General features: G+C 49.3%; 101 protein-coding genes and 1 tRNA gene (2 of these 102 running past the window's edge). 54 read left to right on the top strand and 48 right to left on the bottom strand.

What is annotated here, in order from left to right:
* Nucleotides 1-234 carry the 5' portion of a flagellar basal body rod protein FlgB gene (gene flgB / locus INP77_RS01365; RefSeq protein WP_194746912.1) on the bottom strand. 189 nt of this gene lie to the left of the window's left edge, so the window shows 234 of its 423 coding nt (coding positions 1-234); it begins with the start codon at nucleotides 232-234; the stop codon falls past the left edge of the window.
* Nucleotides 235-510: 276 nt separating this feature from the next.
* Here flgB and flgA point away from each other — a divergent pair, with 276 nt between their 5' ends.
* The 3 genes from flgA (at nucleotide 511) to INP77_RS01350 (ending at nucleotide 2,248) form a co-directional block, all read left to right on the top strand.
* Nucleotides 511-1,278, top strand: coding sequence for a flagellar basal body P-ring formation chaperone FlgA (flgA, locus tag INP77_RS01360; protein ID WP_194746911.1), 768 nt, complete (start codon nucleotides 511-513; stop codon nucleotides 1,276-1,278).
* 161 nt (nucleotides 1,279-1,439) lie between these two features.
* Nucleotides 1,440-1,760, top strand: a complete 321-nt coding sequence (flgM, locus tag INP77_RS01355; RefSeq protein WP_194746910.1) for a flagellar biosynthesis anti-sigma factor FlgM — start codon at nucleotides 1,440-1,442, stop codon at nucleotides 1,758-1,760.
* 5 nt (nucleotides 1,761-1,765) lie between these two features.
* Nucleotides 1,766-2,248 (top strand): flagella synthesis protein FlgN, encoded by a 483-nt coding sequence (locus tag INP77_RS01350; RefSeq protein WP_194746909.1) that lies wholly within the window; start codon nucleotides 1,766-1,768, stop codon nucleotides 2,246-2,248.
* A 72-nt stretch (nucleotides 2,249-2,320) separates the two neighbouring features.
* Here the strand turns inward: INP77_RS01350 and INP77_RS01345 are convergent, their stop codons facing one another.
* The 17 genes from INP77_RS01345 to INP77_RS01265 all read right to left on the bottom strand — a co-directional run bounded on the left by INP77_RS01345 (nucleotide 2,321) and on the right by INP77_RS01265 (nucleotide 22,156).
* On the bottom strand, nucleotides 2,321-4,228 hold the full coding sequence (locus tag INP77_RS01345; protein ID WP_194746908.1) for an ATP-binding cassette domain-containing protein: 1,908 nt from the start codon (nucleotides 4,226-4,228) through the stop codon (nucleotides 2,321-2,323).
* 1 nt (nucleotide 4,229) lies between these two features.
* Nucleotides 4,230-6,146 (bottom strand): nucleoside-diphosphate sugar epimerase/dehydratase, encoded by a 1,917-nt coding sequence (locus INP77_RS01340; protein WP_194746907.1) that lies wholly within the window; start codon nucleotides 6,144-6,146, stop codon nucleotides 4,230-4,232.
* A 17-nt stretch (nucleotides 6,147-6,163) separates the two neighbouring features.
* The gene (locus tag INP77_RS01335) at nucleotides 6,164-6,739 is read right to left on the bottom strand and encodes a sugar transferase (RefSeq protein ID WP_228518637.1); all 576 of its coding nucleotides are present in this window, start codon (nucleotides 6,737-6,739) and stop codon (nucleotides 6,164-6,166) included.
* Nucleotides 6,729-7,613, bottom strand: coding sequence for an NAD-dependent epimerase/dehydratase family protein (locus INP77_RS01330; protein WP_194746906.1), 885 nt, complete (start codon nucleotides 7,611-7,613; stop codon nucleotides 6,729-6,731). Before INP77_RS01330 ends, INP77_RS01335 begins: the two co-directional genes overlap by 11 nt.
* The gene (locus INP77_RS01325; protein WP_194746905.1) at nucleotides 7,610-8,509 is read right to left on the bottom strand and encodes a glycosyltransferase; all 900 of its coding nucleotides are present in this window, start codon (nucleotides 8,507-8,509) and stop codon (nucleotides 7,610-7,612) included. Before INP77_RS01325 ends, INP77_RS01330 begins: the two co-directional genes overlap by 4 nt.
* On the bottom strand, nucleotides 8,497-9,453 hold the full coding sequence (locus INP77_RS01320; RefSeq protein WP_194746904.1) for a glycosyltransferase family 2 protein: 957 nt from the start codon (nucleotides 9,451-9,453) through the stop codon (nucleotides 8,497-8,499). The genes INP77_RS01325 and INP77_RS01320 overlap by 13 nt, the downstream gene beginning before the upstream one ends.
* The gene (locus INP77_RS01315; RefSeq protein WP_194746903.1) at nucleotides 9,443-11,251 is read right to left on the bottom strand and encodes a glycosyltransferase; all 1,809 of its coding nucleotides are present in this window, start codon (nucleotides 11,249-11,251) and stop codon (nucleotides 9,443-9,445) included. Before INP77_RS01315 ends, INP77_RS01320 begins: the two co-directional genes overlap by 11 nt.
* A 17-nt stretch (nucleotides 11,252-11,268) precedes the next feature.
* Nucleotides 11,269-12,282, bottom strand: coding sequence for a glycosyltransferase family 2 protein (locus tag INP77_RS01310; RefSeq protein WP_194746902.1), 1,014 nt, complete (start codon nucleotides 12,280-12,282; stop codon nucleotides 11,269-11,271).
* A complete protein-coding gene (locus INP77_RS01305; protein ID WP_194746901.1) occupies nucleotides 12,275-13,123 on the bottom strand; it encodes a bifunctional 2-polyprenyl-6-hydroxyphenol methylase/3-demethylubiquinol 3-O-methyltransferase UbiG in 849 nt (282 codons plus the stop codon). The genes INP77_RS01310 and INP77_RS01305 overlap by 8 nt, the downstream gene beginning before the upstream one ends.
* Before the next feature lies 1 nt (nucleotide 13,124).
* Nucleotides 13,125-13,988, bottom strand: a complete 864-nt coding sequence (locus tag INP77_RS01300) for an alpha-1,2-fucosyltransferase (protein WP_194746900.1) — start codon at nucleotides 13,986-13,988, stop codon at nucleotides 13,125-13,127.
* Nucleotides 13,989-13,991: 3 nt separating this feature from the next.
* Nucleotides 13,992-14,699 carry an FkbM family methyltransferase gene (locus INP77_RS01295; protein WP_194746899.1) on the bottom strand — a complete coding sequence of 236 codons (708 nt, stop codon included), beginning with the start codon at nucleotides 14,697-14,699 and terminating at the stop codon, nucleotides 13,992-13,994.
* A 13-nt stretch (nucleotides 14,700-14,712) separates the two neighbouring features.
* A complete protein-coding gene (locus INP77_RS01290; protein WP_194746898.1) occupies nucleotides 14,713-15,984 on the bottom strand; it encodes a polysaccharide ABC transporter ATP-binding protein in 1,272 nt (423 codons plus the stop codon).
* Nucleotide 15,985: 1 nt separating this feature from the next.
* The gene (locus tag INP77_RS01285; RefSeq protein WP_228518636.1) at nucleotides 15,986-16,852 is read right to left on the bottom strand and encodes an ABC transporter permease; all 867 of its coding nucleotides are present in this window, start codon (nucleotides 16,850-16,852) and stop codon (nucleotides 15,986-15,988) included.
* Nucleotides 16,853-16,861: 9 nt separating this feature from the next.
* Nucleotides 16,862-18,034 (bottom strand): DegT/DnrJ/EryC1/StrS aminotransferase family protein, encoded by a 1,173-nt coding sequence (locus INP77_RS01280; RefSeq protein ID WP_194746897.1) that lies wholly within the window; start codon nucleotides 18,032-18,034, stop codon nucleotides 16,862-16,864.
* The gene (locus tag INP77_RS01275) at nucleotides 18,034-18,954 is read right to left on the bottom strand and encodes a GDP-L-fucose synthase (protein WP_194746896.1); all 921 of its coding nucleotides are present in this window, start codon (nucleotides 18,952-18,954) and stop codon (nucleotides 18,034-18,036) included. Before INP77_RS01275 ends, INP77_RS01280 begins: the two co-directional genes overlap by 1 nt.
* A 7-nt stretch (nucleotides 18,955-18,961) precedes the next feature.
* Nucleotides 18,962-20,050, bottom strand: coding sequence for a GDP-mannose 4,6-dehydratase (gmd, locus tag INP77_RS01270; protein ID WP_194746895.1), 1,089 nt, complete (start codon nucleotides 20,048-20,050; stop codon nucleotides 18,962-18,964).
* Nucleotides 20,051-20,128: 78 nt separating this feature from the next.
* Complete coding sequence (locus INP77_RS01265; RefSeq protein WP_194746894.1) at nucleotides 20,129-22,156, bottom strand: UvrD-helicase domain-containing protein; 2,028 nt, start codon at nucleotides 22,154-22,156, stop codon at nucleotides 20,129-20,131.
* A 225-nt stretch (nucleotides 22,157-22,381) separates the two neighbouring features.
* Between INP77_RS01265 and INP77_RS01260 the strand changes: the two genes are divergently transcribed.
* Nucleotides 22,382-23,569 carry a GGDEF domain-containing protein gene (locus INP77_RS01260; protein WP_228518704.1) on the top strand — a complete coding sequence of 396 codons (1,188 nt, stop codon included), beginning with the start codon at nucleotides 22,382-22,384 and terminating at the stop codon, nucleotides 23,567-23,569.
* A 31-nt stretch (nucleotides 23,570-23,600) separates the two neighbouring features.
* On the opposite strand, the gene ylqF is transcribed toward INP77_RS01260, so the two are convergent.
* Both ylqF and INP77_RS01250 read right to left on the bottom strand, forming a co-directional pair.
* On the bottom strand, nucleotides 23,601-24,536 hold the full coding sequence (ylqF, locus tag INP77_RS01255) for a ribosome biogenesis GTPase YlqF (protein ID WP_194746893.1): 936 nt from the start codon (nucleotides 24,534-24,536) through the stop codon (nucleotides 23,601-23,603).
* 162 nt (nucleotides 24,537-24,698) lie between these two features.
* A complete protein-coding gene (locus tag INP77_RS01250; protein ID WP_228518635.1) occupies nucleotides 24,699-25,781 on the bottom strand; it encodes a YdiY family protein in 1,083 nt (360 codons plus the stop codon).
* Nucleotides 25,782-26,057: 276 nt separating this feature from the next.
* Here INP77_RS01250 and INP77_RS01245 point away from each other — a divergent pair, with 276 nt between their 5' ends.
* Nucleotides 26,058-26,888, top strand: a complete 831-nt coding sequence (locus INP77_RS01245; protein WP_194746892.1) for an SAM-dependent methyltransferase — start codon at nucleotides 26,058-26,060, stop codon at nucleotides 26,886-26,888.
* 118 nt (nucleotides 26,889-27,006) lie between these two features.
* On the opposite strand, the gene INP77_RS01240 is transcribed toward INP77_RS01245, so the two are convergent.
* Together INP77_RS01240 and INP77_RS01235 are read right to left on the bottom strand one after the other, a co-directional pair.
* Nucleotides 27,007-27,708, bottom strand: a complete 702-nt coding sequence (locus tag INP77_RS01240; RefSeq protein ID WP_194746891.1) for an OmpW family protein — start codon at nucleotides 27,706-27,708, stop codon at nucleotides 27,007-27,009.
* A gap of 180 nt (nucleotides 27,709-27,888) precedes the next feature.
* The gene (locus INP77_RS01235; RefSeq protein ID WP_194746890.1) at nucleotides 27,889-28,200 is read right to left on the bottom strand and encodes a hypothetical protein; all 312 of its coding nucleotides are present in this window, start codon (nucleotides 28,198-28,200) and stop codon (nucleotides 27,889-27,891) included.
* Nucleotides 28,201-28,442: 242 nt separating this feature from the next.
* Here INP77_RS01235 and INP77_RS01230 point away from each other — a divergent pair, with 242 nt between their 5' ends.
* Nucleotides 28,443-29,498, top strand: coding sequence for a M14 family metallopeptidase (locus tag INP77_RS01230; RefSeq protein ID WP_228518634.1), 1,056 nt, complete (start codon nucleotides 28,443-28,445; stop codon nucleotides 29,496-29,498).
* On the opposite strand, the gene INP77_RS01225 is transcribed toward INP77_RS01230, so the two are convergent.
* The 14 genes from INP77_RS01225 to INP77_RS01160 form a co-directional block, all read right to left on the bottom strand.
* Entirely contained in the window at nucleotides 29,495-30,751 is a 1,257-nt protein-coding gene (locus tag INP77_RS01225; RefSeq protein WP_228518633.1) for a DUF3526 domain-containing protein, read from the bottom strand. The genes INP77_RS01230 and INP77_RS01225 overlap by 4 nt on opposite strands.
* A 35-nt stretch (nucleotides 30,752-30,786) precedes the next feature.
* Nucleotides 30,787-32,193 (bottom strand): DUF3526 domain-containing protein, encoded by a 1,407-nt coding sequence (locus INP77_RS01220; RefSeq protein ID WP_194746888.1) that lies wholly within the window; start codon nucleotides 32,191-32,193, stop codon nucleotides 30,787-30,789.
* Nucleotides 32,190-32,900 (bottom strand): ABC transporter ATP-binding protein, encoded by a 711-nt coding sequence (locus INP77_RS01215; protein ID WP_194746887.1) that lies wholly within the window; start codon nucleotides 32,898-32,900, stop codon nucleotides 32,190-32,192. The genes INP77_RS01220 and INP77_RS01215 overlap by 4 nt, the downstream gene beginning before the upstream one ends.
* Nucleotides 32,897-34,954, bottom strand: a complete 2,058-nt coding sequence (locus INP77_RS01210) for a TonB-dependent receptor (protein ID WP_228518632.1) — start codon at nucleotides 34,952-34,954, stop codon at nucleotides 32,897-32,899. Before INP77_RS01210 ends, INP77_RS01215 begins: the two co-directional genes overlap by 4 nt.
* 320 nt (nucleotides 34,955-35,274) lie before the next feature.
* Entirely contained in the window at nucleotides 35,275-37,389 is a 2,115-nt protein-coding gene (locus INP77_RS01205) for a TonB-dependent receptor (protein WP_194746886.1), read from the bottom strand.
* A 64-nt stretch (nucleotides 37,390-37,453) separates the two neighbouring features.
* Complete coding sequence (locus INP77_RS01200) at nucleotides 37,454-37,798, bottom strand: hypothetical protein (protein ID WP_194746885.1); 345 nt, start codon at nucleotides 37,796-37,798, stop codon at nucleotides 37,454-37,456.
* Nucleotides 37,799-37,899: 101 nt separating this feature from the next.
* Entirely contained in the window at nucleotides 37,900-38,604 is a 705-nt protein-coding gene (locus INP77_RS01195) for a DUF1826 domain-containing protein (protein WP_194746884.1), read from the bottom strand.
* A gap of 1 nt (nucleotide 38,605) precedes the next feature.
* A complete protein-coding gene (gene zigA, locus INP77_RS01190) occupies nucleotides 38,606-39,868 on the bottom strand; it encodes a zinc metallochaperone GTPase ZigA (RefSeq protein WP_194746883.1) in 1,263 nt (420 codons plus the stop codon).
* Nucleotides 39,856-40,836 (bottom strand): GTP-binding protein, encoded by a 981-nt coding sequence (locus INP77_RS01185; protein WP_194746882.1) that lies wholly within the window; start codon nucleotides 40,834-40,836, stop codon nucleotides 39,856-39,858. Before INP77_RS01185 ends, zigA begins: the two co-directional genes overlap by 13 nt.
* Entirely contained in the window at nucleotides 40,833-41,624 is a 792-nt protein-coding gene (locus INP77_RS01180; RefSeq protein ID WP_228518631.1) for a ZIP family metal transporter, read from the bottom strand. The genes INP77_RS01185 and INP77_RS01180 overlap by 4 nt, the downstream gene beginning before the upstream one ends.
* A gap of 319 nt (nucleotides 41,625-41,943) precedes the next feature.
* A complete protein-coding gene (locus tag INP77_RS01175) occupies nucleotides 41,944-43,053 on the bottom strand; it encodes an aminomethyltransferase family protein (RefSeq protein WP_194746881.1) in 1,110 nt (369 codons plus the stop codon).
* Between the two features lie 207 nt (nucleotides 43,054-43,260).
* Complete coding sequence (locus INP77_RS01170) at nucleotides 43,261-44,949, bottom strand: APC family permease (RefSeq protein ID WP_368667901.1); 1,689 nt, start codon at nucleotides 44,947-44,949, stop codon at nucleotides 43,261-43,263.
* A 341-nt stretch (nucleotides 44,950-45,290) separates the two neighbouring features.
* On the bottom strand, nucleotides 45,291-45,929 hold the full coding sequence (gene narL / locus INP77_RS01165; protein WP_049639842.1) for a two-component system response regulator NarL: 639 nt from the start codon (nucleotides 45,927-45,929) through the stop codon (nucleotides 45,291-45,293).
* A gap of 17 nt (nucleotides 45,930-45,946) precedes the next feature.
* Nucleotides 45,947-47,791 carry a histidine kinase gene (locus INP77_RS01160; RefSeq protein ID WP_228518630.1) on the bottom strand — a complete coding sequence of 615 codons (1,845 nt, stop codon included), beginning with the start codon at nucleotides 47,789-47,791 and terminating at the stop codon, nucleotides 45,947-45,949.
* A 41-nt stretch (nucleotides 47,792-47,832) separates the two neighbouring features.
* On the opposite strand from INP77_RS01160, the gene INP77_RS01155 reads away from it, so the two are divergent.
* Nucleotides 47,833-49,212 carry a PAS domain-containing protein gene (locus tag INP77_RS01155; RefSeq protein WP_194746879.1) on the top strand — a complete coding sequence of 460 codons (1,380 nt, stop codon included), beginning with the start codon at nucleotides 47,833-47,835 and terminating at the stop codon, nucleotides 49,210-49,212.
* Between the two features lie 25 nt (nucleotides 49,213-49,237).
* On the opposite strand, the gene INP77_RS01150 is transcribed toward INP77_RS01155, so the two are convergent.
* From INP77_RS01150 to INP77_RS01135, 4 genes are all read right to left on the bottom strand, one after another.
* Nucleotides 49,238-50,275, bottom strand: a complete 1,038-nt coding sequence (locus tag INP77_RS01150) for a DUF3445 domain-containing protein (protein ID WP_194747485.1) — start codon at nucleotides 50,273-50,275, stop codon at nucleotides 49,238-49,240.
* 11 nt (nucleotides 50,276-50,286) lie between these two features.
* Nucleotides 50,287-51,240 (bottom strand): PDR/VanB family oxidoreductase, encoded by a 954-nt coding sequence (locus INP77_RS01145; RefSeq protein ID WP_194746878.1) that lies wholly within the window; start codon nucleotides 51,238-51,240, stop codon nucleotides 50,287-50,289.
* A complete protein-coding gene (locus tag INP77_RS01140; protein WP_194746877.1) occupies nucleotides 51,237-51,842 on the bottom strand; it encodes a dimethylamine monooxygenase subunit DmmA family protein in 606 nt (201 codons plus the stop codon). The genes INP77_RS01145 and INP77_RS01140 overlap by 4 nt, the downstream gene beginning before the upstream one ends.
* Before the next feature lie 93 nt (nucleotides 51,843-51,935).
* Complete coding sequence (locus INP77_RS01135; RefSeq protein ID WP_228518701.1) at nucleotides 51,936-53,402, bottom strand: NAD(P)-binding domain-containing protein; 1,467 nt, start codon at nucleotides 53,400-53,402, stop codon at nucleotides 51,936-51,938.
* A gap of 332 nt (nucleotides 53,403-53,734) precedes the next feature.
* On the opposite strand from INP77_RS01135, the gene INP77_RS01130 reads away from it, so the two are divergent.
* A complete protein-coding gene (locus INP77_RS01130; RefSeq protein WP_194746876.1) occupies nucleotides 53,735-56,059 on the top strand; it encodes a DUF1989 domain-containing protein in 2,325 nt (774 codons plus the stop codon).
* A 179-nt stretch (nucleotides 56,060-56,238) separates the two neighbouring features.
* Here the strand turns inward: INP77_RS01130 and INP77_RS01125 are convergent, their stop codons facing one another.
* The 3 genes from INP77_RS01125 to INP77_RS01115 form a co-directional block, all read right to left on the bottom strand.
* The gene (locus INP77_RS01125; protein ID WP_194746875.1) at nucleotides 56,239-56,655 is read right to left on the bottom strand and encodes a thiol-disulfide oxidoreductase DCC family protein; all 417 of its coding nucleotides are present in this window, start codon (nucleotides 56,653-56,655) and stop codon (nucleotides 56,239-56,241) included.
* Nucleotides 56,656-56,778: 123 nt separating this feature from the next.
* Nucleotides 56,779-57,252 (bottom strand): Fur family transcriptional regulator, encoded by a 474-nt coding sequence (locus INP77_RS01120; RefSeq protein WP_049638697.1) that lies wholly within the window; start codon nucleotides 57,250-57,252, stop codon nucleotides 56,779-56,781.
* Nucleotides 57,253-57,260: 8 nt separating this feature from the next.
* Nucleotides 57,261-58,847 (bottom strand): YdiU family protein, encoded by a 1,587-nt coding sequence (locus INP77_RS01115; RefSeq protein WP_194746874.1) that lies wholly within the window; start codon nucleotides 58,845-58,847, stop codon nucleotides 57,261-57,263.
* 183 nt (nucleotides 58,848-59,030) lie between these two features.
* Here INP77_RS01115 and INP77_RS01110 point away from each other — a divergent pair, with 183 nt between their 5' ends.
* The 9 genes from INP77_RS01110 to INP77_RS01070 all read left to right on the top strand — a co-directional run bounded on the left by INP77_RS01110 (nucleotide 59,031) and on the right by INP77_RS01070 (nucleotide 69,889).
* Nucleotides 59,031-59,528, top strand: coding sequence for an archaeosortase/exosortase family protein (locus INP77_RS01110; RefSeq protein ID WP_194746873.1), 498 nt, complete (start codon nucleotides 59,031-59,033; stop codon nucleotides 59,526-59,528).
* On the top strand, nucleotides 59,513-60,073 hold the full coding sequence (locus INP77_RS01105) for a hypothetical protein (protein ID WP_194746872.1): 561 nt from the start codon (nucleotides 59,513-59,515) through the stop codon (nucleotides 60,071-60,073). The genes INP77_RS01110 and INP77_RS01105 overlap by 16 nt, the downstream gene beginning before the upstream one ends.
* A 139-nt stretch (nucleotides 60,074-60,212) precedes the next feature.
* Entirely contained in the window at nucleotides 60,213-62,336 is a 2,124-nt protein-coding gene (locus INP77_RS01100; RefSeq protein WP_194746871.1) for an IPTL-CTERM sorting domain-containing protein, read from the top strand.
* Nucleotides 62,337-62,429: 93 nt separating this feature from the next.
* On the top strand, nucleotides 62,430-64,331 hold the full coding sequence (locus INP77_RS01095) for a ribonuclease catalytic domain-containing protein (RefSeq protein ID WP_194746870.1): 1,902 nt from the start codon (nucleotides 62,430-62,432) through the stop codon (nucleotides 64,329-64,331).
* Nucleotides 64,324-65,115: a polyamine aminopropyltransferase gene (locus INP77_RS01090; RefSeq protein WP_194746869.1), complete on the top strand. Its 792-nt coding sequence runs from the start codon at nucleotides 64,324-64,326 to the stop codon at nucleotides 65,113-65,115. Before INP77_RS01095 ends, INP77_RS01090 begins: the two co-directional genes overlap by 8 nt.
* Nucleotides 65,108-66,259 (top strand): class I SAM-dependent RNA methyltransferase, encoded by a 1,152-nt coding sequence (locus INP77_RS01085; RefSeq protein WP_368667876.1) that lies wholly within the window; start codon nucleotides 65,108-65,110, stop codon nucleotides 66,257-66,259. The genes INP77_RS01090 and INP77_RS01085 overlap by 8 nt, the downstream gene beginning before the upstream one ends.
* Before the next feature lie 291 nt (nucleotides 66,260-66,550).
* Nucleotides 66,551-68,794 (top strand): bifunctional diguanylate cyclase/phosphodiesterase, encoded by a 2,244-nt coding sequence (locus INP77_RS01080; protein WP_228518629.1) that lies wholly within the window; start codon nucleotides 66,551-66,553, stop codon nucleotides 68,792-68,794.
* Between the two features lie 34 nt (nucleotides 68,795-68,828).
* A complete protein-coding gene (locus tag INP77_RS01075; RefSeq protein ID WP_194746868.1) occupies nucleotides 68,829-69,203 on the top strand; it encodes a nucleotide pyrophosphohydrolase in 375 nt (124 codons plus the stop codon).
* A 191-nt stretch (nucleotides 69,204-69,394) separates the two neighbouring features.
* Nucleotides 69,395-69,889, top strand: coding sequence for an aminoacyl-tRNA deacylase (locus tag INP77_RS01070; protein WP_194746867.1), 495 nt, complete (start codon nucleotides 69,395-69,397; stop codon nucleotides 69,887-69,889).
* A gap of 109 nt (nucleotides 69,890-69,998) precedes the next feature.
* On the opposite strand, the gene INP77_RS01065 is transcribed toward INP77_RS01070, so the two are convergent.
* Entirely contained in the window at nucleotides 69,999-70,442 is a 444-nt protein-coding gene (locus tag INP77_RS01065; RefSeq protein WP_194746866.1) for a hypothetical protein, read from the bottom strand.
* Between INP77_RS01065 and INP77_RS01060 the strand changes: the two genes are divergently transcribed.
* The 10 genes from INP77_RS01060 (at nucleotide 70,441) to INP77_RS01015 (ending at nucleotide 77,426) form a co-directional block, all read left to right on the top strand.
* Nucleotides 70,441-70,644: a hypothetical protein gene (locus INP77_RS01060; RefSeq protein ID WP_194746865.1), complete on the top strand. Its 204-nt coding sequence runs from the start codon at nucleotides 70,441-70,443 to the stop codon at nucleotides 70,642-70,644. The two genes, INP77_RS01065 and INP77_RS01060, sit on opposite strands and share 2 nt — an antisense overlap.
* 9 nt (nucleotides 70,645-70,653) lie before the next feature.
* On the top strand, nucleotides 70,654-71,493 hold the full coding sequence (gene pabC / locus INP77_RS01055) for an aminodeoxychorismate lyase (protein WP_194746864.1): 840 nt from the start codon (nucleotides 70,654-70,656) through the stop codon (nucleotides 71,491-71,493).
* Nucleotides 71,480-72,484, top strand: coding sequence for an endolytic transglycosylase MltG (mltG, locus tag INP77_RS01050; protein WP_194746863.1), 1,005 nt, complete (start codon nucleotides 71,480-71,482; stop codon nucleotides 72,482-72,484). Before pabC ends, mltG begins: the two co-directional genes overlap by 14 nt.
* A 29-nt stretch (nucleotides 72,485-72,513) precedes the next feature.
* Nucleotides 72,514-73,119: a dTMP kinase gene (gene tmk, locus INP77_RS01045; protein ID WP_194746862.1), complete on the top strand. Its 606-nt coding sequence runs from the start codon at nucleotides 72,514-72,516 to the stop codon at nucleotides 73,117-73,119.
* On the top strand, nucleotides 73,113-74,123 hold the full coding sequence (gene holB, locus INP77_RS01040; RefSeq protein WP_228518628.1) for a DNA polymerase III subunit delta': 1,011 nt from the start codon (nucleotides 73,113-73,115) through the stop codon (nucleotides 74,121-74,123). The genes tmk and holB overlap by 7 nt, the downstream gene beginning before the upstream one ends.
* 124 nt (nucleotides 74,124-74,247) lie before the next feature.
* The gene (locus INP77_RS01035) at nucleotides 74,248-74,610 is read left to right on the top strand and encodes a PilZ domain-containing protein (protein ID WP_194746861.1); all 363 of its coding nucleotides are present in this window, start codon (nucleotides 74,248-74,250) and stop codon (nucleotides 74,608-74,610) included.
* A gap of 25 nt (nucleotides 74,611-74,635) precedes the next feature.
* Nucleotides 74,636-75,412: a TatD family hydrolase gene (locus INP77_RS01030; RefSeq protein WP_194746860.1), complete on the top strand. Its 777-nt coding sequence runs from the start codon at nucleotides 74,636-74,638 to the stop codon at nucleotides 75,410-75,412.
* Nucleotides 75,403-76,167 carry an MBL fold metallo-hydrolase gene (locus INP77_RS01025; protein WP_194746859.1) on the top strand — a complete coding sequence of 255 codons (765 nt, stop codon included), beginning with the start codon at nucleotides 75,403-75,405 and terminating at the stop codon, nucleotides 76,165-76,167. The genes INP77_RS01030 and INP77_RS01025 overlap by 10 nt, the downstream gene beginning before the upstream one ends.
* A gap of 137 nt (nucleotides 76,168-76,304) precedes the next feature.
* Entirely contained in the window at nucleotides 76,305-76,673 is a 369-nt protein-coding gene (locus tag INP77_RS01020) for a hypothetical protein (protein WP_194746858.1), read from the top strand.
* Nucleotides 76,674-76,823: 150 nt separating this feature from the next.
* Nucleotides 76,824-77,426, top strand: coding sequence for a hypothetical protein (locus INP77_RS01015; RefSeq protein ID WP_194746857.1), 603 nt, complete (start codon nucleotides 76,824-76,826; stop codon nucleotides 77,424-77,426).
* 140 nt (nucleotides 77,427-77,566) lie between these two features.
* On the opposite strand, the gene INP77_RS01010 is transcribed toward INP77_RS01015, so the two are convergent.
* Nucleotides 77,567-77,651 (bottom strand) — tRNA-Leu (locus tag INP77_RS01010).
* A 35-nt stretch (nucleotides 77,652-77,686) separates the two neighbouring features.
* Here INP77_RS01010 and rnr point away from each other — a divergent pair.
* The 3 genes from rnr (at nucleotide 77,687) to INP77_RS00995 (ending at nucleotide 82,902) form a co-directional block, all read left to right on the top strand.
* Nucleotides 77,687-80,164, top strand: a complete 2,478-nt coding sequence (rnr, locus tag INP77_RS01005) for a ribonuclease R (protein ID WP_194746856.1) — start codon at nucleotides 77,687-77,689, stop codon at nucleotides 80,162-80,164.
* Between the two features lie 188 nt (nucleotides 80,165-80,352).
* On the top strand, nucleotides 80,353-81,105 hold the full coding sequence (gene rlmB / locus INP77_RS01000) for a 23S rRNA (guanosine(2251)-2'-O)-methyltransferase RlmB (protein WP_194746855.1): 753 nt from the start codon (nucleotides 80,353-80,355) through the stop codon (nucleotides 81,103-81,105).
* Between the two features lie 18 nt (nucleotides 81,106-81,123).
* Complete coding sequence (locus INP77_RS00995; protein ID WP_194746854.1) at nucleotides 81,124-82,902, top strand: ABC transporter ATP-binding protein; 1,779 nt, start codon at nucleotides 81,124-81,126, stop codon at nucleotides 82,900-82,902.
* A gap of 47 nt (nucleotides 82,903-82,949) precedes the next feature.
* On the opposite strand, the gene INP77_RS00990 is transcribed toward INP77_RS00995, so the two are convergent.
* Nucleotides 82,950-84,740: an adenylyl cyclase gene (locus INP77_RS00990; RefSeq protein ID WP_368667875.1), complete on the bottom strand. Its 1,791-nt coding sequence runs from the start codon at nucleotides 84,738-84,740 to the stop codon at nucleotides 82,950-82,952.
* 99 nt (nucleotides 84,741-84,839) lie between these two features.
* A complete protein-coding gene (gene mqo / locus INP77_RS00985; RefSeq protein WP_194746853.1) occupies nucleotides 84,840-86,327 on the bottom strand; it encodes a malate dehydrogenase (quinone) in 1,488 nt (495 codons plus the stop codon).
* Between the two features lie 535 nt (nucleotides 86,328-86,862).
* On the opposite strand from mqo, the gene INP77_RS00980 reads away from it, so the two are divergent.
* The 5 genes from INP77_RS00980 (at nucleotide 86,863) to cimA (ending at nucleotide 92,620) form a co-directional block, all read left to right on the top strand.
* On the top strand, nucleotides 86,863-87,354 hold the full coding sequence (locus tag INP77_RS00980; protein ID WP_194746852.1) for a urate hydroxylase PuuD: 492 nt from the start codon (nucleotides 86,863-86,865) through the stop codon (nucleotides 87,352-87,354).
* 62 nt (nucleotides 87,355-87,416) lie between these two features.
* Nucleotides 87,417-88,607: an aspartate aminotransferase family protein gene (locus INP77_RS00975; RefSeq protein ID WP_228518627.1), complete on the top strand. Its 1,191-nt coding sequence runs from the start codon at nucleotides 87,417-87,419 to the stop codon at nucleotides 88,605-88,607.
* Nucleotides 88,608-88,628: 21 nt separating this feature from the next.
* The gene (argF, locus tag INP77_RS00970; RefSeq protein WP_194746851.1) at nucleotides 88,629-89,543 is read left to right on the top strand and encodes an ornithine carbamoyltransferase; all 915 of its coding nucleotides are present in this window, start codon (nucleotides 88,629-88,631) and stop codon (nucleotides 89,541-89,543) included.
* Between the two features lie 267 nt (nucleotides 89,544-89,810).
* Nucleotides 89,811-91,034 carry an argininosuccinate synthase gene (locus tag INP77_RS00965; RefSeq protein WP_194746850.1) on the top strand — a complete coding sequence of 408 codons (1,224 nt, stop codon included), beginning with the start codon at nucleotides 89,811-89,813 and terminating at the stop codon, nucleotides 91,032-91,034.
* A 5-nt stretch (nucleotides 91,035-91,039) separates the two neighbouring features.
* Nucleotides 91,040-92,620 carry a citramalate synthase gene (cimA, locus tag INP77_RS00960; protein ID WP_194746849.1) on the top strand — a complete coding sequence of 527 codons (1,581 nt, stop codon included), beginning with the start codon at nucleotides 91,040-91,042 and terminating at the stop codon, nucleotides 92,618-92,620.
* A gap of 22 nt (nucleotides 92,621-92,642) precedes the next feature.
* Here cimA and INP77_RS00955 read toward each other — a convergent pair whose 3' ends face one another.
* Nucleotides 92,643-93,431 carry a helix-turn-helix transcriptional regulator gene (locus tag INP77_RS00955; protein ID WP_194746848.1) on the bottom strand — a complete coding sequence of 263 codons (789 nt, stop codon included), beginning with the start codon at nucleotides 93,429-93,431 and terminating at the stop codon, nucleotides 92,643-92,645.
* Between the two features lie 150 nt (nucleotides 93,432-93,581).
* On the opposite strand from INP77_RS00955, the gene leuC reads away from it, so the two are divergent.
* The 19 genes from leuC to gyrA form a co-directional block, all read left to right on the top strand.
* On the top strand, nucleotides 93,582-94,988 hold the full coding sequence (gene leuC, locus INP77_RS00950) for a 3-isopropylmalate dehydratase large subunit (RefSeq protein WP_194746847.1): 1,407 nt from the start codon (nucleotides 93,582-93,584) through the stop codon (nucleotides 94,986-94,988).
* A 12-nt stretch (nucleotides 94,989-95,000) separates the two neighbouring features.
* The gene (gene leuD / locus INP77_RS00945; RefSeq protein WP_194746846.1) at nucleotides 95,001-95,639 is read left to right on the top strand and encodes a 3-isopropylmalate dehydratase small subunit; all 639 of its coding nucleotides are present in this window, start codon (nucleotides 95,001-95,003) and stop codon (nucleotides 95,637-95,639) included.
* A 177-nt stretch (nucleotides 95,640-95,816) separates the two neighbouring features.
* Nucleotides 95,817-96,881, top strand: a complete 1,065-nt coding sequence (leuB, locus tag INP77_RS00940; RefSeq protein WP_228518697.1) for a 3-isopropylmalate dehydrogenase — start codon at nucleotides 95,817-95,819, stop codon at nucleotides 96,879-96,881.
* A gap of 107 nt (nucleotides 96,882-96,988) precedes the next feature.
* The gene (locus INP77_RS00935) at nucleotides 96,989-97,300 is read left to right on the top strand and encodes a pyrimidine/purine nucleoside phosphorylase (RefSeq protein ID WP_194746844.1); all 312 of its coding nucleotides are present in this window, start codon (nucleotides 96,989-96,991) and stop codon (nucleotides 97,298-97,300) included.
* A gap of 103 nt (nucleotides 97,301-97,403) precedes the next feature.
* Nucleotides 97,404-97,898 carry a YajQ family cyclic di-GMP-binding protein gene (locus INP77_RS00930; RefSeq protein WP_194746843.1) on the top strand — a complete coding sequence of 165 codons (495 nt, stop codon included), beginning with the start codon at nucleotides 97,404-97,406 and terminating at the stop codon, nucleotides 97,896-97,898.
* Nucleotides 97,899-97,932: 34 nt separating this feature from the next.
* The gene (locus INP77_RS00925) at nucleotides 97,933-98,055 is read left to right on the top strand and encodes an entericidin A/B family lipoprotein (protein ID WP_343223934.1); all 123 of its coding nucleotides are present in this window, start codon (nucleotides 97,933-97,935) and stop codon (nucleotides 98,053-98,055) included.
* Nucleotides 98,056-98,118: 63 nt separating this feature from the next.
* Complete coding sequence (gene asd / locus INP77_RS00920; protein ID WP_194746841.1) at nucleotides 98,119-99,231, top strand: aspartate-semialdehyde dehydrogenase; 1,113 nt, start codon at nucleotides 98,119-98,121, stop codon at nucleotides 99,229-99,231.
* 209 nt (nucleotides 99,232-99,440) lie between these two features.
* Nucleotides 99,441-102,413 (top strand): FimV/HubP family polar landmark protein, encoded by a 2,973-nt coding sequence (locus tag INP77_RS00915; RefSeq protein WP_194746840.1) that lies wholly within the window; start codon nucleotides 99,441-99,443, stop codon nucleotides 102,411-102,413.
* A gap of 78 nt (nucleotides 102,414-102,491) precedes the next feature.
* Nucleotides 102,492-103,280 carry a tRNA pseudouridine(38-40) synthase TruA gene (truA, locus tag INP77_RS00910; protein WP_194746839.1) on the top strand — a complete coding sequence of 263 codons (789 nt, stop codon included), beginning with the start codon at nucleotides 102,492-102,494 and terminating at the stop codon, nucleotides 103,278-103,280.
* Nucleotides 103,281-103,296: 16 nt separating this feature from the next.
* Nucleotides 103,297-103,944 carry a phosphoribosylanthranilate isomerase gene (locus tag INP77_RS00905; RefSeq protein ID WP_194746838.1) on the top strand — a complete coding sequence of 216 codons (648 nt, stop codon included), beginning with the start codon at nucleotides 103,297-103,299 and terminating at the stop codon, nucleotides 103,942-103,944.
* Between the two features lie 22 nt (nucleotides 103,945-103,966).
* Nucleotides 103,967-105,169: a tryptophan synthase subunit beta gene (trpB, locus tag INP77_RS00900; RefSeq protein WP_194746837.1), complete on the top strand. Its 1,203-nt coding sequence runs from the start codon at nucleotides 103,967-103,969 to the stop codon at nucleotides 105,167-105,169.
* Nucleotides 105,170-105,248: 79 nt separating this feature from the next.
* Nucleotides 105,249-106,049, top strand: a complete 801-nt coding sequence (gene trpA, locus INP77_RS00895) for a tryptophan synthase subunit alpha (protein ID WP_194746836.1) — start codon at nucleotides 105,249-105,251, stop codon at nucleotides 106,047-106,049.
* Nucleotides 106,050-106,099: 50 nt separating this feature from the next.
* Nucleotides 106,100-106,966 (top strand): acetyl-CoA carboxylase, carboxyltransferase subunit beta, encoded by an 867-nt coding sequence (gene accD, locus INP77_RS00890; protein ID WP_194746835.1) that lies wholly within the window; start codon nucleotides 106,100-106,102, stop codon nucleotides 106,964-106,966.
* On the top strand, nucleotides 106,966-108,261 hold the full coding sequence (gene folC, locus INP77_RS00885) for a bifunctional tetrahydrofolate synthase/dihydrofolate synthase (protein WP_194746834.1): 1,296 nt from the start codon (nucleotides 106,966-106,968) through the stop codon (nucleotides 108,259-108,261). Before accD ends, folC begins: the two co-directional genes overlap by 1 nt.
* A 47-nt stretch (nucleotides 108,262-108,308) precedes the next feature.
* Nucleotides 108,309-109,100, top strand: a complete 792-nt coding sequence (locus INP77_RS00880) for an SPOR domain-containing protein (RefSeq protein ID WP_194746833.1) — start codon at nucleotides 108,309-108,311, stop codon at nucleotides 109,098-109,100.
* A 6-nt stretch (nucleotides 109,101-109,106) separates the two neighbouring features.
* Nucleotides 109,107-109,625: a CvpA family protein gene (locus INP77_RS00875; RefSeq protein ID WP_194746832.1), complete on the top strand. Its 519-nt coding sequence runs from the start codon at nucleotides 109,107-109,109 to the stop codon at nucleotides 109,623-109,625.
* 33 nt (nucleotides 109,626-109,658) lie between these two features.
* A complete protein-coding gene (gene purF / locus INP77_RS00870) occupies nucleotides 109,659-111,194 on the top strand; it encodes an amidophosphoribosyltransferase (protein ID WP_194746831.1) in 1,536 nt (511 codons plus the stop codon).
* 193 nt (nucleotides 111,195-111,387) lie between these two features.
* Entirely contained in the window at nucleotides 111,388-112,575 is a 1,188-nt protein-coding gene (locus INP77_RS00865; protein ID WP_194746830.1) for an O-succinylhomoserine sulfhydrylase, read from the top strand.
* 210 nt (nucleotides 112,576-112,785) lie between these two features.
* Nucleotides 112,786-115,343: the 5' portion of a DNA gyrase subunit A gene (gene gyrA, locus INP77_RS00860; protein ID WP_194746829.1), read on the top strand. 16 nt of this gene lie beyond the right edge of the window; 2,558 of the gene's 2,574 nt are visible here — the first part of the coding sequence; the start codon lies at nucleotides 112,786-112,788; the stop codon falls past the right edge of the window.

The following is a 115,343-nucleotide window of genomic DNA, read 5'->3' as shown; positions in this document are numbered from 1 at the left end:
CGGCTGACCTTGCATGTGGCCCGAGTCGGTTTTTTGCAAACCACCTGTCGATGTACCCGTGCTACTGGCTGGATGCATGGCGGCCTGCATGGCGGCTTTAAAGTCGATATCGCGTGCCTTGTATTGCGGTGTATCCGCATTCGCGATATTGGATGCCAACAGCTCTTGACGTTCATTGCGTACACGCAATGCCGTCTGATGAAAATTCAGTGCGGCGTCTAATTTGTTGATCATCATTGATTCCTTTCACTTGCCTGAATCTCTGGCTTTAATCTTTGGTTAGCGATTGTTGTAGCCTCGTCGCCAAAACACCTTTATTCAAAAATATCCTAAAGGTTTGCCAGACACGGCCGTTAATCCTGATAACTCGTTACCTCTTATTGCTCGAGTCACTTTTACTAGCTATGCCTAGTGTACGCCGCACGTTTATGAACAATTTCTGAATTAAATGCGGTAAATCCCCTTTATTTGAGCATTTAGCGCCAGCGGTTGTGCGTAGAATGAATGCTCATGAAACCTCGTCTGCTTACAATTTTTTGTGCGATGCTGATTGCCCTGACCGGGTTCTTCAGTCATTTATTGCACGCAGCTGACCGTACGGCGACAACCGCCACGCTGGCCAATCAGCGTGTCGCTGAGCCGGCGGTCGCAGACATGCACAGCCGCGTGTATCAAACCGCTGTGCAATATGTGCAGAGCCAGACGCAAGGTTATCCAGGCAAAGTCAATGTCGACATTCAGCCACTAGACAGCCGTGTTCGTATTGCTGCCTGCGACATGATGGAAGGATTTACCGTACCAGGCTCACGGTTGTGGGGTAAAACACATATAGGTGTACGTTGCCTGCAAGCCGAGACCAAGTTGTGGACGCTGTATGTGCAGGCAGACGTGCAAGTGTGGGCTGAATATGCAGTGACGGCAGTGCCAGTCAGTCAGGGTGCACTACTTAGCCCGAACGATGTGGTGTTGCAATCAGGGGATTTAAGCAAGCTACCGGCTGGCATTATCACGGACTTGTCCATGCTCGAAGGCAAACAAGCCGCCTTGAATATGCCGCTGGGCACGGTGTTGCGCCCAGAGCTGCTCAAGTCCAGACCTGTGATCATGCAGGGTCAGACTGTACAGTTAAATAGCCGTGGCGAAGGATTTGTGGTCAGTGCCGATGGGACTGCACTGCAAACAGCCAATGCAGGGCAGGTGGTGGATGTCAAGGTCAGTAGCGGCCAGGTGATTAAAGGGGTTGCACTGTCGAGTGGAAAAGTCGATGTAAGATATTAGGCAGACTCACCACGACAAACATGAAAAAATACTTCTCGATCAGAATCTTGAGATAAAAACTATATTAACAACTAAAGTTCGCTTAAACTATGCCGATAGAACTGTTAATCAATGAGGGTTTAGTCACCCGACAAACTCAGACATCAAGGCAGAGGGATAGCATGAATATTTCAGATTCGATCAAGAAACTTGGGATTGGTGTAGATAAACCAGTATTAGATAAAGGTACCAGCAGCAAAAGTACCGAAAAAACAAGCACATCGGCAACGCCAGCCAGCAAAGACAATGTGACATTGTCCGCGGCATCGGTGCAGATGCAGTCCATTGAAGCGGGGATCACCTCGTCAGAGGTGTTTGATACGCACAAAGTGGACGAAATTAAAAGTGCTATTGCGCGTGGAGACTTTACTGTCGACACGGGTAAAGTGGCTGACGGCTTATTGCAAACCGTTAAGGACTTGATACATTCGAAAAAAGGATGATGTTTATGACAACTGCAAATCGCAACGCTATCCCTGAGATCAGTTTTGAAGCGGATGCCAATCTGGTTGAAGCGCTCATTGAAGATTTGCAGAATGAACAAAAAGCCTTGGTCAAAGCTGACCTGGACACCATAGAACGGATTATTGATCAGCGTGTAGAGTTACTACAGGCGCTGGGTGAAGCCGCAAAACAGCGTTACGCTGCCTTGTCGGCTGCTGGCTTCGAAGCCAATGAAAAAGGCATGGCTAAATGGCTGGAGTTAGGACATGGCAAAGTGATGGATACTGCATGGATGGAGTTCCAGAAAAAACTGGCGCAGGCAAAAGAGCTTAACCGCATCAACGGCATCCTGATCAACAAGCATTTTCAACGCAACCAGGAAAAGCTGGATGCGATTCAAGGCAAAGCAACCAATGCCACACAGTTCTATGGCAAAAATGGCCAAACTCACGGTGCCCACAGCTCTCGCACCAGTTTTGCGGTATAACTCGCATTAAAATCAAACGATCACAACCGTAAATGGCAATTCATCATTGCCATTATCAAGCTTGAGCGTTGCTTACTGGCTTTCCAGCCATTCCCAACGCTCCAGTTTCTGCAAGATTAACGCTTCAATTTCATCCAGTCTCTCTTGTCGTTGCTTGACCTGCTCAGGCGCTTGCTTGTAAATGTCCCCTTGTGCAAACTGTGCCTGGATATCAGCTTGCTCTTGCTCTAATTGTTCAATTTCTGCAGGCAGCGCTTCAAGCTCACGCTGCTCCTTAAAGCTCAACTTTTTTCGGGTTGAGGTGTTGGATGGGGCGCTCGTGCTGGCGGGGGAAGGGGCTGCAGGCACCGGTTTTTCGACTGGTTTATTTGCAGCTTCGCGCTGCTGGCTAAAGCGCAGCCAGTCATCATAACCACCGCTAAATTCGGTGAGTTTGCCCTGGCCTTCAAAAGCAATGACTTGTGTCACCGTATTTTCCAGGAATGCCCGGTCATGACTCACCAGAAACAGGGTGCCCGCATAATCTTGCAGCAGGTTTTCCAGCAGTTCCAGCGTATCGATATCCAGATCGTTGGTGGGTTCGTCTAGCACCAATACATTGGCCGGACGCGCAAATAATCGGGCTAGTAACAGACGATTGCGTTCACCGCCAGACAGAGATTTGACCGGGGAGCGTGCACGTTGCGGTGCAAACAGAAAATCCTCAAGATAACCAATGACATGGGTGCGTGTTTCACCGATTTGAACATACTCCGATCCCGGACTGATCGTGTCCATCAGCGTTGCTTCCGGGTTGAGCTGTTCGCGCATCTGGTCAAAGTAGGCCACCTGGATATTCGTTCCCAGTTGCACCTTGCCCGCGCTCGGCGCCAACTCGCCCAAGAGCAGCTTAAGCAGGGTAGATTTACCGACTCCGTTCGGGCCTAGCAGTCCGATGCGGTCCCCCCGCATGATGCGGGTACTAAAGCGATTAATCAGCACTTTGTCACCAAACGCCATGCGCACTTCTTGCAGTTCTGCAATCAGCTTGCCTGAGCGCTCGCCCGCATCCAGTTGCAAGTGCACCTGACCTTGACGATCACGGCGTGCAGCGCGGTCAAGCCGCAGTTGTTCCAGTCTTCTGACGCGACCTTCATTGCGCGTGCGCCTGGCTTCAACCCCTTTGCGGATCCAGACTTCTTCCTGCGCTAGAAACTTGTCAAATTTGGCCTGGTGTTGTGCTTCTACGGTCAGCAATTCAGCCTTTTTCAGTTGGTACTGGCTATAGTTGCCTGTAAATTCGGTTAAATGACCGCGGTCAAGTTCGACAATACGGGTAGACAGGCGGTCCAGAAAGCGACGATCATGCGTAATCAGCATCACGCTGCCTTGATAGCCCAAGAGCAGCTCCTCTAGCCAGACGATTGCTTCCAGATCCAGATGGTTCGTCGGTTCATCGAGCAACAAGACATCGGGGGCTTGCACTAATGCCTGTGCCAGGGCCACGCGTTTGCGCCAGCCACCTGACAAGGTGGCAATTGGGGTGTCTGCCTGTAGCCCGAGTTTGGACAACACTGACTCAATGCGGGATTGTAGCGCCCAGCCGTTTTCAGCTTCCAGGCTGTGCTGTAATACTTGCATGCGATCGAGCAAAGCTTCAGTCTCTTGCGCCTGCGACAACTGCAGTGACAGGTCGTGATATTCTTTAAGTTGTGTCACGACATTCCCCAAGCCTTGGGCGACGGCAGTAAACACATCATGTGCTGCATCCAGCTCTGGCTCTTGCGGTACGTAGGCAATCTTGCTGCCAGGGTCGCGCCAATATTCGCCATCATCCAGTTTGATCAGCCCGGCGACCACTTTAAGCATGCTGGATTTACCGGTACCGTTACGGCCAATGATGCCGACACACTCCTTGTTATCCAGCTGAAAGTTGACTTGGTCCAGCAATGGCACATGACCAAAGGCCAGGCTGGCCTGTTTTAGTGTGATTAAAGGCATATCAGTGTATCTGTTGTGAAGGCGAGGGGAGGGTCTCTAAGGGTGCCAGAGCGGCACGTAAAGAGACAGAGGGGGCGGGCCGGGTATCTGGCTGATACTCCTCGACCCAGCGCTGCAAGTCTTGCTTGATTTGAGACTCTGGCAAATGCGGTATGGTCGCCAACCACTCGAGCAACTGCGTCAGCCAAAGGCTATCTGCACTGCGCGCTTGGGCAATCCGTAGTTTTTCATGGCTCGTCGGCAAGGTGTTTTCATCATCTGCCAGCAACTCTTCATAAAGCTTTTCACCCGGACGCAGGCCGGTAAACTCAATGCGTATCTCTTGCTCTTGCAGACCGGATAGTTTAATCATGTCGCGTGCCAGATCAATGATTTTGACCGGTGTGCCCATATCCATTACAAAGACTTCACCGCCGTTGCCCATGGTCGCTGCCTGTAATACCAGTTGCGCGGCTTCCGGGATGGACATAAAGTAACGTGTGATCTCCGGGTGGGTAATCGTGATCGGACCGCCGTGCGCAATTTGCTCGCGAAATTTTGGAATCACGCTGCCACTGCTTCCCAGCACGTTGCCAAAACGCACCGTGATAAAACGGGTGTGATTTTGCTTGTTTTGCAAGCCCTGACAAATGAGTTCGGCCAGACGCTTGCTGGCACCCATGACATTGGTCGGATTCACTGCTTTATCAGTGGAGACCAGCACAAAGGTGGGCACATTAGCTGCCTGGCACGCCGCTGCAATCTGGTAGGTGCCGTAGGCATTGTTCTGCAAGGCCTCTACCACGTTAAAATGCTCCATCATAGGCACATGCTTATAGGCCCCGGCATGTAACACAACCTCCGGCTGATGATTTTGCAAGATGCGTTGCATCCTGGCCTGATTCTTCACATCCGCCACCAGATAGACCAGCTCTGTATTGGTGACGGACTGATTAAATTCTTGCTGCAAGGTATACAACGCATATTCCGAGATATCCAGACAGATTAATTGTGCCGGGTGAAAACTCAGTATTTGTCTGCACAGTTCAGAGCCAATGGAGCCCGCAGCCCCCGAGACCAGCACTACCTTGTTAGCCAACATCGTACTCAAGCCATGGGTATCCAGCTGCACCACATCACGCCCCAGCAAGTCCTCGACATCAATCTTGCGAATTTGCGAGAGACTGACCCGGCCACTGATCAGGTCAGACATGGCTGGCAGGGTCAAAACCTCCATCTCGGGAGATTTTCTGGCGGCTTCCACCGCCAATCTGCGTTTCTGGTGCCGGCTACTTGGCATCGCGATCATGCAATGCCGGCAGCCATAACGTGCGGCAATTGCTGGAATATCTTCCAGACCACCTTCTACCTTGGTGTGCATAATTTCGCGGCCCACCAGCCTGTTCGCTGGATCTATCATGGCCACGACACGCCATTCCGGATTTTTACTGAGCTCTTTAATCAGGTTAAAAGAAGCATCTTCAACCCCGATCACAATCACAGGTTTACCTTGCAGCGCAACCGTATTAAATAAACGCCGCTCTTTCCAGGCACGGTATAAAAAACGGCTCCCGCCCATCGCCAAAATGAGCAACATAGGATTCAGGATCAGCACCGAGCGCGGGATGATGATCGTTGGGTGGACCAGCAGGGCATACGCTGCGCTAAGCAAGGCAGCAAATCCTACTGCGCGCATAATCCGTTTTAAATCGGGCAGACTGGCAAACCGCCAAAGTCCTTTATAAAGGCCAAAGCTATAAAAACAGATCGCATGAATGGCAAAAATCACTGGCAATGTCTGCCAGATATGCTGTACAAAGTTGGGCGGTATCTGGAAGTTAAAGCGTAACAAGAACGCAAATACCCATGCCGCGATCACAACGACCGCATCATGTTTAAAAGCAAGAAAAGACAAAACGCGTGCTGGTAGCCTGAGCATAGAAATCAAATAATCAATCAATGCGTGATGTTATCACGCCGGATGACCTTGATCACTGTCATGCAGATAATCTTAATATCTAACCAGATTGATCGATGCTTTAGATAGTATTCATCCAGAGCCACTTTTTGTGGAATGGGAATTTCGTCCCGTCCATTTACTTGTGCCCAGCCGGTGATGCCTGGTTTCAGAGTATGAACGTTCTTTTCAGTGCGTAATGCGATTAAATCGTCTTGATTGAAAAGTGCAGGACGTGGCCCGACAACAGACATATCCCCTTTCAGCACGCTCCATAATTGCGGTAACTCGTCTAGGCTGGTTTTTCTGATAAAACTTCCTACAGGTGTTAAGAATGCATTGGGATCCGTTTGCTGATTCAGCAAATGGGTGGCAATTTGAGGTGTTCCCACACGCATGGACCGGAATTTTGGCATGCTAAAAAGCTTGTTTTTCTGACCGACTCGCTTGCTCCAGTATAATGCGGGGCCTTTAGAGCTTAGTTTTACTAATAGATAAGTGATTAATAAACATGGACTTAAGCATACTGTTGCGATCAAAGCCAGTAAGATATCTAAAACTCTCTTAATCCACATAATCTGTCACAGTCTGTTTAATGCCATCTTCGAAGTTTAGAACTGGCCTCCAATTAAGAAGTCGTTTCGCTTTGCTTATATCCAGCTGCAAGTTGCTTAACAAACGTTCATTCAGATAATGTTTACCTACAAGATTAAAAAAAATAGATAAAAGTGATGCAGGTATCGGGAGTTGCCATGAGTTTCGTCCTAATGCTGCTCTTATCGTATTGACGAGTTGTTTAGTTGAAATATCTTGATCATCAGAAATTAGAAATGTCTGGTTAGCTGCTGTTGGATGGATGCAGCATAACTCAATAAAATTATTCAAATTATCTAAACTCACAAGACTACGCTTGTTGCGTACAGATCCAAACGGTAACGGAACTGGTTTCTTGCAGAGTTGAATCAATGATTTAAAGTTAGCTTTTACTCCTGGCCCATAAATCAAAGGTGCACGAATAATTACCAACTCTATTTGATGCTCGGTACAAAAATCTTTTAATAATAGCTCAGCTTCTAATTTAGTTTGACCATATGCGTCCAACGGTGCCGGTGCATATGACTCGTCGAATGGTACGTTTGTAACCTCACCATTCACCTTAATAGAACTCAAAAAAATAAAACGCTTTATTCCCGATGATCTAGCTAACTCAGCCACCTTAAGAGTGTAGTTTACATTCACTGCTCTATAAGCCGAATAAACATCCTCTGTAGTTTCATGCATGACGTGTGCACGTCCTGCAAGGTGAATTAGGCAACTGTAATAATCAAAAGGTAACTCTGATGGATTAAAATCACGGCGCAATGCTGTGACATTGTGCTTGCAGTTGATGAGCATTTTGCTCAATGATGCGCCCACAAATCCATTGGCACCCGTAATCAATAAATTCATGATTTTTTGGCTAAAAACAAAGCAAAAAAGGCAAAACCCAGCTGATCACGTAGTCGTCGTCTAAATTGATGGGCAAATATTGCGAGGTAACAACGATCCCAAATGCATAGGTTGGTCATTTTTTTAATAGGTTCCGCTTCCTGATAACCAAGTTCTTTGGCAATTAAGAGGATTTGTTGTAAATACCATCCTTGTTTTAATTTTGATACTCTCGCTATAAATGCTTTCATGCCAGTATTTGCTCCAACTACATTTGTAGCATGTTGACGATATAAAATTGTAGGTGTGGGATCTATATACCATTTATAGTTGTTCGATCTTGCAAATGCATAAATAAACCAGTCATGCAAAGCAACAGTGCTTAGTTCGGTTTGTTTTTTTCTGAGCAATTCTTGAATTGCCAGCGCCAGTTTTTGCGAAATCACAAAGGTACAACCCGGGCCAGCAGATTCAAACATATAGTCATACCGTGTTTGTGATTGCGCTTTATGGATAAGCTGCTTTTTACCATCAGACCAGAATGCAGTCACGTTGCTGGAATATCCATCAATATTTTGACGTTTAATTTTGTCGAGAGCTATTGAGAGTTTTTCTGGTAGCCATATGTCATCTTGGTCAGAAAAGGCGATGTATGAGTACTCTGCGAAAGCAACGTCGCGAATTAGTCTGAAAAAATTCAGAGCAGCATTCCCCTGCCTAGTATGACTTGGTAAGACAGTGACGTTAGAGAATTTGTTAGCGTAGTCATGAATAATTTTTTGAGATAGATCTGAGGATAAGTCATCGGAAATATATAAGTCTAAAATAACATTTTCTTGAGCTAGTATCGATTCTAACTGTTCTTCTAACCAGCTTTCCCCATTAAAAACGGTGAGTAATATTGCTATTTTAGGCATGTGGGATCAAGTTCTGTTTTGGGGATTGCATGGCAAGTGTGTGTATTAATATCCAGTTTGCCTCTGATATTTTTTAAGCCATGCATAATACCCAAAGACATTTTTATAAAACGCTCTTTTCTTAATGGGGCGAAAGTTAAAAAATATGTTGCAAATTGAATAAGTCGCCATATAAAGTGACTTTTCCAGATAAACGACATAGGGTTATCTTTCAACATTAAGATGGTATTACGGAACATATAATAGTCTCTTAGAGGGGAGTGATAAGAGACCTGCCTCCATCCAAAAAACCAAACTTTTTTAACTTCATCGCCAAGTGAGTGTTTCATTTTTGCGTTAGGTATACCAATTGTACGGTAACCTGCATTACGCGCTCTAAAGCACCACTCAGTATCAACGTGATCAATGAAGTAATCACTTTTCATACCGCCACATTTCTTTAATAAATTTAAATTGATAGTTGTGCCTGATGCAATTAGAAAGGCAGTGTCAACTAGTTGCTCTGCTTGATGTGATTTTTCTGGAAACCATCTGTTTGGAAAAAGTTTTTTCTGAATTATGAAGAATGAGCTTATACCTGATCTTGGGTCTTCGTATGATGGACCGGATGCAATAACATTTTCGGTAAGTGCGTTTAGCAATCTTGAAAACATTTCCACGGTTGGGATACTATCTTGATCGAACAGGATTGCTCTAGAAAAGCCGCTTTCAATGGCACAGATTAGGCCTATGTTTTGAGCATATCCAATACCAAGATTTTCTTTGAGACTAATAATTTTTGCAGTGCTAAAAAACTCATTTAATTGAATTTTAGAGATATTATCTGAGCCGTTGTCTACAAATACTATGAGATCGCTGTGCGAGCTTAGTATATCAAATTGCTCCATTAGTAAATCAATATTGGGATTAAATGTTACAACGATGGAACAGAATTTATTTTGCATTATTTTTTCTCAAGAGCTCCTTTGTTTTTTTTGCAAAGGAGTGAGTGATTGAATTGCTTAGAAGGAATAGATAAGTATTGCTCAAGAATTTATCTAATGGCGAGGCCATTTTCAACTCTTTTGACTCGCCAGATACATTCCATGTGGTAATAACTTGAGAGGCATTATTTCTATAGAATAATTCATCTTCATCTAAGTTTTTTCCGTCTAAGTACCAAGGTAAGTGGCGAGCAAACAGCTTTACAGATCGTATTGCCGGACCAAAACAATATGGTGTGTTTGGTCGATATAATGCAAAAGTTGTGTCAATGTCTGCTATGTAGTTTTCATTTATTCTGTTTTTATAAAATTGCTTTTCCCAAGATGTGACAGTTTTCTTCAAATGAAAGTGATCTGGTAAATCGTCTATTTTGAGAGAAAAGCCAGCCTTTTTGAACTTTGGGAGTTTCAATAAAGACTCAAAGAATGTTGCAACATAATCTGACTTAGCTTCAATAGTAGGTATGACATCAGGATCTGTATATACGAACCAATTAGCTTTAATGAAGTCTCTTAATTCCTCAAGTTGCCAGAGAACAGTATGCCCCAGATTTTCATGAAGATTTATGACTTTAAATTCAGATTGAGATAAGAACTCAAGTAGGGGAGGGAATGAGGAGTTGTTATTTAACAGAATTAAATTCTTATAACCATCATTTTCTAATCTAGAAATTAACTGTCTGAGGCATGAAAGTCTGTCCCTAACAATTATTATTATTGGGATATTTTGCTTTAAGCTCTCTTTTTCGTTGGTGGTTAAATCACATGCTGTTTTTTTATAAGTTCTTCTGTGCAGCATATACTTTAGAAATACTAAAGGACATTTAATATAACCATAAATCGATTTTGGCAGTAAGTTATACCTCATTAGAGGATTTGATAATTCAATCTGACCGATACTTTTCCATATTTTAAGAATATGCCTTGCAATTAAAAAGTCATATTGGCTTGAAACTATTGCATTCCCCGTCAATAGATAATGTGCAACACGTTTGTATTCTTCAAGGTTTAAGAAAAATCTAATATCTTTATATGAGGTAAATTGTGTTATTTGATAGTTTGATATTAAGGTAGCCATTGCCTCATGACGTGGAGCTCTTAATGCACTATCTGATTCCTTATATACTCTATAGTTTACAAGCGGTTTTGGTAGATTTTCGCCCTTCAGACCAGCATTAATCGCTCTAGACCATAGTTCATAGTCTTGAGCAGGTAATTCCTGATACGATAAATTGTACTTAATTATCAAATCCCTCCGCATTATTACGGATGGATGTGCGAAAGGAGTACCAACCATCAAATGAAGTTTTATTTCATCATTTGAAAGTGGTTCTCTGTGGATTTTTAAGAAGTTATCGTCTTCATCTATGAGATTTATGTAGCTTCCTGAAATAAATATTTCTAGATGGCTTTCCATAAACTCAACTTGGACTCGAAGTCTTTCTGACAAAGATACGTCGTCTGCATCTTGGCGTACGATATATTTTCCTTTTGATAGACTAATTCCGTAGTTTAAAGCATTCGCTAAGCCAGGAAGATAGGAATTCTTATAGACTTTTACTCTGTTATCTTTTTTAGAAAAATCATGCAGAATTTCTATTGTTTTATCTGTTGAATAATCATCTATTATAATGAATTCAAAGTTAGTGTAGTCTTGATCAATAATGCTTTGTAGGGATTTTCGTAAGTATTTCTCACCATTTTTGACTGATGTGATTACTGATACTAGTGGTAAAGCGGATAGTGTTGGTTGACTCATATACCGACTATTAGTTATTACTGGTTTTTATAATTTTTAGGATTGTAAAGTAAGCGAATTAAAGATAACAAACTATATGCTTGATGAATCAGAAATCTGATAATTTTTATTAAGAACAAAGGACCATTTTGCCACCAATAGACGTAGTATATAAACTTTATAATAGGTTGATTTTTGAACCTTACTAATAGTTGTTCTAAAACATCTATTTGTTGAGAGGTAAAGTAGGGTTCTAAGTGAAGAGCCTTTTTGTTGAAAATTCTATATTTGGCTAGTATGCCAAGTAAATGGTTATTTATACTAGTATTTCCTGAAACCTGATCTTGATTTTTTAAATATAGAGTTGTGTATTCATAGAGTTCCAACTGGCAATTGTTTATACATTCTTCAGTAACTTGGTGTGAAGCATTTGTTGGCGTGGTAATGAATGCTTCTTGAGTGTTTACAATTTTGTTCCCTTGTTGGATTACTCTGATATAAAAGTCGATATCCACTAACCATTTCAGCTTATTGTCATATTCGATATTAATATTTCTTCTGTAAATTGTGGAGCTGGGCGATCCAATTAAATTTCCAAGTATTAATAACTCTGGGTTCGTTTGAATTTGCGCAACTTGTCTCTCTGACGCAGTATGAATCCAACTCTTATTGTTAGTCACATTTTTAACTTTGCTAGCTGAAAACCCAAAATTTGCAGTTGGGTTCTCATCCATTAGGCTAATAAATTTTTCAAGCGATTGTGGGGATGAAAAAGAATCGTCATGATGCATTAGCTTAATAAGATCGCTTGTAGCATGTTGAATTGCAAAGTTCCAATTTTTTGGAGAACCTAAGGGAGAAGAGTTTTTAAAGTATTTTAAACGCCCTCCAAAATCAAATTGTTTTATAAGGTTATAAACTGAATCATCTGGCGAATCATCGGATATAATTAGTTCATAGTCCTTAATGGTTTGTTCTGATATTGAAAGCAGGCATTCTTTCAAATAGGCAACCTGCATATATGCAGGAATGCATATCGATACTTTAGGCATTTTGTATTTTTCTAATAACTTTTAGTGCTAAATTGTATATTTTAACAAAATGAGATTGATAAAAGAAATAATCTCTCATTATTGAGTAAAAAGAGGTGCCAGCATGAATAATGATGTTTTGGGAAAACTTCTCGGGATTTGCTTCTTTGCTTAAAATGTATAAAAATTGATAGGCTCTGGCATCACTCAAGCGAGCTAATTTAAATATGCTAATAAATGAAGCTGATAACTCGGTTCTCTTAAACTCCACTCTGTAAAAACTACGTTCCAATGAAAAAAGGTGCTCTGTTAACAATTCTAATTTTTCAAACATTTTATCTGCAGTATTTCTTGTAAAGAATCTCAGATGAGTTCGTTCCAATAAGCCCGAGTCAGTGTAATTAAAACTGCCATTAAAAAGCGCTAATCGTACGCCGCCAAATGCAACATTAGGGATGGATATAAAAATTTTTGTACTTGAATCAATATATTTCATGAGCTGTTTCAGCATCTCGAGCGGATCAGATATGTGTTCTATAACGTCAGCTAGAATTATGATGTCGTATTTTTTTTCACTAATCTCAGCATAAAATTCTTGAACATATCCACATAGCATTGTTCGATAAAAATTGGCCGCCATGTTTGCCGCATAGCGATTAGGCTCAACACCGTCGATCGATACATTTTTTTTTGACTTTAATATAGCTCGTGCTAATACACCACTACCTGCGCCAATATCTAAAATTTTTTGGCCATCTTTAACGTAATTAACGATATGAAATATTGGATGTGCTTGGTCTTTTAGAATTGCATCAATAACATCATCTGATACATTGTAGTTATTATCGGGTCTAGAAAACATTTCACAACCTTATCCAATTTGAGGGAATAATGTCTTTGGAATTTAATTCAGTGGATTTAAACCAGTTTTTTGGGGCTATTACAATTTTATCAGTATTAGGATTCAGCCAAGCTCCCCACCAGCTGAAAGAACTATTGGCAATAATATGATGCTGACATGCGCTCATAAGTCGTAGATCTTCATAATTTGTTTTGGCTGAGTTATTTCTGACATATGTAACCTCTGCATCTATGATCAAGTTTTTTTCTACCCATGAATGATCATCTGAAAAAACAAAAACATGTAAATCACGTGCATCAAGCTTTCTTTTTAAGAGTTGCAATGCTTCTTGATAATAGCCAAGACTGCAAACACCATGAATAGCATTAGTTTGGCTGTTGTTAACATAATCCCCTCTGCGAATATGCAGAGAAATTGATTTAGACGAGTTAATTTTCTCTAGAGTCTGCAAGTTTTCTAGTGAAGGATGAGTGGTAATTCTGAAGTCGCTTCTAATAATAGATTCGTGTTCTTTAAAATATTGCTCTGACTGCCAATATCCATCTAGATATATATCACCTTTAATGTTGTTGATTAGAGGATTAAATAGCAACCCGTTTTCTTTGAAAACCTTTGTTTTTTTATTACGGTTAAAAAGGTTACAAAATCGCTGGTATGAAGGTTTTTTTTCATTTTTTAATAGTTCAGATGTGGATAAATTTGCTATGGCGTTGAAATGATTTAATCCATAGTCATGTAATACGTAATTCTCAAAGCCTGTTATATCTAGTTTGAGTAAGTCATTCCTTCTTATTGATAATGATCTACCTGCAGCATATTGAAACATCTGATTACCTAAACCGCCAATTACACGAACTGTAATCACAAGTTATTCCTTTAAAGCCCAATTTTCCCAAATAAAGTTATATTGATATGTTGGATAGTGTGTTTTCGAAAGTCTACTTTGTAGGTTCAACATTCTAGATTCTGCTTCCGGGAAGAAATCGTGAAACTGAACTTGAATGTTAGTTATTTTGTGTATTAATCCTGTTTCAATTATATGATTTAGTAAATCATATTCACCGCCCTCTATATTAATTTTCATTAAAGCAATAACTTCTAACTTCTGATCTTTGAACCAGCTTTCAAAGCTTCTTAGTTGTACTTTAGTAGTTTCTTGGTTTAGTCTTATCGATGACGAAGCATCACCATCAACTGAAATATTAATAATGCTATTTGAGCTGCTAAGTCCAAAATTGAGTACATGAATTCTTTTATTTTGAGAAAACCTTTTTGAGATTGCAGCAAAAAAATCAGGCACAGGTTCAAAAATGTATATTTTGCATTGATATTTGGAAAATATATCACTAGCCCATTGACCCTCATATCCCCCAACATCTAGAACCACATCGTTTTCGTTTAGGTCATAATTTAACCTCAAGGACTTGTCGCCATTATCTTTTAACCACGCTTGATGGGGAGTCATTTCATTAGCTGTTGGTTTACCCTCTTTTGAGGAGGATAGACAAATTAACTCGGATAGTTTTAAGATTTTGACTCCAATATAGCCAAGTAGTCTTGCAAGAAAACTTTTCATTTACTTTTTCCAATCACAGTAATTGCCATTTTGGAGTGAGGAAGTGCATTCCTTCAACTCGTGGAAGTCTGCGAAGAGCTTTTGCGCCGCCTTCGTGAACTTCAAATCTCCCACACTCCAAAACATAGTCATATGGTTCTGATGATGCGTTGCCAACCCATAAGCTAATCAAATATTCTCCGGGATAAAATCTTATATCCTCTAACATAACTTCAAATACACACTCGCCTTTCATTGAGTTAGGTATATAGTTAGAGTCTGTAGCTAGCATATTTGCTATTTGATAACCAGATATAGTTGAGAGCTGGACTGCCAAAGTAATATCATTACCTTTTAATTGTTTGTCAAAGTTAACAGCGAATCTTATCAGCAAATTTGAGCCTACATAAATCATGCTATAGTCAGAGTCGTGAGCTAGTATTTGTACCCAGGTGATTTGTGCAATATCTCTTTTACCCTCTCTGTTCTCCCAAGAGTCGAGCATAACTCTTGTCCCTAGCTCTGTTGTGTTGCTTTGGGTCGCGTATTTTTCAAGCACTTCCTGCGTGGGACCATCTGCAATCAATCTACCACTTTCTAGCAGTAAGCTTCTGTTGCAAATTCGAGATATCGCAGCCATATTATGGGAGACGAGCATAACTGCTCGGCCACTATCTCGACCTAATCTTCTTATTTGATCAAAGCATTTTTGTTGAAATTTTTGGTCCCCCACAGCGAGTACTTCATCTAAAATGAGAAGCTCTGGCTCTAAATGTGCGGCTACAGAAAATGCTAATCGCACATACATTCCACTTGAGTAACGCTTTACAGGAGTATCTAGAAAACGTTCAATTTCTGAAAACTCAACAATCTCGTCGAATTTCATTTTAATCTCATTTCGGCCCATTCCTAAAATTGCGCCATTAAGATATATGTTCTCTCTGCCAGTTAGCTCAGGGTGGAAACCTGTTCCAACTTCAAGAAGGCAGCCAAGTTTGCCAACTAGGGTTATTTTTCCGCTTGTTGGTTTCGTGATTCTTGATAAAGTTTTTAAAAGTGTAGATTTTCCAGCACCATTTCTTCCAATTACGCCAATACATTCTCCGGCATTGATAGAAAATGATATATCTTTAAGGGCCCAGAAAACTTCACTAGTACTTGATTTTTGTAGCGGGTTTTTTAACCTAGAATAAAATCGCCCCATTCCGTGAGTTATTTCATCCCTCACGGTTTTGTACCTATCTGATTGATTATGGTTAATTAAATAGCTTTTTGAAATATTTTCAACTTTAATTACTGGCGACATGCTAAATCCTATCTGCAAAGCTATCTTCTGCATTCTTAAAGAAGATTAAGCCATACACAAACATTAAAAGTGTAATAACTATTCCAGTAATAGACATTGATACATTGAAATTGCTTGATTGATTAAATATGCACCATCTAAATCCATCAATAATGCTTGCCATCGGGTTAATATAAAATAACCAAAGCCATTTATCAGGAATAATTTGACTGCTAAATCCCACAGGGGAAATATACATGCCTAATTGCACCATAAAAGGAATTAAATATCTAAAGTCCCTGTAGGTAACATTTAAAGCTGCGGTCCAAATACTTAATCCAATAGTTAGTAATACCAACCAAATGATAAATGCTGGCAGTATTAGAATATGCCAAGTAAACTCAACCTGATACCAAACTAAAAGTACGCAAAATATTATTCCTGTGATAAGTGCATCAACTAGACAGGCGGCGATACTTGAAAGGGGCATTAACAATCTTGGGAAGTAGATTTTTGTAATAATGTTTGCATTTGCAACCAAGCTATTACCTGCTTCGGAAAGAGAACTGGAGAAAAATTGCCAAGGTATCATTCCAGCAAACACAAATAGAAAGTAGGGGGTATTTCCGGATGGCAGTTTTGCAACTTTCCCGAAAATAAAAGCAAAAACCATCACCGTTATTAACGGCCTAAATATGGCCCATGCAACACCAAAAAATGTTTGTTTGTATCTGACTAAGAGATCTCTCCAAGTCAAAAGGAAGAGCAAGTCTTTAAAATTCCACAAATCTCTTAATACATCTTTGGAGGATTTTTCGGAGCTGATAGTTGTTATCGGTTTTGTATTGACTGATTTAGGGGGCAAGTCGAACATTAGTTTAATTTTCATTATCACTATTTAGGAAAGCGTTTCGTATAGCAAGTGGATTTCTTCCAATAGCGAGTAGTGATGATTTCCGATAAATAATCCATTTTTGTCAATATGCTCTGCATTTTTTAAACTGCCTGATACTGTTGAATCAAAATATTTAATTACCTCGTTCTTGGTAAAGTTTCCAGTAACTATTGGCCTACATTCAATTCCAGCATGAACAAGTTTTGAAATTAATTCTTGACGCGTCAATTTGCTTGTGGATTTTATGACTAGACTAAAACCAAACCAACTACTCTCGCCGATTTCTTTCTGAATTAATATGTCGGGATGTTCTGATAGTTTAGATTTGAGTAGTTCAGCATTTTTTCTTCTCTCGCTAATTAGACTGGGTAGTTTTTCCAGCTGCTGTAGGCCTATTGCCCCCGATAGTTCTAAAGGTCTGAGATTGTATCCCGGTAATACAAAGCGGAATGATTCTTCAAAGGGTTCATCACTTTTTTCACCACATACAAGGTTGTTTTTGGGCAAGTTACGTGTCCAGCCATGCGCTCGTAGGGACAGCATGATCTGGTAGAGCTCTTCATCGTTGGTGACGACTAAGCCACCTTCCATGGTGGAGATATGGTGGCTGAAGAAGGTGCTGTAAGTACCCATCAGACCAAAAGTACCTGCCTGCTTGCCTTCAAAGGTCGCTCCCATGGATTCACAATTGTCTTCCAGCAACAGGATGTTTTTATCTTTTGTAATTTGTTGAATGCGCTTAAAATCATTAGGGTTGCCCAAAAGGTTCACTGCCAGAATTGCGCGTGTATTCTCAGTAATCGCCGATTCCAGCTGTTCCAGATCAAAATTTAGTGTACCCAGGTCAATATCGACAAATTTCAGTTTCAGTCCGTATTGGTATAAAGGGTAATACGTGGTGCTCCAAGATACTGCTGGCACGATCACTTCATCACCACGTTTCAACTGGTAAGCTGGGTTCTGGCTATAAAACAATGCGGCAATCATAATAAGATTAGCTGAGGAGCCCGAGTTGACCATAATGGCATATTCGCTGCCTGTGAATGAGGCAAATTGTTCCTCGAATGTTTTGACGTGATTACCCATGGTAAACATCCCAGAATCAATCACGCGGTGCATCGCCGCTATTTCCTTCTCATCCCAGGTGGTGGTGGCGAGAGGGTATTTAAAAGACATTATTGCTGTTCCTTCAGATAAAATTGATAAGTGCTGGCGATGCCTTGCTTGAGTGAGTGTTTGGGTTGCCAGCCCAAGGCCGTTTGCTTGTCCACATTGACCAGTTTCCGCGCCATGCCTACAGGTTTACTTAGGTCATGTACGAAGGTACCTTCAAAACCGATGACCTCGGCAGTTGCTTCATAATATTCATTGATTGTATAGTCATAGCCGAGGCCGACATTCATCACCGCTGGCAATTCAGGAAATCGATCAACGGCAGAGATTATAAAGTTTGCCAAATCGCCAGCATACATAAACTCCCGTCTTGCCTCGCCGTTGCCCCATATCTCAACGGTTTTCTCCCCATGCTGTTTGGCTAGGTGGATTTTATGGATGATAGCTGGGATTAAGTGTGAGTGTTTGGGATCAAACTTATCATACTTCCCATACAAGTTGCAGGGTACTAATGTCTTGTAATTAAAGTCGGGATGCTCCCGCTGAATGTACTCTCCCAAACGCGCCGTGACAATCTTGGCCAATGCGTAACCTTCATTGGTCGCCTCCAGCTCCCCGGTTAAAATCTTCTCTTCCGTTAGTGGTTCCTGATGGTTTCTAGGATACATACAGGAACTTCCCAAATTGAGCACTTGTTTTACACCATTTTCCAGGCAGGCCATTAGTAGGTTTCGGCCCATGTCTAAGTTATTGACTAGAAAGCTAACAGGTTCGCGGATATTTGCCTGTATACCGCCCACCATCCCAGCAGCATGGATGACTAACTCTGGTTTAAATTCGGCAATCATTTGGCGGGTTTGGGCATAATCGAGTAGATTCATTTGCTGGCTAGCTGGTGCCAACCATTCGATTGATGTACCAGCAAAGGCATCAATCAGATTTTTGCCAACTAGTCCACTGCCGCCAGTAAGTAAAATGCGCATGATTTGTTTAATCGAAATAGTTTTGCACCACGTAGCCGTGTTTTTTAACTAACTCATCGCGTTCTGCAGTGCGTAAGTCCTCTCTTACCATTTCTGTGACTAAATCTGCAAACGGAATTTTAGGAGTCCAGCCTAGCTTTTCTCTCGCTTTAGAGGCATCACCCAGGAGGGTTTCAACTTCGGTTGGGCGGAAATAACGTGGATCCACTTGCACTACACATTTGCCTTTCTGATCATATCCTTTTTCGTCTACGCCCTCACCTTGCCAATGGATAGTTATTCCAAGTTCTGCGGCAGCCGCATCGACAAAATCGCGCACACTATATTGCACGCCAGTGGCTATCACAAAGTCTTCGGCTATCTGCTGTTGTAGCATCAGCCATTGCATCTCCACATAATCCTTGGCATGACCCCAGTCGCGTTTGGCATCTAGATTGCCTAGATAGAGACAATCCTGTAAACCAAGTTTGATGCGCGCTAGTGCTCTTGTTATCTTACGCGTGACGAAAGTTTCGCCGCGTATGGGGCTCTCATGATTGAACAGAATGCCATTACAAGCATATATGCCATAGGCCTCACGGTAATTTATAGTAATCCAATAGGCATACAACTTGGCTACGGCGTAGGGGCTGCGTGGATAGAATGGAGTCGTTTCCTTTTGCGGTGTTTCTTGTACCAGTCCATAGAGTTCTGAGGTTGAAGCTTGGTAATATTTAGTTTTCTTCGTCAGACCAAGAATACGGATTGCTTCCAAAATGCGTAAGGCGCCTAAGGCATCAGAGTTAGCTGTGTATTCTGGCTCTTCAAATGAAACGGCGACATGACTCTGAGCTGCTAAATTATAAATCTCATCAGGTTGTACTTTCTGGATGATATGCGTGAGGCTTGAGGAGTCTGTCATGTCCCCGTGATGTAAGTAAAAGGGTTTTCCTTGTGAATGTGTATCATGAAAAAGATGATCTACGCGTGCCGTATTAAACAACGATGATCGTCTTTTAATGCCGTGAACAATGTAACCTTTATTAAGGAGAAGTTCTGCCAGATAGGCGCCATCTTGGCCAGTAACGCCAGTGATTAATGCAACTTTGGGAGACATGTTTAGACGATTCGGTTAAAAAGTGTGTGGATTATATCATGTGTGACAACTTGGAAAGGGTCGAGCACATATCCTACATTAAAGGGGCTTACTCGCCAGCATCGCCTTAATATTTGCCATCTTACTCTTGCCATAATCTTTACTCAGCACCTGATCTGGCCCATTAAACGGGTTGCCAAAGTGTTTAACATCATCTTTAGGCAATTCGCTAATAAAACGGCTAGGCTCGCAGGCTTGCATTTCTCCGGCGCGTTTACGTTTTTTGCACCAGGTGATGTTGAGTGATTTTTGGGCGCGGGTAATGCCTACATACATGAGTCGGCGTTCTTCTTCAATCTGGTCGGCGTCGATGGAGTTGGTGTGAGGCAGGATGCCTTCTTCACAGCCGATCAGAAACACATGGCCGTATTCCAGTCCTTTTGAGGCGTGCAGGGTAGAGAGTTTGACGGCATCTGGTTCGCCATCTTCGCGGCCTTCTAGCATGGTGATGAGCGAAACCAGTTGTGTCAGTTCGATGAGGTTTTTACCGTCCGATTCATGGCCGAACTCGGTCGAGGCTTCGCCTTTTTTGCTGAGCCAGGCGACGAATTCTTGTACATTGCCCCAGCGCGTCTCGGCAGATCTGGCTTCTTCACCGTCGTACAGATAGCTTTCATACTGGATGGCGGTGAGTAAATCGCTGAGCACTTCGTTAGCAGGGTCTTTGACAGCACGGCCTTGCAGTGTTTGGATAAAGCGGCAGAAGGTTAGCAGGTCATCGAGCTGTTTGGCGCCGACCTCATGCTGAAAGCCACCTTCAAAGGCGGCGGCAAACAATGACATCTTGTGTGCGCTGGCGTATTCGCCCAATCGCTCCAGCGTGGTGTTGCCTATGCCTTTTTTCGGCGTGGTGGCGGCACGGATAAAGGCAGGATCATCATCTTCGTTCATGATCAGGCGCAGATAGCTGATGATGTCTTTGATCTCAGCCTTGTCAAAAAATGATTGGCCCCCCGAAATTGTGTAGGGGATTTTGTGGTTACGCAGAAATTGCTCAATAATCCGCGCCTGGTGGTTGCTGCGGTAGAGAATGGCGTAGTCTTTGTAAGTCGTGCGATGCTCGAATTTGTGCGCTTGCAGCTTCATCACCACGGTTTCTGCTTCGTGCTCTTCACTTTGCGTCGCCGTGACGTGGATCAGGTCGCCGGTGCCGAGTTCGCTCCACAGTTTTTTCTCAAACAGTTTGGGGTTGTTGGCAATGACGTGGTTGGCCGCGCGCAAAATCCGCACGGTAGAGCGGTAGTTTTGTTCGAGCTTGATCACCTTGAGTTTGGAAAAGTCTGTGGTCAACTGACGCAAGTTCTCCACGTCGGCACCACGCCAGCCATAAATCGCCTGGTCATCGTCGCCTACGGCGGTGAATTGTGCTCTCAGGCCGGTTAGCTGTTTAATCAGTTTGTACTGGCAAGCATTGGTATCCTGATATTCATCCACGAGCAGGTAGTGCAACTTGCGTTGCCATTTTTCCAGCATTTCACTGTGCTGATCAAACAGCTCCACCGGCACCTTGATCAGGTCATCAAAGTCTACCGCCTGATACGCGCGCAGGGTTTGCTGATAAAGCTGGTACACCCGGGCTGCGGCATGGGTGAGCTCTTCATCGGCTTGTGATTTGGCCTGATCCGGACTGATAAAGTCATTCTTCCAACTGGAGATTTGCCATTGTGTTTTGCGCAACAGTTGCTTGTCGGTGGTGGCTAAAATATCACTGAGGATTTTAAAGCTGTCCGAGGCGTCCAGAATGGAGAATTGCGGTTTATAGCCGAGCAGCGCCGCTTCCTGGCGCAAAATCTGCAAGCCTAGGGAGTGAAAAGTGGTGACGGTAAGTCCCTTGCCACTTTTGCCTTCCAGCAAGGGGGTCACGCGTTCCTGCATCTCACGCGCGGCCTTGTTGGTAAAGGTGATCGCCGCGATTTGATGACCCTGGTAACCCGCCTGGTTGATCAGGTAGGCAATTTTCTGGGTAATGACGCGAGTTTTACCACTGCCAGCGCCTGCCAGTACCAGCAATGGGCCGTCAAGATAGTGAATCGCTTCACGCTGGGGAGGATTTAACAGATGCTGCATGAGCGGATTGATAAAACGTGTTTCAGTACAAAGTGGAGAATAATGGGAAAGCAGACAATTATTAGCCTAGATGGACTATTCAACCCTTTCATTTATATGGGTATAGTCCTGTAACCATAGTATGATGTTTCTTCAGGTTAACTAACTTTGTCCGTCCCTGTGTTTGATCTCAATAGCGCCATTCTATCATCAATTGGACTCACCCTAACGCTGGTTCTGGTCTTGATGATTTCTGGGGCCTATCAGCAGCGCCGCCTGATCATGGGTTGGGTGCGGGGCTTGCTCATTTTTGCCTGTGGACTGGCCGTGTATTTCTTTTCTCAAACTAGCCTCATCATCGGACCACAAAGTATCTATATTGCGGCGGCGGTGACTCTGGTGGCACAAGGCTTGAGTCAGCTCGTTAATGGGATACGTATGTTCAGGGGCTACCGCGTTTACCGCTATTGGACCTTGCTCGTGATTACCACCTTGCTGGCCTGCAATGCCGTGATGTTGAACATGCATATTTCCAATCGCTGGCTGCTACTGAGTAATTTAGCCGTTTTGCTCTGGATATTTGCCTACGGCAGCCGCAGTTTAGTGGGACATGGAAAAGATTTTGTCGCCAATATCTTTTGGCTGTGTTGTAGCCTGTTTGCCATGGTTGGCTTGATCCTGGCCATTGTCGCAGTCAAGGTTGGCCTGGCGGATCAGGCGAGTCTCGATGGTTTTGGCGACTGGAGTATCCATGCTTATCTGGTGTCCTTTTTCATGCTGGTCATCACGGCGGTGGTGAGCTTGCTGTTGTTGGTCATGCATGTCAAGGCTCAAGCCGGTTTGCAGGCGATTGCGACGCTGGATGGCCTGACCGGGGTGCTGAATCGGCGTGGCCTGCAAGAAGCCGCCAGTCGCATGCAGGCGGTTTCGCAACGCATTCAGCTCCCCATGGGCATGCTGATTGTCGACCTGGATTACTTTAAAAAGGTGAATGATGTGTATGGTCACCTGGTGGGCGATGTGGTGCTTAAGTCTTGCGCCGAGACCATACGTGCCGCCTTGCGTGGCGGCGATGTCATCGGGCGCTATGGTGGCGAGGAGTTCTGCATCCTGATGCCCAACACCGGTGAGCAGGAGGCAATGGTGCTGGCAGAGCGCATCCGCCGGATTATTGAGGTGACGCCCGTGAGCATTGCCGGCGTGGAGAGCATGAGTCGTGAGACACAGGCGATTAAATGTACGGTCAGTGTGGGGGCAGTGAGTTCAGAAACCATGGGCTATGTGATTGATGCCTTGTTTGCAGCGGCTGACCAAAATCTCTACCGTGCCAAGCAAAACGGCCGCAACCGTATTGTGAGCAATATAGAGCAGTTGCTTGATAAGTCCCCAGTGAAAGGTAAACCTGCGAAACGGCATGCCAGCGTGATTGCCTAACTTCAGAGCGCTCCTGCCGTTGACGTAGACTTTACGCTTGGTCTGATTCAGAGGCGGGTATTTCTTCCTGAACCGGACTACTTTGTTGCTCAGCCGCTTGTGCCAGCATTTCGGCTCGGCTTTGCGGGGACTCCAAGCTGACGCGGCCAATGGCGCCACTTCGATAGTCTGTGAGCAAGGCCATCGCTGTGCGCTCCATATCCCACTCTCCATCATTGCGTTTGTAGCTTCTGCGTTTGGCAATGGCTTGCAATAAGTCGATGCCATCTATTTCAGCCACATTCACCTTCATCACGTCCAGCTTGTAGCGTGTATTCATGAGCGCTGGATATTGCTTCAACAACACATTGCCCAAAAACTCAGCCACATCCTCATCAATCACTGCATTGCGGCCAATCGCATGGCTGGCGGCTAGCATATACCCATCTGAGGCGTGTTCGATTTTGGGCCACATCATGCCCGGCGTATCCGTGATGTTGAGGCTGTCGCTCAGTTCGAAACGTTGCTGGCTTTTGGTCACGGCCGGTTCATCGCCGACCTTGGCTGCACGCCGGTTGAGCAGGGCATTCATCAAGGTGGATTTGCCGACGTTGGGAATCCCCATGATCATCATGCGCAAGGGTTTCAGCGGCGTGCCGCGATGCGGGGCCAGTTGGCGGCATAGACTTGGGATTTTTTTTGCATCACCGGGCTTTTTGCAGGAGAGGGCAACCGCTTTGGTATTGGGCTGGCTGTTAAAGTAATTCAACCAGGCTTGCGTCACATTCGGATCAGCCAGATCGGCTTTGTTTAGGATTTTGAGGTTAGGGCGCTGGCGGAAATTACGCATTTCCTCAATCATGGGGTTGTGGCTGGCGGCGGGTACGCGGGCGTCCAGTACTTCAATGACGACATCAATGTGTTCCAGTGTCTCTTCTGCTTTTTTGCGGGCAGAAGTCATGTGCCCCGGAAACCATTGTATCGCCATATTTTTGCTCCATGCTTAACTCAAAAAATACGGGTTCAATGTCTTTGCCGTACCCGGTTGTGTGAGGAAGCTCTATGCCGTTATCAGCTGCGCACCTCACCATCAAGCGCGTATTTTAACATTTAAGCGGCCAGCCACTAAATACGATTGTCTTTTTAGCGATTACTTCCAGCTGTAACCCAGCGTAAACAGCGCGCGCGTATCGCCTTTACGCCGTTCATCGACAGGGCGGCTGTCATAGTTATAGTCGACTTGTGTAGAGGCACTCAAGCCGAAAATAAACGGAAAACGCAAGCCGGTAGAGCTGTAAAGCAGGATTTGTGACGGCGAGTTCGGCGTGTAAGTGACTTCATGCCGGTGGAATGCTTGCACAAATGAATCAAACAGGTATTGGTTATAGTTGACCGCCCAACGCAAGGCCGCATGATTCTCGTTACTTTCCTCGTAATAATCCTGGGTGATGTATGACAGACCACCTTCCAGTGAAAGATTGCGTTTTTCGCTTTCAAAAAACTGGTAACCCGTACCCACACTGTAGGTGCTACGCAAGCGAATGTCGCGGAAGCGGTCTTTTTCCTGAATCGTGTTCAAGTAGCCGTACCATTTTTTGGTAAAAAAGTGATCGTACTGACCACGGACTCGCCCATTATTCTGAGTCTGGCGATCTTTATCTGCAGCCCAATAGTAGTAGCCCTGTACGGTATAGCGCGTATCAAAGCCGCGCAAAATCGACTCGCCATTAAACTGCATGTTGCGGTTTTTACTGTTACCGTTGTTAAAAGCACCACCCAGGCTCATATTCCCGGTCCAGACATAGCCTTCGCCAATCAGATCCAGGGTCGGATTGATGTAATGAATTTCGCCGAGTTCAGTATCCACCAGCCGTGTATTCGTTTCCTCATCCAGAATGACCTGACCCTCAGTACTGTGTATCAAACGTCCGGTAACGATACTGCCATCTGATAGCTGCATCAGGATAGACTTTTCCGCATCAATGCTGTGGATGTCATCCCAGTTGATTTTAATCTCGTCTGCATAGCTGGTTTTAAAGGTGAGCTTGTTTGAGATTTTGACGCCTAGCGTCCCGGTGATTTTGTCCCCGTTTTTGAGCCATACCGTATCTGCCTGCGCCAGATGTGTCGTTAGCAGGAGCAGTAAAAAGGCCCATTGCAACCATCGCCACGGTTGTGATGGCGCGGTGTAGGATAGATATCGGCGTGCCTGAAGCATGGATTGTTGCGGCATAGGTACTACTCCCTGATTCGATTGAACAACAGCGCTGCGTGGCAGCGGATTGAACGCAGCGGTTGCGCTGCAAAGGCGGGTGTTTTTTATAAAACTGACCACCCTGTCTCTTACATGATTGCAAAACCAGCCTGAGAGTTCCCGCTAAAATCGGACTCAAAGACTTTAGCAGACGCACTTAGGCACATGCCGTTCATCTCATGCAATTAAACTCACGTGCCGTCAAACAATTGTGCTGTTAAACTGACGTATTAGCATTTTAAAGTAGTCCGCAACATGGTCCAAACATTATTGCCCCCCGAGGTCAGGCCTGGCCAGTCTGTACCTTTATTGCAGGCCTTACATATCCTGACCCGCGACGGTAAGCTCAATCAGGATAGCCGCCGCAAACTTAAGCAGGTCTATCATCTGGTCAATTTTATCGAACCGCTGATGCAGGCGGTGATGGAAAAACAGCCTTCGCCCGTCTTGGTTGATCACGGCGCCGGTAAATCTTACCTGGGCTTTATTTTGTATGACTTGTTGCTGAAACAACATCAGGCAGGCCAAGTGATTGGCATTGAGAGCCGCGGTGAATTGATTGAAAAGTCGCGCCAACTGGCGCAAGCATGCGACTTTAGCCGCATGCAGTTTGAGCATTTGACAGTGGCAGAAGCCATGCAGTCCGCGCAACTGCCAGAACAGGTTGATATTGTGACGGCCTTGCATGCCTGCAACACCGCCACCGATGATGCGATTGCGTTTGGCTTGCAAAAGCAGGCACAGTTTATGGTATTGGTGCCTTGTTGTCAGGCGGAGGTGGCTGAAGCGCTACGGCAACATAAAGCTGAGGCCTTATCAAAAACTTTTTTAAGTGAGTTGTGGCGTCATCCTATCCATACGCGTGAGTTTGGCAGCCAGGTGACCAATGTGCTGCGCTGCCTTGCGCTGGAAGCGCATGGCTATCAGGTGACCGTGACCGAGCTGGTAGGCTGGGAGCATTCTATGAAAAATGAACTGATCATTGCCAAGTATACTGGCCAGCGTAAACGCAGCGCGCGTGAGCGCGGCTTGCAATTGCTGGAGCAGTTACATTTGTCTGGCCTTGCGCCAAGGTTTCACTTTTAGCATTTGTTTTTAGGCTACGCTCAGTCAGGCGCAGATAAAAAAACCTCTGACACTGGGAGAGTATCAGAGGTGAATGGAGCTAATGCTTTGCCCCAGGGAAGAGACGTTATGCGCCTAACTAGAAGCGCTTGCCGAAACCCAGGCTGATCACCCATGGATCGATATCCAGGTCATCAATTTTTGTCCAGGCGTTGCCATTGAGCGGGTTTTGCATTTTTACGGTGGTATTCATCCAGATGTATTTCACATCCGCGTTCAGCAGCCAGCCATCCTTAAGGTTAACATCCAGACCAGCCTGCAAGGCAGGACCAAAGCTGTCACGGTCAATTTTGATTTTTTGACCTGCTAATGGGCCTTGACGCAGGTCGAGGCGGCGGTCCAGCATAAAGGTTGCGTTAATCCCGGCGCCGACATAGGGGTCAAAGGTTTGGTCGGGGTTAAAGTGCCATTGTGCGGTTAAGGTTGGCGGTAAAGCATCAATGCTACCCAGTAATTGATTGGTGACGGTAGTGCCTGAGTCTTTGGTGATGCTGACATCGTGCTTGGAGCCCAGCGCCAGAATCAGTTCTGTCGCAATGTTTTTGGTCCAGTAGTAGCTAATGTCCAGCTCAGGAATAGTATTGCTGTCCGCTTTTAATTCTGCACCGCTAGACATCGCGCCTGCCGCAATATTTTTGTTTACATATTTGCCCAGATCGCTACTTTCGTTCGGGCTGATATTGGTGGCGCGCAGGCGGATAACCCAGTCGCCTTGTTCTGCCTGAACATTGAGGGCTGGCAATAAAGCAGCCAACATTAAACTGATTGCGGTTTTTTTCATTGTGATCACTCCATTAGTGCATTGAACTTGAATGCATTGTAGGTCAGCAAGTCAGGCCGTATATTGATGCAGGTCAACTGGATTGGATTTGCCTAAAACGCCGTGCAAAAAGCAAAGCGCACGCATGGAGTGATAAAAAAACCAGTCCTCAGACTGGTTTTGGGTGGCTGGATTGTTGGATCAGTAGTCGTTGCGTTGTTTCCAGGCTTCATCCAGTGCTTTGGACTTTTGTTCAAAGATGGCTTTTTTGGCATCGAGGTCTTTTTCAATCTGGGCTTTTTCCGCCTGATATTGTTTAAGCGTTTCTTGTGCTTGCGTCAGCACGGCTTGCTGGCGTTGAATTTTTTGCTCGATATCGCTGAGTTTGCTCATGGCGTCGCCTACGGCATCGCGGGCACTGGCGGCTTCAGATTGTTCGACGCTGATATTGCGCGCAAAAACTGGTTCGCTGAAGGTCAAGATCAAAAGAGCGGTGAGGGTCAGTATACGCATGCGGGACTCCATTAAAAAAGCGGTATAACAACAAGCCATGAATTAAAAAGCAGATCATAGGCGTTTAAATCATGTGCATCAATCTTTTAGTAAGGCATGTACGCGATTAGTTTCTTTAGTTCATCCGTTTAGCCATTCGATGGCTCGCTCAATCATCGCCGTTGGCGAGCGCACTGCTGGTTTAACGCTTTACATATACACCTTATTCCGCAACAATGTTGCATATCATTGAGGAGGAAAAAATGCGTTTCTGCTGGCTTTGCATGCTGTTGTTGTCTTGGGGAAGTTTGCATGCAAGGGAGGCCTTTGATTTGGCGGGCAAGCAGATTGCGTCAGGCACGGTCTCTTCGTGGATGATGGCCGTGTCGTCAACGGCAATTCCGGTGACGGTGATTCATGGGCAAACTTCAGGACCGGTATTGACCCTGACAGCAGGTATCCATGGCGATGAATTTCCTTCGATACTGGCCTTGCAGCAGTTGCGCAAGCAGATACAGCCTGAACACTTGAAAGGGACCCTGATTCTGATTCATCTGGCGAATCTTGAAGGTTTTCATGCACGTCGCATTGCACTGAGTCCGGTCGATGAGAAAAACCTGAACCGGGTGTTTCCTGGTAGCGCACAGGGCACACTGACTGAGCAGATCGCCGATTTTTTAACGGCGCAAGTCATCAGCAAAACGGATTACCTGATTGACATCCATTCTGGCAGTGCCAACCAGCATTTATGGCCACATGTGTATTCCCCGGTGTTGCACGTGCCAGCGCTTGATGCCAGAACACAGCATTTTGCTGATCTTTTAGGATTGCCAGATATTGTGCTCTATGACGGCAGGCCCAATGATCCTGATCATTCCATCTCATATCCGAATACGGCACAGACCAGGGGTAAGCCTGCATTGACGCTGGAAGTCGGCCAGTTTGCACAGCGCGATGCCGCTTTTGTGGCCATGATCACACAAGCTTGTGCACAGGCCATGAGTGGCTTGGGCATGATAGATGCGCCTGAAACGATAGATGTCAGCACGCAACACACGACAAAGGTAGCCTCGCCAATTCATTATTACAGCAAAATGGTCGAGGTACGCAGCCAGCAAACCGGCTTGTTTACGGCCAAATCCAGCATAGGCGATTGGGTGACAGCAGGGCAGGTCGTAGGTGAAGTGACGGATTATTTTGGCGAGAAGATTGAAACTTTGCGTGCGCCTGTGAGCGGGCGCATCCTGATTCAAAACGCCACGCCACCGATACGCGCGGGCGAAGTCACATTATCTATCGGTGTGGTGAAGGCCCCTTAGCTGTTGCCATCAGGATGCGCACCTTGCGCGCACGGCTCGTTTGCGTCAAAGACTGGCATGGATTCAATCTCTTTGCGATGTAGTGCCCGCTCCTCAAACAAAAAAGGGTAGATGGCTTCACGCAGGCGGGTGTGAAACTTCTCTATCTGCTGTCTGTGTACTAGCAAATGGCTAATATCGCTGCATGCGACCGCTTCCAGTTGTGTTTGCGCCCAGACCGTGGGTAACCACCGCCCCATCTTTGTTGCGGCATCCGCCCTCATTTGTAAGGTTCGTGTCCGAGCAGCCACTTGTGCTTGCAAGTGGACATCGCCCATATGTTGAAAGGCAAAGTACCACTTCCAGTGAAAGCGGCCTGTGACGGGCGGAGTATCTTTCCATTGCGGATACAAGGCATAGAAGGGTTTCAGCGTATCCTCTTTTGGTAAATCCCAGGCGCCATGTACCAATTGCCGATGCTGCATGGCAAGCTGGCTACCGTCTTGCAAGGGATAACGGGCGTGCAGCCATAGCTGGCAAAGATTCGGTAAGACCACGCATAACATGACCCAAATGCTGCTCAGCAACATGGCATTGAAGTTGGCGTTGAGCGCTCGTTTGCGCAGGCTGACAGCACTACACAATGCAGACCATAAAAACGTATATAAGGCTGTAATTGTCAAAACCTGTAACAGGGGTGACAAAGAAAGCGAGTGCATCCCGGCAAACAGTAATAACGGGAGTACGAAGACAAGCGTGACAAGCACCCAGCGGGATAACACCCGTTTAAACCAGAAATGACCTGGTTCTTTTACCAGGCTTTGCAAAAACAGTAAACGTTGTGCCTGTTGCTCGCTGGCTTTCAGGTCATGCATCAGGGCGATACAGAGCAAGGGCGCAAAAAATACCAGCAAAAAAGCATAGTCAAAGGTACCCAGCATCACATATTCAGGGTGATGCGACTCACCATCATAAAGCTGGCTTTGCAAGCCGAGTAAACGTATCCGTTGCACGTACGGCACCACCAGCCGGTTGCCCAGGGCAATAAAGCTCCATTCGCCAGGGCGGTAATAGACGTTGTGGAACAGGTAATAGCCCACCTCTCCTGCCTCAAGTGCCCCGTCATGACTGTTGTGCTGGATAAAGTCCTGCTTGCGCAGGGTCTCTTCCTGTTGCGCATGCTGGATCTGGGACTGGATATGACGGATATTTTGCCAGCCGTTTAACAAGCTAAAACTAACCAGTACCAGGCTGAGCAAAAGCAATAGGGTCATGCTGCGTTGCTTGAGCAGCAGAGTGAATTCATGTTTCATAGTCGGTGCGAAACCCTAACAAGCAAGGAGCCAGGCAATAACAGCCAGCCAATCAACACCAGAAAGGCAGCTGTCAGACTGGCGTGGCTGACTGCCATCGGTGGCAGATTCACCGGGGGACGGGGCGCGTTCTTCCAAAAGTCGGCAGAAACACGCGTGTTCTTATCGTCATGCTGGTCCACTTTGTAAGTGTGGATCTGGTTCAGATATTGGATTAATTGATACCGCCGGGCTTCCGACTGCCGGATAAACGCCTGGTGGTGCGGCAGGTCATTGCCGCTAGCCGCCATCTGTACATATTGCAGCGCCAATGCCGGTGTCAGCCATAACCAGTGCCGGATACTTTCATTCTGTTTTGCCAGCTGTGCGTCATGCAATGCCTGTTGTTCGCGGTAGACGGCCGTGGTCAGGCGCTCGCCTTCCTGCATCAGCAGGCCATTGTAGTTGACAGGCAGGTATTCAACGCTGCTGACATGATACTGGTCGATAATACTTTGTTTAAATGCGGCAAAATGCGGATCGTCAGGGTTATGGCTGTCGCCTATGCTTTGCAGCTTCCTTTCCGCATGGTATTCAGCCTCTGCGCGAGGCTGTGTTGGATAGGCGATCTGGGCCAGATTTGCCAGCCCGCGCGGGAAAATAATGCAGATACAGACCCAGCACAGCAATAAAGTCAGCAAGGCACTATGCAGTTGCCGGCTGTACCAGGACACGGTGACGACCAAGAGACACCAGCCGGCAATGTAAAGCGCTTGCGCCAGCAACATGAGCGCCAGCCTGGCCAATAACTGATCACTGTGCCAGCTCCATGCCAGCGTCAACAGTGCTTGCAGGCACAAAAGAAGCAGCAGCGGTAAAAACAGTGCCAGCCACTTTCCGGCGGCAATCGCCCAGCCTGGGGTGCCATTGCCGCGCATGAAAGCCAGGATGCCGGTGATTTTATCGGCAGTGACGGTGGCATAGGCAATCATGATCAAAAACAGTGGCATCCACCATTGCACGATCATGGCTGGTGTAATTAATGAAAAGCGGCCCAGCGTAGTGGCTTCAGTCGCCGGGTTGAAGTTGGCGCTGTTCAGGCGATGTGCTTCCAGATACACCAGATGGCCAGACTGGTCGAGAATGCCGGGTTCGATCACACTGAGCGGATGGACCGGCTTGGCGACGAAATCGCCAAAATGCGAGACCCGGTGTGGATGACGGTCGGGTTGCGATTGCCAGTCATGCTGGCTGCGCGCTGTCACCTTAGCTACCGTCTGTGCATGATCTTGCCAGTGGTGATGGGCGGCAAGGGCGGCAATGCCCCATAATGTCACCAGCACTATCATTAACAATGCCGGAACCCGCGCATGCCATAACCTGCGCCATTCATTGCAGGCGATTTTCCAGATCAATGCGCTCATGCCTGCCCCTGATACAGTTTTTTCAGGCTATCCAGTGTCAGTGCTGACTGGTCCAGCATTGCCGGTTGCAACTGCCCATTGGTCAGCATCAGCAAGCGGTCAGAAAAACCAATGGCGGACAACACATCATGCGTGACCACCAGCACGCCCATGCCACTTTCTTTGCATTGCACAATCAGCTGGTTTAAGTCTTCGGTAGCCTGTGGATCCAGCCCTGAATTAGGCTCATCGAGCAACAGCAGTGTGGCCTGTTTGGCAAGTGCAAACGCCAGCATCACCTTTTGCTTCATGCCTTTGGAGTATTCGCTGCAAGGCCGGTGCCAGGCTGTTTCCGGCAAGCCGGCCATGGTCAGGCAGCTGTTAATATCCTTTTCTTCACCTATATCGGCCAGGCTTAAAAAGTAACGGATATTTGCTATCGCAGAGAGATGTCCATACACGGCAGGTTGCTCCGGCACATAGGCAAGGTGCGATAGCGCCCGCTGGCGGTCCTGCGAGATATTAATACCGGCAATCAGGATATTGCCTGTTTGTTCGGCCGTGTCATGTAAGCCTAAAATACTTTTCAGCAGCGTTGATTTACCGGCGCCATTGCTGCCAAGCACAGAGACGACTTCACCTGCCTGTAAGTTGAGCTCAAGCTGATTTAGAATTTTCCGCTTGGAAAACCCCAGGCTTAGCTGTTGAATCGATAGCAATGCAGTCATAAAAAATCCACTGTTGCTGTGAGCATAAAGTTACGGCCAGTACCGGGGGCGAAGTTAAGCTGGTTGGTCGCACCTGTGGATGAAAAGTCATACACATACTCATAGTAGCGATCAAAAATATTATTGGCTAACAAGCTGACGCGTCCCCAGCTGGTTTTATAGTCAATATTGGCATTGGTCAGCGTATAGCCGCCGTATTTTCCGCCCTGATTACTCTCATTGACGTAGTAGTCGCCTTGGCTATCCACGTGAACACGTGCAATCCAGTTTGCATTGGGCGCATATTGCAAGCCCAGCGAGGCGGTGTAAGAGGGGATGCTGCGGACCGAGTTATCCTTGAATTGCGGATGTAATGCATCCGGTTTCACGATAATGGCCTCTACCCGTGACACATTGCCCCAAAAGTGCCATTGCTCGTCTAACGCATAGTCAAAACTGGCATCTATCCCTTGCCTGCGGGTGGTACCGATGAGTTGGTTAATGTTGTCAATATTAATAAATTCGTTTTCAGCTTTTTGTTGCCAATAAGAAAGACGCGTATTCAAATCAGGATGCCACTGGCTCTTGATTCCTAATTCCCAGCCATCGTTGATCGCAACCTTTACGTTGGTCGGGCCATTGGTACTATAAAGATTAAGGTTAACGCCAGTGGGTGTTTGAAAACTGCGCCCGGCATTTACAAATAAAGTTTGCTGCGCATTCAGGTTGGCAAACAAGTTGAATTTGGGTTGTACGATGGTCTGGTTATCCAGCATGCGTGTCCTGAGCGTATTCCCATTAATCACAAACTGGTTTCTAGGGTCGCTGTTCAAATAATCCACCCGATAGGCCAGGTTCCAGCGTAGCCAGTCCAGCGGCGTGTTTTCAAATTTGGCGTAAATGCCTTGTGCGGTGAAGTCGTATTGGGCATTGCGCCGGATAGTGGTCAACCGTTGACGGAATTCATCGACATGCTGGCGTTCAATATCGTAGCCGGTTTCAAAAGCCCAGCTGGGATTGATTTTCCAGTTTAACTTGCTCACAAAGCCAATCGAGGTCTCGTCTTCCAAGCGATGTTCCAGGCCTGGTGATCCAAAAAAACGTACATTGCGTTCACGACCAAAGTTCTGCCAATAAGCTTTCAGGCTTAAATCAAGGTCGTTATTAAAAAAGTAATCGTAATGCAGGCTTAAATGCTTGAATTCTTTTTCACCGCTATCGTTGAGTGCATTGGGAGCCACGCCTCTGCGGTCATCACGCGCTTGTTCTTTAGACATAAAACCCGGTGCTTCAGGCGAATTGTATTTGCCATACTTGGCGCTCAATGCCAGGCTGGACTGCTCGAAATCCAGCTGCCAACGGCCAGATAAGGCAATTTTTTCATTTTCGGTATGGGCGCGGAAGCCATTGCCTTTGCGATAACCAATCGCATAGTTTTGGGTGAAATCGCCTTGTTTTTCACCATAGTAGCCTTGCATTTCGCGGGTTTGAAAGCTGCCATAACCAAATTGCAATTGCTTGCCGACGTCTTTGCGGGTTTCTACCTTGTAGTTGCCTGCGGTGGCAAACAGGCCGGTCGAAGCGTCGCTGGTGCCTTTAAATACCTGGGCACTCTGAATGTTGGTGGGGAACAGGTAATCCAGCTCACTGAGACCTGAGAACAAATTGGACGGAATGCCATCCACCAGCACTTTGGCATTCGGTGTTTCGCCATTGCCACTAAAACCGCGGATAGACACTTCGGTATTGACAATGCCCTGACTAAAGCGAGACAGCACCACGCCTGGTGTTTTGCTAAACAATTCCAGGGTATCGGTGACGTGTTCGTACTCGAGTTCTTGACGCGTAATGACATCTACCGAGCCTGCCAGGCCTTTATCAGTGGCTGAGACTTGCTCTTTTTTGCCAAGCACCACGACGCTATCCAGCTCGACACTGCTGACCGGTGCTTCATTTTTCTTGGCTTTACTGCTTTGTTTGGAGGGGTCCAGTTCTACCGAGTCTTCAGCATAAACCGTTACCGCCGGGAACAGCATGACTGCCAGCAGGCTGGCAATCGTTTTTGGGTACATCATGATTTATCTTCCCTGTAAGTCTGCGTATTCATCAATCTGGTTCAGTGTGTTCTCTTTGTGCCTCATCTCACACGGTGGCTGAGGCAATATGTTTTATTTTTATTGGGCTAAAGCTGTTAAATAAGAATGATTGTAAAGTGATCTATGCGACTTCTCCTTAAAAAAACAATGTCTGGTGTAGAAAAAACACACAGCAGCCTCGTTGTGTGCGCTTGTTGTGATGGACTGTCACTTTTTTGATCCTTCAATCGGGGAATGGACCGCCGATTAACCGATTATCAGAGATCCTTGGTCCATCACATGATTAGCGTTGCAGCAGATTAAAAGTATTTATTCAGACCAATAAACACCCCTCTGCGTGGCCCAAATTGTGGCGCATCAATGCCAATGCCCGAGCCATCCCGTAATTCATACTTTTTATCAAACAGGTTGATGATGGCCAGCCTGGTTTCCAGCTTGCCGAGGGTGCCTGCGTTGATCATGGTGCTGGCCCCCAGGTTAACCTGCGTGTAGGCGGGCATATGTTCGGTATTGGCGAAGCCACGGCGCAGGCCGCTGCCAAAGAACGCATCGGCGCTGAGTTGATAGCCTTGCCATAAATAACCGACGCCGGCGGACGCGGTGTAGCGCTGGTCATGGTCGGTATGCACCCAATGATTGGCGGTATAGTCCAGCTCATCTTGCTCAAAGTTATATTGTGCAGAGACGACTTTCTTTGCCAGGCTCATGGAGCGTGAGAGGTTGGCATAGGCAGAGAAGGCTTCGTCTTTATAACTTGCCGTTAATTCAAAGCCATAAATTCTGCCTTTGTCATAGTTAAAAGGCGTGTAGACCAAAGCTTCACCAAAGCGACCCTCATCAATCAGGTCCTGGACAATTTTGTAGTAGCTGTCGAAGCCCACGGTGAGTTTGGGCGTTAACTGGTGACTGACGCCGACGTCAAAATAATGTGAGCGCTCGGGTTTGACTGCGCCATTGAGGTCACTGGACGCAGCATTGGTGGTATTGTTGAATAACGCCAGTGTTTTAGTGCCCACCAACTCCGTCGGAGGCGGTGTAAAGTATCTTGAGTAGGCCGCATGGAAGGTGGTTTCAGGCGTGGCATTCCATACCAGGCCCAGGCGTGGGCTGAGTTGGCCGCCGCTGACATAGGCATTCATTTTGTCGGCACGCACGCCATAGTTCATCACCAGGCTGTTGTTGATTTTCCATTCGTCCTGCAAGTAAAGCGCCAGCAAGGTGTTACCGTTTTTGTGATTGTTATCAACAATGGTGGCCTGGGTGTTGGTCGTCGAGCCGCCCGAGGTCAGGAACACATTGGCGGTATTGTTACTGGTGATATCTTCGGTGCTGGTAAACATCCCCATGCGGATGGTGTGGCTATCGCCCCAGTGATAGCTGCCATCGGCTTGCAAGCCATTGCTCATGCTGTCTCTAAACACGCGCGAGGCCACGCCATTAAAGGCCAAGCCCCCCGTGATATCCGGCGTATAAGTGGTGCTGGTATAGCGTGTGAACAGTGAAACCTGGTAATCGAAATCAGCGCCAATGGAGCTCTGCACGGCCAGTATGCCGTACTGGTTACGCTCGTTCTGGTGATCTCTCAGGCTGGAGGAGTTATAGTCAGACAAACCCAAGGCCGAGAGATAGTCGCTGTTGGCTGCCTGCGCCGGGTTATTGGGGATTTGAAAATTACCATAGTAGGAGCCCAGCATCGCCACAATTTGCGTTTCCGGATTCAGCAAATACGACATGTAGGCGAAGCCTTTGGTTTGCTGGGTATTATCATGAATCGGGTTGTAGCTATCGGTGGTATTTTCGATGCCGCGATTATTGGAGAGATAAGAACCCGTGACATAGTAACTGAAGTCACCCGTGGAATTGTGCATTTGAATACTGGGGTTGACGGTGTCGCTGGTGCCACCATAAAAGCCAACATTGCCGCCCGGTTTAAAATTTTTCTTGGTCTCAATCTCAATCACCCCGGCCGTTCTGTAGCCATACTGCGCAGGCAAAGCGCCGGTGAGCAGATTGATTTTATCGGCAAAGCGCGTATCCAGAATCTGACCAAAACCATTGATGCCCTCCGGCAGAATGACGCCGTTAATCCGGTATTGGATATTGCCGTGATCGCCACGGATATGCAGTTGTCCATAAGAGTCATTAGCGACGCCAGGGGCGCGTAACAAAATCTGGTTAAAGCTGTTGTTTTCACCGCCTGGAATATTGCTGATATCTTTCTGGTCAAAGCGATATATGCTGCCGCCCGTGGCGGGTGACAGGCTATTACGGATTTTGCTGAACCGTTCTGCAGTCACTTGCACGCTATCGAGCTCGAGTGCGCTTTCATCCACCGGTTCTGCCAGTACTGAGATTGCAGGGTAGCTGGCAAACAGGCCGCCCACCGCTACAGAAATGATGCGTTTGATCTTCATAAAGTTGTCCTCTTGGCCTCACGCTGAGGCCTTTTTCGTCTGGTTGTGTTGGGGTTATCAGGGCTCAAACGAAAAGAGGTGGTGCGCGCGCAGCGTAGCGGCGATAGGACGGTTTGGTATGTAAAACGGTATGGCTGGTTTGGGCTGATGTGACGAGGTCTGGTGCATGTAGCAGTAGCAGACGCCCTGGCAGTAGCGTGTCAGGGAGATTGTCCAGGCACAGGCATTCTTCACACAGATTGTCCTGGCTGGTTTTATCATGCTTGAGGGTGTGATTAATCTCTTCAGACAGGTGAGAGATGGCGTGCGCAATCGCATGCTGCTGCGCAAATACAAAAAACAGCAAGACTGCCAGCAGGGCGCCTAGCAGCCATTGATTGAGTCGGGTCCGTATGTAGTGATTTAGCATGCAGTCTGGCGATTAAAAAACCTGCGATGAGCGCGTCCGCTATCTAGCCATGTTCTGATGACACACTCATGAATCGGGCAAGTTATTTTCATCACAGCGCGTTAATCCCTGATGGCATCCAGCGCGAGTACGACGCGTGTCTGCCCCTCTGGCACCACAGGCGAACGATGAATGGCGCCGCCTACGGTGTTCCCTTGCCACTGACTACCTTTGAGCAATACGATATCAAAGGCGTCTGCCTGTCTGATGCCACGCGCATCGAGTACCACGCCTGCACGCTGTTGGTTGTTGAGTCCAGGCGGGTTTAAGTGACTGCGGTGCTTTAAATAACTGCGGTCGGCAAATGCTTCCTCCAGCCATTCGGTGCCTGGCCCCATGTAGGTACACAGCAGCCGAATTCCGGTATGGTCAACATGAAATTGCGGGCACATGGCTTTTTGCAATACTTCCAGTCGCAGGCCCACGGTCTGGCAATCCAGCAGCTCGGCAAACACCGTCACCAATTGTGCCAGCTCTTGAATAAACGCTTCGCGGCCCGGCTGTGCAGGCAACGGCAAAGCACGCAACTGTGGCGCAAGTGCGGGCTGCAATGAAATCACGTTGCGCAGTCCAGGCGCCAAGCTGCGCGCTGCCAGCTGCAGGTAGTCGCTGATTGCAGTTTGCGCCTCCCGGCGTACGAGACAGACTTGCTGCTCGGGCTCAAAGATCGGCAGCATTTGCAGTGGGTTAAAGGTCAACGGCTCGCTTGCTGGTGTCAGCGCAGGTGCAAGTGAAGCAGTTTGAGGGGAGCTGGCAACCGACAACATGCTAGACACTTTCCAATATCTGCATATCGTCGTTGGTTTCAACGGTTTCTTCTACCGCCCAGTGGGGGAATGGGTCGTCAAACTTGCGCCAGGCCTCCATGCCCAATGCCAGCTCGCTTTCTGTCAGCAGGCAGGCATCAAATTTTGCCGTTAGCGCCGCTTTATCCATCTCCATGCCAATAATGACCAACTCTTGTTGACGATCACCATAAGGCGCTTGCATGCGTGAACGGATATGTTGCAGACTGTCTACATCCTGCGGCCAATACTTGGCCGGCGTTGCCGCCCACCAGATGCCCGCCAGTTCGGTGCGCGTCACCGCACCCGCTTGCGACCACATGGCACAAAACTCGGGACGCGAGGCGATCCAGTAGCGGCCTTTAGAGCGGATCACGCCTGGCCATTCGCTATTGAGCCACTGCCACAAGCGTTGTGGATGAAACGGCGTGCGTGAACGGTAAACAAAGCTTGAGATGCCATATTCCTCGGTTTCTGGCACATGCTCGCCGCGTAGCTCTTGGAGCCAGCCTGGTGCTTCAGCAGCCTGGTCAAAGTCGAACAGGCCAGTATGCATGATGCGGTCTAACGGCACCTTGCCAAAGCTGCTGTGCAGGATGTGTGCACGCGGGTTAAGTGTTTTGAGAATGCCTTCCAGCCGTGCAATTTCCTCCAGCGTCATCAGGTCGGTTTTGTTCAACACCAGCACATCGCAAAACTCAATCTGGTCTACCAGCAGGTCAACCACGGTGCGTTCATCTTCTTCACCCAGCGACTCTCCTCTGTCGGTCAGGCTTTCTTGCGAGCTATAGTCCTTGAGAAAGTTGTAGCCATCCACCACCGTGACCATGGTATCGAGTTGCGCCACGTCCGCTAGAGAAACGCCTTCCTCATCGGCAAAGGTGAAGGTTTCGGCAATTGGCAAGGGCTCCGATATACCGGTGGTTTCAATCAGCAGGTAATCAAAGCGGTTTTCCTTGGCCAGGCGGGTGATCTCCACCAGCAGGTCTTCTCGCAAGGTGCAGCAGATGCAGCCATTGCTCATTTCCACCAGTTTTTCTTCCTGACGTGACAGCTCAGCGCCGCCGTCGCGTACCAGCTGGGCATCGATATTGACTTCAGACATGTCGTTGACGATCACCGCGACACGCTTGCCTTCGCGGTTATTGAGTACATGATTCAACAGCGTGGTTTTACCCGCGCCCAAAAAGCCGGAGAGTACGGTGACAGGGAGTTTTTTGAAGTGAGACGCGCTTAAACCAGACATAAATTGAGTCCTTGCATAAAAAATTCTTGAGGGAGGTCGGTACCGATGAATACCAGCGTAGACACTTTGCGCTCATCAGGCTGCCATTGCGTGGTATGGTCACCACTCATGAGCATGTGTACACCTTGAAAAACAATCCGTTGTGGATCGTTGTAGGCATGCACAATGCCTTTGTAACGCAGTAGCTGCGGGCCGTAATCATGGATGATGGTTTCGAGAAAGATTTCCAGTTTTTGCAGGTCAAATGGCCGCTCGCTGCTAAACACAAACGAGGTGACGTCGTCATCATGCGCATGACTCACATCACGCAAAAAGTCTGGTTCGATTTCCAGGATGGCATCCAGTGAAAAACCATCAATATCCAGAATCTGCCTGAGGTCGGTTTGGCCAAAGTGCACGCTGTGAATGGTGGCCCGGGAGTTGATGTTATGCAGCCTTGCCGAGAGCGCGCTCACTGCTTCTGGCGTGACCAGATCCGTTTTTGACAACAGAATACGGTCAGCAAACCCGACCTGCTCTTGCGCCTCATGGTGCGCATCCAGTTGCTGCATGGCATGCACCGCATCCACCACCGTGATAATCGCATCCAGGTGATAGCTGGCATAGACGTCATCTTCGACAAAAAAAGTTTGTGCGACGGGTGCCGGATCGGCCAGGCCCGTGGTTTCGATCATCACGCGGTCAAAGCTAATTTCCTGCGCTGCACGTTTTTGCGCCAGATCGCCCAGAATACGCACCAGGTCGCCACGCACGGTGCAGCATATGCAACCGTTATTCATTTCTACGATTTGCTCGTCACCCTGAATCAACAGCTCGCCGTCTATGCCGGTCTCGCCAAACTCATTTTCAATCACGGCAATGCGCTGGCTGTGTTGCTCTTGCAGAATGCGGTTAAGCAGGGTGGTTTTACCTGCGCCTAAAAAGCCGGTCAAAATCGTGACGGGTATTCTGGGTGTGGCTTGCGTCATGCGGTTTCCCAAAGTGTAATGATCTGTTGCTGAATAAACGGTGAAATCCAGGCCACGCCGAGACCACAAGCAATCAACAGGCATTGCACCAGTAAATCCTGTGGGCGGTATTGCGTTTGCAGCGTTGGCACTAAGTCTGCCAGGGCGATGTAGATAAAACTGGCGGCGGCCAGTAACAAGGCGTACGGAATCAGCGGGGCAATATGCGTAAAACTCAACCAGCCAACCAAACCACCGACAATCATGGCTGAACCCGAAAGCATATTAAGCAGGAGCGCACGGCGTTTACTCAAGCCAGCATTGATCAACACCATAAAATCTGAAATCTCTTGCGGGATCTCATGCGCGACTATCGCAAATGCCGTCACCCAGCCCAGCTTGATATCAGTTAAAAAACTGGCCGCCAGCAAAATGCCATCGACAAAATTATGGATGCCATCGCCGATTAGAATAATGGCCACTTGGCCGCCGGACTGATGTTCTACCGATTGAGTAGCAACAGGTGCAGCGTCCGCATGATGGAAATGCCGCCATAGAGCCAGCTTCTCCAGAATGAAAAATAACAACATCCCGGCTACCAGCATCCAGCCTGCGTTGGTCAGGTTGATGCCTTGATTTAAGGCTTCCGGTAATAAATCAGTAAAAGCAAACCCGAGCAATACACCCACGGCAAATGCCACCATGCGTCGCGCATGATTGGCGAACAGGGTATTAGATAACCAGCCAGCGATCAGTACCGAAACCACACCACCGGCGGTACAAGCCAGCATTAAACTGGGGAATAACATGCTTGAACTTTAAAATGCAATTTTGTTGCATTTTAAAGGGTGAGGGATTTAATTGCAACAATGTTGCAATTTTGCGTGTAAAAAAAGCAGGCATCCCACTTACAGGCACCTGTTATTTACGTAGAGTGGATTTTTACTAGCTAATCATCATTAGCCGTCACTCCTTGAAATTAGCATGTCATCAATGAGGTAGCGCTAAAAGGGTAGTTATTGCTGTAGAAAGCGTCTCCACCGCACACAGTCATTTACATTCTTGTATTGCAGCATCGTTAGATGCGCATGCAACATCGCCAGCCTGATATCGCACGCGCTATCATCATCAGGCGTGCGTCCGTCGTCTCATAGGATCATAAAAGGGGGTAGGGGCCACATAGGCGGACACTTTTTGATGGCTGCACACCACTTCAACAGCCGTTCCAATCGCTGTGTATTCTGGCTTTAAATGCACCATGGCTAAAGACTGCATTAAATAATTGCTAAAGGAGGCGCTGGTGACGACACCGATCTCTACCCCATCTTTGACTATTTTTGCGCCAGCCTCAACACTCGTGGGTGATTTGCAGATTAAACCGGCTTGTTTTACCCGCTCTCTGCCTTTAGACGCCAATACAGCCGCTTTGCCGATGTAGTCTCCCTTTTTGTCAAGGTCCACCCCCCAGCCCATGTTGATCTCCCATGGTGTGGTATCACCTTCAGGCATTTCGAATGGAAAAAACAAGAGCGCTGCTTCAATGCGCGTCAACTCTAGCGAGTTCCAAGAAGCTGGGATCGCGCCAAAAGGCTTGCCAACCTCTAAAATCTTATCCCATAGCTCAATGGCATCTTGCCCTTTACAATAGACTTCGTATCCACGCTCTCCTGAATAACCACCACGAGCAATGACAACATTTTTACCAAATAGGCTGGTGGGCTTGTGCTGAAAATAATCCAAGCTTGCCAGGTCAAAGTCGATGACATGCGGCGCTAATATCGCTAAGGACTGAGGGCCTTGTAAAGATAAAATATGCGCATCAAGATCGGGCGCGATGGTCACGTCTTTGCCAGCCGCAAGCATTTTTAAGTTTTCCGGTGTTTTGCCTGAGCCGTGGGAGAGCCGAAAGCTGTTTGCACTGTCTCTGATAATCATGATGTCATCACAAATGGCACCGGATTCATCCGTTTCTGCAGCCAGGACACTGTGGCCGGGTTCGAGTTTGGTGATGTCCTTAGCCACCAGCATATCCAGGACCTTTTCTGCATCTGGACCATCCACATTGATGATGTTTAAGCCAGACACGTCGTATAAGCCGGCACGACTCCTCACTGCGACAACTTCATCATGGACATTAGTGTGATAGCTCCAAGGAATAGGCATATTGTTCCATGTGTCGCCATCTAAATTTGACCCTAATTCCCGGTGTCGAATATTGAGTATTGAGTTTCTAGACATGATGACTTTTCTCCCATTAAATTGATGATTCGGAATACTATAAAAATAAAGATTTGTTCAACACTCTCTTTAGGATGTACTACTTAAGAAGTAAAGTTGTCTTCAAGTGACACCTTCAAAAAGTTGAGCTCACCCAGAGCAAGGATTAAAAAAGGGTGAGCAATCAAACTTGCTCACCCTTGGTTAGGCCACGCGTTCCAATTTGAACTAAATGCTATGCAGCCAGAAGACAATCAAGACGCCCACCAGCAACGCTATGTAAGGGAGCACGCCAGCGCGGTTCATGACGGCATCCTTTGCATTGTCTAGTTGCATATCTTCTAGCATGGCTGATGGAAATACACCTTTATCCTGGATGAAGTGTCTGTAAATAAAAACCGGCACAATCAAGGTTGCAAAAAACAGTCCGGCATTGAGGGTGCCTGCCCCCCAGACGTCAGCGCCTAATCCCATCAATCCCAGGTTAACAAAACCGAGCAAGCCGCCTAAAAGCAGTAGGATAGTAGGTGCTTTGTATGGGCGGTCCCAGTTCGGTCTGTCCATGCGGTGTATCCAGCCGGAATTCAGATTGAGGAAATTAAAAATGATGTAACCAACATTGGAGGCAGCCAATACAAACACATAGTCTGACATCAGCAATAACAGCAGGTTGAAACACAAATCTGTCCACATCGCTTTGGTAGGCGCGCCATGCTCATTGACTTGAGACAAGTATTTGGGCAGCCAGCCATCGACAGAGGCTTGATAAAGCGTACGAGAAGAACCGGCCATGGAGGTCATGATCGAGAGCAAAAGAGCCAAAACCAGCATAATTACCAATACTGTCACAATCAGCTTGGAGCCGCCCAACATACTCGACAACACCCCGGCAACGCCCATGCCACTGTAAATGTCTGGTGCCAACATCCCATCGTATACCGCGCCAGTCGTTACGTTACCCGCGGCATCTGTCACCGCTGGCGTCACCAAATGGCCTAAGCCTAAATGCGCCTGAAAAGCGATGGGCACCAGTGTGTACACCGCAATACACAGCAAACCTGAGTAGAAAATGGCCTTAAAAGTATCTGTTTTAGGGTTCTTGAATTCTCGTGTGTAACAGACGGCGGTTTCAAAGGCATACGTTGACCAGGCAGCAATAAACAAGCCCGCCGCCATTAATTTCCAGCCTTCAATATTCCAAATACCATCAATCACATTCCCGGCTGTGTCATAACTTAAAGGCGCCAAGGGAAAGAAATTCGCCATAGGCATGTCGCCGGTGAGGATAGGCACCAAGCCTATCAGCATGAGTGGAATTAAAGCTGTGACCCCCAGGATCATGGTTGCTTTGGCAGAACGTAAAATACCACCGTGCTGTATCGAAAACACTGTGAGTAAAACGGCAGCCCCGAGAATAAACGTTGCGTTAATTCTTAAGCTTAAGCCAGCTTTAATGCTACTCAAATCCATGAGAGTAATTTGCCAGGTGTTGATGGCGGCATCTGGGGAAAATAAGGCACTTAAAATGTAGCCTGCAGCCAATCCAGAACCGATAGCCAATACTGGAGACCATGCGAACCAGTTACACCACACTGAGACTGGCGCGATAAACTTGCTATATCTTACCCATGCAACCGCGCCATATACCGAAGCACCGCCAGACTTATGTGGAAACAAGCCTGCAATTTCTGCATACGTAAATGCTTGAATAAAACCAAATGTGATAGAAATAGCCCATACCAACCAAGCTGGTTTGCCTACCGTTGCCGAAATGGCGCCCATAGAAAACAATACAAGCGCTGGCACGCCACTAGCGACCCAAAATGCACCTTGCCAACCAATCTTTCGATGCAGCGTGTGCTTGCTTTCAGCACCACCTGCGAAGCCGGCTTGAGATATATCAATCGAAGAATTTATACTCACCTTATTTTCCCTTCCCTAAAAGCCTTCTTTTTTTCACCTATCTACTGATTTCAAGAAAGGCTAATAAGAAGATCAACGTTCAATGACAATCAGATATCAACTGCACATGGGATTAAGTCAATACATCCACAATGGAATCTATTTTGATGATTTGCAGCTGTTTACTAAATTCTCACTACGGATTACTCCTTAAGGGGTAGCTGGAGAAGATTTCAAAGGAGCGTTGGAGGGGGGAGGTGTTGATAGGCGCGTATGCGTGACCTTGCGCCTACGCACAATTTGAAAAGGCCTTTTTGCTGAGCGCTAAAAAGGCACGAGGTCTGCGCTAGTACACCTTATTTTTGATTGTGTGCCCAGACTGCGGCTTCTAAGCGGCTGCTTAGTTTAAGTTTGCTCAATAAATGTTTGATATGCACTTTCACGGTGGTGTCGCTAATGCCAAGTTTGCGCGCAATCGTTTTGTTATTGAGTCCGTCACTGAGACATTGCAATATTTCTCTTTCACGCTCAGTGAGCGAAGCCTGCTCATCTTTACGTTGAGGTTTAGGCTCTAAAAGGGCTGTTCTTAGCACTTCAGTGAGTGTGTCTTGAATAATCGTCATGCCATTAGCGACTTTTTTTAAGTTGGCACAGAGGTCTTCCGGCTCCATGTCTTTTAATAAGTAGCCATCAGCACCTGCGCGCAAGGCCTCTAATAAATCGTCTTCAGCATCTGACACCGTCAGCACCACATATTTGGCTGTGAGATCTAACGCTTTAAATTGGCGTAAGGTCTCTATGCCATTCATTCCTTTCATGTTGAGGTCTATCAACACAATGTCTGGTTTAAAGCCAATGGCAGTATCCAAACCCTCTTGCCCTGAGGCGGCTTCACCGATTACTTTGAATGCAGGGTCTGCATCTATGATTTGCCCAACCCCTTTGCGGAAGAGGGCATGATCATCAATCAAGAACACTTTGTATTGGGTCTGCATCATTTTTAAATGTCTTTCTATGATTGAGGCAACTGTGGCGTGAAAATCAAGCGCACTCGCGTGCCCCCTTGTTTGCGTCTGAGAACCGCAACATTTCCCCCCAGGCTTTCTGCCCGCTCTTGCATGATGCTCTGTCCATAATGGCCAGACGCTTCAGTGGCGGTGTAGCCAATACCATCATCATCAATGATGATAATGATGGTTCCACTGCTTTGAAAATTAAGTGAGATTTCCACTCTACTTGCGTTTGCATGGCGCACTACGTTGGAGAGTGCCTCACGCAATACATGTAAAATATGAAACTCTTCATTGACAGTCAAGCGACAGTTTATCAGACGATTATCCAGGGAAATGGATAGGTTGGAGCGCTGGCTAAATTCATCAATGGCAGTCTGAATCGCCGAATTCAATCCCCGCACATCCATATGTACGCGGAAGGTTGCCAATAACTCGCGTAGCTCACGATAAGCCGTATTCAAGCCATCGCGCAATTCGTTGACAATGCCGCGAAATTCATTCGTCTCTAATTGGTTGTTGCTTGCACTTTGCAGCCGCGAAATTTGAATTTTCATGAACGACAATGATTGCGCCAGAGAGTCGTGCAATTCACGGGCAATGGCCGCACGCTCTTCTAACAATGCCAGACGCCGCCCCTCTTGCTCCCGTCCTTGGAAACCCATCACCATAGAAAGTAAATGTGCCGTCAGTTCTATCAATTGCGTTTCTGTTTCATCAAACACATGCTCAAGATCCGCCTCGACCTGTAACACGCCCAATGCCCCAGTGGGGGTGACGAAGCCGACCGCAATGCATTGAAAGCCATTGTCATGTGACGAATTGTCATTGGTACAGAATCTCACCAGATTCGTTGTGGTGAGATCTTCTAAAATGGCGTCACTGAGTTTTTCTGGTTTGTGATTGGAAAATAAAACGCGCTCTGTTGAAATGCCCAAGTCATTTTCGGTAAAAATGAGAGAGACATTCAAAATGTTTAAGGCCTTTTCCAGCGAGAATAAACTTTTGCGTAAGACTGTTTCGCTTAATAAAGTGTTGTTGATAGATTCTACAAATTCATGCAGAAAGTCTTGTGATCTAATTAATCGACGCAGGCGTTCACTGCTATTTTGATTGAACCATTCGTTTTCTGCTTTAAACCCTTCTAGTCTTGCCGAGGTTTCGTAGACCAGGCGTTCAATTTTGACAAACTCATCTTCATCCTGCTCGCGCTGTTCATTTTGCGCGTCTGAGCCAGCAAAACTGACTAGCGTATCCAGACGATGAACCAGGAGCTTTCTCGCTCTAAACGCGATGGTGATCAAGCAACTGATGGCTAAATAAATGCTCAGCAGCTGCAGCAGTGCAATCACTGATTGCTTTGCCTCGACCTCTTGCAACAATAGCGCGACCAATTGCTCATAGCTTGAGATTAAGGTTTGAACCGTGAGTCGTTGCGAGGTGATGGACGCTTGTTGAAAGTGGCTGTCACTGATTTTTTCTCTTGCTTCTCTGAGTTTCTGTAACAGTTGATTGACTTGCGTGGCATCATGGTTGTTAATCTGTGCCACCATCTTGCCGAGATCAAAGCGTAAATGGGGATCGGCCTTAAGGATTGCTTCGGGTAATTTCTCCGGCGCTTCTCCGATGGCGGTGTCAGAAAAGTGTTGCCAGAAAATCTGCTCTTTGGTGATGTTTTGAATGACTTTTTGATTGTTAGCAGTGTAGTCGAGCAAAAAAAGAGAGCCGGCCTGCATGAGTATCAAGCTGGAAGTAATACAAAAAATTAATATGATAAGCTTTGCATACAATGTGTGTATTGTCAGATCTTTGATGCTTTTGATCAGGCTTGCAAATTGAATGCTCAAGGATGACTCCGGAATTGAAATTTCCCGCGAAAGGCGCTTAGATGAGTTTGTTTGTTTTTAGCACACTAATATTGAGTGTCATTTTTTTTATCGTCTTTAACGCATGGTGGGTGTCTGGCGCTTCATTTAACACGCATTTATCTGCATTGATGATCGCTGCAACCACTGCATTGTCTTCATTGTTGTTGATTGCAATCTACCCCATCTTTCGTAAACATTATACGCGTCATCCCAAGCCATCGATGGATCATAGCGTGACTTGGGCCAACGATGTGTCCAGCAATCTTTCTACGCCTGCCGCAGTCATTGATGGCTACATTGTTAAGTTTGCGAACAAAGCATTTCTGATGGAAATTGGCATGTTAAGCATGCAGGAGCAAGTGGTCGGGATGCCGTTGACCAATATTATTCATCCTGGCGACCATCAGCTGCTGGCTTCTCTATTTGCAAAGACAACGGCGACACAAGATAAAAAGAATCACTTACGCATTCGTTTGCTCTGCCTGGATGGCAGCATTTTACCGACACACGTCTCCATTTCACCCATACAAGAAGACAGTCGATCTGTTGTCAATTTACTCCAATTCTCTTCAAGCCTTTCACAAAAGATGGTGGAATCCAGTGAGCTTGAAAACTCAATCCATGAGCAACTCATCAATCACATAGAACAAATTGTGTTTTATCTTAAAGTGAATCAAGAAATCATATTCTTAAATCATTCTTGGGAATCGATGTTAGGTTACAAAGTACAAGAATGTCTCAATAAAACCTTACTTACTTTTGTGCATCCAGAAGATAAACCGTTGGCTGAGGCGAGAATCACTTCTCTGATTCAAGGAAAGCGCAATAAGACCGTCGTCGAGTTTCGTCTGATTGCCAGAAATGGCGATTCTCATTGGGTGGAGTTGCGTGCTAAAAACACCACCGCATACAAAGGCGAACGATCCAGCATCATCGGTACCCTCACCGATATCAGCCAAATGAAGCTCACGGAGTCTACCAAAAGAAGTCATCGTCATCTGCTTAATGCGCTCATCAACAATACGCCTGGCATGATTTATCGTTGTAAAAATGATAAAAACTGGAGTTTTGAATTTGTCAGTGAAGGCGCGGTTGATATTACCGGTTACGAACCGTATGAAATGATAGGCAACTCCAACTTTTCCTATGCCCAGATTATTCATCCTGAGGACCGCAATATCGCCTGGGATCATGTGCAAGAGAAAATCAGGCATCAACAAAAATTCCAATTACTTTATCGTATTTATACGCGTTCTGGCGCGGTTAAATGGGTACTAGAGCAGGGTAAAGGGGTATTTTCAAGTGCTGGAGAGTTGTTAGCACTTGAAGGCTTCATTACCGATGTGGCTCAAGAAGATGGATCACAGGCCATACAGAGTTTACAAAAGTATTTCATGTGATTTTCAAGCTAGAGGGTATCCAGCATTATGGGTGCGTCCCTAATGCCACTTCTGCGCCATCATCTTTTTTAGACAGCCATTGCACCGTTAAATCTTTAAACTTGGTTAAGCCTTTGTACTCCACTAAATCCGGATGTAATGACTTTAGCACGCGATGAAAGCGCTTTGCCCAGCGTGCAGAAGTGGTCAACTCATTCATATTGATTAAATAGCAGCGAATACTGAACAGTATGGCATTGCTGCGTGGCAATCTGAATAGACTTTGTAACTCAACACGTAAATGTACAAGCTCGCCCACATTGTCGATGGTCACTTTATTACGGTCGCCGCCCCATAAGGGATAGTTTTCGGGCGAGGTATCTAATCTTGGATTAATTGTCATGGTCCAATTTAAACGCCGTACGGGTGCACCCAATTGCAAGGCCATGAGGAATTTTAAAGCACGGTCCATCACACCGAGTTTCGTCACTTGCGGGACAGGGCCGTGCCACTCATGCCACGCCATGCCCACATCAAAGGCCAACGACCAATCTGCTTGGCTGGTGATAAAGCCAGCATCGGCGTACAAGGTACCGTTGCGTTGATCCAATAGCACAAAGTCACCTTGCACCTGTCTCCCCATATACTCCATTGGATCCATGTCAAATGAGGTGCTGTCGCCAAATGTAAACGTGTTTTTAATCCCAAGCGGTTTATTTTCCCAGGTCCACAATAGGCCGTCTTTTTTGAGCAAAAATAGGTCAGGATAGTCGTTCGATAAACTTTCCATCGTCAGCTCTAGAAAGTCCCATTGCGCCTCCGCCATGTGTGGCAAGGCCTGGTACCGTCCCGCATCTAGCGCTAATGTTTTGGCTTTATCCTCGCATTCAGCGACGTAGTGCTCATCAATATCAAAAGCAAATTCAGTCACAGCGCCCACCGGCCCCTTGGTGTGGGGCTCAATATTCACTGAATACATATAGGTGTCTTCTGCGAACGGAAATGGAAACCGTTTGATGGCCTCGGGTGAGTTTTGGTAAGTATAGTCATCACGAAAGGTTTCTTTTTTAAAAGCTAAGCTCATAGCATTTCCTGTTAAAGATTGATTTCTAAGGAGTGGCATTTTGCGCGCGAGACGCAAGGCATAATCTTTTTGCCAGCCGCCTTGTCTGCTTCTGATAAATAGTGATCTTGATGCACCAGCACGCCATCAGTTCGGATGACTTCCAGCTCACAGCGGCCACATGCGCCGCCACGGCAAGAGTAGGGCGCATCCACCCCTGCCGCTTCAATGGCTTCCAACATGCTCATTTCTGCGGGGACATGAACTTCAATGTTAGATTTTGCCAATTTCACTTTGAATGGTTCACCTGAAGGCGGCGCTAAAAACTGTTCGCTATGGATATGATTTTCTGGCCAACCCAGTGATCGCGCCGTTTCAATTAAAGCCACCACCATCGCATTCGGTCCACACACATAGACGTGGGTGCCCAGGGGTTGTTTGCTTAATAGCGCTTTGAGATCAATGCTGAGTCCTTCGCTTTCGACATACACACGGATTCTTTCATCGCATTTTTCTTTCAGGGTAGAGGTGAATGCCGCGTGATCCTGAGAGCGATAGGCGTAATGCAATTCGTAATTGGCTTTGGTCCTGATTAAATCTTCAATCTGCGACATGAATGGGGTGATGCCAATGCCACCAGCGACGAGTAGATGTTTACGCGCTCTTTTATCCAACGCGAATAAGTTATTTGGATACGTGATTTCTAATTGAGAGCCAACGTTTACCTCGTGATGGAGGTAAGCCGAGCCGCCGCGTGAGTGCTCTTGTAGGCGCACGGCAATGTGATAAGCATCAGGCGCCTGTGGAGAGCCCATCAGTGAGTAAGGGTTGCGATGGAGTCGGCCATTAATGTTCATCGCAACAACCACATGACTTCCCCCTGAAAATGGAGGGAAACTTGCGCCATCCTCCCTGATAAAAGAGAACTGCTTAATCAGCGGAGTGATTTGCTGAATATTTGAAACAACAACTTTAAATGTACTCAAGGATAAATCTCCTCAATGCTTGGAATCTGCCCTGGGTCTTCAGCGTCCACCATCAGCCCCATATAAGCACCAAGACGTCTAGAAAAGTGGTCTCTGACAAACAGTTGTTTGCCGCAGCCATCACATTTTTTGATATTGGTATGCGCTTCATAAGAGATGGTCTTGCAGTGCACGCAATAGATAGGCCTAGCTAAGGTGCCAACGAGCTCTTTGAGGATGTCACTGTCATCAATGCCATACTTGTCAGCCATTTGAGCCACCTGCCAGATAAAGCGCTCAGAGCCTGCCACGTAGATGCGTAAGCCCATGCATGCACTGGATAAATGGGCCTCAAATGCAACGAGAGACTCCTCTGTCGTTTCAAACATCAACAGCGCATCCGGCACGACCTTGCTTAAGGGGACGCTGAAATCCTGTTGCACCACGGGGTTTCTCGCGTAGAGTACTTTGGTAGGGTGCTCTGGATGCATTTGCTGGAATAACTTCATTGCCGCCAGGCCCCCAGCACTGCCTTCAACCAGCACAATATGTGCGTTTGCTTGTTGTTGCCAGACCAAGGTTGAATAGACCGGCTTACTTCGAATCCAATATCCGCGTTCCATCGTATTTTTCCGTTAAATCATATCCATGGTTATCCAATAAGGGTGCTTTTTGCGCAGGATGAAGTGAGCACCTTAGAGAACATATCCTTTAACTTAAGCCTCTTTCACCGCAGGCAATTCGCTTTTATCGGAGAGATAGGCTTCTAATGAGTCGTCCAACGCCTCTAACCAAGGTGTGTGATGGGGTGGGGACATGGTGCCCGTCATCAAGGAGCGATAAGAGTGATCACGGAAAGTCATGATGTTTTGCTTTTTATGATACTTCCATTCAAGGAAGGTCTTGTTGACCGCAGGAATATCAAATGATGGATAATCAGTGGCATCTATCAGCTCCTGAATATAGTCGCCTTGGTAGGTGTACATTTCTTCCGCCGTTTGTAGCGCCAGTTCTTTTTCACGCCATAGCATGCTATGCACTTTCATCTCGGCTTTTGCCGGTAATTCAATACGTCCCAAAATAATGTCTCGCACGTACCAAGCCTGCGCATCAAACATATTGAAGGAATACCACTGATCCTGCATGCCGATATAGAAGAATTTTGGATTGTCTTCCCATGCAACGCCTTTATACAGGTTAAGTGGCCATAGTCGATTGTTGGTTTTTAGGCGTAAATCATCTGCGAGGAATGGAAAGTGGTGCAAATAGCCGGTGCACAGAATAATCGCATCCACTTTTCGCGAGCTGCCATCGAGAAAATAAGCAGTATCCGTATCGACTCTGACCAGATTGGGTTTTTCTTCCCAGTTTTTGGGCCATTTATAATTCATTGGTGCGGTGCGGTAACAGCTGATGATGCTGCGTGCCCCATATTTGTAACATTGTGAGCCTATATCTTCTGCGGAATAACTACTGCCAACCAATAGAATGTCTTTGTCTTTAAACTCCAGGGCATCCCGGAAATCATGGGCATGCAAGATGCGGCCGCCAAACTTGTCAAAGCCTTCAAAACTCGGGATTTTTGGGGTAGAGAAATGCCCTGTTGCGCAGACCACGTAATCAAATTCCTCTGCGTAAATGGTATCCGTGGTGTGATCTTGCACAGTCACGGTGAACTTCTGAGTCACCTCACTAAAGATGACATTGCGTACAGCCGTATTAAAGCGAATATAATTGCGCACACCTGCTTTCTCTACGCGACCTTTGATGTAATCAAACAACACTTCGCGTGGTGGGTATGAGGCGATCGGCCTGCCAAAATGTTCTTCAAAGGTGTAGTCGGCAAATTCCAGACACTCTTTGGGACCGTTAGACCAAAGATAACGATACATACTGCCATGGACAGGCTCGCCATGTTCATCTGTCCCTGTACGCCAGGTGTAATTCCACAACCCACCCCAGTCGCTTTGTTTTTCAAAACACACAATTTCTGGAATTTGAGCGCCTTTTGCCTGGGCTGATTGAAAGGCTCTAAGCTGTGCGAGGCCGCTAGGACCCGCGCCGAGTATGGCTATTCGCGTTGACATTAGGATTCTCCATAAATCTGATTGATTAGTTTGCGCCGCGTTTAGAAGCGCGATGTCGCTAAAGTAACCTGCTTCACCAAGATGAAAAATCCTCATCAAGAAGTACTCCAAATTGGGTAAGTGATGGTGAGGTCATCACGTTGATTAGGCCGTGGCTGGAAATGTGTTGAGTGCGTTTTGATGACCGCGCATAGCCCAGCCATTGTGGATACAACAGAATCGCTGGCACTTATGCACTGTTGACATGGCTGAGTGAGGGCGAAGCCTAATACCAAAGAGGTACGCCATGAGGGTAATTGAATCTCATGCCGTCAAAGTCAATATTAGTGCACTGGATAACAGCCTGTTGGTGAATATCAACCTATTAATAGATATCCATAGGATAGGCACGCTCTTAACTTGGACACTTCGTAAGACATGGTGAATCGATGCAAGCAATCAAAGAACAGCAGTGGGGGGAGGACTATTATTTTGGCGCTTCCTTCACCAAGCCTATTAGCAAGTACCGTCTGGATGGACAACATGCCATTCAATTATCGCTGAGCGCGGGCGACCGGCTTGAAATTCTAAGTCCAGACCAAGCGCAAAGCACTGAGCTGATTGTATTGGATGCTCATGGCACATTGGCACCTGCGTTACTCGATAAGCGTCCGCCAGGCGTCGCTATCGGTATTCAACAGCAACTTGAGCAGGGTGGTGCAGCCTCCCAAAGGCTGCGTAATCAATTAAACACTTGGCAGCTGGATGACGCTTCTTTACAGCAAGCAATCACAGTGTCAGGTGCAGAGCATGCCAAATTTACAGCAGCAAATGCTTTGACTGTCGTGATTGTCGTGGCTGGCCCAAACATGTCCGTTGAAGCGCACACGCCAGTCACTGAAGTGGACATTACCGTGACTTACGCCAATCTGGCAGAACCACCCTTGCCCGCACCCTTGGCGCCAATCAAGCACGAGTTGAGGGTTAATCGCGCCACGGCACAGACCTATGAAGTCAAAAAAGGCGAATGGATTCAGATTATTGATGTGTCTGGCAAGCAGTGCTCGGATTTTATTGCGTTTGATAAACAGGCTTTGGAACAAGGCATTGTGTTGGGGCTGGATGCGACAGCGACCAGAACGGTGATGGGCTTGAGCAATCCTGTACCCGGATTGCACTCACGATACCTTGGTTCGGATCTGAAACCGATGACAGAAGTGGTGCAGGATACCGTGGGTCGGCACGATAGTTTTCTACTGGCTTGTACCCCCAAATACTACGAAGACAGTGGCTATTTCGGCCACGCCAGTTGCACCGACAACTTTAACCAACTGTTGGCTAAGTATGGCATTGCACCACGGGCTGGCTGGCCAGCGATTAATTTGTTTTTTAACACCTTTATTGACGCCTCGGGCGCCGTGCTGATGGATGAACCGTGGTCACGGGCGGGGGATTATATTTTAATGCGTGCTGAGCGAGACCTTGTCTGCGCCTCTTCTGCTTGTCCTGACGATATTGATCCTGCCAATGGCTGGCATCCGACCGATATTCATGTGCGTATTTACGATGCTGAACAATTTTTCCCACGCGCCATTGCCTATCGAAACACTTCTGAGGAGCTGCCACGCATGACCAAATCTTCTGGTTTTCACCCCCGAACTTCCGCACTGACCAAAAAGTTTATCGACTATGCAGGCTATTGGGTGGCCACTGAATACGATGGCTGGGGGACGAATGCCGAATATCTCGCCTGTCGTGAACGCGTGGCATTGTTAGATTTGTCGGTGATACGCAAATTTGAAATCGTCGGCCCTGATGTGGTGGCTTTTTTGCAGTATGTATTAACGCAGAACATCAGCCGCATGGCCATCGGTGAAATTGCGCACTCGGCGATTTGTCTTGAAACCGGCGGCATGATCGATGATGGCACCATATTCCGTATGGGGGAACAGGCTTTTCGCTGGTGCTGCGGTGCGGAATACACCGGTATCTGGATGAGGGAAAAAGCCCAAGAAAAAGGCTTTAAAGTCAGCATCCGCAACGCCAGCGCACAGCTAGACAATCTCGCTGTGCAGGGCCCGAACAGCCGTGAATTGTTAAGCAAGCTGATTTGGACCCCTGATAGTCAGCCCTCGGTTGAAAAACTCAAATGGTTTCACTTTACGATTGGCCGGCTAGGAGGGGCTGCAGGCGTGCCCTTGATGGTTTCCAGAACCGGATATACAGGCGAACTGGGCTATGAAGTCTGGTGTCACCCCGATGATAGCGAAGCATTATGGGATGCTGTGTGGCAAGCGGGTCAGCGCTTTCAGATTGCCCCTATGGGGTTGAATGCGCTTGACATCCTGCGCATTGAAGCCGGCTTGAGTATGGCTGAGCACGAGTTTGACCACAGTACCAATCCATTTGAAGCAGGCACTGGTTTCAGTGTGCCTTTACATAGCAAACAGGAAAACTTTATCGGCCGTGAAGCCTTGTCGCGGCAAGCGCCAGAGAGCCGACATCGTTTAGTCGGCATGATTCTGCAAGGTGGCGACCCTGCCAGTCATGGCGATCATGTTTATCATGGGCGTTTCCCGGTTGGCATCGTCACCAGCGCTACTTATTCGCCATTGATGGGAAAACAGATTGCTATCGTGCGCGTGGCACCCGATTTTTCCAGCATAGGCACGCGCCTGGATATAGGTAAGCTGGATGGGCAACAGAAACGTTTGGCGGGAGAGGTCGTGAAGTTGCCTTTTTATGACCCTAAGCGCGAGAAACTACTCGCATGAGGCTGATGAGACATATAGATCCTGTGTCGTACATGGTCTTAATGCCTTTGTGTTGCTGGGGGGCGTTTCTCCGCGCTGAATTGTGATGCATACACTGAGTCGGTGCATCCAGCATGGCAAAGATTTAGAGTGTAAGGGTCTTTGCCAGACCAATCACTAAGGTCATTGTGATGAGCCAACTAGCGCGGCTTGGCGTTTTTTGAGATGAGCTTATGCAACAACCACGGCAAGGGTGTTTTGCTAAGCCACTGTCGGTGGTCGGCCACCCACGGATAGGCTCGGCTAAGCAAGGGCCGCAGTATCCGGCTAGACCAGAATTTGCCCATCTTTGTGAAGCCTGTCACGGTGTATGCCGCGGCAAACACATCGACACCATTGATCCAGCGTCCCATGGCGTCTTGCGCGTGAATCCTGTTCATCAGGGCGTCACGCGTGACCGGGCAACTGTCGGGTAACTGCATTGCAGTTTGCGAACAGTCGACCAGTATTAACTGGTTTGTATCATCAGCTTGCTTCAGCGTCTCTATTTCAGTCCGACACAAGGGGCAGGAGGCATCGTAATAAATGGTCAGCGGAAAGGTAATTTGTGAGCACATGATTTAGTTCTCAAAGGGACTTTGCTAGATTAAAGCGCTGGTCTTAGGCCTTTAATCCACTCACTTATGAGCATCAAAAATCACGCAAGTTCGCGTGCTCATGGCGTCTACAACACCAACAGGTTAAGCGTGTGCGACTGCAGCCGCTTTCTGGCAATCCGGACACAATCCCTTCAAGCTAATCTCAATATTTGACACCTGATAAGTATCAAAAATCGCCTGTGGAATATGCGCAGCGAGTTCGTGTATGCATAACACGGTGCCGCAGGACTGGCAGAGCAGGTGGGCGTGGCCGTGGTTGTTAAGCATGCCTGGAGAGGAGGTGCTCGGCGTTTTAAAGCTGCGTTTGGGGCTGTTTAACTGGTATTTCCAGGCGCGGTCTTCGGTGGATATCTTATGAATCAGCGCGTTTTCCTGTAACCAGTCGAGGACGCGATACACCGTGACCCGGTCGATTTCTTTGACGCCTTGCAAGGCGTTGAGGATTTCAGGCTGGCTCAAGGCGGTATGCGAGTTGATCAGCGTCGTGAGCACGGCCGTTCGTGCTTGTGTAGGGCGTAACCCGGCCTCTATCATTAGTTGTTCAGCGGTAACCATGGCTAAAATTATGAACTACACGACAGCATGGAGCAACCCGCCTTTTGTCTTGCCCAGTCCGGGCGCTTTTCCGCAAAGTGCTCTTTGCCAGGCTGCAGGGTATACGGGTGGCGTAATACTTCCAGTAATTCCAGCAGGCGGCTATTGTCGCCTGCTGTGGCCAAATCAATCGCTTCTTGGGCCAGATAGTTGCGAAGCACATAGACCGGATTGGCGGCAGCCATGCGGTGCTGGCGTTGAGCCACCGATTGCTGGGATTGCGCCAGGCGTTGGCAATAAGTCATGAGCCAGGCCTGGATATCCTGATTAAAATCTTGCCAGCCTTTTTGCGTGTAAAAAGCGTTTTGCAGCGTGCTGACTTGTGGTTGTTGCAGGTCAATTTGCGCAAGCTGGGTGAAAAACAGTGTCTGGTCAATTTCGGCACGGGTCATGAACTCAAAAATCTGGTTGATGAGCTCGCCATCCCCCTCCTGCCAGCGCTCAAACCCAAACTTGTCAGCGAGGCTGCTGGTGAGGGCGCGGAAGTAAGTTTGGTCATAGGTGGCGATTCCGTCCGCCAGGCCTTGTGTAGATGGCAACAGCGTACCCAAGGCTTCTGCCAGCCGTTCCAGGTTCCAGCGGGCAATATCGGGTTGGCGGCCAAAGCAATAACGGCGCCCTTGTGCGTCGGTGGTGTTGGGTGTCCAGCCGGGGTCAAAATTATCTATCCAGCCATAAGGGCCGTAGTCTATGGTCAGGCCCAGGATAGACATGTTATCGGTATTCATCACGCCATGCACAAAGCCCACACGCATCCAGTGCGCGATCATGACTGCCGTACGGGAACACACTTCTTCAAACCAGGCTTCAATCAGCTCTGGGGCTGGGTCATTCACATCCAGCGTCAGTCCAGTTGAGGGCCACCAGTCGGCAAAGTCCCGGTCCAGGGTAAAGCCAATCAGGCGTTTTAACAGCGCGAATTCTTCACGGCTGGCCAGCAGCTCAAAATGCCCAAAACGCGTAAATGAAGGGGCCACGCGGCAGACAATGGCGCCAGGTTCCAGCTGCGGATGCCCATCGTAAAACATGTCACGCACCACCTGGTCACCGGTTTTGACCAGGCTTAAGGCGCGCGTGGTCGGCACGCCTAGATGGTACATGGCTTCCGAGCATAAAAATTCGCGCAAGCTGGAGCGTAATACGGCACGGCCATCTGCCGAGCGCGAGTAGGGGGTCTCGCCTGCGCCTTTAAGTTGCAATTCAAAACGCTTGCCGCCATGCACTAACTCACCCAGCAAAATGGCACGTCCATCGCCCAATTGCCCTGCCCAATGTCCAAACTGGTGGCCGCCGTAGCGGGTGGCATAGGTAAACATGCCGTCCAGCATGCCATTGCCGCCCAGCGTTTGTATCAGTTCGCGGTCTTGCATGTCGCTGGCGGTGAGTCCCAGCATCCCGGCCACTTCTGCGCTGTAGGCGATCAGTTGCGGGTCTTTGACCGGGGTGGGTTGTACGGCAGACCATAGGCAGTCACTGACTTGTCTGGTGTAGTTATGGCGGATCGGGTCGCCCGGCAGTTCGCGGACAAAACGGTTATCAAAAGTTAAAGGGCGCATTTAAAATGGGCGTTACCGTGAGTTCAATCGTGCTTTTAATCATAACATTTTATCCATGCTACACTTTGGCGCTTTATCAATGAAGCCTATCCAGTGGTAGCACAGAGCTGTTTTTGAAAGTCGTTTTCCCCTATGAACCATCTGCAAGGTTTAAGTTTTCAAGACTTCAAAAAGTTGAAAGGCGTGTTGATATTTTTTTGTCTGTTTATCGTTATGCAGCAAATGTGGTTGAGTGTTGCCGATACCGGCCTAGGCGCATGGTGGATCAACAAGGTCATTACCCGGACATTGGCTTTTACGATAGGCTGGCTGGCTGACGAACAAGTGACGGTGGTAGGCAGTCTGCTGACAGGCGCACATGCCAGCATGAATATTGCCAATGGCTGTGATGGGGTGGACATGATGCTAATGTTGGTCGCTGCACTGTTAAGCTCAACATTAAGCCTGCGGCAAAAGCTGCTGGGTGCCTTGTATGGGTTACTGTTTTTATTTTTAATCAATCAACTACGGTTGCTGCTGTTGTTTGAGGTATTGCAGCACGATCGCCAGCACTTTACCTTTACCCACGGTATTCTTGCGCCTTTTTTAATGTTGGGCGCCACCGGAATATTTTATGCATGGTGGCTGGCCGCCTCTACCCAACCTCTGGCGGATGATGAGTCCACATGCGCTTTGCAATAATGTTTTTCTGTTATGTGTTGGGCATTGGGCTGGCGCTCAATGCATTTTTCAGTCCCTGTATCCAGGCACTTTTACCACTTTTTAAAGGGCTATTGACTTTGATTGATGGTCATTTCGAGGTGATCTCTGCCCAGGTGACGACAGTAAGCGATGCGCAAGTCATCGATTTTGAGGTGAGATTGGCAAAGTCTTTCTGGTTGGGAAAGCATTTTATTGCAGTGGACCCCAGCGGCGTTGCGCATGCCAGTACGACGCTGGTGCATCTTTGGCAAAGCCTGGCGGTATGCCTCGCGCTGATCCTGTCCTGGCCGGAGATCCTTATGCGTAAACGCCTGTTGGCCCTTGCTTACGGGCTGTTAGGCACGCTGCTGGTGTGGTGCATCGATGTGCCATTCGTTTTGCTGGCGGCCTTGTGGCAAATGATTGATGCGCACTATGGCATTGCAGACTTTTCAATCTTGACTGATTGGCAGCAGGTACTTGAAAACGGTGGCCGGTTAATATTGGGATTGATGATAGGCTGTTTGGCCATTTTCTTGGCTTAGCTGCTTGAGAGTACAGCGGGGGCTTGCCATGGTCACTCAATGCCCGCATCCTGCCGGGCATGGTTCTGCCTTCATCAAGCCTTCATAAATCAAATTTAGCATCTGCAAGCTAATTACAATCTATGCCTGATAGCGCACGATGCCTTTTTTACTGCTGTATTTCCTCATCACTTTTTCTACCTTTTCTCATGCAGCAGACATTGAGCCAGAAATCCTGACCCGTTTTAATCAGGGCGAGACACAGGATTTAATTGTTGAATATGATGATGCGTCTGTGAATAAAAGCCTGATCGCAACCCGCTTGAATAAGCGGCTCAAGACCGATAATGACGATGTGTTGGCAATCAAGCGCAAGGCGTATGCTTCGCTTAAAAGCCAAATGAAAACGCTAGAGCTGCAGCAGGGCATCCAGGGAGTCAAAGACTATCCATACTTGCCACTGAGCTTAAAGCGTTTTAAATCGCTCAGGTCGCTCAAAACCTTCATGGCCAATGGCAACATCAAGGCCGTGTATGTTGACCGGATCATGCATAAGGTACTCATGCAGAGCTTGCCTTTGATCAATCAGCCTGTCGTCAGCCAGGTTAATTACAAAGGGGCAGGGGCCACTGTGGTCGTGATTGATGACGGCATAGACTTTACAAAGTCGGCGTTTGGTCCTTGTACTGCGGTGGCGACGCCCTCGGCGACGTGTCGCGTGGTGGTGGCTAACACCATCGTCAATTCTGGCACAGCCAATGCCAGCCCAAATCATGGTAGCAATGTGGCGGCGACGGTATTGGGCGTGGCGCCAGAGGCTAAAATTGCAGCAATCAATGTCTTCAATAATAGTGGCGGCGCTTATACAAGCGATATTTTAAGTGCGATCAACTGGGCGGTTGCCAATCGAGCCACATACAATATTGTGGCCATTAACATGAGCTTGGGGGCGTCGGATAAAAATACCAGTCCCTGCCAGTCCAATCCTTTTACCAGCCCGATACAACGGGCAAAGGATGCCGGCATTAATGTGGTGGTCGCCGCAGGCAATGATGGATACCTGGATGGCATCAGCACACCTGCTTGCGCGCCAGCGGCCATTTCAGTCGGGGCGGTGTACGACAGTAATGTTGGAGGCTTGGCCTATAGTAACTGTACCGATACGACTTCGGCCGCGGATAAAGTCACTTGTTTTTCAAACAGTGCCAATTATTTAACCCTGCTGGCGCCGGGTGCTTTAATCACCGCAGCAGGGATCACGATGGCAGGCACTTCTCAAGCGTCTCCGCATGTGGCTGGTGCGGTCGCCGTGTTAAGGTCAGCGTTTGTTAATGAAACAGCAGATCAAATTCAAGCGCGATTGACCAGCTTTGGCAAACCTGTCATAGACAGTCGTAACAGTCTTGTCAAACCCCGGCTGGATTTAAGCGCTGCAGCCCGTCCGCAAAATGATTCATTTTCTAACCCCGCCTTGATGAGTGGCGACTCTGGCAGTGTCAGTGGCACCAATCTGCTCGCGACGGCAGAAGTGAGCGAGCCAGCCCATGCCGACCTGGCAGCGCAAAATACGGTCTGGTTGCAGTGGACGGCACCAGCCTCTGGCCAAGTAACGCTTACCGTCAATGGCAGTGTTGCGAACCCCAGACTTGCGGTGTATACCGGGACAGCAATCAGCGCATTAACGCCTAAAGCAGGCATTGATAATGCGAATTCCCCCCTGTATTTTCAAGCTAGCGCAAATACCCAATACCATATCGCCCTCAACACCAATCAAACGGATGCCGGTAGTTATCAACTGTCATGGCAATTGAACACGCAGGCAAATGCCAATTTATCCGTTACTTTTAGTGGCCCTAACCAACAACTTGCGCTGGCCACGCCTTATCTTTACACCTTAACTGTTGCCAATGGCGGGCCCTCGAATGCCACCAATGTTGCCGTACAACTGAGTTTGCCAACGGGGGCGGATCTGGTCAGTGCAGACCAACGATGCCAATTGCAGGGTAGAACACTGACTTGCCGCGTTGCACAGTTGAATGTCGGGAGTTCAAGCAGTTTTAATGTACAACTGTCGTGGACCAATACGCAGGATGTCCCACCGTTGGTCATCTCTGTGAATTCTGACTTGGCGGATGCTGACACTGGCAATAACTCGACAACATTTTCGTTACCAGCCACTCAGGCCTCCACAGTGACTGATGTGCCGACGCTGCCTGAGTGGGGGCTTATTCTCCTGGCTTGTATGTTGATTTTTTTGAACCGCAGAAACCTCCAGAGAGTTTAGCGCTCCCTTTTCTTTTTTCATCTCGGCATTTCTTGCACGCTGAATCAAACGCGCTAAGGTATCATTACGGCTGTATTTTAAAGAATCAGTTGAATGAACGTATTTTATGAAGAGGATGGCGGCTTTAAAGTCGCCTCCATCATGTCCGAGGCCGATAGCAGCATGCAGGTCGAAGCGAGCTCGGGCAAGCGCAGCAAAATCAAAACCGCCAATGTCTTGATGCGGTTCGAGGGGAGTTTGTCCGGTTTTCTGGAGGCCGCCCAGGCCGAAGCCGAGACCCTGGATACCGATTTTTTATGGGAATGCTGTGGCGAGGACGAGTTTGGTTTTGAACGCCTGGCCGAGGAATACTATGGCGGCAAACCCAGTCATCAGCAAGCTGCTGCCATTGCCATCAAATTGCATGGCGCGCCCATGTATTTTTACCGCAAAGGCAAAGGACGCTACAAGGCCGCGCCTGAGGACACGCTAAAAGCGGCATTGGCGGGGATGGAGAAAAAGCGCCAGCAAGCTGAACTGTTGGCACAGATGGTTGCACAACTCAAAGCGCACAGTCTGCCAGACGGCTTTGCCAGCAAGCTGGACCAATTGCTCTACGCGCCGGATAAAAACAGCCTGGAGTGGAAAGCGCTGGATCAGGCAGCCAGCGAACTCAAGCAACTGCCGGTGCAAGTGCTGCATGCCAGTGGCGCCATTGCCTCGATTCATGATTACCATCTGGGGGCGTTTTTACGCGAATACTTTGCCAATGGCACGGAGTTCCCGGCCTTTACGTTGGCTGATCTCCCCGAGGCACTGCCTTTGTCAGCGGTGCAGGCCTTTAGTATTGATGACAGCACCACCACCGAAATTGATGATGCCTTATCGATGACCGCGCTGCCTAATGGCAACACGCAGGTCGGGATTCATATTGCCGCGCCAGCCTTGGGAGTGTCGCCGCATGCGTCGCTGGATAATGAGGTCATGAAGCGGCTGTCTACGGTGTATATGCCCGGGCATAAAATCACCATGTTGCCTGAAGCGGCCATCCGTCCGTTTAGCCTGGATGCCGGCCAAGTGAAACCGGCCTTGTCCCTGTATCTTGAAGTGGCACCTGATTTCAGCATTGTTAGCCATCAAAGCCGTCTGGAGCAGGTAACCATCATCGAAAACCTGCGCCACGACACGCTGGAACCTTATTTTAACGAGCAGACGCTGACCGAGGACAGTGGCCATCCACTATGGCAACCGTTGGTGTTTTTGTTCCGCTTTGCCGAGAGCCTGGAAAAAGCGCGCGGTAAATATGACCCGACCCGGCCACAACCGGTGGATTACAATTTTTATGTGAGCGAGGGTAAGGTCAGCATTATCAACCGCCAGCGCGGCTCGCCCATGGATAAACTGGTGGCAGAGCTCATGATTGCCGCCAATAGCCAGTGGGGCCTGTTACTGGCGCAAAACGAAGTGCCCGGTATTTATCGCGCACAAAATGGTGGCAAAGTGTACATGACCACCAAAGCCGAAGGCCATCAGGGCCTGGGCGTGGCGCAATATGCCTGGTGTACCTCGCCGTTGCGCCGCGCGGTGGATTTGATCAACCAGCGGCAACTGATCAGCGTGTTGACCCTGACGCCGCCAGTCTACCCGTCCAACAGTGATGAAATTGTCGGCCATATGCGCAATTTTGATCAAACTTATAATGCCTACAACGAGTTCCAGACGCGGATGGAGCGCTACTGGTGCTTGCAGTACCTGATCCAGGAAAATATCACTGAAATCGACGCAACGGTCTGGCGTGAGAATCTGGTGCGCCTGCAAAACTTACCCTATATGACCAAGGTACACAGTTTGCCAGCGACCAAGCCGGGCAGCAAAGTCCGGCTGGCGGTACAAAAAGTCGATACTTTACTGATGGAGCTGGACTGTAAATTCCTGCACCTGATCGAAGAGACCACAGAACCCTCAACGGAAGCCGAGGCTGTGGTGGAAGCAAGCTTGGAGGCGCCTAATGTTTAAATTTAACCGTAAAGTGCACAAAGCCGTCTCCGACTTTGAAATGGTGGAGGTCACCGAAATGGATGGCGTGCGCTCCATGCACTTGGGCTCGCCGACCATACAGAGCAGTATGAGCGTGAAAGATCCGTTTGCGCTGGTCCTGGCCTATTCCTGGGGCGCCATGAGCAGCTTGTTGTTTAAGCCGGACGCGCGCAAACTGTTGCTGGTTGGGCTGGGCGGCGGGTCGATTGCCAAATATGTATGGAAATATTGTCCGCAGATCAAACAAACGGTGGTGGAACTGAATCCGCAAGTGATCCAGGTCGCCCGCAGCCATTTTTTTGTGCCGGATGACGATGCGCGATTACAGATCATCGAAGGCGATGGTATTGCCTATCTGCAGCAGCATCCTGGCAGTGTCGACTGGCTCATGATGGATGCCTTTGGCAGCAACGGCTTGCCGCCAGACTTTTGCACCCAGGCTTTTTTTGACGACTGTGCCGATGCACTGACGCCGGATGGCTTGTTTACGATTAACCTGTGGGGTTCGGACAAAAAGTTTGATATCTACATGCAGCGCATGGAGCAGACGTTTGACCAGCGCGTGCTCATGATGCCTACCGGCAAGCCTGGTAACATCATCGTGTTCGGCTTTAAAGCCGAACTGCCCATCCCGGATCTGGCGACGTTGCGCAAACGTTCGCAAGACGCCATGCAGACGCATCGTATCAACTTTCCCGGCCTCATAGACCGCCTGCAAGGCGCAAACCCCAATAACGGCAAGGAGTTTCAACTCGGTGGCTAATTTTCTGAATCATTTTTTCGCAACCTGCCCACGTGGCCTGGAAGCCATTCTCGTCGACGAACTCAAGCAGAGCGGGGCGCGCGACATTAAAGCCACCGATGGCGGTGCCAGTTTTAGCGGCGAGTTGTCGGCGTGCTATCACGCCAACCTGCATTCGCGTGTCGCCACGCGCATTCTCATGCAAGTGGGGCGGGGCCAGTATCTGAAAGAAGACGATATTTACCAGGGCGCGCTCAAAATTAACTGGCCTAACTGGTTTGATGTCAAACACAGCATGATGGTCAAGGTCACGGCCGTGCGCAGCCCGCTCAAAAGCCTGGAATTTATTACCCTGCGCGTCAAAGATGCCATCTGTGATAAATTCCGCCAGGCCGTTGGCAGCCGTCCTAATATCGATACGCGTGAACCTGCGGTCCGCGTGCATGTATATCTTACCAGCGACAGCTACCAACTGTATGTCGATACTTCCGGCAACCCGCTGTACCAGCGCGGCAACCGCAAAAACAGCATAGAAGCGCCGTTGCGTGAAAACCTGTCCGCGGGCATTCTCAAGCTCACCGGCTGGCAGCCGGGCCAGGCCTTGCTGGATCCCATGTGTGGCAGTGGCACCTTTTTGCTTGAGGCGGTGATGATGGCTCTCAATATTGCGCCTGGTTTAAATCGCAATTTCGGCTTTGAAAAACTCAAAAACTTTGAATCTGATACTTTCCGTAAAATCCGCAATGCCGCGGCCAAAGCTGCCAAGCCGGTCAGTTTCCAGAGCATTTACGGCTCGGATATGGATTTACGTGCCGTACGCGTCACCAAGCAGAACCTGGAAATGGCGGGCTGGCTGGACGCCGTACAACTGACACACTGGGAATTCACGCAAGTGGTGCCGCCAGCTGACAGCGGTGTTCTGGTCGCCAATCCGCCTTATGGCGTGCGTATTGGTGAAGATGAGACCTTGGCCGCCTTGTACCCCGAAATGGCCGCTGCGCTCAAACAGAAGTTCTCTGGCTGGAATACCTATTTCCTGACCAACGACTTGCGCCTGCCCAAGCTCATGCGTCTGAGCCCCAGCAAGAAAACACCACTGTATAACGGCCCATTGGAATGCCGGTTGTTTGAAATCAAGATGGTGGCAGGAAGTAACCGTAAATAGGGCAGTTGTATTCTTATCCGTCGATGCCTTATGCATCAATGTAGGTCGCATGTATTCATCCGCTGCAATCTCTAGTGTCTGTGAAGGACGACAGGCGCTGGCAGATTGCATTGCAGTCTCAAAGTGCACGCTTGGATCAAATGTTAATGATTGTTTTATCTGACCCGCATTTCTATTGTTTAGTATAAATTATAGTGGCAAATATTATCGTTAGCATTTCTTATGCTGAACGTGATTAAGCAGATTTAAGTCGTCACATTTCAACAATTAAGAGTCAACTAAGAGGCTGCTATGGATGCTTTGTTGAGTTTGTTGGTCCCTGATAACTTCATGCCCCATGGCCACTGCTATTTATGGACGCCCGTCCTGTTGTGGATGTATGTTGTTTCTGACACTGTCATTGCGATTTCTTACTATACGATTCCGATGGCATTGCTTTATCTGGTTAAAAAACGCGCTGACTTGGAGTTTAACTGGGTATTTTTCATGTTTTCCCTGTTTATCTTTGCCTGTGGAACAACGCATTTGATTGCAATTGCAACCATTTGGGAGCCAGCCTATTGGCTTGATGCCACAATGAAATGCTTAACAGCCGTGGCTTCAGGGATCACGGCAGTGATGCTTTGGCGCTTGATGCCAGTTGCGTTGACGATTACCAGTACCAAGCAGCTAAAAACAACCATTGCCAGGCTAGAGTCCGAAGTGCAGAAACGATTGCTCGCAGAACAGGCCTTGGCAAAATTGAATTTGAATCTTGAGCATCTGGTCAAGGCGCGTACAGAAGATCTGAGCAATATCAATGCGAGTTTAAGACAGGAGATCGAACAAAGAAAACGCACAGAACTTGAGTTGTTTAAACAGAAACAATTGGCAATTGTCACGCTGGAGTCCATCGGCGATGCGGTGATCACCACCAATATGCAGTCCGAGGTGACTTATCTGAATCCAGTGGCCGAAAAAATGACAGGCTGGAGCAAAGCTGAGGCAGCGGGGCGGCCGATTCTGGAGGTGTTCAGGATTTTGAATGAAAGCACCCGCAAGCTGGCAGCCAACCCGGTGGATGTGGTGCTGGCGCACAACAAGGTCTGCGGACTGGCCAATCATACCTTGCTGATCGCCAAATCTGGCGCTGAATATGCGATTGAAGATTCTGCGGCGCCGATTCGTGATCAGGATGGCAATATTCTAGGGGTCGTGCTGGTGTTTCATGATGTGAGTGATGCACGTCAGATGGCACAAAAAATGACCTACCTTGCCGAGCATGATTATCTGACCGACTTACCGAATCGACTGTTACTGACAGACCGTATTACGCAAGCGATCAGTGCAGCGAAAAGAAGGGGTTCCAAGCTGGCCATTCTGTTTTTTGACATAGATCACTTCAAGCGGGTGAATGATACCCTGGGCCATGAAGTGGGCGATCAATTGCTCAAAGTATTGAGCAAAAAGCTGCAAATGTGCATTCGTGCCTCTGACACGCTCAGTCGCCAGGGCGGGGATGAGTTTGTAGTGTTGTTGCCAGAGTTAACAGATGATGCCGTCCCAGCCGAAATCGCACAAAAAATACTGTTTTCCATCAAGGACCCGATCAGCATCGCAAATCACGAGTTGTTTATCACGGCCAGTATTGGGATTGCCGTATATCCTGATGATGGCGACAATGTCGATGTGCTGACACGACATGCAGATGCGGCAATGTATCATGCCAAAAATTCAGGTAGAAATAATTACCAGTTTTTTACCAAGGAAATGAGTGCACGTGTCGCGGCTCAGCTTACGATGGAAAACAGTTTGCAAAAAGCAATATCAAACAATGAGTTACTGCTTTTTTATCAGCCAAAAGTCAGCATCAAAACCGGCAAGATCATCGGCGCTGAGGCTCTGATCCGATGGGTGCATCCGCAATGGGGTATGATGATGCCAGATCGTTTTATCAAGATTGCCGAAGACTCTGGCTTGATCAGAGGCATTGGTCATTGGGTATTGCGCGAGGCGTGTACGCAAAATAAAAAGTGGCAAGACTCCGGTTTGCCCGAGATTCCCATTGCGATTAATGTTTCGGTGGTTGAGTTGCACCATGCGCACTTTACACAAGAAGTGACTAAAGTGTTATTACAAACGGGCCTGCAACCCTATCATCTCGAACTGGAGGTGACTGAAAGCGTTGCGATTCAGACTGAGGTGACCGTGATTAACGATTTGAACAAGCTCAAAGAGATGGGTGTCCGGTTATCAGTAGATGATTTTGGGACAGGATATTCCAGCCTGTCATATCTCAAGCTATTGCCGGTAAATACCATTAAAATCGATAAAAGCTTTATTCGTGATATACAAGTGGATGCTAACGATGCGGCAATTGTCACTGCGATTATCAAAATGTCACAAAGTCTGGGATTAACAGTGATCGCAGAAGGGGTAGAAACCCAGGCACAGCTCGAATTTCTGCAATCGCATGACTGTGACGAGATGCAAGGTTATCTATTTAGCCGACCCTTGCCTGCCGATGAATTTGCAGCGTTGCTTGCGCAGCAATAAAGCTTCCCATCTTATTGTTTTATTGAGTTTATTTATGACTGAACACCAACACCAAACGACTGACTCTTTACTGAATTTGCGTGAGCGCATTAATGCATTTGTGCAGGCACGTGACTGGGCGCAGTTCCATTCCCCAAAAAATCTGGCCATGGCCATGATAGTTGAGGCGGCAGAAGTGGTAGAGCATTTTCAATGGATGACTGAGGATAACAGCCGCCAGTTGGATGCCGCCACGCGCGAAAAAGTTGGGCAAGAGCTGGCCGACACCTTTGTTTACCTGCTGCGGATTGCCGAGGTGTGTGGCATAGACTTGATTGCAGCCACCCATGCCAAGATCGAGTTGAATGCGCAAAAATACCCGGTTGAGAAATGCAAGGGGAGCAATGCTAAATATACAGAATATCAATAGGGCACTTCTATAAACTCAATTTCCGTCGCTATACTGCGTTGCGTATAAAAAATGTCTCCTTACATATCCGCTATATGCGACGTCAAAACTTTTTAGTCGCGTCTTGTCTGGCTTAGCAACTTGCATTGATAGAAGCACCCGCGCATTTAAATGTTGAATTTAATGTAGTTTGTTATATTGAAGGAATAGCCATGCGTGTAACTTTAGATTCCCCGGTAACCCGTTTGCTCGAGCAGCAACACATCGCGTTCGAGGTCATCGAAATCCCGCTCAGCGAAGACAAAAAACCGATTCGCAGCCTAGAAGAGCTGCTAACAGCACAAGGCCTGGATCCACAATCGGTCGTGCGTAGTGTCGTGTTTAAAGGGGAGCATACTGGCTTTAGTCTGCTCGCGGTGGCGGGAGCTGGCCGTGCCGATTGGGCCTTGTTGCGCGCGCACTTGAGTGAGCGTAAGTGCCGTATGGCAGAATATGACGAAGTACCTGAGGCCACCGGCTATGTGGTTGGCGCAGTGCCGCCGATTGCCTTGCCCGCTGGTTTGCGCGTGCTGGTTGACCAAAGCGTGTTGAGTTACGATCGGGTGGTGATTGGCAGTGGTGTGCTGGGCTATGCACTGGCGCTGAGTGGCAGTGATTTGCAAGCCCTATTGAGTGCGCACCCGGTTGGGCAGTTTGTGAAGGTTTAACCTCCGGTTAAAACCGCTCAGCATAAAAAATGCTGACGCCGCAGGGACGTTAAGATTCGCCTGCTGCGCGGTGCGTCCAGACGTCGTTCAGGCTGAGCGGATCGCCGACTTATTTGTTGTTGAAGATCGTATTCAGGGAGTTACTTTTACTGCGCTCGACCATCACGGCTGCCTGACCTGGGTTCTTGCTGATGGTGCTAGCCCAGTCCTGACTGCTGCTGTCTGACTCCACAGCGTTATTGCCAAGCATACCGGGCAGTGCATCCTGATTGGCGTCGTCGCTGTTGTCCCCAAACATTACTGTAGCGTTGTCGAGCTGGTACTGGCGTAATTGCTGCATCAAGCCTTGCGCTGTGTAGGTTTGTGGCGCCTGTTGGCCCCCAAGAATCACTTTGGCGCTTTCAACAGCGGCTTCTGCCGCAGTTTGCGGAGTCTCATCAGCCTGTTTGCTGTCCGTGGTTTGCACCTTGCCGGTCGCAGCACTGTTATCCGTGTTGTAAGCCTTGTTCAATAACGACGACACATTGCTGTTTTGTATACTTGAAATAGACATGATCGAAGCCCTTAATCATTATTTCGCTCACATTACCGCGTATCTTGTTAACGGCATGCCAGAAAAAAACTTTAGAACACCCTTTAATTCTTTTAATTTGCCGCATTTTTCCAGTGTGCTGGCCTGCATTTTTGGCCAGCCACCCGTCAGTGCCAGCAGATTTATGGTAAGGTTCAGCCTTGTTAGAAACACAGATATTTAATGGCGAAACATGAGTTTGGTGCGTTACTGCGTGAATGGGAGACTGGTGAGCGGCGTGAGCCCGACCAACCGCGGTTTTGCTTATGGCGATGGCATATTTCGCACCATGCGCCTGCTCGATGGTGAACTACAAGACTGGCCCCTGCATTATCAAACCCTAGTTGCGGATTGCAGCAAAATCCTGATGGTCTGTCCGTCGGCTGAATTGCTGATGCAAGAATTCAAAAGCCTGATGTCTGCCGGTGAGGATGAGACCAAATTATCCGGCGTAGTCAAAATCATCATTACGCGTGGTGATGGTGCCCGCGGCTATGCGCCCCCCGCCATTTCCGAACCAACCCGCGTGTTTGTCTGGAGCCCTTTGCCAGTCTATGCTGAGGCCATATACACCCATGGGGTCGCGCTCTATCAGTGCCAGACCCGACTGGCCAGTCAGCCTTTGTTAGCGGGCATCAAGCACTTAAACCGGCTAGAAAATGTCTTGGCCCGGGCCGAACTGAAAGACCCCCGCTTTTTTGACGGCTTGATGCTGGATTACCAGGATCAGGTGGTCGAAGCAGTGAGCGGCAATCTTTTTATTCACAAGGCCGGGCAGGTCATGACCCCGATATTGGACCAGTGTGGCGTGGCCGGGGTTATGCGGCAAAAAATTCTGGACTGGTATAAAACGCAAGGCCAGCCGGTCAGCTTGACCCGGTTGACCGTACAAGATGTGCTCACTGCCGATGCCGTGATTATCACCAACAGTGTCTATGGCGTATTACAGGTGACGCAGCTTGATGCGCAGCCATTGGCACACAATGATTGGGCACACACCCTCAGAACCCAGTTGCATTATGTTGTTCATTAAACGTTTTTTTCAATACAGTCTGGCCTTGTTGGGCCTGACGACACTGGCATTAGCCATCTGGATCGTGATCTTTTTGATCCGCCCGCTGCCCATGGCCTCAGAAACCATAGGCATGCAAATTCCTGCCGGGGCCAGTGTGCGTGCGATTGCCGACCAGTTGGTGGCTTCAGGCGTGCTCACCGAGCCTTACAGTTTTTTGCTGGTGGTGAAACTCACGGGCAGTGCCAACAAGTTGCAGGCGGGCGATTATGCCTTTAATACGCCCTTGCAAGTGATGGGCCTCATTGATGTGCTCAAGCATGGCACGTTTGACCAGTTCAAACTGCAATTGACCGAGGGTAAAACCTTTGCCGATTTCAGGCAAAAGCTGGCGCAAATGACAGGTATTCGCCATGACACGCTCATGTTGTCCGACCAGGAACTGATGCAACAGGTGAGTGGCCAGAACGATGCCCCCGAAGGCTGGTTTTTCCCGGATACGTATTTTCTGGATGCGCAAAGCAGTGACCTTGATTTGTATAAGCGCGCTTATCAAAAAATGGTGCAGCACTTGAATCAGGCGTGGGAGCAACGCGCATCGGGCCTGCCTTACCGTACCATGTATGAGGCCTTAATCATGGCCTCGATTGTAGAGAAAGAAACCGGTGTGGAAGAAGAACGGCCGCAGATTGCCGGTGTGTTTGTGAACCGCCTGCGCAAAGGCATGCGCCTGCAAACTGACCCCACCGTGATTTATGGCATGGGCACGCGTTACAGTGGCAATATCAGCAAAAAAGACTTGCTGGCGGATACGCCGTATAACACCTATACGCGCAGCGGCTTGCCGCCGACGCCGATTGCTTTGCCTGGCCTGGCCTCGATTCAGGCGGCATTGCATCCGGCCAATACCAACGCCTTGTATTTTGTTGCCAACGGCCAGGGCAGGCATGTGTTTACCGCGACACTCGAAGCGCATAACCAGGCGGTGCGGGCGTACCAGTTAAAAAAATAGTTGTCGTAAAGTTAAAGGGAAATCGGGACATGGCAGGGTTGTTTATTACGCTGGAAGGCATGGATGGCGCGGGTAAAAGTACGCATATCCCCATTATTCTGGAGTTGCTGCAAGCGACCGGCAGAGAAGTGGTGTCCACGCGCGAACCAGGTGGCACGGCTTTGGGCGAAGAGCTGCGTGCCTTGCTCTTGCATCGTGAGATGCATGTGGAGACTGAGTCGCTGCTGATGTTTGCAGCGCGCGCCGAGCATTTGCAGCAAGTCATTCTGCCCGCCTTGCAGCGTGACGCGATTGTGCTGTCAGACCGTTTTACCGATGCTTCTTATGCGTATCAATGTGGCGCACGTGGCCTGGCCATGGAAAAAATGCAGCAGCTTGAGCAGTGGGTGCTGGGCGATTTGCAACCAGACCTGACCTTGCTGTTTGATGTGCCGGTAGAGGTGAGTCTGCAACGGTTGGCGGGCGCACGCACCCCGGATAAATTTGAAGCGCAGGGCGCGGCATTTTTTGAGCGGCTGCGCGCACAATATCTGGCGCGGGCTGCCCAATATCCGCAACGCTTCAGAGTCATAGATGCCAATCGCCCCCTGCTTGACGTGCAGCAGAGTGTTGTAGAAATCATCCGCCAATGTTGATTTCCCAAGAATACCCATGGCAGGCCACGTTATTTGCACAATGGATGCAAGCAGGCCAGTCACGTCACCATGCGCTGTTGTTGCATGGCAAAACCGGCATCGGCAAACTGGCTTTTGCGCGCGCGATGGCCGCTGCCTTGCTGTGCTTGCAGCCTGAACACTGCCATGCTTGCAGTCAGTGTCAGTCTTGTCACTGGTTATCCGAAGGCGCGCATCCTGATTTTAGGGAGATCACGCCAGAAGATGAAGACAGCGCTGAGGGCAGCAAAAAGAAAACCCGCAAGCGGCAGCAAATCCTCATCGACCAGATTCGCGCCTTGCATGATTATTTATCGCTGAGCAGTCACCGTGTTGAAGGCATGCGCGTGGTGTTGATTCACCCGCTGGAAGCCATGAATGTCGCGGCGTCCAATGCCTTGCTCAAGTTGCTGGAAGAACCGCCGCAACGCACGCAGTTTTTGCTGGTCTCACATCAAAGACAAGCGTTGCTGCCGACCATCCTGAGCCGCTGCATGCAGGTGGAGATGCCAGTTCCCAGTGAATCACAAGGCTTGCAATGGATGCAGTCACAAGGCATTGCTCAACCCGAATGGCTCTGGCACTACAGTGGCGGGGCGCCTATTACCGTGCTGCAAGACGACCTGGACTGGTATGCCTGGTATCAGCAGTTTCAACCGCACTTACGCCGCGGTGCCGAGATTGACGTGGTGGCTGCGGTGCCGGTGCTGATCAAGCAAGGCATGGAAGCGGCGATACAAGTGCTGCAAAAGTGGTTGCTGGACGTGTGGTTGTCCTGCCATCAGCAACCCCTGCGCTACCACCCCTCAGAGGCAACAGCTTTGCAGGGGCTGGCCGGGCGTGTGCAGTTATCGCGGCTGCTGGCGTTTCAGCAACAGCTAAATCGTTTTAAAATGACCGCACAACATCCGCTCAATCAGGAGTTGCAGTTGGAGCAGCTGTTGTTGCAATACAAAAAAATATTTGAGGATAAACCGAATAAGTGAGTGCGCGAGATCAGATGCAAGGCGCGCGGTGTTAGAAACAACAACGTGCAACGCAGTATTGTGCTCAAGTAGTCACTATCCCTGTATCCTTCATTAACCGCTCACGTACTCTGGAGCTGATGTCATGACCGAGATGCAACCTTCTACCGCGGCAAAACCTGGTGTGTTGTCGCTGGCGATTCGAGAAAAAGCCGCCCTGTTTGCGGCGTATATGCCTTTTGTCAAAGGCGGGGGCTTGTTTATCCCCACCAGCAAGTCTTTTAAAATGGGCGAAGAAGTGTTTATGTTGCTCACTTTGCTCAATGATCCAAACAAGCTCAAAGTGGTAGGTAAGGTGATCTGGATCACGCCGCAGGCGGTCAACAACAAGCCGCAAGGCATAGGCATTCAGTTTAGTGACAAAGATGGCGGTGCCGAAGCCAAAAAACGGATTGAATCTATCTTGGGTGCCGCACTCAAATCTAGCCGACCGTCGAATACCATTTAGTGATTAGCACGCAGACAGAAAGAATATGTTAGTAGATTCCCATTGCCACCTGAATTTTCCCGAGCTGGTCCAGAACATGGATCAAGTATTGGAGAGCATGCGCAGCAACCAGGTGGGGCATGCCTTGTGCGTCTCGGTCACGCTGGATAAATTCCCCGAAGTACTTGCCATTGCCGAGCAGTATCCCAACATTTATGCCTCAGTCGGCGTGCATCCTGATTACGAAAACATTACCGAGCCTACCGTACAAGGCCTGGTTGAACTGGCCAATCATCCACGCGTGGTGGCGATTGGCGAAACCGGACTGGATTACTTCCGTTTAACTGGTGATTTGTCCTGGCAGCGCGAGCGCTTCAGAACGCATATCCGGGCGGCAAGGCAGACGGGTAAACCCTTGATCATCCATACCCGTAATGCGGCCGAGGATACGATCAAGATTATGCAGGAGGAGGGCGCGGCCGAGGTTGGGGGCGTCATGCACTGCTTTACAGAAAGCTGGGAGGTGGCTCAGGCCGCGATTGCCATGGGTTTCTATATCTCGTTTTCTGGCATCGTGACTTTTAAAAATGCCCAGGCGCTCAAAGACGTCGCGCAAAAAGTGCCGTTGGCATCCATGTTGGTCGAAACCGACTCCCCCTATCTGGCACCTATCCCGTTCCGTGGCAAAACCAATCAGCCCGCGTATGTGCGGCATGTGGCAGAAGAAATTGCGCGCCTGCGCGAGCAGCCATTACAGCAGATCATGGACGCAACCACCGCTAACTTTTTTAAACTGTTCAAGCACGCCCAGCCATGCAACTGACCATATTAGGCGTAGGCTCCAGCGCTGGCACGCCCGCGATCGGCTGCCAATGCACCACCTGCAGCTCGACCGATACGCGCAACAAGCGCACACGCTGCTCTAGCATGGTCACGCTGGATGACGGCCGGGTGATCCTCATAGACACCTCGCCAGACCTGCGCCTGCAAGCTTTACGCCAACAGATGCGCAGGGTGGATGCCGTGCTGTACACCCACACCCATGCAGATCATCTGCACGGCATTGATGATTTACGCGCGTTTTGCCAGATCAACCGCTGCCAGATTCCGCTTTACAGTTATCCCGAGGCGATTACCCATATTCAGGAAAAGTTTGGCTACACGCTGCGTGACCCCATCCCCACTTACTGGGACTTGCCCGTTTTGGCTGCACATACCGTCGAGGGCCCGTTTGAAGCGGCTGGTCAGCAGATTATCCCCATCCCCATCATGCACGGCAAAATCCGCATCTACGCCTACCGTATCGCTAACTTTGTCTACATGACCGATGTCTCCGATATCCCGGAAAGCGCGTATGCCTTGCTGCAAGGGGTAGACCTGTTGCTCATAGATTGCCTGCGCGAAAAACCGCACCCCACGCATGTCAACGTTGAGCAATCACTGGCCTTGATTGAGCGCATAGGCGCCAAGCGCAATGTGCTCATTCATATGACCCATGAGCTTGAATATCAGGCCCTGCAAGCCAGGGTGCCTGCCAATGTCCAGGTCGGTTATGACGGCATGCAACTTGATTTTTAAACGGTGCACCAAGGGCTTTAAATCTTGCCCTGAAGCCAACTGGCTCATTAGCCAGGTCAACCAAAGCCAGACATAAACAGTTATACTTGCACAAAACAATAATTCAGCAATTTGATTTTGGATAACAGGAAGTAAACATGAAGGTATACACCCATCTTATGACCGCTTTGGTCACCGCCACACTCGCTTTGGCTGCAACCAGCGCACTGGCAGGCAAAACCTACGATGAAAACGACTTTATCAACGGCTTTAGCGGCAAATCCAAAAAAGTGGTGCTCGAAAAACTCGGCCAACCCTTTAAAAAACAGCAATCCGTCAAACCCACCAACGCCAACAGCATGATCGCAGGCATCGGCAAACAACAAGACAGCTCAAAACCTGTACAGGTTGAGATGTGGTACTACAAAAACCTGGTCAAATACGACAAAAAGAACACGTACAAAGAAACCGAAGTCACTTTTGTGAATGACAGAGTGATGAATATTGGGTTCTTTAATAATCGCTAGGCAATTCAGTTGCTGGATTAAAAAAAGCCTCGGCAGACCGGGGCTTTTTTATTTTTCCATTAACCAGTAATGATTATGCGAGGTTTATGTTGCAATGCCATGCCGCTTAAATTTTGCTTATAATTTAGACAATTAAATAATCAATGATGGATGATTATTATAAATAGTCTAATTGATTACTTTGAACGGCTTCTAACTAACTTCACATGGTCTCGACTCACATTTACATTCGTTTTGCTGTTTCTTCTGATTAGTGCAATCTTTGCATATGAAGCGTATACACAGCACTTTGCTCTGGAGAGGCTTGATAAGCAAGTTAAAATTTTCGATCAATTAGTAACATTATCTGAAAAGCTAAACTTGGAGGAAAATGACAAGGTGCTAAATGAATCCTTTAAAAGCCTAGTAGCTGGGTTTAACTCTCAGGTAAATTATAAAAGCTATCTAGGTGTGGATGGGGCAAGTTTAACTACAAGGTATTCGTTCCCTGAGTGGTTTACAAAGAGTATTTATATTTTATTTCCTTGGCTGGTTTTAAGCTTTTTTTTGGTAGTCACCATGACCTCTGGTAGGGCAAGTGCGATGGGCGGAATAATGTTCGTGTCTTCATTTTTCCTACTCATAGGACTAATTTTACCCAGCTTTAAGGAGACACCTTGGGTGATGAAATGGGCCTACCCATGGGGTGCTATGATAATTTCGGTTTTTCTAATTGTTATTTTTGATAGAAGAAAAAAGGAATATAGGTTTTGAAGTTTAAACAGAGTCAATTACCAAAGAGTGTTAAACTGACCACATGTTGATTCAAAAAACAGCCAAGAAAATTCTTTGTAATACACAAAAAACATTGTTTGCTTGGGAGTCTAATTTGGCACAGCTGGAAAGCTGCTTGATGGTGCCCAGAAGAGGACTCGAACCTCCACGTCGTTAAACACTAGTACCTGAAACTAGCGCGTCTACCAATTTCGCCATCTGGGCTAAAGAAGCTGTGCATTTTAAAGGAAGAATAAATATTGTCAACCAGAAAAACTAAAAAATCCCTGCGTGCAAATGACCCGCAGGCGCAGCGAGAAGCTGAGTTGTATCAAACACCGTTGCCTAGTCGCGAGTTGGTGTTGCAGTTGTTGTCAGACCAGGGCATTCCCCTGAGTGCTGAGCAGATTTATGTGATGCTCGATATCAGCCATGATGAGCGTGACATTTTTAACCGCCGGTTGGGCGCGATGGAGCGCGATGGCCAGTTAATGCGTAACCGCAAGGGTGCGTTTTGTTTGCCGGATAAAATCCATTTGATTGCGGGGACCGTGTTCGGGCATACCGATGGTTATGGTTTCCTGGTCCCCGATGATAAAACCAAAAATCCTGAAGATATCTTTTTAGGCCCCAAGGAAATGACCTTGGTCATGCATGGCGACCGCGCCATGGTGCGGTTGGCTGGGGTGGACCGCAGAGGTCGGCCTGAGGGCAAGCTGGTTGAGGTGCTTGAGCGGGCGAATAAGACCCTGGTGGGGCGTGTGATTCGCGCCCAGGGCGTGACCATCGTTGCGGCTGAAGACAAGCGTATCAGCCAGGATATCCTGATTCCTTACCATCTGGATATGGATGCGCAAGTGGGACAGGTGGTGACGGTTGAGTTAACCGAATATCCTTCTTCGCACTCTAACCCCATGGGCAAGATTGTCGAGATTTTGGGCAATTATGCGGATAGCGGCATGGAGATTGAGATTGCCTTGCGCAAGCATCATTTGCCGCATCAATTCAATCCTGCGGCGCTCAAGCAGGCAGAAGACTTTCCTAAAACCGTACAAGCCAAAGATTATAAAGGCCGCAAGGATTTGCGTGATTTGGCTTTGATTACGATTGATGGTGAAACCGCACGTGACTTTGACGATGCTGTGTTTGCTGAGCCGCAAGGCAAAGGTTGGCGCCTGGTGGTGGCGATTGCGGACGTGAGTTTTTATGTGCAGCCTGGGGATGCGCTGGATAAAGAGGCGTTTGACCGCGGCAACTCGGTGTATTTTCCGCGTCGTGTGATCCCGATGTTGCCAGAGGCTTTGTCTAACGGGCTGTGTTCGTTGAACCCGGATGTTGAGCGATTGTGCATGGTGTGCGATATGCAGGTGGACGGGCAGGGCGTGGTCAAGCAATACCAGTTTTACCCGTCGGTGATGCGGTCTAAAGCGCGCATGACGTATACCAAAGTCGCTGCTTTATTGCAGGGCGAAGATGCTGCGTTGAGTGAGGAATATACCTGGCTGTTACCGCATTTGCAGAACCTCAACAGCGTGTTTAGGCTCATGCTGACACAACGCGAAAAACGTGGTGCGGTGGAGTTTGAATCCACTGAAACCATGATGGTGTTTAACGATAATGGCAAAATCGACAAGATTGTGCCGGTGGTACGCAACGATGCGCACAAACTGATTGAAGAGTGCATGCTGGCGGCCAACGTCTGTGCCGCTGACTTTTTGCTCAAAAACGAGCAGACCTGCCTGTTCCGTATCCATGAGGGGCCTACGCCAGAAAAACTGGAGGCCTTGCGCCTGTTTATGGGCGAATTTGGTTTTGGTGTGGGTGGGGGCGAGAGCCCGCACGCCAAAGACTACGCCAAACTCATGCAGCGTATCAAAGAACGTCCGGATGCGCAGTTATTACAGACGGTCTTGTTACGCTCGATGCAGCAGGCGGTGTACAGCCCGGATAACGTCGGCCACTTTGGCCTGGCGTATGAGGCGTATACGCATTTCACTTCGCCGATCCGCCGCTATCCTGACTTGCTGGTGCATAGAGCGATCAAGGCAGTGGTTGAGGGTAAACGTTATCAGGCCAAAGACTGGCATCACCTTGGCGTGCACTGTTCCATGACCGAGCGCCGTGCCGACGACGCAACCCGCGATGTGACGAACTGGCTCAAATGCTTTTACATGCAGGATAAGGTGGGTGAGGTGTTCAGTGGCACAGTGGCAGGTGTCACCAGCTTTGGTTTGTTTGTGGCGCTTGATGAGGTTTATGTGGAAGGCTTGCTGCATGTCACCGACCTGGGCAATGACTACTTCATCCATGACAAAGCCCGTCATGAGATGGTGGGCGAGCGCACCGGCGTGCGCTATCGTTTAGGCGACCGCTTAACCGTGAAGGTGGTGCGTGTGGATCTTGAAACCACGCGTATTGACTTTACACTGGTCGGCAAGTCAGAGGGCGTGGTTGATCCGGCAGATGGTACTGTCGCTGAATCGTTGGCCGTGTCCAGCGTGAAAAAGACACGGTCTGCCAAGCCGGTTGAAAAGGTGGTGCCCGCAGTGTGGGAAGCACCCAAAAAGGCTAAACGACCAGCCAAAAAATCAACCAGATCCGGCACCAGCACGTCTCGCAGCACCGCAGAAAAGCCCGCTGCGAGCAAACCTGCTCCGGCCAGAAGCCGCTCAGCCAAAGACAAGGGCCGCCATTCTGCGCAAAAAAATAAAGGCAAACCCAAGGCGAAAGCCCGATAATCCCAGCCGTTCAATCAGATTGAAAAATTGCTTTATGAAAAATCTGGGATAATAGCGGTTAATGCAATATTGCCCTGCTTGGGGCATCTCGTCGCGCACGGGGCAGTGAATGTGGCTGCCTCTGCGCGATTCGTATTTTCACTTTTGCCAAAGCATAAGCAAAAGAGATCAAAAATTTAGGAGTGATTATGTCGGAAGCCCGCATTTTGTTTGGTTTTCATGCGGTGTTGAGTCGCATGCGTCAGCATGGTAGCAGCATTCAGGAAATTATTATTGACCAGGACCGGGTAGACGCGCGGATGCGTGATTTGCTTGAGATGGCTAAAGGGCAGAATATCCGCGTGATTCAGGCGGATCGCCAGCGCCTGGATGGCTTTATCGGTGCGCATGGCCGCCATCAGGGCGTGATTGCGCGCGTGATAGAAACGCCCATGCCTTACAAGGATATCCACGATGTGCTGGAGTCTGATCTGGATGAACCGCCGTTCTTCCTGGTGCTGGATGGTGTGCAAGATCCGCATAACCTTGGGGCTTGTTTGCGTGTGGCCGATGCCATGGGCGTGCATGCGATTATTGCACCCAAAGATCGATCTGTCGGCCTGAATGGCACGGTGCGCAAGGTAGCCAGTGGTGCGGCCGAAACGGTGCCATTTATTGCCGTGACCAATCTGGCGCGCACCTTACGCGAGCTGAAAGAAGCGGGGGTGTTTATTGTTGGCACTACCATGGATGCGCCAGGCTCTCTGCACAATACCAAGCTGCAAGGTCCTATTGCCCTGGTGATGGGGGCTGAGGGCGATGGCATGCGTCGATTGACCGAGGAAACGTGTGATGCCTTGATTACCATCCCCATGTTTGGCACGGTACAGAGCCTGAATGTGAGTGTGGCCAGTGGCATTGCGTTATACGAGATTCGCCGTCAGCGCGTCTTGGCCGTCTAACTAAAGACCTCAATCCCCATGACCCTAAGCTTGCAGGATTTATGGCAGCAACTGCGCCAGCAGGCCCGCCGTTTGTGGTTGGGGCAATGCCTGGCTTTTTGCGGGGCGATGGTGGCGGTACCGATTCCGCTATTGATGCCCTTGCTGGTGGATGAGGTATTACTGCACCAACCGGGTAAACTTACGAAATTGATGACGGCGCTGCTCCCCGCCGAATGGCTGGGGCCGATTGCTATTATCGTGGTGGTAACGGTGTTCACGATCAGCTTGCGCTTAAGTAGTGTGTTACTCGGCGTGGCGACCACCCGTATTTTTGTCGGCTTATCCAAACAGGTGACGCTGGGGGTGCGGCAAATGCTGCTGGATAAACTGGGCAGGATACGCATGCAAGTCTATGAAAGCCTGGGTGCAGGTCAAGTCACTGCCAGGTTGCTCACCGATATTGAGACGCTGGACAAGTTTTTAGGCGAGACCATCGCCAAAGTGCTGGTCGCCGTCTTAAGCGTGATTGGCGTGGCTGGTGTCTTGCTCTGGATGCATTGGCAACTGGCGTTGATTATCCTGTTCTTGAATCCGTTTGTGATCGCGCTGACCATGATCTTGGGCAAAAAGGTCAAAGCCTGGAAGCAGCGAGAAAATGGCGCCTTTGAAGTTTTGTCGCAATCGGTGAACGAGACGCTGGAAGTGATGCAGCAACTGCGGGCCAGCAATAGTGACCGCCGCTTTCTGGATAAAGCCAAGCAGGCGGCTGAAGCAGTCAGAGCCGCCGCAACGGCTTCCGGCTGGAAGTCTGATGCTTTGGCGCGTTTGTCATTCGGCGTGTTTTTATTTGGCTTTGAGATTTTTCGTGCCGTCGCCATGTTGATGGTGGTGTTTTCCAACTTGTCTGTCGGCCAGATGATCGCTGTGTTTGGCTACTTGTGGTTCATGATGGGCCCGGTGCAAGAGCTGTTGTCGGTGCAAGTCTCTTATTACGCCGCCAAGGCGGCGCTGGGTCGGATCAACCAGGTTTTGGCGGCGGATGAAGAACCCCATTATCCTGCCACCGTACAAGCCCTGGATGCACATTCACCCGCAGCAATCCGCCTGCAAAACGTGACCTTTGCTTATGGCGAAGGCGATCCTATTCTGGCCGACGTGACGCTGGATATTGCACCGGGTGAGCAAGTGGCGCTGGTCGGCGTCTCAGGCGCGGGCAAGTCCACCCTGGTGCAACTGTTGCTGGGCTTATATGCTCCCACTCAGGGGCAGATCTTATTCAACGGCCAGCCGATTGAGCAGTTGGGCTATGCACAAGTGCGCGAACACTTGGGCGTGGTGCTGCAACAACCCATGTTGTTTAATGACAGCGTGCGCCAAAACCTGAGTCTGGAGACCGCTTATTCGGATGATGCCTTATGGCAGGCGCTTGAAATTGCGCAACTAGCGCAATTTGTGCGCGATTTGCCACAAGGGCTGGCGTCGCAGCTCGGGCGCAGTGGGGTGCGCTTGTCCGGTGGCCAACGTCAACGGCTGGCGATTGCTCGCATGATGCTGAAACAGCCGCAAATCGTCATCTTGGATGAGGCGACCTCCATGCTGGATACGCATACAGAAGCTTTGCTGCATCAGGCAATGCGCACTTTTTTGCGTGGGCGGACGACCATCATCATTGCTCACAGATTATCTGCCGTGAAAGAGGCTGACCGCGTGCTGGTGTTTGATGGGGGCCGCATCATTGAGGAAGGACAGCATGACACGCTGGTGCAGCAGGCCGGCAGTGTCTATCAACGCTTGTATGGTCAGCAGGCCAGCTAATATTTGAGCCGCCTGCAGCTAAATGCAGGCGCTCACAAGGGAATACGTTAAGGCTTCAACAGGCGAGACACTTCACTGCCTGGTTTGGCAGCGTCGCCACTGGTATTGAGCACATGTGTGATTTCGCCTGTCCCGCCCAGCGAAACGCTGGTCATGCGCTCAAACTGGATATGTTCGCCCAGCGGTGCCTCAATCGCGCTAGTCAGTTTGACTTCCGGATTGTCATTAAAAAAGCAGTACACACCCATGCCGATAGCCTTGTGCTGTGTGACGTGATCAGCCACCTTGTAGGAGGCAAAGCCGTTGCTGCTGCCATTCATCCAGCTGGCCTGGTTGGGGACATCATAGGGCGCTTCACTCTGGTAAAAGTACACGGCGCCATTTTCGCCATTCCACACGGTTTGGTAGTCGTGGAAGTGCTCGACAAACAAGCCATACATGGTGACATCATCCCCGTTCACCACGATGCCATGCTTGGTTTTATTCATAGACCAGCCGATGCCGTTGCCATGGTCGCCGCGCCATACCCACAAGTTATCGCCAATCACGTGATTGCTATTGATGATGACGCTATGCGTGGCATTGCCCACGCTGGCGCCGCCTACCCGGAAAAACACATCATGCAGGCTGATCGGGTTTTGGGCATGCGAGGTGGCGGTTTTGCTTTGGCCAACTTGCAATAACACCTCACTGTTTTTCTCACCTGCATCAAACAGCAGGCCGCCAAGGATCACGCCATCGACATCTTGCACTTGCATGGCGGGGTTGCCATGCGTAGGCAGCAGGGTGGCGATGCCCAAGCCGAGCACCACGGTATTGGCGCGCGAAATGTTGAGGGCTTTGTCTAGCGGGTAAATGCCCGGCGTCAGCAACAGATGCAGACCTTTGGCAAGCGCCGCATTCAGGCTGTCAGCGTTATCTGTTGCCGCTTTGGCAATATAAAAACGGCGCAAGGGAATCGTCGTGCCGTCCAGGTGGGCGTCTTGCCAACTGATGCCTTGCGTCTGCTGACGCAAGGGTGGGACGTAAACCTGGTATTCACCAGCCGCGGTCACTGTCAAAAACGGCTTCTCGCGTACGATAGGCGTTTGCGGGACGTCGGTATAGGGTGGGTTAGGCCAATGCGACGCATCCGGGGCATGCTTGACGCCAACAAATACCATATTCCAGTTGGCATTGGTCCAGCTGCCAATGTTGCTGTTTCGGGTTAACCATTGCTGCTGGGTGCCCGAATTGACTTGCTGGTCAATCAGGCTGTCAGCGATAAAGCCGCCACTGGACCAGCCGCCATTATCATCCAGCAACATATTGCCACGCACATGCAGACGGCGTAGCGGTGAAGCTTGCGACACCGCCCATTGCATGGTGCCATTATCCGGCGTCACCGACAGGTTCTCTACGCTACGCCAGAAATTTTGTGTGGCATCTTCTTCGTGCCAGGTGGCCTTGACCTCAATCCCGCCCTGCAACATGACGTCATCAGGGTAGCGGCCCAGACCCATGAGTTGGGTATAAAAGCCCAACTTGATCTTGTTATGGTAGACGCCCGGTTTGAACAATACCGCATAGCGTTCAGGCCCAAACTGGTTACTTTCTTGTTGTTTGAACAGGGCATCCAGCCTGGCCTGCACTTCTTCCGCCGGCATTTGTGGGTCGAGCACAAACACGTTCTCGCCAAAGTCGGGGGCACTGGCTTGCACTTTATGGGCATCCGCCTGACATCCGGCTAAAAACAAAGCGGTGAGGCCCGCGCCAAATAGGGTAAACAGTGTTTTGTCGGCAATCCCGGAATACATAAACAGTTCGCTTTCTCTTACAAGTCCTCTAGTCAGGACCACGCTATTGTCCAGAAAATTCAAATTTTGTTGGCTTGCATGGCCGTCAGCAATGGGTGGTGCGATCCCGGGTTGCCAGACCTGCTGAGCTAGTTCAGCAAACTAACCCAGTTGCAAGGTACTCAAGGTTTCACTACGCACACGTGCCAGCAGTTGCGCATCGTCAATCAATGATTCGCCATAGGAGGGAAGCATGGACTTGAGCGTCTCTTGCCAGGTCTGGCTTTGCATGCGTTTGGCAAAACAGCGCTGTAATACATCCAGCATGGCCTGGACGCTCACCGATGCGCCAGGCGAAGCGCCGAGCAAGGCCGCCAGGCTGCCATCGGCGCTGGCCACAATCTCAGTGCCAAATTCGAGTTTGCCCCAATGCTGATGGCAGCGCTTGATGATTTGTACCCGCTGCCCGGCGTGCGCCAATTGCCAGTGCTGGCTATCGGCCGCAGGCAGAAATACGCGCAAGGCAGACATGCGCTGCTCATGTGTTTGAAACACTTCCTTGATCAGGTATTTGGTCAGGTCCAGATTGTGTCGGCCCGCACCGAGCAGGCTCTTGATGTTTCTGACTTTGACAGATTTGGCCAGGTCGAAACGCGAGCCTTGCTTGAGAAAGCGCGTGGTGAATCCGGCATAGGGCCCAAATAGCAGGGCAGGCTTGCCTTGTATCATGCGCGTATCCAGATGCGGCACCGACATGGGTGGTGCGCCGACCGCAGCCTGGCTGTAAACCTTGGCATGATGAGTGTTGATCAGCGAGGGTTCATTACAAATCAACCATTGGCCACTGACCGGAAAACCGCCATAGCCATTCGCTTCAGGGATCCCCGACTGCTGCAACAAGGGCAAGGCGCCGCCGCCGGCACCTAAAAACACAAACTGGGCCTCCAGAGTTTGTTTTTTACCGGTGACCAGATCCTGCACTTGAACTTGCCAGGGATGTTTTTCGCGCTTGTTCACTTGCTTGAGCTTGGTCACGCGGGATTGGGTGAGCAAGGTAAAGTTGGCTTGTGTCTTGAGGTGAGTCACCAACTGCCTTGTCAGTGCGCCAAAATTGACATCCGAGCCATGGGCGACGCGTGTGGCAGACATGTGCACGCCGCTTTCACGGCCACGCATCATCAGGGGCATCCACTCGTTCAGGGTTTCCGGCTGGTTGCTCCACTGCATCTCTGCAAATAAAGGATGTGCTTGCAATAACTCAAATCGCTGACGCAAAAAAGCACCATCTTCTGCACCCCAAACCGCACTCAGGTGCGGGACGCGCTGGATAAATGCTGCCGCTTGCAGTACCCCTTCTTTTGTTAGGGTAGACCAATATTGCAGAGACATCTCAAAGGCGGCGTTGATCTCCAGTGCGCGCCGAATCTGAATCTCTCCCTGCCGGTTTTTGGGGGTGTAGTTGAGCTCACAATACCCCGCATGGCCAGTGCCTGCATTATTCAGTGCATCAGAACTTTCAAGCGCAACGTCTTCGAGTTGCTCCACCATGCATATGCTTAAGGTCGGGTCGAGTCTATGCAATAGAGACGCCAGCGTTGCGCTCATAATGCCGCCGCCAACCAGCACGACATCGATGTCTGTTGTTGCCATGGTGCGAGTGTCCCTTCATTGTCGCGCCTGCAGATTGGGCGCAAATTATATTGACGCCGCGCATTATAAATCGAAAAACCACGCGTATCATCTAAACTTGATGCTTTCGTGACGCATGCCAATAAGCCTGGGGCTAACTTGTCAATAAATTGCTTTTACGGTAAGCTTAAGGATGAAATTAAAAAGGTTCAAAACCACAAAAAAATCAAGCCTGGCTTGGGTTTATCTTCAACCGGATTTGACTGGAACAAGATTTACTGGGTCGTTGATCTGAATTTCCGATTTGGTGTTGTCTCATGGCAGTCGTTATGCTCTTGAGACACCTAAATTTAGGCGCATGAAAATGTTTGCGAGTGGCTAGCCGGCATAGCCACCATGCGGATCTAGTCCGATCAGGCTTAAAAACACAAAAGGGTTGGGGTGTATATGAAAAATCCGTTGGAATCTGTTGCAGGATCCGTTCTCTCTGGTGTATTGCTCACGCTGGCGCTGGTTTTTTTCCTCAAAAATTTTGTGGTTGCAGGAGGCTGATACGATGGAACTGGTTCCGGCACTCGCAAGATGGTTTCATGTATTGGCAGGCATTACCTGGGTGGGCCTGCTTTATTATTTTAATCTGGTGCAAATGGCAGGCTTGAAAGCGGCCGCAGCAGACGGTACGGCTGCGGGTATTAACAAACATATCGCGCCACGTGCCTTACTGTGGTTTCGTTGGTCTGCTGTGGTGACTTGGCTGGCGGGTGCGGCATTGTTGGGCCCACATTTTACCGATGCGTTCGCCTTGCGAGGCGGGTTTGAATTGATTGGTGTGGGCGCCTGGCTGGGGACCATTATGCTGTTTAATGTTTGGGTGCTGATTTGGCCCAATCAGAAAAAAATACTTGGCATGGTGGCAGCCGATGAACAGGCGAAAAACAATCCAAGACGTGTTGCCATGCTGGCCTCACGCACGAACTTGATGCTTTCCTTGCCCATGCTGTTTTTTATGGCCAATGGGTTGAGTCATCGAGCCGTATTAGGGTTTTAGCGGGTTTAAGACGTTTACGGCGGCTTAAGCCGCCGTTTTTGTTTTTTGAAAAAGGGTTTGAAATGCATTCGGAACATTTAATGAACACCTATGGCAGACAGCCAGTGACCTTTGTTAAAGGTGAGGGCGTCTGGCTCACAGACACTGCCGGTGATCGCTATCTGGATGCGCTGTCTGGCGTGGCGGTGAATGGCTTGGGGCATACCCATCCCAAATTTGTAGCGGCGCTCAATGCACAAATCGCCAAACTGATCCATGTCTCCAATATTTACCAGATTGCAGAACAAGCTGCGTTGGCCGACAAAGTGGCCGAGTTGTCTGGCATGGATCGCGTATTTTTCTGTAACTCAGGCTGTGAAGCCAATGAGGCCGCGATTAAATTGGCGCGTTTGTACGGACACAACAAAGGCATAGACCATCCTGAAATCATCGTCATGGATCAAAGCTTTCATGGCAGGACCATGGCCACTTTGTCGGCGACCGGTAACCGTAAGGTGCAAGCCGGTTTTGAGCCCTTGGTAAGCGGGTTTGTCCGCGTGCCTTTTGATGATATTGAAGCCGTCAAAGCAATTGCAGCCCATAAAAACAATGTGGTGGCTATTCTCGTTGAGCCAGTGCAAGGCGAGGGCGGGATTCATATTCCAGCCAGTTTGAAAGCCTATTTGCAAGGCTTACGCGCGCTGTGCGATGCCAATGGCTGGTTGCTGATGCTGGATGAAGTCCAGTCAGGCATTGCCAGAACCGGGACTTGGTTTGCTTTTCAGCACAGTGGCATCCTGCCGGACGTGATGACATTGGCCAAAGGCTTGGGCTCAGGCGTGCCAATTGGTGCTTGTGTCGCACGTGGCGTGGCTGCAGAAACCTTTACGCCTGGCAAGCATGGCTCTACCTTTGGCGGGAACCCGCTGGCCACAGCCGCTGGCATGGCCACGCTGAACATCATTGCCGAAGAACAATTACGTGAAAACGCACAGACGGTTGGCGACTATATTCGCGAACAGTTTACGCTTGCGCTCAAAGGCGAGGCTGGTGTGGTCAATGTACGCAATGCCGGCATGATGATAGGCATTGAACTCGACAGGCCGTGTGCCGAGCTGGTCAAGCAGGCGTTGGCAGCCAAATTGTTGATTAACGTCACCTCAGAAAAAGTGATTCGTTTGTTACCACCGCTGATCATGAATAAGCAGGAAGCAGATGAGTTGGTAAGCAGGTTAACGCCCCTGATTTTAAATTTCTTAAAGGCAAATGCTTGATTACGCAAGCGTCTACACATCATGAGTATTAAACATTTTTTGCAATTTAATGACCTGACACGCGACGAGATAGAGCACATCTTTACCCGTGCCAAATGGATTAAATCGCAATTCAAGGATTACAAGCAATATTGGCCGCTGGTCGATCGCACGCTGGTCATGATTTTTGAAAAAGCCAGTACGCGTACCCGCTTGTCTTTTGAAGCTGGCATGCAGCAACTGGGCGGCTCAGCCATCTATCTCAACACCCGTGACTCGCAACTGGGGCGTGGCGAGCCGGTAGAAGATGCGGCACAGGTGATTTCGCGCATGAGTGACATCGTTATGATCCGCACGTTTGAGCAAAGCATCATTGAGCGTTTTGCGCAAAACTCGCGCGTGCCGGTGATCAATGGTCTGACCAACGAATATCACCCATGCCAGATCCTGGCGGATATTTTTACCTTTATCGAGCACAGAGGCTCAATCCAGGGTAAAACCGTTGCCTGGATTGGCGACAGCAATAACGTCTGTAACACCTGGTTGCAGGCGGCAGAAGTGCTGGACTTTAATGTGCATGTATCGACCCCGCCTGGCTATGAAGTCGAACCAGAGCGCGCTAACTTGTACGGCACGGATCATTTCGAGTCATTTGCTGACCCGATGGAGGCTGCTCTCGGCGCCGATCTGGTCACGACCGATGTCTGGACCAGCATGGGCTTTGAGGCCGAAAACGAAGAGCGCCGCAAAGACTTTGCCGATTGGCAAGTCGACGTTGACATGATGAAGGTCGCAAAAGCCGATGCCGTGTTTATGCACTGTTTGCCTGCACACCGTGGTGAAGAAGTTTCGGCCGAGGTCATTGATGGCGCGCAAAGCGTGGTCTGGGACGAAGCCGAGAACAGACTGCACACGCAAAAAGCGCTGATGGAATATTTGTTGTTGGGCAAAGTTTGATTTTTCACCACAGAAACCCAGAGTGTTTCAAGGTGGTTTTCTCCTTGCCCTCTGTGATCTCTGTGGCAAAAAATTGTTTTTTATAGGTTCACTCTGACACGACGTTGAAATTAAGCGTGCCAGACTGGCGTGACAACAAATGTGACGCCAAAAACATGTGTTAGCCACAGAGAACAAAGAGGTCACAGAGAAAAAGTGCTTTTACAGATTTTCTCTTTATCTCGTTAGCTGTGAGGTAAAAATATTTTTTATGGAAATACAACTTCAATGAGCGATATTAAAAAAGCCGTATTGGCCTATTCTGGCGGCCTGGACACTTCCGTGATTCTGAAATGGTTGCAGGACACTTATCAATGTGAGGTGGTCACCTTTACTGCTGACCTTGGTCAGGGTGAAGAGCTGGAGCCCGCGCGCGAAAAAGCCAAAAAATTTGGTGTAAACGAAATCTATATTGATGACCTGCGTGAAGAGTTTGTGCGTGATTTTGTGTTCCCGATGTTCCGTGCCAACACCGTTTACGAAGGTGAATATTTGCTTGGGACCTCGATTGCGCGTCCGCTCATTGCCAAACGCCTGATTGAAATTGCCAACGAAACCAAAGCGGATGCTATTTCGCATGGTGCCACCGGCAAGGGTAACGACCAGGTGCGTTTTGAGCTGGGTGCCTATGCCTTGAATCCCAACATCAAAATTATCGCCCCATGGCGTGAATGGGATCTGCTGTCCCGTGAAAAACTGCTGACCTATGCCGAAAAACATGGCATCCCGGTTGAGATGAAGCACAAGCAAGGCGGCAGCCCTTATTCAATGGATGCTAACCTGTTGCATATTTCCTACGAAGGCCGTCACCTGGAAGACCCGGCAGCGGAAGCCGAGGAAGACATGTGGCGCTGGACCGTATCCCCTGAAAAAGCGCCAGACGCACCCGAATATCTGGACCTTGAGTTCAAACAGGGTGACATTGTTGCGCTTAATGGCAAATCCATGAAAGCACACGAGATTCTGGCTGAGCTGAACCGCTTGGGTGGCAAACATGGTGTGGGTCGTCTTGACCTGGTGGAAAACCGCTATGTAGGTATGAAGTCCCGTGGTTGCTACGAAACTCCAGGCGGTACCATTATTCTGAAAGCGCACCGTGCGATTGAAAGTATTACGCTGGACCGCGAAGTGGCGCACTTGAAGGATGATTTGATGCCACGTTACGCCAGCCTGATCTATAACGGCTACTGGTGGAGCCCAGAGCGAGTTGCCTTGCAAACTTTGATCGACCATACCCAGGCGACGGTGAATGGCTGGGTGCGCGTGAAGTTGTACAAAGGCAACGTGATTGTGGTTGGCCGTGACAGCAAAACTGATTCGTTGTTTGACTCGACCATTGCGACGTTTGAGGATGACAAAGGCGCTTATGACCAGAAAGATGCCGGCGGATTTATCAAGTTGAATGCTTTGCGCATGCGTATTGCAGCCAACTTGCACAGCCGTAAAAAATAATTCTTATGGCTCATCGACGCGTCATTGCCTACGACTCTACCTTGCGCGATGGCGCGCAAGCGCAGGGAGTGTCTTTTTCGGTTGAGGATAAACTCAAGGTGGTTCAGCGTCTGGACCAGTTGGGCATCGGCTACATTGAGGCCGGTAATCCTGGCTCTAACCCGAAAGACCTCGAGTTTTTTGCCCGCGTCGGCGAGCTCCATCTGCAGCATGCCAAAATTATTGCGTTTGGCAGTACACGCCGCATTGGCATTACCGCAGCAGAAGACAAAAATTTGCAGTCACTGTTATCAGCCAACACAACGGCGGTGGCCATTTTTGGCAAGAGTTGGGATTACCAGGTCACTGACATTCTGCGTACGACGCTAGACGAAAACCTGGCCATGATTGCCGATACCATTGCCTACCTCAAGGCGCAAGGCAAAGAGGTGGTGTTTGACGCCGAGCATTTTTACGATGGCTATCAAGCCAATGCTGACTATGCCATGCAGACATTGCAAGCCGCGGTAGACGCTGGGGCGGATGTGTTGGCCTTATGTGATACCAATGGCGGCACTTTCCCGAACGAGGTATTCAGCATCACGCAAACAGTGGTGAACCGTTTCCCTGCAGTGCAGATTGGCATTCATTGCCATAACGACTGTGAAATGGCGGTCGCCAACTCGGTGGCTGCTGTGCAGGCTGGCGCCATGCAGGTGCAAGGCACCATCAACGGTATCGGTGAGCGCTGTGGTAACGCCAACCTGGTGTCGATTATCCCTAATGTGCAGCTAAAACTGGGTTTGGCCTGTATTTCAGAGTCGCAATTATCCGGGTTGACGGCCGCCGCACGCTTTGTCAGTGAAGTCGCCAATGTTGCGTTTAACGACAAGGCGCCTTATGTCGGGCAGGATGCCTTTGCACACAAGGGCGGCATGCATATTGATGCAGTGAATAAGAATCCGAAATCTTATGAGCACATCAACCCTGGCATGGTTGGCAATGAGAGACATATTCTGGTCTCTGAAGTCGCGGGGCGCGGGGCGATTTTGCGCAAGTTGCAACAAATTGATCCTAGCCTGACCAAAGAGTCTCAAGCGGCAGTGAATATCCTGGAGCAACTGAAAGCACTGGAGCATGAAGGGTATCAGTTTGAAAATGCCGAGAGCTCGTTTGACTTGCTGATGCAGAAATTACTGGGCAAGTTCAAGCCGTTTTTCAGCCTCAAGCAATACCATGTCAATATTTATGAACCGTCAGCGGATGGGTTGAATTCCTCGGTGACGATACACGTCAGCGTGAATGGCCAGGAAACCAGCGCAACCGCTCAGGGTGATGGTCCCGTGAATGCCCTGGACAAGGCCATGCGCAAGGCGCTGCAGCCGTTTTATCCGGCCATCGATGAAATCAAGCTGGTGGATTACAAAGTGCGGGTGCTGGACTCCAATCTGGCCACGGCAGCGAAGGTGCGTGTGTTGATAGAGTCTACCGATCAGCAAAGCAACTGGACGACCATCGGTGTTTCTTCTGACATCATTCAGGCATCCTGGCTGGCCTTGAAGGATGCGATTGAATATAAGTTGTCGCAATCGCGGACAAGCCCATAAGCGCAGCAAACCCGAACGCTGATTAGTCAGCAGGTTGCAGCAACACCAGTTTAAGGTGTTCCTGTTCTACCGGACGTAGCGTCACCTGCTGATATTGAATCAAGCCTTGCGTCGGATGTTGAAAGGCGCGCTGTCCGCCTTGTCTTTCCAGCACATCATGCTGTTTCCAGAACGCTGCAAACTCTGCACTGGCATTACTCAGTTCGTCGATGAGTTTCTTGATTTCAGGCTCTTCCAGCCGTGTGCGGCTGTCCGCTCTGAATTCTGCCACCAGTCTACGCGCGCGCATGTCCCAGTTCACTACAAACTGTTTTGCCGCCGGATGTGCAAACACAAAGCGTAGCAGGTTGGGGTGTTCACCAGCAGGCCACTCAATATCCAGCAGTCCGCTAAACAAATCACTTGCTGCGGTATTCCAGGCCAACATGTCCCAGGTGCGGCCCATGATGTACGCCGGAATCTGGATGTGTTTCAGCATGGTCACCAGGGTTTCCGGCGCCGTATCAACTTGGTTCTGGTGTGCATGCGGGTCACGGCGGTCAGCCATGTCAAACAGATAGCTACGTTCAGACTTGCTCAGTTTGAGTGCATTGGCCAGGCGGTCCAGGGCTTCGGCCGACACATTGACTTCGCGCGCTTGCTCTATCCAGGTGTACCAGGTAGCGCTGATCCCTGCCAATTGAGCCACTTCTTCGCGTCGTAGCCCTTGGGTGCGACGGCGAACGCCTGACGGAAAACCAAAGGCTTCCGGGCTGCCACGCTGGCGCATGGCTTGTAAAAATTCTGCGAGTTCCTGGCGTCTTGAATCCATCTTTTCCTGTTGAGCATCAATTGCTTGCGTGTGCAGCGGCTGTTTAAAGTGGTAGTTTCAATACTAGTATAAATCATATTCTTGTAAGGGTATTGAAACTTAGGTATTCTGCGCAGGTTATTTATTTTGTGTGGTTTGAAAGGAACTGTCATGGCAGGTAAAACGCTGTACGACAAATTATGGGATTCGCATGTGGTGCGTGAAGAAGCAGACGGCACCTGTCTGATTTACATTGACCGCCATCTGGTGCATGAAGTGACCAGCCCACAGGCTTTTGAAGGCTTGCGTTTGGCCGGGCGTAAACCATGGCGTAATTCCAGCATTGTGGCTAACCCTGACCACAATACACCGACCAAAGACTGGGACAAAGGCATTGAAGATCCAGTGTCCCGTTTGCAGGTGGAAACGCTGGATAACAACATCAAAGAGTTTGGTGCCTTGGTGTATTTTCCTTTTAAAAACAAAGACCAAGGCATTATTCATGTGATTGGGCCTGAAAATGGTACGACCTTGCCTGGCATGACCGTGGTCTGTGGCGATAGCCATACCTCAACTCATGGTGCCTTTGGCGCGTTGGCGCACGGCATCGGTACCTCAGAGGTTGAGCATGTCTTGGCTACACAAACCCTGGTCGCGAAAAAATCCAAGCGCATGCTGGTGAAGGTTGATGGCCAATTGGGCAAAGGCGTGACGGCCAAAGACGTGGCGCTGGCGATTATCGGCAAAATCGGTACCGCTGGCGGTACGGGTTACGCGATTGAGTTTGGCGGCGAAGTGATCCGTGGCTTGTCCATGGAAGGCCGCATGACACTGTGTAACATGGCGATTGAAGCCGGTGCACGTGCGGGCCTGGTGGCCCCGGATGAGAAAACATCGGCTTACCTTGAAGGTCGCCTGCATGCGCCTAAGGGCGAGCATTGGGCGCAAGCTGTGGCTTACTGGAGCACCCTCAAGTCGGACACCGATGCCGAGTTTGATACCGTGGTCACATTGAACGGTGCAGAGATTGCTCCACAAGTGACTTGGGGGACCTCGCCGGAGCAAGTGCTGCCCATCGGCTCCACTGTGCCGGATCCTGCCCAGGAAGCCGATGCAACCAAACGCACCAGTATTGAAAATGCGCTTAAATACATGGGCTTGACTGCCAATACCCCGATTGAGCAAATTCAGCTCGATAAAATCTTTATTGGTTCCTGCACCAACTCGCGTATTGAGGACTTGCGTGCCGCTGCCAGCGTCGCCAAAGGTAAAAAAGTGGCCAGCAATATCAAACTGGCGATGGTGGTGCCGGGCTCTGGCCAGGTGAAGCGCCAGGCCGAAGCTGAAGGCTTGGACAAGATTTTTATTGAGGCTGGTTTTGAGTGGCGTGAGCCTGGCTGCTCCATGTGTCTGGCCATGAACTCAGACCGCTTGAGCCCTGGTGAGCGTTGCGCTTCAACCTCTAACCGTAACTTTGAAGGCCGTCAGGGTCCGGGCGGACGTACGCATTTGGTCAGCCCTGAAATGGCGGCAGCTGCTGCGATTGCCGGTCATTTTGTTGACGTGCGTAGCGCCTAAGAGGAGAACATTATGAAAGCATTTACTACCTTGAATGGGCTGGTTTGTCCGCTGGATCGAGCCAACGTGGACACTGACGCGATTATTCCCAAGCAGTTCTTAAAATCAATCAAACGGTCTGGATTTGGCCCGTATTTGTTTGACGAGTGGCGCTATACCAACTATGGCGAGCCTGGTATGGATTGCAGTACCCGTCCATTAAACCCAGATTTTGTCTTGAACCAGCCGCGTTACCAAGGTGCACAAGTCCTGCTCGCGCGTGACAACTTTGGCTGCGGTTCTTCACGTGAGCATGCGCCATGGGCGATTGAAGACCAAGGCTTCCGCGTCATTATTGCGCCCAGCTTTGCCGATATTTTCTTTAATAACTGCTATAAAAACGGTATTTTGCCCATCGTGGCTGCTGCCGAGCAGGTAGATCAGTTGTTCAAAGAATGCTTTGCCAATGAAGGGTATACGCTGAATGTCGATCTGGTAGCGCAAACAGTGACCACGCCTTCTGGCCAGTCATTCAGCTTTGAGATTACACCGACACGCAAGCACAATTTGCTCAATGGCCTGGATGAGATAGGCCTGACCTTGCAGCATGCAGATGAAATCAAAACGTTTGAAGAAAAACATAAGGCTGCACAACCCTGGTTGTTCGCATAAAAACGTGATTCGCCTGCGACACAATGAATTGGCGTTGTTGCGCGGTGCTCGAAATCCTTATGTACTCAGTGTACATTCCGGTTTCTGTGCTCCGTGCGTGTAGCCACTCCATCGCTCGCGACGGTTTTTCATCGTTTTTATTGAGATTGTATATATAGTTAGGAAAAAATAATGGCATTGAATATTGCAGTGTTGCCAGGCGATGGCATCGGCCCGGAAATTATTAAACAAGCCTTGCGCGTACTGGATGTGTTGCACAAAGAAGGTCTGGAAATGACCTTCACCGAGGCACCGTTGGGTGGTCAGGCGTATGACCAGTTTGGTCATCCCTATCCAGAGTTTACGCAAAAAGTTTGCCGTGAAGCGGATGCTGTTTTGTTGGGCGCGGTAGGCGGCCCACAGTATGACACCCTGGACCGTCCATTGCGTCCAGAGCGCGGTTTGCTGGCGATTCGTAAAGACTTGGGTCTGTTTGCCAACTTGCGCCCAGCGGTGCTGTTCCCAGAGTTGGCCAACGCTTCTACGCTGAAACCTGAAGTGGTGGCTGGTCTAGATATCATGATTGTGCGTGAACTGACCGGTGACGTCTATTTTGGTCAGCCACGCGGCATGCGCACCAACGAGCAGGGCGTGCGCGAAGGTTTTAATACCATGATTTACAGTGAGCCAGAAATCCGCCGTATTGCGCACGTCGCTTTCCAGATTGCGATGAAGCGCCAGAAAAAACTGTGTTCAGTAGACAAGGCTAATGTGCTGGAAACCACCGAGTTCTGGAAAGAAATCGTGATCGATGTAGCGAAAGAATACCCGGAAGTCGAGTTGAGCCATATGTATGTGGACAATGCCGCCATGCAGCTGATTCGCAACCCTAAACAGTTTGACGTGATGGTGACCGGTAACATTTTTGGTGACATCCTGTCTGATGAAGCCTCCATGCTTACTGGTTCAATTGGTATGCTGGCTTCTGCATCCTTGAACGAGAGCAAAAAAGGCCTGTATGAGCCATCACACGGTTCTGCACCGGATATCGCCGGCAAGAACCTGGCTAACCCGATTGCCACCATTTTGTCTGCGGCCATGATGTTGCGCTACAGCTTTGATAATGAAGCTGCCGCCACCCGGATTGAAAATGCTGTGAAAAAGGTCCTGGCAGCGGGCTACCGTACCGGCGACATCTATGAAGAAGGCACCAAGCGCGTGTCATGCTCGGAGATGGGCGACCAAATCGTAGCGGCCATGTAAGACGGGTTGCGCGGGCGGATGTAATTTCATCACGCTCGCGCAGATTTAGCTGTGATATAGTCCTTTGCTTGTTTTGCAGCGTATTGAAATTAAACAGGAATTTAAAAATGGCGCAATTTGATAATGTCAGTGTAAAAAAGAAAGCTAATGTCTATTTTGATGGCAAATGTGTGAGTCACACCGTGCTGTTCCCGAATGGCACGCGGTGTACCGTAGGCGTAATTTTCCCGAGTACATTGACCTTTAATACAGGCTCCCCGGAGTTGATGGAAATCAACGATGGGGTTTGCAAGGTACGCCTGAAAGGCGAGGAAAACTGGACCACCTACAAGGGCGGTGAGAAATTCACGGTACCGGGTAATTCCAGTTTTGAGATTGAAACGGTAGAGACCGTAGACTACGTCTGCCATTTCGAATAATTGTGATTGCTCGGCATGACTGCGTTGGTCGCGCTGGTCGTACTCAATGTACTGCCTGCGCGCTTCCGCCTTGTCCTGCCATCGCTTGTGAGGTTTTAAAAAAATGCCTAGCTTTGATATTACATCCGAAGTCGATATGGTTAATTTGAAGAATTCGATTGATGCTGCCAGCAAGCAGATTACCAATCGCTATGACTTTAAAGGCACTTCGGCCAACATCGAGTTTAACGAGAAAGACAAAGTGATCACTTTGTTTGGGGATAATGATTTTCAGCTGGATCAGGTGAAAGATATTTTGCTGCCAGCCATGGAAAAAAAAGAGCCAGAGTCTTCCAAGCGGCTGGAGCACAAGGATGTGCAAAAGGTGTCTGGTAACAAGGTCAAGCAGGAGTTGATTGTGCGTGATGGCATTGATAGCGACCTGGCCAAAAAAATCACCAAGCTGATTAAAGACAGTGGCATGAAAGTCCAGGCCACCATTCAGGGCGACACCGTGCGCGTGAATGGGGCGAAGCGAGACGTCCTGCAAGAGGCGATTGCATTTGTGAAAAAGAGTATTACTGATTTTCCGTTGAAATTTGGTAACTTTAGAGACTGATGACGGTCGGCATCAGTCATTTGAGGAGAGGATGATGTTTAAAACGTTAATTTTGTGTGTAATCACTGCATTGACCTTGGCGGCCTGTAATACCATTGACGGCATGGGCAAGGATCTGGAAAAGGCTGGCGAAGCCGTGCAAAAGTCAACCAAATAAGGGTTGAATCAAAATTATCTGCGTTTATCCGCACGGCTGTGCGGTTAACAATAAAGGTTGAATATGTTGAAGGTAGGGTTTGTAGGCTGGCGTGGCATGGTGGGTTCTGTGCTGATGCAACGCATGCGTCAGGAAAATGATTTTGCGGATATCGAACCGCAGTTTTTCACCACCTCGCAAGCAGGCGGTGCAGCACCCAATGTGGGTAAAGCATCTCCCGTGCTTAAAGATGCGAAAAATATAGACGCATTGAAGCAGATGGAGGTGATTGTCACCTGCCAGGGCGGCGATTACACCAGTGAAGTGTTCCCGCAATTGCGCGCTGCGGGCTGGAACGGTCACTGGATTGATGCTGCCTCGACCTTGCGTATGGAAGACGATGCCGTGATTATTCTTGATCCAGTCAATATGCATGTCATTAAAGATGCGCTCGCGAATGGCGGAAACAACTGGATAGGCGGCAATTGCACGGTTTCGTTGATGCTGATGGCGCTTAACGGCTTGTTCAAGGCCGATTTGGTTGAGTGGGCAACGTCCATGACCTACCAGGCCGCGTCTGGTGCCGGTGCACAAAATATGCGTGAGTTGATTACGCAAATGGGCGTGGTCAATGCCTCTGTGGCTGACTTGCTGGCCGATCCGGCTTCTGCGATTCTGGATATCGACAAACAGGTGGCCGATACCATCCGCAGTGAGGCGCTACCGCAATCCAACTTTGGCGTGCCGCTTGCCGGTAGCCTGATTCCCTGGATAGACAAGGATTTGGGCAATGGTCAAAGCAAAGAAGAGTGGAAGGGGGGCGTTGAGACCAACAAGATTCTGGGGCGCTCGGCAAATCCGATTGTGATTGATGGTTTGTGTGTGCGTATTGGCGCCATGCGTTGCCATTCACAGGCTTTGACGCTCAAACTGCGCAAAGATGTGCCGCTCGATGAGATCAACCAGATGCTGGCGGAAGCCAACCCCTGGGCAAAGGTGATTCCCAACGAACGCGAAGTGAGTATGCGTGAGTTAACGCCAGCGGCGATTACCGGCACGTTGACCACGCCGGTGGGGCGTTTGCGCAAACTGGCAATGGGTGGCGAATATCTGTCCGCGTTTACAGTCGGCGACCAGTTATTGTGGGGGGCAGCCGAGCCATTGCGACGCATGTTAAGAATTTTGGTAGAAGCTTAAGTAGTTTGTGAAGTAGCAGCCCGTAAAGCTATGATTTATCAATGAAATCATAGTCTTTTCGGGCTTTTGCTTTTTTGGGGCTAGTGTTTAATGGATGCGAGACACTAAAAACAGTGTATTTATTGCCTGCAAGCCGTCTGCACGCGCTTGCGTGGCTGTCTGAATGATGCTATTTTGACAAAAGCCATGAATGAAAAAAGGGTGAATCGGTGCGTAAAATTCAATTAAAAAAAATAGCCTTTGCCTTGAGTCTGGGTGCTGCCATGTCAGCGCATGCTGCCGGATTGGGTACCATCACGTCCAGCTCAAAACTGGGGGAACCACTCAATGCTGAAATCGAGCTGTTGGCCGTCACGCCTGCAGAGTTGAGCAGCATTCAAGCTACGCTTGCTAGTGAGCAGGTGTATCAGGATCAAATGCTGGAAAAGCCTGCGGCTTATCCATTCATCAAAATTGAGGTTGGCAATAATACAAAAGGCCTGCCTATCCTCAAGTTGAGCAGTACACAACCGATTACAGAAGCCTTCCTGGACATGCTGATCCAGGTAGACTGGCCGACCGGTCGCCTGGTAAAAGAGTACACCTTACTGTTAGATCCGCCCGGTTTTAACTCTAATTATGCTGCCGAAGCTGCGGCGACGCCCACGGTGAAACAGTCAGAAGCCCAACCTGCGCCAGCCGTGGCCGCTGAGAGCAGTCCTGCAGAAACCAGGAGTGCGAAGGCTCCGACTGCAGCCAAACCAGCGGTCAAAAAAGTCGAGCCTAAATCACCGGCTCAAGACAATGCCTCTGAGGCGCAAGCGTTGACGACAGAGCGTGGTGATACGCTATATGCCATCGCGCGCCAGATGAAACCAGACAATGTCAGCATGGATCAAATGCTGGCTGCGCTTTATCAATCCAATCAGGACGCTTTTGACGGTAAAAACATGAACCGTCTCAAGGTAGGTAAAATCATTCGCCTGCCTGACCAGGCAAGCCTGGAGCGTCTGAGTCGCAAGCAAGCGCAGCAAGTGGTGGCTGAGCATACGGCAAACTGGCTAGCTTATAAAAATACGCTGGGCAAAGTGGTTAAGGAAAGTGCGCCTGCCCAGACCGGTGGCAACACTCAACAATCTGCAGGCAAGATTGGCAGTGCGGGTGACAAACCATTGCCACAGTCCAAGCCAGCCAAGGATGTGTTAAAGCTTTCGGCAGGTGACGAGAAATCGACTTCGTTGACTGACAAGGCCAACAGTAAGGCCTCCGCGACTGCTGCACAAGAGGACGCGACCGCCAAAGCGAATGCGATTAAAGAAGAGCAGGCACGTGCTGCAGCGCTCGAGAAGCAAGTGGCCGACATGAAAAAGCTCGTGGAAATGAAAAGCAATGCCATGGCACAGGCTGAAAAAAATGCTGCGCAGGCAGCGTCTGCATCCAAAGCTGAACAGAATAAAACAGCTACCGATCCTGTTAAGCCTGAACCAGCCAAGTCAGAATCTACAACCTCTGCCCCGGCGAAAGCGGATGCAGATAAGGCCACTGGCGAAAAAACAGAGCCGGCTAAAACCGAGTCAGCCAGCACTGCTGCAGAAAACAAGCCTGCGGCACCATCGGTTGAGCCTGCGCCTGAAGTTACGGCCACCCAACCCTCATTTATGCACGTGTTGCTTGAGCGTCTGAAGTCAATCAACCCGGTCTTGCCATTTGCCTTGATTGGATTGCCTATCTTGCTTTGCATTTGGGCTGTGATCCGTATTCGTCGTAAAAAGCAGATTGATAACTTTGAAGACGTGATTGTGACCTCGCCAGCCACTGAAATGCAAAACAATACAGTGTTCGGGGATACGCAAGCGGCTGCTTCGGGCGACACTTCATTTCTGACCGACTTCTCGCAGAGTGGGGTAGGCGGCATGATTGACTCTCATGATGTTGATCCGATTGCCGAAGCTGAGGTGTATATGGCCTATGGCCGCGATGCGCAGGCCGAAGAAATCCTCAAAGATGCCATTCAAAAAGATCCTGACCGCCATGAGCTCAAACTTAAACTGCTGGAAATTTATCAGGCAAGCGCGAATAAAGGCGCATTTGAGTCGCTGGCCAGTGATCTTTATGCCAAGCTGGGGCCGGCTGACAGTACCTGGGCAAAAGTGACGGCCATGGGACAGAAGCTGGACCCTGAAAACAGCCTGTATCAGGTCAGTGCAGAGCCTGTTAGCGCACCGGAGGATACCAATGCCAATGCTGCCAGTACAACTGAACCCTCTGCTCCCGCCCAAAATGAAGAAGGCTACCATTTCAATTTTGAGGCTCCCGCTTTAGAGTTTGAGTCTGCAAATGCAGCGGTGTCGGCCTCAAGCGAGCCTGTTGAGACGTCTCAGAATAACGAGGTCGCCGAAACTGAGAAAAATGAGGCTGAGGCTGCCATTGGTATGAGCGAACAAGCAGAGGACGAGCCATTGGTTTTTGAGTCAACTGGGTTGACTGAAACTGATGTTGCCAAAGAAACGCTTGCAGAGCCTGGCGCAACAGCACTAACGCTCGAGGATGAGCCGTTGTCATTCACCGCGCCCGAGCGTGCTGCAGCTGAACCGGAAGCGTCAGCTCTCAACAGCACTGCGATTGAAGATGTGGCAGATTCTGTAAATGAGGCAGCCGCTACGGACCCTGCGCTGCAGGTCGCCAGTGCCGAGGCTGAGTTGACCCCAAAATCACTGGATTTGCCATCACTCAATCTGGATGATGCTGAACAGGCTGCGGCGCCATTTGCCGCGCCTGCTAATTCAGTCAGTGGCGAGCCTGCATTGTCCAATGAAGACGCTGTATTCGAGTCCCTGCCGGAGCTCTCTCTGGAATTGGGTGGGCCTAACGATGCAGCCGGAAATGATCCTGAGGACTTGTCTCTGGATGATCTGGATATGGAAGCTCCGGTGGCCTCATTGAATGAGCCCGTTACGCCAGAGGCTGCTGCTCCTGAAGCTGAGTTTCCTGAGATTTCCCTGGATGTGAGCGAGGCAGCGCCTGCGCCAGCCGAAGATCCGGTCGATGAGCCTGAAGAGGTCAACACCAAGCTGGATTTGATTCAAGCCTATATTGATATGGAAGATGTCATTGGTGCCAGGGAGTTGATCGAAGAGGTGATGGCAGAAGGTGGTGAGCGTCAGCGGCAACGCGCCAGCGAGTTACTCGAGAAAATTGCATAATCAAAGGCCGGGTTTCCGGCCTTGTTTTTTGTATGCCTTGATTAGGCGTTATCGCACTCAGCCCTTATACTAAGCGCCATGAAAATTGCGATTGGCATAGAATATCATGGCGCTCACTTTCAGGGCTGGCAAAGTCAGCCCAATGGTGCCGGGGTACAGGATGCATTAGAGCGCGCAATTACGCTGGTTGCAGGCGAACAGGTGCGTTTGCATGCGGCGGGACGGACGGATAGCGGGGTGCATGCATTGATGCAAGTGGCCCACTTTGAGACTGCTGTGGCCAGGCCCTTGAATGCCTGGGTGCGTGGCAGTAATGCACATTTGCCGCCTTGGGTACGTGTATTGTGGGCAAGCGAAGTCGCTAATGATTTTCATGCCAGGTTTAGTGCACGGGCACGCAGTTATCAGTATGTGCTATACAACCACCCGGTTGCGCCTGCGAGTCAGCATGGAAGAGTCGGCTGGTATCATCGGCCACTGGCGGTTGCCGCCATGCAGCAAGCCATGCAAACCCTGCTTGGCGAGCATGATTTCAGTGCGTTTAGGGCCAGTGAGTGTCAGGCCAGTAGCCCTGTGCGCACCCTCTCTCAGGCAGCGCTTAAGTCGCATGGCCGTTACCTGATTTTTCACTTTCAGGCCAATGCTTTTTTGCAGCATCAAATCCGTAATATGGTCGGCGCCTTGGTCTATGTTGGACAAGGGAAGCTGGATGTCTCAGCGTTTGCCGAGCTGCTGCAACATCGGGATAGACGGCTTGCTCCGCCCACCTTCATGCCCGATGGTCTGTATTTTACCGGCGTTCAATATGAGGCCGCCTGGCAATTGCCGCCATGCAGTGCCGATTGGGATGCATTCAACACGGATTGAAACCTGACTGAACAACATGAGAAGAACCAGAGTTAAGATTTGCGGGATTACCCGGTTAGAAGATGCGCTGGCGGCGATCGCTGCTGGCGCAGATGCGTTGGGGTTTGTATTTTACGCGCCCAGTCCGCGTGCGGTGAGCGCTGAGCAGGCAAGGGCAATTGTGGCTGCGTTGCCTCCATTTGTCAGCAAAGTGGGATTGTTTGTCAATGCGCCAGCCGACGAGGTGCGCCAGGTGATTGCCACGACCGGTCTGGATTGTTTGCAGTTTCATGGCGATGAGTCTGCGCAGGATTGCGCACAATTTAATCTGCCATATTACAAGGCAATCCGCGTCAAACCAGGGGTAAATTTGATACAATGCGAGTCTGATTTTGCTTCTGCGACCGCTTTGCTACTGGATACCTATTCTGAAAAGGCCGTGGGCGGAACCGGCGAAGCCTTCGACTGGTCACTGATCCCGTTGCAGATGCAAAAGCCCTTGATTCTCGCTGGCGGATTGCAAGTAGAGAATGTGGCGCAAGCTGTTGAGCAGGTTCAACCCTATGCCGTGGATATTAGCGGCGGGGTGGAAGTACAAAAAGGGATAAAGTCCCCACAAAAAATAGCTGCATTCATGCGGCAGGTCGTGCAGGCAGATGCTGTACATAATGGGCGGTTTGAGTAACGAGATAGATACGGAGTAATACATGCAAGTCTATGATATGCCAGATGCGCGTGGCCATTTTGGTCCTTTTGGTGGGGTTTTTGTAGCTGAAACCTTGGTCGAGGCGTTGGAAGAACTGCGCCTGATGTATGAAAAATACCGTCACGACCCTGAATTTCTGGCTGAGTTTGCTTATGATCTCAAGCATTTCGTCGGTCGCCCCAGCCCGATTTACCATGCCAAGCGTTTGTCCGACAAAGTCGGTGGCGCTCAAATTTACCTCAAGCGCGAAGACCTGAATCACACGGGTGCGCACAAAATCAATAACACGATAGGTCAAGCCTTGTTGGCTAAACGCATGGGTAAGCCACGCGTGATTGCCGAAACCGGGGCCGGTCAACACGGCGTGGCTACAGCTACGATTGCGGCCCGTTTGGGTCTGGAGTGTGTGGTCTATATGGGCTCGGAAGATGTGAAGCGCCAGGCGCCTAATGTGTTCCGCATGAAGCTGCTGGGAGCGACCGTTGTGCCGGTTGAAAGTGGCTCAAAAACGCTCAAAGATGCCTTAAACGAAGCCATGCGTGACTGGGTGACCAATATCTCGGATACGTTTTACATCATTGGTACCGTTGCCGGCCCACATCCTTACCCGATGATGGTCAGGGACTTTCAGGCCGTGATCGGCGTGGAGGCCAAACAGCAGATGCAGGAAATGCTTGGTCGCCAGCCCGATGCTGTGGTGGCCTGTGTTGGTGGTGGTTCCAACGCGATGGGGATCTTCTATCCCTATATTGATGTAGAAGGCGTACGCCTGATTGGCGTAGAGGCGGGTGGTCATGGCTTGACCACTGGCCAGCATGCCGCACCTTTGACCGCTAACAGCCCAATCGGTGTCTTACATGGCAACCGTACCTATCTGATGCAGGATGAAGACGGCAACATCATAGAAACACATTCGATTTCTGCCGGCCTGGATTATCCCGGTGTGGGTCCTGAGCATGCCTGGTTGAAAGACATCAAGCGCGCCGAGTATGTGGCCATTACGGATGATGAAGCCATGGCTGCCTTCCATAACTTGTGCCGTACCGAAGGCATTATCCCCGCGCTGGAGTCCAGTCATGCCTTGGCCTATGCTGAAAAATTAGCCAAAACCATGTCACCAGATCAGGTTGTGTTGGTGAACTTGTCCGGACGCGGCGACAAAGATATCAACACCGTCGCAAGCTTGGCCAATATTACATTGTGATTCGCAGCCGCCAGGGAGAAAGACCTCTCTGGCGCATGTGCATCTTTCATTTTCTGAACCCTTAAAAACACAGATTCTTATGTCCCGTATTCAATCGGTTTTTGCCTCGCTCAAGGCGCAAAACAAAAAAGCATTGATCCCCTATATCACAGCAGGTGACCCGCATCCTGATCAGACCGTGCCTTTAATGCATGCGATGGTTGCTGCTGGCGCAGACATGATCGAGCTTGGTGTCCCTTTTTCTGATCCGATGGCGGATGGCCCGGTCATTCAGCGTGCCAGTGAGCGCGCGTTGGTGCACAAAATGGGCTTGCGTAAAGTGCTGGGCATGGTGAAGACCTTCAGGGAAACCAATCAGCAGACGCCGATTATCCTGATGGGTTACGCTAACCCCATTGAAGCCATGGGCGCTGCAGAATTTGTTGCATTGGCGCAAGCCTCAGGTGTCGATGGCGTGTTGACTGTGGATTATCCGCCTGAAGAGTGTGATACGTTCAATCAAACGCTCGCAGCTGCAGAGATAGACAGCATTTTCCTGTTGTCTCCGACGACAGAGCCTTCACGTACCGAGCTGATTGTGAAACAGGCGACTGGATTTCTTTACTACGTTTCGCTGAAGGGCGTGACAGGGGCGGCCAACCTGGATATCACGGAAGTGAAAAAACGCGTGGCTGAAATCCGTCAGCAGACAAGTTTGCCCATAGGCGTTGGCTTTGGTGTGAAAGATGCGGCCACCGCGCGTGAAGTGGCCGCGATTGCCGATGCGGTGGTTGTCGGTAGCCGGATGGTGTTGGCGATTGAACAATCCGATGCGGCTAACTTGCAGTCAAATGTACAAGCCTTGGTAAAAGAATTACGTACTGCGATTGACTCTGTTTAAGCTGTGATGAACAGGTATTCAGAGATCGTCATCTATCCGTAGGAGAAGTTATGAGTTGGTTAGACAAGATTCCACAAAAGATTAAACGTGCGGTAGGCTCGGTACAAAAGCGTAACGTGCCCGAGGGCTTGTGGCATAAATGTGATGCCTGCCAGACCGTGTTATATCGGACCGATCTGGACGCGAACTTGGAGGTTTGTCCGCAATGTGGGCATCATCATCGTCTGGGTGCGCGTGATCGTTTGAACGTCTTGCTGGATGAAGCGGGACGCGTTGAAATTGGTGCCGATGTCACCCCCGTGGACGCACTCAAGTTTAAGGATAGTAAAACCTACGCCGAGCGTATGAAGGCTGCCCAGCGTGATGTCAAAGAAAAAGATGCACTGATTGTGATGCGCGGAACGATTGAAGGCGTGCCTGTCGTTGCTGCCGTGTTTGAATTTAAATTCATGGGCGGCTCTATGGGCTCAGTCGTTGGTGAGCGTTTTGTGCGTGGGGTACAAGCAGCGATCGAGCAGAAATGTGCCTTTATCTGTATCTCTGCCAGTGGCGGTGCGCGCATGCAAGAGGGCTTGCTTTCATTAATGCAAATGGCCAAAACCAGTGCGGCATTGACCAAGTTGTCCGAAGCAGGCTTGCCTTACGTGTCGGTGTTGACTGATCCGACCATGGGTGGGGTTTCTGCCAGTTTTGCCATGCTCGGGGATGTGATTATCGCCGAACCGAATGCCTTGATCGGCTTTGCAGGCCCGCGTGTGATCGAACAAACAGTACGTGAAACCTTGCCAGAGGGCTTTCAGCGTGCAGAATTTTTGCTGACGCATGGTGCGATTGACATGATCGTCGACCGTCGTGAAATGCGTGGCAAATTAAGCCAGGTGTTATCCAGCTTGTTGAACATTGCCAAAGCTGCCTGATGTCCACTGTGATACCCGAGCATCCGCAAACGGTTGAGGATTGGCTCGGTTATATTGAGTCATTGCATCCCAAGTCCATTGAGATGGGCTTGGGCAGGGTGCAAGCCGTTGCGCAGCGATTACAGCTCACTTTTCCATTCACCGTCATTACGGTGGGTGGCACCAACGGCAAAGGCTCGACCTGTGCCATGCTGGAGCACATTTATACTGCGGCCGGTTATCAGGTCGGCTGCTATACTTCCCCACACCTTGTGCACTATCAGGAGCGCGTGCGCTTCAACGGGCAAGTCATTGCTGATGATTGCTTATGCCAGGCCTTTTCCGCCGTCGAGCAGGCGCGGGGCGATATCACACTCACCTATTTTGAAATGGGGACGCTGGCGGCCTTATGGGCGTTTGAGCAACAGGCGCTGGATGTCGTAGTGCTGGAAGTCGGCTTGGGCGGACGCCTGGATGCCGTGAATATCGTCGATGCCGCCTGTGCCATTGTCACCAATGTAGACCTGGACCACATGGAGTATCTAGGGGATACGCGTGAATTGATTGGCCGCGAGAAGGCTGGCATCTACCGGGCTGAGCAAATTGCTATCTGCGGCGACGCCGAACCGCCGCTGTCCTTGCTTGCCTATGCAGAGCAATTGGGCGTTAAGCTATACCGCTACGGTAGTGACTACCAGATAGACATCCGCGAGTCACAAGTCGCGCATTATGAAGATGCGTTCGGCGTGTTGGATATTGCCAGTTTGCGTTTGTATGGCCGCTACCAATGGAATAATGCCGCCAATGTAATTTTTGCCGTACGTGCATTGCAATCAAAGTTGCCAGTAACTTCTTCGGTCATGTTACAGGCGCTAATAGACACCGAAGTGACCGGGCGTTTTCAGTATTGGCAACGCTCCCCCGACATTATTCTGGATGTCGCCCATAATCCACATGCTGCGCGTGCCTTGCGTGATAATCTCCAGCAGCTTAGTACCGGTGGTGGACGCGTCATCGCGGTGTTTTCCATGTTGTCTGACAAAGACATCGCCAGTGTTGTCGATATCCTGCATGATGTCTTTGACGAATGGCATATTGCCCCGATTGCGCATCCGCGCGCGGCAGATATTCAAGAGTTAAACACATATCTGGCCCATCAGGTTGCGCCTGATCGGCTGCATACATATGCCGCGTTGCCTGATGCCTTGCGAAGCGCCTATAAGAAAGCAGCGAAAAATGATAAAATTATCGTATTCGGTTCCTTTTTTACCGTGGCCGCAATCCTTGAATTAACGCCTGATCAGTGGGGCTGCTAGAGAGCGTCCTGCACTTGAAATCTGCTGAGTGAGAACTTCAACACATTATGGCGAGAGATGCTTTGACTGAAAATGAGCTGTTGCTCAAGAAAACTGCCCGCAGGCGGTTAGTGGGTGCGGTCACCCTGGTAATTCTGATGCTGATTATCCTGCCGTTCGTGCTCAAGGACAGAGTCGTGGATACCAGCCAGGAAAATGTCGAAATCACTGTGGTAAACCGCCAGGCGACCCGGGAACCAATTTTAGAGCTGCCAGAAGATGAAGTTGTGCTTGATAATGAAGCCGCGCCTGCAGGCAATGAACCCACTCCCACTCAAGGTGTAAAACCCGTTGCGACCGAGTCCGCAGCGTCTGCCCCTGTTGTAGCAGAAACACCAAAGCCTGCGAAAGTCGAAGCGGCGCCTGTTGTGACTGCCGAGCCTGTCGTTGCCAAAGTTGAACCCAAAGTTGAACCCAAAGTTGAACCCAAAGTTGAACCCAAAGTTGAACCCAAAGTTGAACCCAAAGTTGAACCCAAAGTTGAACCCAAAGTTGAACCCAAAGTTGAACCCAAAGTTGCGCCAGTGAAACCTGCGGTTAAAGAAGTCGCTGTGGAATCCGATAAAAAAACAGGCAAGTTTTTTGTCCAGTTTGGGGTTTTTTCTGATCCAAAAAATCTTGAAAATCTACAGGTCAAGCTGAAGCACGCAGGGTTTGAAACGGCCACTGAGAAAGTCGATGCGACTGGACAGAAGCTGCGTCTGCGAACACGGACTTATGCGACACGTAACGAAGCGGCAGCCACCCTCAAAAAATTGGAAGCGGCAGGTTTTAGCGGTATCGTCGCCAGTAAGTCATAAGTACTTATGACAGTATTTGATTACCTGGTATTAGGCATTCTTGGCTTTTCGATTTTGGTCGGTCTCATGCGTGGTGCCATTCATGAGCTGTTTTCTGTGCTCGGATGGGTATTGGCTTTCTATTTAGCCAACCGCTTCAATAGTCAGGTGATCGCTTACATGCCAGAACAGATTCCTGGTGAGGCGATCAAAGCCATGGCCGCATTTTTACTGGTATTTTTACTGGTATTGTTTGTTTGTACCTTGCTGGCGCTGTTGTTGACCACGTTGATTAAAGCGGTAGGTCTGGGTGGGCTGAACCGTATTTTGGGCGGTGCGGCTGGGGCGCTGAAGGGGCTGCTGATTGTCTGTATTCTGGTGATGTTGGCTGCCATGACGGAACTTCCAAAGGATCCGCGCTGGTCAAATGCCATGTTCAGCGCGCCAATTGAAGTGCTGGTCTTGAAATTGCTACCCTGGATGCCATCTAGTATTGCCAAGCATGTGCATTTGGACCAGCAACAGCTCGACGAGTCAGTGATTTAATTTGTAATCTCAAGTGTTTGATAGGATGTCACTATGTGTGGAATTATCGGTATTGTAGGCAAGAACCCGGTGAATCAGTTGTTGTATGACGGATTGCTGGTCTTACAGCACCGTGGTCAAGATGCCGCTGGCATCGTGACCTGTGATGGCAATACCTTCCATATGCATAAAAATAATGGCCTGGTGAAAGACGTCTTTCATACGCGCCACATGCGTAACCTGGTTGGTAATGTGGGTATCGCGCATGTCCGTTATCCAACCGCGGGTTCCTCTAGTGCGGCAGAAGCCCAGCCTTTTTATGTCAACTCACCATTTGGCATCGTGTTGGGTCACAACGGTAACCTCACTAACTCCGAGCAGTTGAAGTCAGAAATGTTCCGTCAAGACCTGCGTCATATCAATACCAATTCAGACTCTGAAGTGTTGTTGAATGTCTTGGCACACGAAATTGAAAGCACCTCTAAAAATGCCCTGTTAAATAGTGATATGGTGTTTGATGCGGTGGCCGGTGTACACAGGCGTTGTAAAGGTGCCTATGCCGTGGTCGCCATGATTGCTAATTTCGGGCTGCTGGCGTTCCGCGATCCGCATGGCATCCGTCCGCTGGTCATCGGCAAGCAGGAAACAGAAAAAGGCACCGAGTATATTGTGGCTTCCGAGAGCGTGGCACTGGATGTGCTGGGCTTTACGCTAGTGCGTGATGTTGAGCCTGGTGAGGCCGTGTTTATTGATATGGATGGCAATATGTGCAGCCGCCAATGTGCCGAAAATGCCAAGCTGACTTCCTGCATTTTTGAATATGTCTACCTGGCTCGCCCGGACTCTGTGATTGATGGCGTGTCTGTCTACCAGACCCGTCTGGACATGGGGACCTTGCTGGCAGAAAAAATTAAACGCGAATGGGCCGATAAACAGATTGATGTCGTGATTCCGATTCCTGATACCAGCCGTCCAAGTGCGTTGCAACTAGGTATTGCCTTGGGTCTGGATTATCGCGAGGGCTTTATTAAAAACCGCTATATTGGCCGTACCTTCATCATGCCAGGTCAGGCCTTGCGCAAGAAATCCGTGCGCCAGAAGTTGAATCCAATCGGGATTGAATTCAAAGGCAAAAACGTCTTGCTGGTAGACGACTCGATTGTACGTGGCACCACCTCACAGCAAATCGTGCAAATGGCGCGCGATGCGGGCGCAAACAAGGTTTACTTTGCCTCAGCTGCGCCACCGGTGCGTTATCCTAACGTGTATGGCATTGATATGCCCAGCCGCCATGAATTGCTGGCAACCAACCGTACCGATGAAGAGATTTGCGCTGAAATCGGTGCAGATGCCTTGATTTACCAGGATCTGGACGCCTTGCGTGAAAGCATTACCAAATCCAATCCGCACATGACTGAATTTGATTGCAGTTGCTTTGATGGCAAATACGTGACCGGCGACATTGACGCCGCTTATTTGAATCGTATTGAGTCTGCCCGCAGTGACATGAGTAAAAAACAGTTGCCGCCAAACTCTACCACCCAGCTGGATCTGAACTTGTTATCAACGGATTTGGTGGGTGTCGAGTAAGACTTGACAGCCTACTTTAAAAGGCGTTTAATGAAATTGCGCTGATTTGAGTGGCGAACTTTAAACGAAGCCAAACTCAGCTTGCGGGCGCATTATAAATACTGCTAAAGCGAGAGCCCAAAGACCCGTTTTAGCGCAATGCTGAAACGGGTTTTTTATTGCCGTCCGTTTGCGGACAGAAGTTTGAGGAAGTATGAACGATCAATACCATTTGGAAACGCTGGCGGTGCGTGCTGGCACCTTAACCACCGAGTTTGGCGAAAACTCAGAGGCGCTGTTTTTAAACTCGAGTTTTCGCTTTAAAAATGCAGCGCAAGCGGCAGCACGTTTTGGCGGCACCGAGCCAGGTAATATTTATTCCCGTTTTACAAACCCGACCGTCACCATGTTTCAGGATAAACTGGCCGCACTTGAAGGCGCCGAACAATGCGTGGCGACTGCCAGTGGCATGTCTGCCATTCTGGCTTGCATCATGGGGATGTGCAGTGCAGGTGATCATGTGGTGGCGTCACGCAGTATTTTTGGCACTAGCGTGCAGTTGTTCACCAACATCCTCAAGCGCTGGGGTTTGGAGGTGACGCTGGTTTCCTTAACGGATCTTGATGCCTGGCAAGCGGCCATCCAGCCGAATACCAAACTGTTTTTTGCTGAAACGCCATCTAACCCGCTAACCGAGATTGGGGATATTGCCAAACTGGCAGCGATTGCGCATGCCGCAGGTGCTTATCTGGCGGTAGACAATTGTTTTTGTACACCAGCCTTGCAGCAACCGCTTAAATTGGGCGCGGATATTGTGATTCATTCCGCTACCAAATATATCGATGGACAGGGGAGGGTGCTGGGCGGGGCAGTGTTGGGTAGTAAAGCCTTGATGGAGCCTGTGTATGGCTTCTTGCGTACGGCAGGGGTGACCATGAGTGCGTTCAATGCCTGGGTGTTTGTGAAGGGGCTGGAAACATTGCAAGTGCGCATGGAGGCCCATGCGGCGCGTGCATCGGCTTTGGCGCAATGGCTGGAGCAACAGCCTGGCGTTGAACGTGTATTTTATCCTGGGTTAAGCTCGCACCCGCAATATGCTCTGGCGCAGCAGCAACAGCGACTGGGCGGCGGCATCGTCAGCTTTGAAGTGAAACCACGCGCCGGTCAAACCGGTCAGGAAGCCGCCTGGGCATTGATTGATGCCACACGCTTGATTTCGATTACCGCGAACCTGGGTGATGCCAAATCCACCATCACCCATCCAGCCACGACCACGCATAGCCGGGTGAGCGCTGAGGCGCGGGCTCAGGCGGGTCTCAAGGATAACCTGGTTAGAATAGCTGTTGGGCTTGAGCATGTTGAGGACTTGAAAGCCGATTTGCAATTGCTGACAACCTATTAATTTGTGTGCATGGTCCGTGAGTCGATTTGACTGCGAGTAGCATGGTCTGCAAAGGGAGCATTTAGGCTCCCTTTTGCATTTTACATAGGTTGTCCCTGCTTACGTTGAGGCACGTAAGGCCCGGGGTCTATCGGTGGTGATTTAGCAAGCGGAAGTGCGCTATTTATGCTAAAATCGCGTGATAACTTTTAACTATAAATTGGGTCAAGAATGAGTCAGTCTCCAGATCAATTTGCTAAAGAAACCCTGCCTATCAGTTTAGAAGACGAGATGCGCCGCAGCTATCTCGATTACGCCATGAGCGTGATTGTAGGACGGGCGCTCCCGGATGTTCGTGATGGTCTCAAGCCTGTGCACAGACGTGTATTGTACGCGATGCACGAGCTGTCTAACGATTACAACAAGCCCTACAAAAAATCTGCGCGTATCGTCGGCGATGTGATCGGTAAGTATCACCCGCATGGTGATACGGCTGTGTACGACACCATCGTCCGTATGGCGCAGGACTTTTCATTGCGCTACATGCTGGTAGACGGCCAGGGTAACTTCGGTTCGGTCGATGGCGACAATGCAGCCGCGATGCGGTATACCGAAATCCGTATGTCCAAGATCGCACATGAGCTATTGGCGGATATCGAGAAAGAAACCGTAGATTTTGGCCCTAACTACGACGGCAGCGAGCAAGAGCCGCTCATTATGCCGACCCGTATTCCTAATCTGCTGATTAACGGTAGCTCAGGCATTGCCGTGGGCATGGCAACCAATATCCCGCCTCACAACCTCAACGAAGTATTGAATGCGTGTTTTGCCCTGCTCAAGCAGCCAGAAATCAGTGTGGATGAGTTGATTGAATTGATCCCAGCCCCTGATTTCCCGACAGCCGGGATTATTTATGGCACGGCAGGCGTGAAAGAGGGCTACCGCACTGGCCGTGGCCGTGTGGTAATGCGTGGTCGCACCCATTTTGAAGACCTGGACAAAGGCGGTCGTCAGTCCATCATCATTGATGAGTTGCCATATCAGGTAAATAAAAAGACCCTGATTGAAAAAATTGCCGAGCTGGTCAACGAGAAGAAAATAGAAGGTATTTCTGACCTGCGCGACGAGTCCGACAAGTCCGGCATGCGCGTGGTGATTGAGCTCAAGCGTGGCGAAGTGCCAGAGGTGATTTTAAATAACCTCTACAAGCAGACACAACTGCAAGACACGTTCGGCATGAACATGGTGGCCCTGATGGATGGCCAGCCACGGCTGCTTAACCTCAAACAGATGTTGGAAGCGTTCCTGCGTCATCGCCGTGAAGTGGTGACACGCCGGACTGTGTTTGAGTTACGTAAAGCGCGTGACCGTGGGCATGTGCTGGAAGGCTTGGCGGTGGCATTGGCCAACGTGGACGAGATGATTGCCATCATCAAGGCCGCGCCAACCCCACCTGAAGCGAAAAAAGAGTTGATGGCCCGCAGCTGGCATTCACCCGTGGTCGAGGAAATGCTCAAGCGCGCCGCCATGGAGGCCTCGCGTCCAGAAGGACTGTCGGTCGATTTTGGCCTGACACCGCAAGGTTACAAACTGTCAGATGTACAGGCGCAAGAAATTCTGCAAATGCGTTTGCAACGGTTGACTGGTCTGGAACAAGACAAGATTGTCAGCGAATACAAAGAAGTGATGGATATCATTGCTGACTTGCTGGATATTTTGGCCAAACCTGAACGTGTCACCGCCATTATTGTGGACGAGTTGAATGAAATCCAGAAGCAGTTTGGTGATAAGCGCCGTTCAGAGATCGAGCAGAATACGCAAGATTTATCGCTGGAAGATCTGATTACACCGCAGGATGTTGTGGTGACCTTATCACATACTGGCTATGTCAAATCGCAGCCGCTAGACGAATACCGTGCCCAAAAACGCGGTGGTCGTGGCAAGCAGGCGGCCGCCACCAAAGAAGATGACTTTATCGACAAGATGTTTGTCGCCAACACGCACGACTACATCCTGTGCTTCAGTAGCCGTGGTCGTGTGTACTGGTTAAAAGTGTATGAAGTACCGCAAGGTAGCCGTGTCAGCCGTGGCAAGCCGATTGTGAACCTGTTCCCGCTGGAGGAAGGCGAGAAGATCAATGCGATCCTGCCGGTGAAAGAGTTTGACGAAAATCACTTCGTCTTTATGGCGACCGCAATGGGGACCGTGAAGAAAACAGCGTTGACCGAGTTTGCAAATCCACGTAAGTCCGGCATTATTGCCATTAACCTGGATGATGGTGACTACCTGATTGGTGCTGAAGTAACCAACGGCCAGAACGATATTGTGTTGGTCTCCAATGGTGGTAAAGCGGTCTGGTTTACCGAAGATGATGTGCGTCCGATGGGACGCGCGACGCGCGGTGTACGCGGCATGAAGCTGGCTGCGAAACAACAGGTTCTGTCCTTGCTGATTGCCGAGAACGATCAGCAGTCTGTCTTGGTTGCCACTGAAAATGGTTACGGTAAACGTACAGTGTTGTCCGAGTTCCGTCATTCCGGCCGCGGTACCCAGGGTGTGAAAGCCATTGCCATCAGCGAGCGTAACGGTCTGGCCATTGCTGCCAAGCTGGTGACGGCTGAGGATGAAATCATGTTGATCACGACCGGTGGCGTGCTGATTCGCACCCGCGTCAAGGAAATCCGTGACATGGGCCGTGCCGCACAAGGCGTGACGCTGATTAACCTGGGCGAAGGTGAAAAACTGTCTGGCTTGGAAAAAATTGTCGAAACTGACGACGACACTGACAC

This window comes from Methylophilus sp. 13, assembly GCF_015354335.1.
Taxonomy (GTDB): domain Bacteria; phylum Pseudomonadota; class Gammaproteobacteria; order Burkholderiales; family Methylophilaceae; genus Methylophilus; species Methylophilus glucosoxydans.
This window is presented reverse-complemented; position numbering and strand designations above follow the sequence as displayed.

Bases quoted from the DNA above. Each gene is read 5' to 3' on its own strand.
- INP77_RS01030 (WP_194746860.1), top strand. From the start codon at position 74,636: ATGTTAGTAGATTCCCATTGCCACCTGAATTTTCCCGAGCTGGTCCAG.
- INP77_RS00880 (WP_194746833.1), top strand. From the start codon at position 108,309: ATGGCGAGAGATGCTTTGACTGAAAATGAGCTGTTGCTCAAGAAAACT.
- INP77_RS01140 (WP_194746877.1), bottom strand. From the start codon at position 51,842: ATGGAACGCGGATATTGGATTCGAAGTAAGCCGGTCTATTCAACCTTG.
- INP77_RS00980 (WP_194746852.1), top strand. From the start codon at position 86,863: ATGGAACTGGTTCCGGCACTCGCAAGATGGTTTCATGTATTGGCAGGC.
- INP77_RS01135 (WP_228518701.1), bottom strand. From the start codon at position 53,402: ATGAGGATTTTTCATCTTGGTGAAGCAGGTTACTTTAGCGACATCGCG.
- INP77_RS01210 (WP_228518632.1), bottom strand. From the start codon at position 34,954: ATGATGTACCCAAAAACGATTGCCAGCCTGCTGGCAGTCATGCTGTTC.
- rlmB (WP_194746855.1), top strand. From the start codon at position 80,353: ATGTCGGAAGCCCGCATTTTGTTTGGTTTTCATGCGGTGTTGAGTCGC.
- INP77_RS01295 (WP_194746899.1), bottom strand. From the start codon at position 14,699: ATGAAAAGTTTTCTTGCAAGACTACTTGGCTATATTGGAGTCAAAATC.
- INP77_RS00935 (WP_194746844.1), top strand. From the start codon at position 96,989: ATGGCGCAATTTGATAATGTCAGTGTAAAAAAGAAAGCTAATGTCTAT.
- INP77_RS00965 (WP_194746850.1), top strand. From the start codon at position 89,811: ATGAGCGATATTAAAAAAGCCGTATTGGCCTATTCTGGCGGCCTGGAC.
- INP77_RS01335 (WP_228518637.1), bottom strand. From the start codon at position 6,739: ATGTGGATTAAGAGAGTTTTAGATATCTTACTGGCTTTGATCGCAACA.
- INP77_RS01035 (WP_194746861.1), top strand. From the start codon at position 74,248: ATGACCGAGATGCAACCTTCTACCGCGGCAAAACCTGGTGTGTTGTCG.
- INP77_RS01125 (WP_194746875.1), bottom strand. From the start codon at position 56,655: ATGTGCTCACAAATTACCTTTCCGCTGACCATTTATTACGATGCCTCC.
- INP77_RS01285 (WP_228518636.1), bottom strand. From the start codon at position 16,852: ATGAAAATTAAACTAATGTTCGACTTGCCCCCTAAATCAGTCAATACA.
- INP77_RS00955 (WP_194746848.1), bottom strand. From the start codon at position 93,431: ATGGATTCAAGACGCCAGGAACTCGCAGAATTTTTACAAGCCATGCGC.
- INP77_RS01205 (WP_194746886.1), bottom strand. From the start codon at position 37,389: ATGAAGATCAAACGCATCATTTCTGTAGCGGTGGGCGGCCTGTTTGCC.
- INP77_RS01070 (WP_194746867.1), top strand. From the start codon at position 69,395: ATGCGTGTAACTTTAGATTCCCCGGTAACCCGTTTGCTCGAGCAGCAA.
- INP77_RS01015 (WP_194746857.1), top strand. From the start codon at position 76,824: ATGATTATTATAAATAGTCTAATTGATTACTTTGAACGGCTTCTAACT.
- INP77_RS01025 (WP_194746859.1), top strand. From the start codon at position 75,403: ATGCAACTGACCATATTAGGCGTAGGCTCCAGCGCTGGCACGCCCGCG.
- INP77_RS01320 (WP_194746904.1), bottom strand. From the start codon at position 9,453: ATGCAAAATAAATTCTGTTCCATCGTTGTAACATTTAATCCCAATATT.
- zigA (WP_194746883.1), bottom strand. From the start codon at position 39,868: ATGTCTGGTTTAAGCGCGTCTCACTTCAAAAAACTCCCTGTCACCGTA.
- INP77_RS01105 (WP_194746872.1), top strand. From the start codon at position 59,513: ATGCGCTTTGCAATAATGTTTTTCTGTTATGTGTTGGGCATTGGGCTG.
- INP77_RS01115 (WP_194746874.1), bottom strand. From the start codon at position 58,847: ATGCGCCCTTTAACTTTTGATAACCGTTTTGTCCGCGAACTGCCGGGC.
- INP77_RS01090 (WP_194746869.1), top strand. From the start codon at position 64,324: ATGTTTAAATTTAACCGTAAAGTGCACAAAGCCGTCTCCGACTTTGAA.
- argF (WP_194746851.1), top strand. From the start codon at position 88,629: ATGAGTATTAAACATTTTTTGCAATTTAATGACCTGACACGCGACGAG.
- INP77_RS01275 (WP_194746896.1), bottom strand. From the start codon at position 18,954: ATGCGCATTTTACTTACTGGCGGCAGTGGACTAGTTGGCAAAAATCTG.
- INP77_RS01075 (WP_194746868.1), top strand. From the start codon at position 68,829: ATGACTGAACACCAACACCAAACGACTGACTCTTTACTGAATTTGCGT.
- INP77_RS01230 (WP_228518634.1), top strand. From the start codon at position 28,443: ATGCGTTTCTGCTGGCTTTGCATGCTGTTGTTGTCTTGGGGAAGTTTG.
- INP77_RS01235 (WP_194746890.1), bottom strand. From the start codon at position 28,200: ATGCGTATACTGACCCTCACCGCTCTTTTGATCTTGACCTTCAGCGAA.
- INP77_RS01315 (WP_194746903.1), bottom strand. From the start codon at position 11,251: ATGAGTCAACCAACACTATCCGCTTTACCACTAGTATCAGTAATCACA.
- accD (WP_194746835.1), top strand. From the start codon at position 106,100: ATGAGTTGGTTAGACAAGATTCCACAAAAGATTAAACGTGCGGTAGGC.
- tmk (WP_194746862.1), top strand. From the start codon at position 72,514: ATGGCAGGGTTGTTTATTACGCTGGAAGGCATGGATGGCGCGGGTAAA.
- INP77_RS01150 (WP_194747485.1), bottom strand. From the start codon at position 50,275: ATGAGCTTAGCTTTTAAAAAAGAAACCTTTCGTGATGACTATACTTAC.
- INP77_RS01220 (WP_194746888.1), bottom strand. From the start codon at position 32,193: ATGAGCGCATTGATCTGGAAAATCGCCTGCAATGAATGGCGCAGGTTA.
- trpB (WP_194746837.1), top strand. From the start codon at position 103,967: ATGCAAGTCTATGATATGCCAGATGCGCGTGGCCATTTTGGTCCTTTT.
- narL (WP_049639842.1), bottom strand. From the start codon at position 45,929: ATGCAGACCCAATACAAAGTGTTCTTGATTGATGATCATGCCCTCTTC.
- INP77_RS01200 (WP_194746885.1), bottom strand. From the start codon at position 37,798: ATGCTAAATCACTACATACGGACCCGACTCAATCAATGGCTGCTAGGC.
- INP77_RS01080 (WP_228518629.1), top strand. From the start codon at position 66,551: ATGGATGCTTTGTTGAGTTTGTTGGTCCCTGATAACTTCATGCCCCAT.
- INP77_RS00930 (WP_194746843.1), top strand. From the start codon at position 97,404: ATGCCTAGCTTTGATATTACATCCGAAGTCGATATGGTTAATTTGAAG.
- folC (WP_194746834.1), top strand. From the start codon at position 106,966: ATGTCCACTGTGATACCCGAGCATCCGCAAACGGTTGAGGATTGGCTC.
- INP77_RS01095 (WP_194746870.1), top strand. From the start codon at position 62,430: ATGAACGTATTTTATGAAGAGGATGGCGGCTTTAAAGTCGCCTCCATC.
- asd (WP_194746841.1), top strand. From the start codon at position 98,119: ATGTTGAAGGTAGGGTTTGTAGGCTGGCGTGGCATGGTGGGTTCTGTG.
- INP77_RS01020 (WP_194746858.1), top strand. From the start codon at position 76,305: ATGAAGGTATACACCCATCTTATGACCGCTTTGGTCACCGCCACACTC.
- INP77_RS01175 (WP_194746881.1), bottom strand. From the start codon at position 43,053: ATGTCTAGAAACTCAATACTCAATATTCGACACCGGGAATTAGGGTCA.
- mltG (WP_194746863.1), top strand. From the start codon at position 71,480: ATGTTGTTCATTAAACGTTTTTTTCAATACAGTCTGGCCTTGTTGGGC.
- INP77_RS01185 (WP_194746882.1), bottom strand. From the start codon at position 40,836: ATGACGCAAGCCACACCCAGAATACCCGTCACGATTTTGACCGGCTTT.
- INP77_RS01310 (WP_194746902.1), bottom strand. From the start codon at position 12,282: ATGCCTAAAGTATCGATATGCATTCCTGCATATATGCAGGTTGCCTAT.
- truA (WP_194746839.1), top strand. From the start codon at position 102,492: ATGAAAATTGCGATTGGCATAGAATATCATGGCGCTCACTTTCAGGGC.
- flgA (WP_194746911.1), top strand. From the start codon at position 511: ATGAAACCTCGTCTGCTTACAATTTTTTGTGCGATGCTGATTGCCCTG.
- INP77_RS01265 (WP_194746894.1), bottom strand. From the start codon at position 22,156: ATGCAGCATCTGTTAAATCCTCCCCAGCGTGAAGCGATTCACTATCTT.
- INP77_RS01130 (WP_194746876.1), top strand. From the start codon at position 53,735: ATGCAAGCAATCAAAGAACAGCAGTGGGGGGAGGACTATTATTTTGGC.
- flgM (WP_194746910.1), top strand. From the start codon at position 1,440: ATGAATATTTCAGATTCGATCAAGAAACTTGGGATTGGTGTAGATAAA.
- INP77_RS01155 (WP_194746879.1), top strand. From the start codon at position 47,833: ATGAGTTTGTTTGTTTTTAGCACACTAATATTGAGTGTCATTTTTTTT.
- INP77_RS01280 (WP_194746897.1), bottom strand. From the start codon at position 18,034: ATGTCTTTTAAATACCCTCTCGCCACCACCACCTGGGATGAGAAGGAA.
- INP77_RS01325 (WP_194746905.1), bottom strand. From the start codon at position 8,509: ATGCCTAAAATAGCAATATTACTCACCGTTTTTAATGGGGAAAGCTGG.
- INP77_RS01340 (WP_194746907.1), bottom strand. From the start codon at position 6,146: ATGCTCAGGCTACCAGCACGCGTTTTGTCTTTTCTTGCTTTTAAACAT.
- gmd (WP_194746895.1), bottom strand. From the start codon at position 20,050: ATGTCTCCCAAAGTTGCATTAATCACTGGCGTTACTGGCCAAGATGGC.
- INP77_RS01225 (WP_228518633.1), bottom strand. From the start codon at position 30,751: ATGACCCTATTGCTTTTGCTCAGCCTGGTACTGGTTAGTTTTAGCTTG.
- INP77_RS01240 (WP_194746891.1), bottom strand. From the start codon at position 27,708: ATGAAAAAAACCGCAATCAGTTTAATGTTGGCTGCTTTATTGCCAGCC.
- INP77_RS00925 (WP_343223934.1), top strand. From the start codon at position 97,933: ATGTTTAAAACGTTAATTTTGTGTGTAATCACTGCATTGACCTTGGCG.
- trpA (WP_194746836.1), top strand. From the start codon at position 105,249: ATGTCCCGTATTCAATCGGTTTTTGCCTCGCTCAAGGCGCAAAACAAA.
- INP77_RS01345 (WP_194746908.1), bottom strand. From the start codon at position 4,228: ATGCCTTTAATCACACTAAAACAGGCCAGCCTGGCCTTTGGTCATGTG.
- holB (WP_228518628.1), top strand. From the start codon at position 73,113: ATGTTGATTTCCCAAGAATACCCATGGCAGGCCACGTTATTTGCACAA.
- ylqF (WP_194746893.1), bottom strand. From the start codon at position 24,536: ATGGCGATACAATGGTTTCCGGGGCACATGACTTCTGCCCGCAAAAAA.
- INP77_RS01260 (WP_228518704.1), top strand. From the start codon at position 22,382: ATGATTTCTGGGGCCTATCAGCAGCGCCGCCTGATCATGGGTTGGGTG.
- INP77_RS00975 (WP_228518627.1), top strand. From the start codon at position 87,417: ATGCATTCGGAACATTTAATGAACACCTATGGCAGACAGCCAGTGACC.
- INP77_RS01350 (WP_194746909.1), top strand. From the start codon at position 1,766: ATGACAACTGCAAATCGCAACGCTATCCCTGAGATCAGTTTTGAAGCG.
- INP77_RS01330 (WP_194746906.1), bottom strand. From the start codon at position 7,613: ATGAATTTATTGATTACGGGTGCCAATGGATTTGTGGGCGCATCATTG.
- cimA (WP_194746849.1), top strand. From the start codon at position 91,040: ATGGCTCATCGACGCGTCATTGCCTACGACTCTACCTTGCGCGATGGC.
- INP77_RS01100 (WP_194746871.1), top strand. From the start codon at position 60,213: ATGCCTTTTTTACTGCTGTATTTCCTCATCACTTTTTCTACCTTTTCT.
- INP77_RS01290 (WP_194746898.1), bottom strand. From the start codon at position 15,984: ATGTCGCCAGTAATTAAAGTTGAAAATATTTCAAAAAGCTATTTAATT.
- INP77_RS01065 (WP_194746866.1), bottom strand. From the start codon at position 70,442: ATGTCTATTTCAAGTATACAAAACAGCAATGTGTCGTCGTTATTGAAC.
- leuC (WP_194746847.1), top strand. From the start codon at position 93,582: ATGGCAGGTAAAACGCTGTACGACAAATTATGGGATTCGCATGTGGTG.
- INP77_RS01060 (WP_194746865.1), top strand. From the start codon at position 70,441: ATGATCGAAGCCCTTAATCATTATTTCGCTCACATTACCGCGTATCTT.
- INP77_RS00875 (WP_194746832.1), top strand. From the start codon at position 109,107: ATGACAGTATTTGATTACCTGGTATTAGGCATTCTTGGCTTTTCGATT.
- INP77_RS01120 (WP_049638697.1), bottom strand. From the start codon at position 57,252: ATGGTTACCGCTGAACAACTAATGATAGAGGCCGGGTTACGCCCTACA.
- purF (WP_194746831.1), top strand. From the start codon at position 109,659: ATGTGTGGAATTATCGGTATTGTAGGCAAGAACCCGGTGAATCAGTTG.
- INP77_RS00865 (WP_194746830.1), top strand. From the start codon at position 111,388: ATGAACGATCAATACCATTTGGAAACGCTGGCGGTGCGTGCTGGCACC.
- INP77_RS01305 (WP_194746901.1), bottom strand. From the start codon at position 13,123: ATGTTTTCTAGACCCGATAATAACTACAATGTATCAGATGATGTTATT.
- INP77_RS01180 (WP_228518631.1), bottom strand. From the start codon at position 41,624: ATGTTATTCCCCAGTTTAATGCTGGCTTGTACCGCCGGTGGTGTGGTT.
- INP77_RS00995 (WP_194746854.1), top strand. From the start codon at position 81,124: ATGACCCTAAGCTTGCAGGATTTATGGCAGCAACTGCGCCAGCAGGCC.
- INP77_RS01245 (WP_194746892.1), top strand. From the start codon at position 26,058: ATGGTCCAAACATTATTGCCCCCCGAGGTCAGGCCTGGCCAGTCTGTA.
- INP77_RS01195 (WP_194746884.1), bottom strand. From the start codon at position 38,604: ATGTTGTCGGTTGCCAGCTCCCCTCAAACTGCTTCACTTGCACCTGCG.
- pabC (WP_194746864.1), top strand. From the start codon at position 70,654: ATGAGTTTGGTGCGTTACTGCGTGAATGGGAGACTGGTGAGCGGCGTG.
- leuD (WP_194746846.1), top strand. From the start codon at position 95,001: ATGAAAGCATTTACTACCTTGAATGGGCTGGTTTGTCCGCTGGATCGA.
- INP77_RS01215 (WP_194746887.1), bottom strand. From the start codon at position 32,900: ATGACTGCATTGCTATCGATTCAACAGCTAAGCCTGGGGTTTTCCAAG.
- INP77_RS00905 (WP_194746838.1), top strand. From the start codon at position 103,297: ATGAGAAGAACCAGAGTTAAGATTTGCGGGATTACCCGGTTAGAAGAT.
- mqo (WP_194746853.1), bottom strand. From the start codon at position 86,327: ATGGCAACAACAGACATCGATGTCGTGCTGGTTGGCGGCGGCATTATG.
- INP77_RS01250 (WP_228518635.1), bottom strand. From the start codon at position 25,781: ATGCCGCAACAATCCATGCTTCAGGCACGCCGATATCTATCCTACACC.